We start from the raw sequence: 111611 nt of genomic DNA, 5'->3' as shown, positions 1-111611 counted from the left end.
ATCGCGACTCACCCAGCCTCCTTCTTCACTCACAATATCCTCGCCAGTGCCGCAACGCCGGAAGGCCGCGTCAACATCATGAATCAGGGAGTCAATGTCGTTCACAATGGCGTTGCCGAAGCGACGCAGTTGCCGGACCGCAAAGCGCTACGTTCTCTCGTCGCACGGCACTTTGGCTTCGACCTGCCCGAGCTTGAAACGATGCGTGTGGACAGTGTTCCGGACTGGCAATGAAGCGCTTCCGTTGCAACGCAAATTCTGGCCTTGCCGACGGCAAAACACACGAGCGGTTGGGCAATCCGTTTGATTTGGTGAAGGGAGCGGTCGGCCTGACGGCGAGGTGTACGCCTGGGGTCGGCGCGCTTCAGCTGCCCTTACTTCGCAAAAGCGTCTCGGACGGCAGCTCTCCAAATGTGACCTTATAGAGCTGCGATAGCTCTCCCATGTGCGAGAAGCCGTTGGCGAAAGCGGCCGATGAAACTGATGTTGCCGGCGTGCCCCTTGCGAGTTGCGCACGTAGGGACCAAAGCCTTTTGTTCCGCAGATGCTGATGCAGGCTCGCTCCGTGAACTGCCTGGACGGCCAGTTGCAGCGTTCGAACCGACGTTCCCAGCTCCTTAGCCAGGGCCTCACTGTAAAGAGGGATCTCCGGATGCGAATGCGCGAATTCATCGAGCTTCGAAACCAGCTTGCGATGCCTTTCGAAAGCGCGTTGGCCGGAGCGTCGATCGCTCTTGAGGACCAGCAGGTTGTCCAATGCATCCATCAGTTCGTCCCGCAGCGATTGCGCAACAAATGCAAATTGCCGATGATGCATCGACGTGCAAGACAAGGCCAGCGCGCCGCGAATGACTCGTTGCAGGCGCGAAAGTTGCTCGCTGCTCGCATTGTGCAAATGTAGTTTTCCTTCCGCCTCCTCCCAGCCGCGATTCTGCATGTCGGAAGAGAACCGGATGACGGCGAAGGTATTGGGAGCAGGTTCGTGAAGGTCGAGCAAAATCTCGCTTCTGAGCAATCCGACGTCGGATGAGCTCCATGTTCTCCCGTTGAACACGGCATGCGTATGGTTGCTCATCGGCACCACGACGGTGCAACCCATCGCCTTCATCATACCCGAGAGCGCGCGAGGCGATGTGTGCTCGAGCATGAGCAGCACGCCCGGTAGCGCAGTAATTGCGCGACCGTAAAAATACGGCCCGAGCAAAACGTGACGCTCAATATCCAAAAATCCGATGGCCCTGAATTCGTCGGGGGTTGAAACGCATTGCAGCCTCAGATGAGCGGATTGCTTCAGCTTCGAAAATGGCACGCGTTTGCACCAGGCTGTTGAAGAGGATCAATTTTGACCGAATACCGATAAGTACGGTCCTTGCTGATGATATGATCAACGGCATACTAAAAGTACAATTGTTTAATAAGTGGAAACACCTGATGTCCAAGGTCGTGCCCTTCAATCAACGGTCAGCCCCAGCCGCGGCCGTAGCGATGGAGCGCCTGCGTGGAATCTCGATCGAGATTGAGACCTTGCTATCGCGCGTGCAGATAGAGAGCCTTACGCCAAGCGAGATGGCTAGAATTTTGCGGGTTTTCGATACCGCCAACGCATGCGTCCGGATCGTCCTGTCGGATTTCAGCAAAGAGCCGGCGGTTCATCAGCTGATCGAACAGTCACATGGAATCAAGGCGCTGATCGAAGCTGCCCGGAAGCGGATTGACGGTTTGTCTGTTGCTTCGTCCCAAGTTCGCCCGGCTTAGAATGGAGAAGCACGAACGGGGCAGTTGCGTTCGACTTCCCTCTGGTCGGTCGATTGTACCTCTCAGTTGGGTGCCCGGCGGGCCATGTAGAGGTGCGTCTCGTAGTCCATGTCGAATCCTCCGCCGTGACGATCGATCGCTGCGGAGAGGTCATCGACCAGCGCGTCCCGTACCGATTGCGTGAGCATCCTGATGTCGGAGCGCGTCCCGAGGAATTTGGCATAGCTTGATGTCGTGTGCCGCCATGTCCACGGATAGTGGCGGTGCTCGACCGGTCCAAACAATCCCGATTCGTCAAACCAGCCCTTGAAGGGACCGCTGGGCAGGTACCAGGCTTCCGGTGGCGGTCCCCAGCGGCCGGTATGACGCAACGATATGTCCTTGAACTGTTCGAGCAATGGCCCGGGCAGTCCTGTCGGAACGTGACCGAAGATGGCCAGCACTCCCTCGGATGAAAGCAGCTTCGCGGCCTTGACGAAGCGCAATTCCGGCGAAACCCAGTGCCAAGACTGCGCGGCGATGATGAGCCGGAACGGCCCTCTGTCGTTCGGCCATGCCTCGAAGGTCGCCTCGGCCAGTTCGACATTGCCAAAGCCAACCAGGCTTTCACGCGCGGTGCGGATCATTTCGGGCCCGGGATCGATCGCGACGATCTGCAGATCCCGTTTCGCGAAGCTCTTCGTCGCCTGCCCGGTGCCGCAGCCGATCTCGAGGATGGGATCGCCTCGACACAACGCGGCGTACGCCACCACGTCGTCCACGAGTGCTTCGGGATAGTCGGGGCGTGAGGTCCTGTATGCCCCCGCAATCTGGTCGAACGTAAAGCGCTGCTCCATGGAAGGCCCGCCTCATCAGGTTGTGAAGCTAGCCAAGCAGGGCCGAACATTGTCAAGGAGCAACCCCAGACATGAGAAAGCGCCCGTGGGGGGCGGGCGCTTTCTGTAGTCGACTTGGGGTTGGGGTCGTCTACATATCCACGTGGCGACTTTGGGGGGCTGGTAAAGAGCCGCGTGAATTCCTTGAAACTCAAAATCTCCTTAGCGAACGAGCGATGCGTTCGAGCTGGTGATCACAACCGGCTTGCCGGCCTTGATGACGCGGGCAGTCTGGGTCAGGCCGTCGTCCGAACCGGTGCGGGCCGTTACGCTGAAGCCAGCAACTGCGATCCCTGCGACGAGGGCTACCACCACGATCTTCAGATGGGTCGAGCGATCTGCGCTGTAGATCGAGTGGTTCATGGAAGCCTCCTGCCGCCATCTACCCGAAGTAGTCGCCAGCCTGTTCAGGCAGGTTCATGCTTCCGGTGCCCAACAACCTAGTATTGGGGGGATTCGTTCCCAAGAGGCCATCACAAGAGCGTGATAGGACGTGAAAGATCGCGATCAAAAATACGTCTTGATCGTTCGATTCCAAAATAATTTCAATAATATAGCTTGTCTTTTCGGTGCCTTATCCGTCTTTGGTCGACAAGGCGCCAGGAACCTAAAAACCATTTGCCTGTGGCCGAAAAACACACGGCTTCTTAAGGCAAATCAGATGCTTCCGACCGTTTTCAACCTCGCCCTTGGGTGGATCTCGGCCTGCGACAGCACGGTCGTCTGGGCCCGGAACCGTTCGACCAGGGAGCGGACGAAGGGACGAATTGCCGCAGAGGTCACCAGCACCGGCGCCTCGCCTTCGCGGGCGGCGCGCTCGAAGGCCTCGCGCACGGCGGTCATGAACTCCGACAGTTTCGAGGGCTGCATCGCAAGGCTTCGCTCCTCGCCCTGGCCGATGATGGATTCGGCAAAGGCTTGCTCCCATTTCGCCGACAGCGCGATCAGCGGCAGATAGCCGGCATAGGAGGTGTTTTGGGCGCAGATCTGCCGCGCGAGGCGAGCGCGGACATGCTCGACCATGGTCGCCGGGTTGCGCGAGAAGGCGAGCGAATCGGCGATGCCTTCGAGGATGGTCGAGAGGTCCCGGATCGAGATGCGCTCGGCGAGCAGCAGCTGCAGCACGCGCTGGATGCCGGAGACCGTGACCTGTCCGGGCACGATGTCCTTGACCAGCTCGCTCTGCTCCTTCGGCAGCTCCTTGAGAAGTTTCTGCACCTCGCCATAGGAGAGCAGGTCCGACATGTTGGCCTTGAGCAGCTCGGTGAGGTGGGTCGAGAGCACGGTCGCGGCGTCCACGACGGTGTAGCCCTTGAGCGAGGCCTCCTCCTTGAGGCTGGCATCGACCCAGGTCGCGGGCAGGCCGAAGGTCGGCTCGGTGGTGTGGATACCCGGCACCTGCACCTGGCTGCCGCCGGGGTCCATCACCATGAACTGGCTCGGCCAGATCTTGCCGGTGCCGGCGTCGACCTCCTTGATCTTGATGATGTAGGTGTTGGCCTCGAGCTGGACGTTGTCGAGAATGCGCACCGCCGGCATCACAAAGCCCATCTCGATCGCGAGCGAGCGCCGTAGCGCCTTGATCTGTTCGGTCAGGCGGTCGGTGCCATCGGGACCGTTGACCAGCGGCAACAGCGCATAGCCGAGCTCGATCTTGAGGTCGTCGATCTTCAGCGCCGCCGAGATCGGCTCGTCCGCCGCCGCAGCGCCAGGCGCACCGGGCGTTCCCGGAGCAGGCGCGGCTTTGGCGGCCTCCTCGGCCTTGACGGTGGTGCGCTTGTGGTTGCGGGCGCTCCAGGCCAGCGCGCCGGCGCCGGCGCCGAGCGCGAGGAAGGGGATGGTCGGGATGCCCGGCAGGGCCGCCAGCACCAGCATGACGGCCGAGGACATCGCCAGCGCCTGCGGATAGCCGGAGAACTGCTTCATCAGCGCCTTGTCGGCGGCGCCGGAGACGCCGGCCTTGGAGACGAGCAGGCCGGCCGCGGTCGAGACGATCAGGGCCGGCACCTGGGTGACGAGGCCGTCGCCGACGGTCAGCAGCGTGTAGCTGCGGCCGGCATCGGCGAACGAGAGGCCCTGCTGCGCGACGCCGATGATCATGCCGCCGACGACGTTGATGAAGACGATCAGGAGGCCGGCGATGGCATCGCCACGGACGAATTTCGAGGCACCATCCATGGCGCCGAAGAAGCCGCTTTCGTCCTCCAGGGCCTTGCGGCGCTCCTTGGCGACCTTCTCGTCGATCAGGCCGGCGGAGAGGTCGGCGTCGATCGCCATCTGCTTGCCGGGCATGGCGTCGAGGTGAAAGCGAGCGGCGACTTCGGCGATGCGGCCCGAACCCTTGGTGATGACGACGAAATTGACGATGATCAGGATGGCGAAGACGATGATGCCGATGACGAAATTGCCGCCCATCACGAAGCTGCCGAAGGCTTCGATGACGTGACCAGCTGCATCCGTGCCCTCGTGCCCATGCGACAGGATCAGGCGGGTCGAGGCCATGTTGAGCGAGAGGCGCAGCATGGTCGAGATCAGGAGGATGGTCGGAAAGGCGGAGAATTCCAGCGGCGCCTGGATGAACAGCGACGTCATCAGGATCAGGATCGACAGCGTGATCGAGATCGCCAGGAACAGGTCCAGCACGATCGCGGGCAGCGGCAGGATCAGCACCACCAGGATGGTGAGGATGCCGAGCGCGAGCGCGATGTCGCCGCGCTTGAGGATGGTGATGATCTCGGAGACGGAGGGAAGGCCGGGCTTTCCGCCGCCTACGCCCTGTCCTGCGGTGACGTCGACCATGGTAGCTGCCTCCCCGCGCGACTGCCGTCCGCGCGCCCCAAACGTCTGCGCGGCGGCCGATGGGCCGCCGTTCCGAAAGTGAGGCACCGCACTGGCGTCCACGGGAGCTCCCGTTCTACCCGGCTGACGACACTCGACTTCACCCGGCAATTCTTGCCGGGTGTATGGTTAGCAAAGGGTTAACGGAAGACGCGGGAAGGGGCCGGACCGGGGTGTTTCGGGGCCGTTCGGCGTCGTTCCGGGTTCGGCTCTGCCGACCGGCCCGGAACGACGGTGATGGTGGAGGGGGTTACTTGGCCTTTTCCAGCTTCGTCACCGTGTAGCCCGAGGCCGCTTCCTCGGCTTCAAACGTCACCTTGTCGCCGACCTTCACCTGCTTGAGCATGGCGGGATCCTTGACGCGGTAGACCATGGTCATGGGCTCGTCCATGCCGAGCCCCTTGGCCGGGCCGTGCTTGAGCGTGATCTTGCCTGCGCCTTCGTCGATCTTCTTGACCTCGCCGCCGATGGCAGCGGCCTGGGCCAGGGCGCCGGCGGTGAGGCCCAGCGTCAGAGCCAGCGCCGCGGTGATGCGGATGATCGGGTTCATGATTGTCTCCACCTGCTTATTTCACGGTGACGTGGCCGACCATGCCGTAGTCGCGATGGTCGGGGATCAGGCAGGAAAATTCGAAGGTGCCGGCTTTGCTGAACTTCCAGACGATCTCGGTCGATTTGTTCGGCGCGAGCCGCACCCCGTTGGGATCGTCGTGCTCCATGTGCGGGTGCTTCTTCATCAGTTCGGCGTGAGCGAGATTTTCCTTAGGTGTGGCGAGCAGGAATTCGTGGTCCTCCTTGCCGACGTTGTGCAGCACGAAGTGGATCTGCTCGCCGCGTTTGACCGTGATGTTCGAAGGTTCATAGGACATCTCGCTCAGCGCGATCTCGATCGTACGCGCGGGCTTCTTAGGATCGCCGGGCTCGCCGGCCGAGAAGCCGTGATGGTCGTGCCCCTCGTGTGCGAGCGCAGGCGCGACCGCAAGCGTGGCCAGCGCGAAAGCGAGTTTGGTCGTCGTCTTCATTGTCGTCTCCAGTTGGTGGTTCATCGAAACGCTTACATCTTCATGTTCTTCATCGGCGCGCCGCCCGGCCCCTGCCGCGACGGCTCTGCGGACGGCGCCGCGACCTCGTAGGCGACGGTGCCTTGCGGAAATTGGTAGGGACCGGGATCGCGGTAGTCGTCGCGGGAGAGGTCCTCGCGGATCTTCATCACCGTGAACATGCCGCCCATCTCGATCGCGCCGAACTGGCCGGTGCCGGTCATCATCGGCAGGGTGTTGTCGGGCGCGGGCATCTCCATGTTGCCCATCGCCATGCCGGTCGACCCCATGGCCATGCCGTCAGGCGCGAGCTTGCTAACGGCCTTGGCGAGGTCCTTGCGCGACACGCCGATAAGGGTGCGCACCTCGTGTCCCATCGCATTCATGGTATGATGCGACTTGTGGCAGTGGAACGCCCAGTCGCCGGGATTGTCGGCGAGCACGTCGAACACGCGCACCGCGCCGACCGGCACGTCGGTGGTCGTCTCCGGGATCTGCGCGCTTTCCGGGATCCAGCCGCCGTCGGTGCAGGTCACCGCGAAGCTGTGGCCGTGCAGATGGATCGGGTGGTTGGTCATGCTGAGATTGCCGATGCGTACGCGCACCTTGTCGCCGAGCCGCACCGGCAGCGGATCGATCCCCGGAAACACCCGCGAATTCCAGGTCCACATGTTGAAGTCCGTCATCTCGTTGACCTGCGGCAGATAGCTGCCGGGATCGACGCGATAGGTGCTCATCACGAAGACGAAGTCGCGGTCGACGGGCCGGAAATTCGGATCGCGCGGATGCACGACGACCATGCCCATCATGCCCATCGCCATCTGCACCATCTCGTCGGAATGCGGGTGGTACATGAAGGTCCCGCTCTTCTTCATCTCGAACTCGTAGACGAAGGTCTTGCCGGGATCGATGTGCGGCTGGGTCAATCCGCCGACGCCGTCCATTCCGCTCGGCACGATCATGCCGTGCCAGTGCACCGTGGTGTATTCGGGCAGCTTGTTGGTGACGAAGATGCGGACCTTGTCGCCCTCCACCGCTTCGATCGTCGGCCCCGGCGACTGGCCGTTATAGCCCCATAAATTCACCTTCATGCCTTCCGCGAACTCGCGTACCACGGGTTCGGCGACGAGATGGAATTCCTTCCAACCGCCGTTCATGCGGAACGGCAGCGACCAGCCGTTCAGCGTGACCACGGGACGATAGTCGGGCCCGCTGGTGGGGTGCAGTGGCGGCTGCATCACCACCTTGTCCATGGTGGGCGCCTCCGGAATCGATGCGGCCTGGACGCGGCCGTTGATGGCCGATGCGCCGGCAAGGGCGGCGGTCCCTAAAAATCCTCTGCGGGAAAACATATTGGCCTCCATTTCAGTGGTCGCCGTCGGCAGATGCCGCCGCGGCGATGGTGGTTGCATTGTCGCCGCCGGAGGCAGGCGCGCCGCCGCCATTGACGGCCGTCTGCAGGTCGGACTGGGCGAGGAAGAATCTCTGCCTGGCATCGATGGCACCGCGCAGCGATCCCAGGCGCTGTCGCGCCTCGGTCAACAGCGCAAAGATGTCGATCTGCATGCTGGAGAAACGCAGCTGCATCTCTTCGGTGATGATCTTTCGTAAGGGAACGATCTCGCGCTGGTAGTGGCTGGCGATGTCGTAGCTGGAGCGATAGACACGATAAGCGTCGCGCGCCTCCGAGCGGACATTGACGGCGCGCTCGGTCAGGCGGTTGAAGGCGAGATTGTAGGTCTCCGCCGCCTGCCGCATGCGGACCTCGCCGCCGTCGAAGATCGGGATCTGGAACTGCACGTCGAAGCCGCGCTCGCGGAACGGTGCGCCCTCCGGATCCTGGGTACGACGGGAGATGCCGGCGAGATCGAGCAGCGTCACGAAGCGCGTCGCTTCCGTGAGGTTGAGCGCCTTGGCCAGTGCCGCCAGCTCCAGCCGTGCGATCTGCAGGTCGATGCGATGGGCGACGGCGTCGGCCTCGATCGAGGGCAGGGTCTGGGGCCGGCGCGGCAAGGGCGGCAGCGCATTGGGCAGGCGGAAGTCGAGCCCGTCGTCCCACAGCCCCATCAGCCGCGCGAGTCTTTCGCGCGTGCTCGTCGCGGCCTGCCGCGCGGTTGCGAGGTCGGCGGTGGTCTCGGCGTAGAACACCTGCTCGCGGGCCTGGTCGAGCTTGTTGATCGAGCCGGTCTCGCCGAGCTTGACCGCAAGCTGCGCGGTGGATTCGGCCGTCGCCTTCGCGTCCGTCAGCAGCACCACCAGCTCGTTGCAGGTGACCGCGCGGACATAGGCGCGGCGCACATCGGAGGCAAGGCGCAATGTTGCCAGCGCCGCGCGCAATTGGGCCTGGCGGAAGCGGTCGCGGGCGATCTCGGAGCGGAACGGCAGGGTGGCCAGCGCCAGGATGTCGCCAACCACCTGACGCTCGATCTCGTTGGCGCCATCGCCCGAGATCCTCGAGATCGAGAACACGGGATTGGGCGGCAGGCTCTGCTCGACCAGCTCGGTTTCGGACAGCGCCAGCTCGTTATAGGCCGCTTGCAGTCCCTTGTTGTTGAGCAATGCGACCTGCACGGCGGTCTCGATGGTCAGCGTGCGCGCCAGCAACCGGCGAATGGTGACGTTGACGGCCTCGGCACCTTCGGCCGATCGGACGAAGGCGACGTCCTTGTTGATGGTCTGGCTGGCGAGATCCGAGACCGTCGTCATGCCGCCGTCCGGCGAGAATGCCATGCAGCCGGCAAGACTTATTGATGAAAGCCCGAACGCGGCGAGCATGAGCAGGCCTCGCGAAAAACAATGTGCCATGGCGCGGTCCTACCGGTCTTGCTTCGGTTGCGGCGTGACGGCGTCGTTGCGGTCCCGCCATGGTGCCGGTGTCGCGGGCCGCAGGCTGGTGTAGGGCGCGATGGTCGAGCGATAGCCGACGCGAGCCGCCTTCGCCGCCGGATCGGCAGGGTCGGCAGCGGCGATCTGCGTTGTTGCCGGCATGCAGCCGGACAGCGCCAGCGCGGCAAAGGCCGGCAGCATCCAATGGAACCCAATATGTCGTCCACCCACCGCAGATGCGGCGGCAGACTTCGCCCCGAAAAGCGCAAGCATGATTCATCCCTGATCTGGAGACCACAGGTTCGCGCGCGCAGACGCGCGCTCGGACCGACGTCATTCTGTCAGATCAGGTGATGGGGGGACGGTAATGCTGGGTCGGCGCCGTGCCGTGCAGGCTGGCCACGATCTCGGGCGTGCAGGTCGAGATCGGCCGGACCGGCGTGGTGACGCTGGGCAGATCGGCTGGCAGCGCACTCACGCACATCATTGCGCAGCACGGGCCCACCGTTCCCTTGCCGTCATGGTGATGCTCAGCGGGAGCCTCTTTCGCGGCAGCCTGGTGATCGGTATGGATTCCCGCATGCTCGTGCGGGGCGATGCCGTGCTGATGGCTCGCGGCCATCTGGTGATGCGCAGGCATGAGATCGGCGAGGAGCGTGTCGTCGAGGCACGGTGCCGGGCCATTGCCCCAGGCAAGCGCGGCGGCCGGCGCGAGCACGCAGAACAGATAGGCGAGGGCGATGATCCGTCCCACCCTGATCCGCATCGATCGTGTCAGCCGCAACAACATTCCGCCGATATGCTTCCCGCGCGGCAAGGTCGCACACGCTGATTGCAAATTAATGGCAAAACGCGCGTTCGCCAAGCTCCTTCTTACCGCAGCGCACCGCGCATGCCCAACATATCGCCACGTTGCTTGACCGTGTCGCGATCCGCAGGCCATGGTCCGGCCCGTGCACGCGCCAAATCATCCAGAACAAAGACCAGGTTCATTCGCCCCTGACTCGCGTCAAGCTTGGGTGCGGCTTTTGCTTGCACTGGTGATCGGCTCGATCGGCGCCGTTGGCATGTGGGCGGTGGTCGTGGTGATTCCTGTCGTACAGACCGAATTCGCCACCACGCGCGGCGCGGTGTCGCTGGCCTTCACCTTGATGATGTTCGGCTTCGGGCTCGGCGGCGTGATCGCCGGCAAGATCACCGATCGCTTCGGCATCGTGCAGGCGATGGCGATCAGTATCGTCTTTCTCGGTGTGGCCAATGTGCTCGCCGGGCTGTCGAGCCATCTCTGGCAGTTCGTGGTGGCCTATTTCCTGATCGGGCTCGGCACGTCAGCGACGTTCGCGCCGCTGATGGCGGAGGCCTCGCACTGGTTCGAGCGCTATCGTGGATTGGCCGTGACCATCGTGGCGAGCGGTAATTACGTCGGCGGCACGATATGGCCGCCGCTCGTCAGCGCGGGCATGGAGAGGATAGGCTGGCGCACCACCCATATCGGCATCGCCCTCATCTGCGTGAGCCTGATGACCGTGCTGGTGCTGGTCCTGCGTGCGCAGATGGGCGATGACAAGGTCCGCAATCACGCCAACGCGCCGCCGCCGCGCGTCGATCTGAAACTCTCGACCAACACGCTGACGGTGCTGCTCTCGATCGCCAGCATTTCCTGCTGCGTCGCAATGGCGATGCCGCAGGTGCATATCGTCGCCTATTGCGGCGATCTCGGCTACGGCGTGGCGCGGGGCGCCGAGATGCTGTCGCTGATGATGGCCTGCGGCATCGTCAGCCGCATCGGCTCGGGTTACCTCGCCGACAAGATCGGCGGCATCCGCACGTTGCTGATCGGGTCGGTGGCGCAGGGGTTCGCCCTGGTGTTCTATCTGTTCTTCGACAGCCTCTCTTCGCTGTATCTGATCTCCGCGATGTTCGGTCTGTTCCAGGGCGGCATCGTACCCAGCTACGCCATCATCGTGCGCGAGGCGATGCCGGCCGGAGAGGCCGCAACGCGGGTCGGCATCGTGATCTTTGCCTCCGTGTTCGGCATGTCCTTTGGCGGTTGGGTGTCCGGCATCATCTTCGACGCCACCGGGTCCTATGCTGCGGCATTTGCGAACGGGGTAGGGTGGAATGCTCTCAATGTCGGCATCGTGCTGATGCTGCTGATCCGTTCGCGAATGAATTTAGTCAGAACCGGACCGACCCTAGCGGCCTAAACCGCTTGTCCCGCCTTCAGCAGTGAGCAGCCGGTGATCTTGTAGCTGCCGTCAGCCTGCTGCTCGAGCGTGTAGAGTGCTTCCCAGGCTTCGCCATTCGCATCGATGATGTGAACGCGCTGGGCAACCGAGCCGCCCTCGGTCTTGCTATCGCCGAACTCAAAACTCTTGTGGCGATAGACCGGCGCATAGCCGTTTTGCACCATCGACATGAAGATTTCGGGCGCGGGGAAGATCTGCCGGATCGCTGGCGCGGCATAGGAATAGGCCGCGGCCGCATCGTCGCGGATGAAAGCCTGCTCCTGGGCACGGATCACGCCCTGCGCTGCCGTGACGTCGTCAGCGCGCACGGCAAGGGGGCCAAAGGCAAGAACGAGGGCGAGGACCAAGGCTGCGATGCGCATGTCGGGTTCCGCGTTGATATGCCGGCGATGCTGATCGTAGCACGGCGGGGGAAATACGGCGCGTTATCGCTTCCGTTTCACGGCCGATTTTGCCGGCCGGATGGCGCGCGCCTTCGTCTTGCCGGCCGGCTGCACCCGTAGTCCGTCGACGAACACGTCGAGCATCCGCAGCACCGAGGATTGCCAGCCGGGCTGGTCGTGCATGTAGCACATGCCGAAGAACGCGCGCAGCAGGTCTTCAGGACTGATATCGGCGCGCATCGCGCCGGCCGCGACTGCGCGATCGAGCAGCGAGCCGATCGCCTTGGTCAGGCGCTCGAACGAGAAGGCCTGCAACTCGGACCCGCTTTGCACCGCGAGTGCCAGGGCTGCCACCATGCCCTTCTTGGTGGCAACGAATTCGACACTCGAGTGCAGCCAGCGCCTGAGCGCGTCGACCGGATCCTTGGCGCTCTTCAACTGCTCGGCGAGTTCGCTGAGCTGCTCGACCTCGCGCCGGTACACCGCCTCGAACAGATCTTCCCGTGTCGGAAAATGCCTGTAGAGCGTGCCGATGCCGACGCCGGCGCGCTTGGCCACGGCCTCCAGGCTTGTCTCCGGGCCGCCCGCATTGAACACGACCTTGGCCGCTTCGAGCACGCGCTCGCGATTGCGCACGGCATCGGCGCGGGGTTTTCTGGTCTGGTCGGTGTGGTCGTCCATCCCTGCAATGTAGATCACGAATTGGTTAGATTGAACCCTTCGCTGGCCTCATCGCGTTGTCGGTGCACGGGGTTTTGACGAATTCCAGATATTTTTTCGGCGCCCCTTGTTAAGCGGAGGGTGCCTCCGTATCTTCGCGGGTGCTGGCCCGGATCATGTCCGGACCGGTGCGATATCGACGGCGGCCACGGCGGTGGCGCGCCGAACGATGAGCCATGTCCAAATCTGATCGGAGCCTTGTATGAACCACTCCATCAGCCTCACCGTGAACGGTGCACGGCGCGATTTCGTCCTCGACGATCCCCGCGTCACGCTGCTCGATCTCTTGCGTGAGCGCCTCCATCTCACCGGAACCAAGAAGGGATGCGACCGCGGTCAATGCGGCGCCTGCACCATTCTGGTCGACGGCAAGCGCATCAATTCCTGCCTCGCGCTCGCCGTCAGCCATGACGGCGCCGACATCCTCACCATCGAGGGCATCGCGCGCGGCGATCAGTTGCACCCCGTGCAGGCCGCCTTCATCGCCCATGACGGCTTCCAGTGCGGCTTCTGCACGCCCGGCCAGATCATGAGCGCGATCGGCATGATGCAGGAAGCCAAGGCCGGCAACGATCCCGAACGCATCCGCGAATGCATGAGCGGCAATCTCTGCCGCTGCGGCGCCTATGCCGGCATCGTCGATGCCGTGCTCGAGGCCCAGGCCGGTGTTGACGGATCCAACCAGAGGCGCTCCGCATGAAACAGTTCGATTATGTCAGGCCCGCCACAGTCGCGGAGGCCGTCGCCGCCGCCGCCCAGCCGGGCGCTGTCTATCTTGCCGCCGGCACCAATCTGCTCGACCTGATGAAGGGCAATATCAGCCGTCCGGATCTGCTGGTTGACGTCACGCATCTCGATGGGCTCGACGGAATCGAGCGCCTTGCGGATGGGTCGTTGCGGATCGGTGCGCTCGTGAGCAATGCCGATCTCGCGCATGATGCGGAGTTCGCGAAGGCCTATCCAGCCGTCGCGGAAGCGCTGCTCTCCGGCGCCTCCGCGCAATTGCGTAATGCCGCGACCGTGGGCGGCAATCTGTTGCAGCGGACGCGCTGCGCATATTTCTATGACACGGCCAGCCGTTGCAACAAGCGCGAGCCCGGCTCTGGTTGCGACGCCCGCGACGGCGAGAACCGCACGCATGCCGTGCTCGGTTGGAGTGAGAGCTGCATCGCGACGCACCCGTCCGACTTCTGTGTGCCGCTTGTCGCGCTCGATGCCATCGTGGAGATCGAAGGCAAGAATGGCCGCCGCGAGATCGCGCTCGACGAATTGCATCGCCTGCCAGGCAATACGCCCGAGCGCGAATCCGCGCTCGAACCCGGCGATCTCATCGTCGCGGTGCGCCTGCCGCCCGCCGCGCGTGGCTTTGCCCCGCATGCGCGCTATCTCAAGGTCCGCGAGCGCACGTCCTATGCCTTCGCCATTGTCTCGGCCGCGGCGGCGCTGCGGGTCGAGAACGGCAAGATCGCAGAGGCGCGGCTTGCGCTTGGCGGCGTCGCCGCAAAGCCCTGGCGTGCCCGGGCCGCGGAGGAGGTGCTGAGCGGCTCCGCACCAACGGCGGATGCCTTCCAGGAAGCCGCATCGTGCGCGCTCGCCGACGCAAAGCCGTCCGGCGACAATTCCTACAAGATCGAGCTGGCGCGCCGCATCGTCGTGCGCGCGCTGACCCTTGCCGCTGCCGGGACGCCTGCGCGTATCCCCGCGCTGCCGGCCTCTCCCTTTGCTTCGACGTCAGGAGCCATGCATGCCTGAACTCAATCTCACCAGCGCTCCCGCCCATCTTCGTCACGGCTCGAGTATCGGCCAGCCGCTCACCCGCCGCGACGGCGTGCTCAAGGTCAAGGGCCAGGCGACTTACGCCGCCGACAATCATCCGCCTGGCATGCTGTTCGCGGTGATGGCGGTCTCTAGCATTGCCCACGGCCGCGTGACATCGCTCGATGTTGCTGCCGCCAAGCGTCATCCCGGCGTCGTCGACGTCATGACGCCGGATCACAAGCCGCAACTCGCGATCGACCCCGAAATCAAGACCAATCCGTTCGTATTTCGAATGGAGGTGCTGCAGAGCAACGAGGTCCGCTACGCCAATCAGCCGATCGCCGTCGTGATCGCCGAGACACTAGAGGCGGCGACGGAAGGCGCATTGCTGCTGGCCCCACGTTACGAAGTGTTGCCCGCCCTTGTCGGCCTCGATGCCGGCGAAAGCTTTGTGCCGCCGGTCGTTGGTGTCGGCAATCCCGCCGAAAATACCCACGGTGATGTCGAGGCCGGCCTTGCCTCGGCTGACAAGAAGATCGAGGTGACCTACGAGACGCCGCCGCAATATCACAACGCCATGGAGCCGCACGCCATCGTGGCGGCATGGGACGGCGACCGGTTGCAGATCGACATGCCGACCCAGGGCCTGATGCTGTCGCTGGCGCGCGTCGCCGAGCTGTTCGGGATAGCGCCAGACAAAATCCATATCCGCAGCCCGTTCCTCGGCGGCGGTTTTGGCTCGAAGGGGCTCATGGCTGGTCCACCGGTCCTCGGCATCATGGCCGCAAAGCTGGTCGGCAAGCCTGTGAAGCTCGTGCTGCGCCGCGAGCAGATGTATGGCCCGGTCGGCCACCGGGCGCCGACGCGCCAGCGTTTGCGCATCGGTACCGACGCCGAGGGACGCCTGACCGCGCTCGACCATCATGCGCGGACCGTGTCGAGCACGTTCGACGACTTCTACGAGCCTGCGGCCGACGCCTCGCATACGCTCTATGTGGCGCCCGCGATCCGCACCTCGCATGACGCCGTGCGGGTCAACACCGGCACGCCGCTGTTCATGCGCGCGCCGGGCGAGGCGACCGGCTCGATTGCGCTGGAGAGCGCGATCGACGAGATGGCCTGGGCGTGCGGCATGGATCCGCTCGCCTTCCGCCTGAAGAACTATGCCGAGGTCGAGCCGATCACGGGCAAGCCGTTTTCCTCGAAGGCGTTGCGTGCCTGTTACGATCAGGGCGCGGCGCGTTTCGGCTGGGCAAAGCGCCCACTGCAACCGCGGCAGATGCGCGACGATGACGGTCTGTTGGTCGGTTGGGGCGTCGGCACCGCGACCTTCCCCGCGCTGATGTTCCAGGCCGAAGCCCGCGCGGCGATCCGCCGTGACGGCACTGGCGCGATGGAGATCGGAGCGCACGACATGGGGCAGGGCGCCTGGACGGCGCTGGCCCAGATCGCCGCCGATGCTGTCGGCCTCGATATCGACCGCGTCACCTTCAAGGCCGGCACGTCCGATCTGCCTGATGCCGGCATCGCCGGCGGATCGGCGCATACGGCGACCGCGGGTGCAGCGATCCACAGCGCGGGTGCTGCCGTGATCGCAAAACTCGCCGATCTCGCCACCAATGACGAGCGCTCGCCGCTGTTCGGCGCCGGCAATGCGGGCGTGATCGCACGCGATGGCAAGTTGATCCGGCGTGACGACGAGAGCCGGAGCGAGAGCTACACCGAGATTCTCGCGCGTGCGGGCGTTGCCGAGGTCGAGGCGCGCGGCACCGGCGCGCCGAACCCGGCGGCGATGGAAGAGTACGCGATGCACGCCCATGGCGCGGTGTTCGCGGAGGTGAAGGTCGATCCCGAGCTCGGCCAGATCCGCGTCAGCCGCATGGTCGGCGCCTTCGCAGCGGGGCGCATCGTCAACCCGCATCTGGTGAAGAGCCAGCTGTTCGGCGGCATGATCTGGGGCATGTCGTTCGCGCTGCACGAGGAAGCGATCACCGACCGGCGCAGCGGCCGGATCATGAACGCCAATCTAGGCGAGTACCACATCCCTGTGAATGCCGACGTGCCGCCGCTCGATGTCATCACGGTCGAGGAGCACGATCCGCATGTGAATGCGCTCGGCATCAAGGGCGTTGGCGAGATCGGCATCACCGGCAGCGCCGGCGCAGTCGCCAACGCCGTCTGGCATGCGACCGGCGTGCGGGTGCGCCGTTTCCCGATCCGCATCGAGGAGCTGCTGGCGCAGCGCTGAGGCTATGGCAAACTGATTGGCGCGTGCTGCGAGGAGCTTCCCGGCTGCGCAGCACGCTCCCGGTCGGGCAGGACGAATTCGACCGGCGGCTCGTCCGCACTCCCGCCCGTTCGCATGCCTTATCTAGCGTATCCCGCCCGACGGATTGTCGATGTCCTCCGACGGCTTTGCCGGAAACAGCCGCGCGGTCGAGGAGATCGTGATGTTGCGCTTGCATTTCGGCTCGTCGCCGTCATTGCCGCTGTTGCCCTCGCGTTTCCCGGCAAAGGTATCGTCGAGCCGGTTGACGATGAGCATGGCGTGATCGCGCTCCAGCGTGTCCGGATTCTTGCGCTGCTCGCTTGAACGGAATGCGCCGCTCTTGATGTTGCCACTGATATCGTAGTCGCAGCCGCCCTTCCAGTCGGCCTGTGACCATTTCCAGCCCTGGGCGTCGACGGCGCCGTCCTTGTCCACGGTGATCCTGATGATGGCATTGTAGGCCAGCCAGGTGCCGTCAAGGCCGGCGCGCTTGTCGTCGAAACCTTCGAGCAGTGCGATGCGTTCGCGCTGCAGGCTGTTGAGATGATCGCGCCCGGACACTGTGTAATGCATCGCGGAGGTCCGCTTCTCCCACGCCGGATGCAGGAACTCGGGATATTGCAGGGTCTGGCTGCTCACCCAGTGACGCTGGTCGTCCGTCAACGCGCGCCGCGTTGCCTCGTCCAGGCGCGGCAGCAATGCTTTCCATGCGCGGTTCAGGCGCTGGTCATTCCCGGCCAGATCCGGATCGGCGCAAATCTCTTCGTCGGTCGCCGTCTCCGGGTGCGTGCAATCGAAGGTCGGTGTCACGAAGCTGGTGTCGGTCTTGTCGGTCCCATCCTGCTTCGCGCTGGCAAAATAGGTTCCGGTCACCTGGCCGAGGCGATCGCAGTCCGGATCGTTGGATGAAAACCATTGCTCTTCGGTTGCAAGCAGAACGACACGCAAGGTGTCGCCCTGGCGCCGTAGTTTGATGGAGACGGAATCGGCAGGTTTCGCCGCTGTGTCGGTTGGTTGCGCCGGTGTCGTGACGCCGGCGAGCCATCCGTCAGGGCCGGGCTTCACGAGGGCGTTGAGCTTGCAGTGCCAATGCTTGTCGCTGCCATAGTCGGAATTCAACTCGGCATCGAGGCGATAGGTGCCAGGGGCGGTGGCAGTGAGGGTGACGCCGCCGAGCGCGTTGGCCCAGGCGCCGGTCAGGCCAGGGCGGCCGAAACCGCGTGCGAGGTCGTTAAGCACAGCCGCGCGCCGGCGCAGTGCGTCGGCGAGGTTCTGGCGGAGTTCATCCTCGTCGGCTTCCTCGGCGGTGTAGGCGGCCTCCCGGATCATCTCGTTGAACCAGGCCTGATCGCGCTTGAGGAGGGGCCGGACATTGGCCGCGGTCTTGGCGGCTGCGGCCGCAAAGGATGCGTCGACCGACGCGACCAGCTTGTCGTAACCGTTCGCCCTGCAGAACTTGCTTGTGCCTTCGATCTTGCTGCCGTCGGAATTTTGCGCACAGAGCGTCATTGCCATCGGCGCTCGGCTGCTGGCGCGCATGTCATCATCCATCGCGTGGGCGGTGGTGGGACCGAGCAACGCGGCTGCAAGTAGCGCGAGACGGACAGGCCTGGACATGGGAGGCTCTTGGTCGAAGCAGATCAGGTTCTGCTCCTTGGTCGCCACTTGCGTCCTTCCGGTTCAGGAGGCCGCGCGACGTCGCGTCCGCCCTGGTGGTCGGATCAGTTCATCATCCGGCGGAGCGCCTTGATCTGCTCTCTCTGCTCTTCGATGTATTTCTCGATGGCCGCCCGCAGCTCGCGTGAATGGAGCTTTCTGGTATCGCGCTGAACTTCGTCGAGCGCAGCTTCTGCATTGGCGAGGGTGGTCTTCATCGTGCGCTCCGTTACGAAGCGGCCCCGGAGTGCCTAGGAGTCCGGGGCCATAACCTCAGCACCTTTGCGCGAGGCTGCTCGGCTACATCTCGCAATATATAGCGGTCCGGCCCGCAGAAATTGAGCTGGCTCAAGCTCCGTAAGATGCCGGTGTTCCGTATGATTGCGGAGGTCGCGATCGCCCTTCAGAACGTCGGCGGCGTGCAGGCCGAGATCACCTCGCACGGCTTGCCGCCGACGCAGCGGAAGCGATGGGGACGACGGCTTTCGAAATAATAGGCGTCGCCGGGATTGAGGATGCGGCGTTCGTCTTCGACGGTGACCTCGAGCTTGCCTGCGATCACGATGCCGCCTTCCTCGCCGTCGTGGACGAGGTGCACGCGCCCGGTGTCGCTGCCGGGCTCGTAGCGTTCCTTCAGAATCTGCAGGCTGCGGCCGAACAGATTGTCGCCGACCTGCCGGTACGAGATCGGCTTCTTGCCGACCTCGGTCAGCTCTTCGGCGCGGTAGAAGATCTTGCGCCTCGACTCCGGCTCCAGCGCGAAGAACTCGGCGAGCCCCATCGGGATGCCGTCGAGGATGCGCTTGAGCGCGCCGACCGACGGGTTCATCTGGTTGGATTCGATTAGCGAGATCGTCGAATTGGTGACGCCTGCGCGCTTGGCCAATTCGCGCTGCGACAGCTTCTGGCGCGCCCGGATGAATCGCAGCCGTCCACCGATGTCGACGCTCATGCCCAAATCCCGTGTTGCAGGTGTTGCGGATCGCGCAAATATGGACCGGTAGGCCCAATGAAATCAATGGCTTGTAGCTTATCAGAAAAGGACTTGTTGCGCTATCGAAGCCGTGGCTCTGCTATGCGGTCAGCAAAGGAGCGTGGCCCGTGACCCTTCATCAGATTCCGAACACTATCAAGACCGACTCGTTCTGGATGCCGTTCACGGCCAATCGTCAGTTCAAGAAGGCGCCCCGGCTGTTCTCCTCGGCCGAGGGCATGCACTACACCACCGTCGACGGCCGCAAGGTGATCGACGGCTCCGCCGGCCTCTGGTGCGTCAACGCCGGCCACGGCCGCAAGCAGATCGCCGCTGCGGTCGAGCGGCAACTGATGACGCTGGACTTCGCGCCGTCCTTCCAGATGGGTCATCCGCTGGCGTTCGACTTCGCCGAGCGTCTTGCCGAGATCGCGCCGAAGGGCCTCGACCGCGTCTTCTTCACCAACTCCGGCTCTGAATCGGTCGACACCGCCTTGAAGATCGCGCTCGCCTATCACCGCGCCACCGGCCAGGCGAGCCGCACCCGCCTGATCGGCCGCGAGCGCGGCTATCACGGCGTCGGCTTCGGCGGCACTTCGGTGGGCGGCATGGTCGCCAACCGTCGCGCCTTCACGACCCTGCTGCCGGGCGTCGATCACATCCGCCACACCCATGATCTCTCCCGTAATGCCTTCGCCAAGGACCAGCCCGAGCATGGCGCCGAGCTTGCCGACGATCTCGAGCGCCTGGTGGCCTTGCACGGTGCCGAGACCATCGCCGCCGTCATCGTCGAGCCGGTGCCGGGCTCGACCGCGGTGCTGCCGCCGCCGAAGGGTTACCTGCAGCGCCTGCGCCAGATCTGCGACAAGCACGGCATCCTGCTGATTTTCGACGAGGTCATCACCGGCTTCGGCCGCCTCGGCACACCGTTCGCCGCCGATTTCTTCGGCGTCACGCCGGACCTGATGACGACGGCGAAGGGCATCACCAACGGCACCATTCCTTGCGGTGCGGTGTTCGCCAGCCGAAAGGTGCATGACGGTATGATGGTCGGCCCCGAGAACATGATGGAGCTGTTCCACGGCTACACCTATTCGGCGCATCCGACCGCTTGCGCGGCCGGCATCGCGACGCTCGACATCTACAAGGACGAAGGCCTGCTGACGCGCGGTGCCACGATGGCCGAATACTGGCGCGATGCGCTGCATCAGCTCAAGGGCTTGCCGAACGTCGTCGATATCAGAAATTGCGGCCTGATGGGTGCTGTCGAGCTTGCGCCGCGCGACGGCGCCGTCGGCGCGCGCGGGTACGACGTCATGGTCGACTGTTTCAACACCGGCCTCTACCTGCGCATGAGCGGCGACAGCTTTGCGATGTCGCCTCCTCTCATCGTCGAGAAGAGCCACATCGACCAGATGGTTTCGATCCTCGGCGACGCCATCAAGAAGGTGGCCTGATAATTGCTCTCGCCGTTGCGAGTTGTTTCCTTGCAGCGGCGAGCGTGATGCCGCGGGAGTTTGACCAAGCGTGAAAGTTCTGATCCTCGGCAGCGGTGTCATCGGTGTCACCTCTGCCTACTACCTCGCCCGTGCCGGCCACGACGTGACGGTCGTCGACCGTCAGCCCGAGCCGGCACTGGAGACCTCCTTCGCCAATGCCGGCGAAGTATCGCCCGGCTATTCCTCGCCCTGGGCCGGCCCCGGTGTGCCGGTCAAGGCCATCAAGTGGCTGCTGATGAAGCATGGCCCGCTGGTGATCCGGCCCAAGCTCGATCCCGTCATGTGGGTCTGGCTGCTCAAGATGCTGCGCAACTGCACCAGCGCGCGCTACGCGGTCAACAAGAGCCGGATGATCCCGATCGCGGAATATAGCCGCGATGCCTTGCGCGATCTGCGCCGCGACATCGGCATTCAATATGACGAGCGTTCGCAAGGTACGCTGCAGCTGTTCCGCTACCAGGCACAGCTCGACGGTACCGGCGAAGACGTCGCCGTGCTCAAGCAGTACGGTGTGCCCTTTGAGACGCTGAGCCGCGAAGGCTGCATCGCGGTCGAGCCGGCGCTTGCGGCCGTGAAGGAAAAGTTCGTCGGTGGTCTCCGCCTGCCACAGGACGAGACCGGCGACTGCCACATGTTCACGCAGGCGCTGGCCAAGCATGCCCAGGCGCTCGGCGTGCGCTTCCTGTTCAACACGAGCATCGACCGCATCGTGACCGACGGAGCGCGCGTCAGCGGTGTCGCGACCAGCGCGGGCCTGTTGCAGGCGGACAGTTACGTGCTTGCGCTCGGCAGCCATTCGTCACGGATGGTCGCGCCCCTCGGGATCTCGCTGCCGGTCTATCCGGTGAAGGGCTATTCGATCACTGTGCCGGTCAAGGACGCTTCCGGTGCGCCGGAATCGACCGTGATGGACGAGAGCTACAAGGTCGCCATCACCCGCCTCGGCGATCGCATCCGCGTCGGCGGCACCGCCGAGATCTCCGGCTTTTCGACCAGGCTGTACGATGCGCGCCGCGCCACGCTCGACCATTCCCTGACTGACCTGTTCCCGCGCGGCGGCGATCTCTCCAAGGCGACGTTCTGGAGCGGCCTGCGTCCGATGACGCCGGACGGCCCGCCGGTGATCGGCCCGACGCAATATTCCAACCTCCACCTCAACACCGGCCACGGCACGCTCGGCTGGACCATGTCCTGCGGCTCGGGACGCGTGCTCGCAGACATGCTGTCGGGCAAGAAGCCGGACGTGGATGTCAGTGCGTTGACGGTGGAGCGGTATCAGCACCGGTTCGGGTGAGCGGATTCTCCGCGCCCCAAACTCCATCACCGTCACCCTGAGGTGGCCGCTTCTTCAGCGGCCCTCGAAGGGCGACGGCCCGGCTCTATCGGGGCCGTGCATCCTTCGAGGCTCCCGGCGCGATGCTTTGCATCGCGCCACTCGCACCTCAGGATGACGGTCAGGATAGCGTCGCGCGGATGCAAGAAGGAACCAGATGCATGCAAACGGAGCGGCTTTTTCCCGACTACGAAATCTCAACCGATCCGCATCGCCTCGACGTGTCGGTCATCCACAAATTCCTGGCGGAGGACAGCTATTGGTCGCGGGGGATCCCACGATCCACCGTGGACCGTGCGATCGAAAACTCTCTTTGCTTTGGTGTGTATCTTGGCGCCGCGGAAGTCGGTTTTGCCCGCGTCGTGACCGACAGATCGACCTTTGCTTTGCTGGCGGACGTATTCATCCTCGAAGCGCATCGCGGCAAGGGTCTGTCCAAGGCGTTGATGCGTCTTGTCGTCGAACACCCGGATTTGCAGGGGCTCAGGCGTTTCCTGCTGCTGACGTCCGATGCCCATGGCCTGTACAGCCAGTTTGGGTTCGAGCCGATCGGAAGCCCCTCGCGCTTCATGGAGGTGCTTCGGCCGAACGTCTATCGGCCGTCGTGATGGCCGGCTACCGCGCCCCCGTCACGCAATTCACCCACAGTACCATGCTCTTCGCATCCTGCGCCGGATTGGAGAACCGGTGCGGCCTTCGGCTGGCAAAGCGAAAACTGTCGCCTGTCTTCAGCGACCAGGTCTGGCTGTCCACCGTCAGCATCATCTCGCCTTCGAGCACGAGGCCGGCTTCCTCGCCATCATGGGTGTAGAGCTCGTCGCCGGTGGAGCCGCCGGGCTCCAGGTGCACGAGGAATAGATTGAGCTTGTTGTCGGCGCTGGCCGGGCTCAGCAATTGCTTGGAGACGCCGGTGCGCCAGAGTTTCAGCTCGGGCCGTTGCAGCCCGCGCGTGACGATTTGATCCGAAGCGCCGTCGGCGCTCGGGCTTGCGCCGAACAAGGCGGCGATCCCGACGCCGAGCACGTCGGCGAGTGTCGCCAGCACGCGCAAGGATGGCGATGAAAGACCGCGCTCGATCTGGCTGAGGAAACCGATCGACAGGTCGGTGCGCGCGGCGACCGTTTCGAGCGAAAATTGCCGGACCCGCCGCAGATCGCGGATGCGGCTGCCGACCGCGACGTCCATGGCCGGCTCGGCTGGCTTCGTGGTCGTCTTCCAGCCGGCTCCGCTCTTGGCGCTCTTGCCGCTTTTGGCGCTCCCGGCCTTCCTGGCCGTCTTCGCCGTCGCCGGTTTGCGCATTCTTTTGCCACCGCTCACGTCAAACCGCTTCCTTCATGTGCATGAAAACCACTTGCATCGTCCACAAAAGTGTGGCCAAATTTTCATAGTGGTGAAAATAGGCCGAAACGGCTCGGCCCGCAACGTCTGCGATCGCGACGTGCGAGAGCCGCCTTCGGTCGGACCCAAAGGGGGATGCGATGAAGCGTTTTGGTCTGGCCGCGGTCGCGGCGCTTGCACTTTGCGCCGTGGTGCCGGCATCTGCGCAGCAGGTGCTGAAGGTCGGCTCGACGCCGACGGGCATTCCCTTCACCTTCCTCGACACCAAGACCAACACCATCCAGGGTATCATGGTCGATCTCGTTACCGAGATCGGCAAGGATGCCGGCCTCAACGTACAGATCGAGCCGATGGCGTTCTCGGCGCTGATCCCCTCGCTCACCTCGAGCAAGATCGACATCATTGCGGCGGCGATGTTCATCACCGCGCCGCGCAAGGAGGTCGTCGATTTCTCCGATCCGATCTACAGCTACGGCGAAGGCCTCGTGGTGCCGAAGAGCGACACCAAGGCTTATGCGACGCAGGAAGATCTGAAGGGCGAGACCGTCGGCGCCCAGGTCGGCACCGCCTTCGTCGACGCGCTGAAGAAGTCCGGCCTGTTCGCCGACGTCAAGGCCTACGACACCATCCCCGACATCCTGCGCGACGTGAACACCGGCCGCCTCAAGGCCGGCTACGCCGACTATCCGATCCTCGCCTACAATCTGAAGCAGGGCGGCTTCCCCGAGGTGCGCCTGGTCGACGGCTACAAGCCCGTCACCGTCGGCTCGGTCGGCATCGGCGTGCGCAAGGGCGAGACCGCGCTGCTCGGCAAGATCAACGCATCGCTCGCGAAGCTGAAGGCCAACGGCACCGTCGACAAGATCCTCCAGAAATGGGGTCAGAAGGCACAGGGTTGATTGGCAACCTGATCGATCGAAGGCTGCCCGATGAAAGGCTTCTGGCACGACGCCGCCGAGTTCTTCCCGATCCTGCTGAACGGCGTTGTGCTGACGATCGTCGTCACCATCGGCTCGCTGCTGCTTTCGACGGTGCTCGGCCTGATCTGGGCGATGATGCGGGTCTCCGGCATAAGAGCGCTGTCGATGCTCAGCGCCAGCCTGATCAACGTGATCCGCGGCATTCCGATCATCGTGCTGCTGTTCTATCTCTACTTCGTGATGCCTGACCTCGGCGTCACGCTGTCGGCGCTGCAGGCCGCGATTCTCGGGCTGGGCATCGCCTATTCGGCCTATCAGGCGGAAAACTTCCGCGCCGGCATCGAGGCGATCGACAAGGGCCAGATCGAGGCGGCGCAGTCGATCGGCATGGGCTGGTGGCTCACCATGCGCCGCGTGGTGTTGCCGCAGGCCGTGCGCATCGTGCTGCCGCCTTACGGCAACGTCATGATCATGATGCTGAAGGATTCGTCGCAGGCCTCGACCATCACGGTCGCCGAGCTCGCCCTGCAAGGCAAGCTGATCGCGTCCTCGACCTTCAAGAACACCAACGTGTTCACGCTGGTTGCGTTGATGTATCTCACCATGAGCATCCCGCTGATCCTGCTGGTCCGTCACTTCGAAAAGCGGGCCGGCAAGAAATGATCGAGCTCAACGACGTTCACAAGAGCTTTGGCCACAACGAGGTGCTCAAGGGCATCACGGCCTCCGTGCAGAAGGGCGAGGTGGTCTGCATCATCGGCCCGTCGGGTTCGGGCAAGTCCACCATCCTGCGCTGCATCAACGCGCTGGAAAGCTACGATCGCGGCGACATCAGCGTCGAGGGCCTGAAGGTCGACCGCGATGCGCCGTCGATCGTGAAGGTCCGCACCCAGGTCTCGATGGTGTTCCAGCGCTTCAATCTGTTCCCGCATCGCACGGTGCTGGAGAACGTCGTCGAGGGGCCGCTGTTCGTGAAGAAGGAGCCGCGCGCAGAGGTGCTCGATCGCGGTCGCACGCTGCTCGCCCAAGTCGGCTTGGCCGAGAAGGCGGATGCGCATCCGCCGCAACTGTCCGGCGGCCAGCAGCAGCGCGTCGCCATCGCGCGTGCGCTCGCGATGCAGCCCAAGGCGATCCTGTTCGACGAACCGACCTCGGCGCTCGACCCAGAATTGGTCGGCGACGTGCTCGGCGTGATGCGCAAGCTTGCTGACGACGGCATGACCATGGTCGTCGTCACCCACGAGATGGGCTTTGCGCGCGACGTCGCCGATCGCGTGCTGTTCATCGACGGCGGCGTCATCGTCGAGCAAGGGCCGGCGAAAGCGCTACTCAACCAACCCCAGCACCCGCGCACGCAGGACTTCCTGCGCCGCGTGCTGCATCCGCTCTGACCGGATTCTGACATGACCCGCCTGCCTCTACCGCCGTCGCTCTATGCCGACACCGCCGTCGCGCCGGTTGCGACGCCGCCGCTCGATACGGACAGAAGCGTTTCCGTCGCGATCGTTGGCGGCGGCTACACCGGCCTTTCCACGGCGTTGCATTTGGCGGAGCAGGGCGTCGAGGCCCTGGTGCTGGAGGCACAGGAGCCGGGCTGGGGGGCTTCAGGCAACAATGGCGGCCACACCAATCCTGGCTTGAAGCACGATCCTGACCAGATCGAGGCCGATTTCGGCGCCGATCTCGGCCGCCGCATGATCGCGTTCTCTTACGGCACGCCGAACTTCACGCACGAGCTGATCCGCCGCTACCAGATTCCGTGCGAGGCGCGGCAGAACGGCACGTTGCGCGCGGCCTATCATGAGGCGAGCGCCGCATTGATCGAGAAGACGGCGCAGCAATGCATCCGCCGCGGCATGCCCGTGACCTACCTAAATCGCGAGCAGCTTCGCGAGATGACCGGGACCGACCGCTACATCGGGGCGATGCTCGATACGCGCGGCGGCGATCTGCATCCGCTCAGCTACGCCCGCGGTCTCGCGCGTGCCGCGATCTCGGCAGGCGCGAAGGTATACGGCGAGACGCCGGCGCTGTCGCTTCGCCGCGACGGCAGCCGCTGGCGCATCGAGACGCCGCGCGCGGTGGTGCATGCCGACAAGGTCCTGCTCGCGACCAACGGCTTTACCGACGATCTCTGGCCGGCGCTCCGCCGCACCATCGTGCCGGTGTTTTCCTCGATCGCGGCGACCGCGCCGCTCTCCGACGACCTCGCGCGATCGATCATGCCGACGCGACCAGTGCTCTATGAGAGCGGTCACATCACGGTGTATTACCGCATCGACCAACAGAACCGCCTGTTGATGGGTGGCCGTGGCCCGATGCGCTGGATCAACTCGCCCAACGATGTGGCCTATCTCATGCGCTACGCCGAGCGTCTGTGGCCGCAGTTGAAGGGCGTCGCCTGGACCCATGGCTGGAACAGCCGGCTTGCGATCACCGGGGATCATTACCCGCACGTGCACGAACCCGCGGAGGACATCCTGATCTCGCTCGGCTGCAACGGCCGCGGCGTTGCGCTCTCCACCGCGATGGGCGCCCAGCTCGCGCGCCGGCTGATCGGCGGCGCCAAGGCCGAAATCGACATGCCGATATCGAGCATCAAGCCGATCCCGATGCACGCGTTCTGGCCGGTCGGTGTGACAACGGCCGTGATCGCAGGCCGCGTGCGGGACCGGCTCGGGATCTAGCCTGCGCCCTCCACTACGGCGTCGGCCCAGGGCTGGAAGATCTCGACCCCGCCGGAATTGACGTCGCCATCGCGCATCACCACGCTCGGACAGGCAAACTTTTGTGGCAAGGACTGCACCCGGCTCTCCTCATAGTCGAAGCGCGCGGCCAGCACTTTGCGTGTCTCCTCCGGCAGCCTGCTATCGCCGATGATGGTCTCGCCTTCGCTGGCATCGATGCGTGGCTGGTGGATTGCCGCATCGAGGTCCATGCCAAAATCCATCGCAAAGGAGACGAGCTGCAGCACCGATGGCAGGATGCGGCGGCCGCCGGAGGCGCCGACCGCGAGGCGCTTGCCGCCCTTGGTCTCCGCGATCACTGGCGTGTAATTGCAGAGGCAGCGCTTGCCCGGCGCGAGAGAGTTGGTGGTGCCGGGCGTCGGATCGAACCACATGATGCCGTTGTTCATGGCGATGCCGCTGTGGGGCGTTACGTATTTCGAGCCGAAGGACGAGAGCAACGTCTGCGTCACCGCCGCGATGTTGCCGTCGCGATCGACCACGGAGAAATGCGTCGTGCAGGCCGGTGCGAGATGTTCGGCGCCGAGCGAGCGCTTGCCGTCGGCATCGCCCATGTCCTTGAGCCGCTCGCGGAAGGCCGCCTGCAAGGCCAGCGCATAGGCGACGTAAGCGGCCGCATTCGGCGAGGCTGCCGGCGTCAAGCCCTGCTGCAACAGGCGCAGCGCATGCGCCATGGTCGGCCCGGCCGTGAGCTCCGGCGTCGCATAGACCTTGCCGTCGCGATAGGGGATCGCCAGCGGCTCACGCAGATGCGCGCGAAACGCGGCGAGGTCTTCAACCGACAGCGAGCCGCCGTCGGCCCTGATGTCGGATGCGATGCTCCTGGCGAGGTCGCCCTGGTAGAAGTCGCGTGGACCAGCGTCGGCGAGGTGCGACAACGTCGCCTTGAGCCTGTCCTGCGGCAGCCGCGTCTCCGACTTGATGCCCCATGGCGGGCTCGGTGGCAGGCCATCCTTCAGGAATGCCGCCGCGCTTCCAGGATAGCGCCGGAGGTCGGCCGCCGAGGCCGTGATCGTCAGCGCGGTCCACCAATCCACCAGCAGGCCTTCGCCGGCGAGTGCAACCGACGGCGCGACCAGATCCTTCCACGGCATCCTGGCGTAGCGGCGATGGGCCTCCTCCATGCCGGCGACGACACCGGGCACGGCGATCGCACCGGGGCCATGGATGTTGCGGTCGTCCTTCACCCGCGACCAGGGAAACAGGTCGGAGGCCGCCCCTTCACCGCTGAGCGGATAGTCGGATGCGCGCAGGCTCTGCGGCGCGCACATGCCGTAGTCGATCACCTCATGGCGATTGTCCTTGGCGCGGTAGAGCACCATCGCGCCGCCGCCGCCGATGCCGCTGTTCCAGGGCTCGAGCACGTTCAGCGCGAACGTGGTCGCCACGATCGCATCGACGCAATCGCCGCCCGCCGCCAGCACCTGCGCTCCCACCTCGGCCGCCCGCCGCGATTGCGAAGCCACGATGCCGCCCCTGGATGTGACGGCGGGTTTGCGTATGGTCTGGTTGAGGCTGAACTGGTGAGGCATGATGTCGTCTTCCGGTTGGCGAAGCGTGGCGACAATGGCACATTGACGTCAATGAAAACATCCGCAGGGAGCAGTGACATGGCAGGTGTGAAACAGGCGCGGGATGGCGCCGTCGGGATTTTGACGCTCGACGAACCGGCAAGCCTCAACGCGATGACGCCGGACCTGCTCGGTGCGCTCGCAACCGCAATCGCCAAGATCACGGGCGATGAGGAGGTTCGCGCTCTCATTCTCACCGGCGCGGGGCGCGGTTTTTGCTCAGGGCAGAATTTGAAGGCGGCGGGATCGCTGGGCGAGGACCTCGCGGCGGGCGTCATGCGCTTCTACTGGCCGGCCTTCAAGGCCTTGCGCGAATGCCGCGTGCCCGTCGTCGTCGCCGTCAACGGTGTCGCGGCCGGCGGCGGCTTCAGCCTCGCGATGGCCGGCGACATGATCGTTGCGGCGCGTTCGGCAAATTTCATTCAGGTCTTCAGCCGCATCGCGCTGGTGCCCGACCTCGGGTCGACCTGGCTGCTGCCGCGGCTGATCGGTCGGCAGCGTGCGCTCGAGCTGATGCTGCTCAACGAGCCGCTGACCGCTGAGCGGGCGAAGGAGATCGGCCTTGTGCGGCAAGTTGTCGACGATGAACGGTTGATGCAGGAGGCGCTGACTCTGGCGCGCCGTCTGGCGGAGGGGCCGACGCGCGCCCTGGTCGCGACCCGCGCGCTGCTCGAGGAGAGCGAGCACGCGAGCTACGAGGCGCAGTTCCGCCGCGAGATCGAGCTCCAGGCCACCATCCGCACCAGCGCCGATGCGCTTGAAGGCCGCAATGCCTTCGTCGAGAAGCGCAAGGCGAGGTTCACGGGGAGATGAACGGCGGGCCATCTCCCAAACGCATCATGGCCGGGCAGGCCCGGCCATGATGGTGAGGAGGGACATTCGCTGGGAAACGGAGAAGGCGCAGACCTCAAAGCCCGCGGTTCAGCCGGCTGGCCTGATATTTGGCGTGCCATTTTGGGCCAGGGCCGCGCATGTAGTGGAGTTCCGGGCGGTAGGGATTGCCAGTAATCTGCACCAGCTTCTGCCATTTGGTGGCGACGAAGCTGAGGGGCTGGCGGAGCAGGCTCAGGGAAGCGAACAGCATGGCATCACCTCAATGCGGCTTGCCGAGCATGGCGGTGAAGGGAAGATCGAGAATCTCCTCGCCGTCATCGTCGCTGATATGGATCACCCAATCGCGCCAGTCTTCTGCACCCGGGGTCAGGATCATCGAGCGCATGATCTGGGCGGCGCGGTCGCGCGCCTCGGTCAGATTGGCGACGGCGGTGCCGTAGTGATCGATCAGCGTGCCTTCGGTGTTCGAGCAGTGGAAATACATCTGAACCATACACGCCTCCTCTGGAAAGCGATTTGGACGGCATATCGATACCAGCCGCATGAAGCGAAAAATATTCGGGTCAAGCCCGGTAAGGGAATCTACGGAGGTTGGTCGGCACGAAGGACTCTGCGGGTTTGATCACAGGAGAGTGATCTTCAACTGGACGACGCCTGCACGGCATGGAACAACCCTCGACCGAAAGTTGGGGAGGCCGCTGTGAATCAGCTCACATTCCAGGGTGGATGGCGAAGCTTGCGCGTAGGTGTCGCCGCTTTGGCCGCGATCATATTCGGCTTCGCCGCGCCGGCCGCGTCCGATCCGATCAGGAAAAGCGGCTACGCATTGGGAACGGAGACCTGCGGCAACGGCGATCTCGCCTTTCCCAAGGTCCAGATCGACATGAAGGCGGGTTTTTGCGCCGGCCTCGTCGCCAGCGCGGAGGACCATCTCAAGTTTCCGCGGTCGATCATCCAGGTGCCCGGCCGCGATCTGTTCGTGGTCGCCGACATGGGGGGCTGGGGGCACACCGACGGGCGCCTGATGTTGCTCGACCCAAACGCTCCCGGCGGCCAGCGCTTCAAGGAAATCCTGACCGGGGTGGAATATCCGTTCGGTCTCGTGATCGGCCCGGACAGGAAACTCTATGCTTCGACCGCCGAGACCATCTTCCGCTTCGATCCGCTCGCGGACAATCCGCGCGGCACGATTGAGACCATCATCCGTCACATGCCCGGCCGCCGTATCACGCTGCCTGACGGCACCAAGCTCGACGAGGCCGCACATCCGCTCAAACAGTTCGTCTTCGACAGGAATGGACGGCTGTTCGTCAATGTCGGCGCTCACAGCGACGATTGCATCACGCCGGCGCCGATCACCAGGCCTTGCGCGGCGGCCGAAGGCGCCTCCGCCATGGCCGCAATCTGGCTGTTCACACCGCCGCCAGGCGGCATCTTCCCAGCTTTGAAACCGAACGATCCCGATCCGCCGCACACGATTTACGCACGGGGCTTGCGCAATTCGATGGCGCTGGCGTTGCACCCGAACTTTCCGGATGCCGGCTACGCTTTCCTTCAAGGCGAGAACGGCCGCGATCTGCCAGACATCTTCAAGCCGAACGAGGAGATCAACGCCATCGAGCAGGGCAGGCATTATGGCTGGCCCTATTGCTACGACCTGTCGACGCCGAGCCCCGAGTTCAGGCTGGTGCTGCAATCCGGTGTCTACAAATCGCTGTGCTCGGCCAATGCGCTCTACAAGCCGCCGTTCTCGCTGTTGCCTCCGCACGGTGCGCCGCTCGCGATGCTGTATTATCACGGCGCAAAGTTTCCGGAGCTCGAGGGCAAGCTTCTGCTCAGCCTGCACGGCTATCGCCCGACCGGCAGCCGCGTGCTGATCTACGACGTCGACGACCACGGCTTTCCGAAGCCTGCGCCGCCGCCGGTGCGCTACCACGTCAGCTGTGCGGCGGATCCGACCCACAATTTTCAGACCGACGCCGGCGATGTCGCCGCCGCACCGTTCGAGGAACTGATCGCCGGCTGGCACCGCGTCAACGGCGCGCGGCCGCAAGGCGCGCCGGTCGGCATGACGGTCGCGGAGGACGGCGCGATCTGGCTGGTCGAGGACAAGAACCAGACCATCCTCCGCATCGACCGCGCCGCAGGCGATCCGCCGCCGCAGTTGCCCTGCGACACGCGCAGCCAGGCACTGATCGATCAGCTTGCTGCCTTCGTCGCCAGGGACGCGCAGAACAAGCTCCGGCTCACCACGCTGCGCAAGAATCTGGTCGAAAAGCATTGTGTCGGCTGCCATTCCGATTTCGGCCTGAGGGCCGGGCAATCGGATGCCGACAAGGACGCGACCGTGCTTCGCTTCATGCTTGCGCAGGACGGCTGGATCTATCCGGGCGATCCGGCATCCGGCCGATTGCGCACGCGGCTGCGCGGCATCGGCGCAGAGAAGCTGATGCCGCCGGGCGGCGAGAGCCTGCCGAAGACGGAGCCCGGCTACGCGGCGCTGCTCAATGCGGTTGATCTGTTCGTCGCGAAGATGGTTCCGGGAACGCCGATGCGCGTCAAGCCCGGCCTGCCGCAGCGCAAGTTCTTCGGCAAGACCAACAAGGAATGCGGCGAAATGCCGGCCGCCAAGGTCGTCGTCGTGACACAAAGGAACGCTGTAGACAAACCCGGCTTCAGCCGCTTCTTCCGGCCGGCCGATCCCTATTTGAATGGCGAGTGCAGCGACGACGATGGCTATTACATCCGGCAGGAATTTCTGGTGCCTGTGCAGTAGCGTTCTGCTCGTCGTCGCAACGCCGCTCTTCGCGGCGGAGACGAAGCTGTTCGAGAGCGTACAGGTCACGCCCGCCGACGAGTACACGCATGGCATCGAAGGGCCTGCCGCCGATCTCGATGGCAACCTCTTCGTGGTCAATTTCGGCAAGCCCGGCACGATCGGCCGGTTGCCCGCGGGTGGTTCGGCATCGGAAGCCTTCACCACGCTGCCCGAGGGAAGCGTCGGCAACGCCATCCGCTTCGATCGCAACGGCACGATGTTCATCGCCGACTACAAGAAGCACAACATCTTCGCGATCCCGAAGGGCGCAACCGAGCCCGAAGTCTGGTTTCATTCCGACGAGATGAACCAGCCCAACGACATCACCATCGCCCGCGACGGTACCATCTATGCGAGCGATCCGAACTGGAAGGGCCGGGAGGGCCACATCTGGCGCATCGCCAAAGGCGCCGACGGCACGGTGCAGGGACAAATCATGCCGTCGCCGCGTGCGATGGGGACCACCAACGGCATCGACCTCAGTCCCGATGGCAAGACGCTCTATGTCGGGGAATCCAGCAATGGCCAGGTGTGGTCCTATACCATCAGCGGCAATGACCTCACCGATGCAAAGCTCGTCAAGGCCTTCCAGCCCGATACCATCGACGGCCTGCGCACCGACGTCGCCGGCCGCCTTTACGTCGCGCGCATTCTGAAGGGCACGATCGCGTTGATGAAGCCCAACGGCGCGGTCGAGCGCGAGATCGTGCTGCGGGCCAAGGAGCCGACCAATCTCGCCTTCGGCGGCAGCGACGGTAAGACCGTCTTCGTCACGCAGCGCCAGGGCGGCTTCATCGAAGCCTTCCGTACCGACCGAGAGGGCCGTGAGCACTGTCTTCAGCGCGGGCGCTGCTGAGCCTTACAACTGGTCTGCTTCCGGCGCAGGGCCGCGCAAAAGGGTCGGCATTCTTCTTGCTTGCATCTGGCCGCCGCAGCGATCAAGACATCTGTGGCCCTGTTAAGAGCGCGACCACGGAGTGTTTGAGTGAAAGCCGTCCATACCGAACTGCACCGCAGCCACGATCCGCAATTCTTCCTGGTTCGCGGCGTCGTCAAGCGCACCACCGAGCAGCCCGAGCGCGCCGACCGCCTGCTCAAAGGCTTGAAGGACGGCAAGCATCAGCTGGTCGAGCCGACCAAGTTCGGACAAGGCCCGCGGGCGCGCGTTCACAGCCCCGAATATCTGTCGTTTCTGAGCGAGGCCTGGGATGCCTGGACGGCGCTCGGCGATTCCGGTCCGGAGATGATCGGCAACGTCCATCCCGTGCGCCATGCCGCGACCTATCCCACCCACATCGTCGGCAAGCTCGGCTGGCACACCGCCGATACTGCGGCGCCGATCGGTCCCGGCACCTGGGCCGCAGCCTGCGCTGCCACCGACGTCGCGGCGACGGCGGCGCAGATGGTGATGGACGGCGAGGATGCGGTCTATGCGCTCTGCCGTCCGCCCGGCCATCACGCTTATCGCGACATGGCCGGCGGCTTCTGCTTCCTCAACAACAGCGCGATCGCGGCCGCGCATCTGCGGCAGAAGCACGAGCGCGTCGTGATCCTCGACGTCGACGTTCATCACGGCAATGGCACACAAGGGATCTTTTACGCGCGGCCGGACGTCTACACCGTGTCGATCCATGCCGATCCGACGGACTACTATCCCTATGTGTGGGGCTATGCGCATGAGCGGGGCGAAGGCCTGGGCCTCGGAACCAATCTTAACATCCCGCTCGCGATCGGCACGGGCGATGACGGTTACATCCAGGCGATGGACGTCGCGCGCAAGGCGATCGAATCCTTTGCGCCGGGCGCGCTCGTCATCGCGCTCGGCCTCGATGCGTCCGAGCACGATCCGCTGAAGGGCCTCGCCGTGACCACGCCGGGCTTTCGCCGCATCGGCCAGGCGATTGCGAAGATGGGCCTGCCGACCGTGTTCGTGCAGGAGGGCGGCTACCTCTCGGAGATTCTGGGCGCGAACCTGACCTCGGTGTTGGCGGGATTCGAAGAGGCGCGGTGATATCTTTGCCTCTCCCCCGCTTGCAGGGAGAGGTCGGATCGCTCTTGCGATCCGGGTGCAGGTCTTTAAGGCCGCCCGTGGGGAGAGAGGCCCCTCACCCCAACCCTCTTCCCGTAAGAACGGGGAGAGGGAGAAGAACCTAAAACATCCCGCTCGCCTTGAGCGCCTTGCAGACATGCTGCATCTCGGCATCATCAGCGACCATGTCGAGCATGATCGTGGTCAGGCCCTTCGCCGCGAAATCCCTGAGCTTGGCGCCGATCTCGGCATAGCTGCCGACGAGATAGGGGCAGTCGGCCTGGAAAGTCAGGTACGGCAGCAACCAGTAGCCGTTGTCCTGGAGCTCGCCGCTCTGGCCCTCATAGAGCCGACGCTTCCAAACGGAATCGCTGTTCTCCACCGTGAGCGCGAGCAGCTCTCGATCATCGGGATTGTCGCGGAAGCGGGCCTTTGCTGCCTGCCGTGCTTCGTCGCTGTTTTCGCGCGCGAAGATGCCAAAGTTCATGCCTGAAGCACTGAGCCCGCGGTCGAGGTCGGGCGGCAGCATCTGCATCTTGATGCAGCCGGTCTCCATGGCAATGCGCTGTGCAGCATCCGACTGGCCCGCAATGAGGAACTCGGGCATCAACTCGGCGGGTAGGCGTGGCCGGAGCTGGAGGTTCGCTGCGGTGTAGAGCCGTCCATTGAAGCTTACCGGCCGTGGACTTGACAGCAATTGGCGCATGATCGCGACGAACTCGCCGAGGCGAACATAACGGTCAGCATGCGAATGCGCGTCGCCCAGCCCCTGCAGATCGCTGATCGCGGTCCCCGTGATCATGTTGAGATAGACCTTGCGGCTGTAGAGCTGCGCGAAAGACGATACGAATTTCGCCGCCGTGAAAGGGTGCATGTAGACCGGGTTGACTGCGATGAGCGGCGAACATCGCGTGGTCGCCGCGATGATGTGCTGGGCCATGGCCCAGGGCGCGACGAACACGTCGTTGCCTTCGAACAGCAAAATGCCTTCGAAGCCGTTGCGGTCGGCGAACTTCGCCACCCGCATCAACTCGCCGACATATGCCTTGGGATCGCGGTTGCGCGAGATTGCGGGAAAGACGCGCAGCCGCGCCGGGCTCATTCTGCCGCTTCCTGCAACGGCCACGCATTGCGGGTGATGCGCAGGCCGCCCGACGCGCGCGAGCCGTCGGCGATCGCGAGGCGATGCGAGGGCGACGGGGAGCACAGCGAGAAGCGCCAGCCGGCGGGATCGTCGACGATGTCAGCCTTGAAGCTGATCCCGATCGCCTCCCGCGAGACCTGCATGGCGAACGCGTCGAGCGGCAGATTGAGCCCAAAACCCCTGGCCTTCAGATAGGCCTCCTTCAACGTCCAATAGTCGAAGAAGCGTTCGATCGCGGCGGGTTCCGGCAGGCTGCGCAGCGTTTCGACCTCTTCCGGGGCAAAGAAGCGGAGTGCCGTGGACAGCGGTGCGACACGCCGTGAAACGGTCTCGACATCGACGCCGACCGCCTCATGCTTGGATACGACGCAGGCGACGCACCCGTCGGCATGGGACAGGCTGAAATGCAGTGCCGTCGAACTCTCGGGCGAGGCGACAAACGGCCGCCCGTACCGGCCGGTGGCAAACGACCAGTCGGTCGGCGCGACATCGGGGGCTGCGTGCGAGAGCGCCATCCGCAACATCGCGTGCGCGAAGATATATTGTCGCTGATGCCGCTCGAACTTGAAGCGGTCGGCGCGTATCCGTTCGTCGAGCGAGAGCAGCCGCCGGCACGTATCGACAGCGCCCGGCGAGTCGATGCTCTCGATCAGTCCGACAAACAGTTCAATTCCGTCGTCTGCCATCAAATGGGCCCATAGCGTCAGGTGGAGGCCAAATCCGGCCCTGACCGAAGAATCAACCGAGCAGGAAACGACTGAGCAGACGGCTTCTAGCGGTCCACCCGGGCAAATTCTTGTCGATTGCTGGCCGGTTTACAGGCGCAAGCTTGTGCGAGACCCCAACTCGACAGGCGAGCGGCCCAACTCTGAAAATGAAATCGGAAGATTCGTACGGCGTCCCGGCCGACGAGTCTTACTTTTTCTTCTTGGACTTCTTCTTCGAGCCACCCACGATCGAGAGGCTGGCGTCGACCTCTTTCAGGGCAGCCTGAAGCTTCTTCTTCTCGTCGGTGAGCAATTTTTGCAGGGCCTTGCGGTCCTTGTCGCTCAGCGAGGTGCCTTTGGCAAATTTGATGAAACCCATAAACACTCCCCCGGTTGAAAAATATCAGTCCAAATCAAAACGTGAATAATCTTGCGCGCCGGCGCCAAAGAATCAAGATGCAACTTGATCATTCACAGCTTTGGCGAGTGAACATCTGTTCGGCGCCGGCCAACGGATGGTCAAGCTGCGCGGCGATCGAGCAATCGGCCGAGCGGCGTATGAGGCCAGGCGACGGCCGCCGCAAGCAGTGCGATAAGATCCTCCATCCAGGCGCCCACCATGGCGCCGTCGAGCAGTTCCCCCTTGTAATTGCATGAACCGGTGATTCCGGACGGGCGCTCCTTGAGCATCAGCGACAGCCAGGTCTGGTCGACCGGCAGCACGGGTTGGCCCTCGCGCGCGACGTTTCCGATCGACCGCACCGCGACATCGGGCAGGTCGAGCGGCTGGCGCAGCGGATTCTGCAGTGTGAAATAGACCTGGAGCAAAGCAGCGGGATCGATGCCTTCCTGTTCCAGATGGTCGGCCAGCATGTTGAACGGCAGCTCCTGCCGGGCATGTGCATCGAGCACGCTTTGGCGCACCCGGCCCAAGGCCTGGGTGAACGACAAATCCGGCGTGATTCGGCTGCGGACGATCACGGTGTTCTCGAACGGGCCCACGATCTGCTCGGTGTCCGGCTGGGCGCGGTTGGCCATGGCGGTGGCGACCGAGATGTCCGTGTGTCCGGTCCGCGCCTGCAGCAGCGCCTTCAGGCCGGTAAGCAGACACATGAATAGGGTGGCGTTGTGCTGGCGCGCATAGGCCGTGAGTCGGGCGACCAGGTCGCGCTCCAGGCTCAGCGAATGATGGCCGGTCGGCGCCCCCGGACGTGCTTCACCGTCGAACAGGGGCAGCGCACCGCGCAAATTCTCGGTCCAGTCTGCTGCCTGCCGGCGCGCTGCCTCCGTGCCGCACCACCAGCGCTGCCAGCGCGCGATGTCGGAGAACGCGACCGGTATTTTTGGCAAGGGGGCCGATGGATGACCCGCCAGCGCGGCGTAGCGCGTGGACAATTCCGCGAACAGCACGCCGATCGACCAGCCGTCGGCGATGGCATGATGCAGCGTCAGCAGCAGGATGTGATCCTCGGCGTGAAGCCGCAGCAGCCGTGCCCGCAGCAGCGGTGCCCGGGCGGTGCCAACAGGGGTGTAAGTCTCCTGAGCGATCAGGAGCTCGATCTTCCTGCGCTCCAGGGCCTTGCGCCGCTTGTTGTTGTGGGGCCGGCCGTCGCCGATGGTCTCGACGCTCAGCACCGGGCCGAAATTGGCCGGCGCCGCAATGTGGCTGACCGGCTCCTCACCGTTCCAGCCGAACGCCGTCCGCAACGATTCGTGGCGGCGTACGACGTCGTCGATCGCCTGCGCCAGCAGGCGCGGGTCGATCGGACCTTCGAGATGGAAGGCGAAGGGCAGGTTGAACAGCGGCAGATCGGGCAGGTTCTGCGCAATCCGCATCATCTGGTCCTGCGCGATCGAGAGCGCGGGAGATCCGCTTTCGGCGAGGCGCGGCACGCTTGACATCGGCTTTTGCGGTTTGGCTGCCACGGCCGCATCGATCAGCCGGGCCAGTTCTTCGATCGTCGGCGCCTCGAAGATGGTCTTGATCGGCAGCGATACGCCGAGCGCGCGCGCCACGCGCGCCATGGCCTGGCCGGCCAGCAGCGAATGGCCGCCGAGGTCGAAGAAATTGTCGGTAACACCGAGGCTCTCGACCTTCAGCAGATCGATCCAGATGTCGGACAGGACCTTCTCGGTGAAGTGCCGCGCCGGCACGGCCGCCTCGGGTTCCCCGGCCTCCTGTTGCGCGGGCGCGAGCAGGGCGGAGCGGTCCAGCTTGCCATGGGCATTCAGCGGCATCTGATCCAGGAACAGGAACGCCGACGGGATCGCGTGAACAGGCAGCCGGCTCTTGAGAAAGTCGCGAAGCTCGCTGGCGCTGCTCCGGCTGCCGGACTTGGCGACGACATGGGCGATCAGCCTGACCTCGCCATTGGCGTCGCGGCGCGGCTCGACGATGCCGGCGAGGACGCTCTCATGGTCGGCAAGCGCAGCTTCGATCTCCTTGAGCTCGATGCGATAGCCGCGAATCTTGACCTGAAGGTCGGCGCGGCCGAGGCATTCGATGGTCCCGTCGGCGCGGCGGCGGGCAAGGTCGCCGGTGCGGTAGAGCCGTGCGCCTTCCTGGCGCCTGAACGGATCCGGAATGAAGCGCTGCCGGCTCTGCGCGGGATCGTTGACATAGCCGCGGCCGACGCCGGCGCCGCCGACGCAGAGTTCGCCGACCACGCCGGTCGGCTGCGGTTCCAGATTCGGATCGAGCACGTAGAGCTGGGTATTCGGCAGCGGCGCGCCGACGGGGACGTTGATCGTCGTCACGTCAGGCGCCCGGGTCAGCCGGTGCAGGGAGACGTCATCGGAACATTCCGAAGCGCCATAGGCATTGATCAGCGGTACCTTCGGGCAGCGGGCGAACCAGGCGCGGCAGAGCTCGACCGGCAGCGGCTCGCCGGTCGAGATCAGGAGCCGCAGCCTGGCAAAAGCGCGCCGCATCGGCGCTTCGTCGAGACGTTCGACGATGATGCGCAGCAGCGACGGCACGATCTCGAGCACCGTAATGCCCTCGCGTTCGATCTCCCGCGCCAGCAGCATCGGGTCCTGCACGATCGAATTGTCGCAAACATGGACGCGCGCACCGACCATGGGACCGGCAAGGAACTGCCAGACCGAGATGACGAAGCTCTGCGGCGCGGTCTGCGCGATCACGTCCCTGGGCCCGAGGCCAAGCTCGGAAATGAGCGACGCCAGATGGTTCGACAGCCCGCGCTGCTCGATCATGACGCCCTTCGGCGCGCCGGAGGAGCCGGACGTATAGATGAGATAGGCGAGACTCGCGCTCGCGCGTCGCGCCGTGCGGGCCGGCTTGGTCGATGCCAGCGCGACGACATCCTCGATCTCGGCGACTTGGACGGGCGCGATCAGCGGCTCGAGCAGCGCCTCGACCATGGCGGATTGCGCGCGCCCAGTCAGCAGTACGGTCGCGCAGCTCGATCCGAGGATGGTGGCGAGCCGCACCGGCGGCTGCGTGGGATCGAGGTTCACGAAAGCCGCGCCCGCGCGCTGCACGGCGATCATCGCCGCGAGCAGGTCGGGGCCGCGATCGGCCAACAGCGCCACTACCGTTTCCGCGCCGGCGTCCTCGCGGGCCAGCCAGCGCGTGATCGCCTGGCTGCGGCGTGCCAGCTCACGATAGCTCAAGGCGAGATGTCCATCGGATACGGCAATGGCATCAGGCGTTTTCCTTGCCTGCCGTTCGAAGCGCGCGCAGAGATTGCCCTTCGCGGCGAAATTGGCCGGCGGGCCTTTCGCCGCTAGGTGCCGGCGTTCCGCAACTGATAGCAGCGGCAGGCGCGAGATCCGCTGCTCGGGATGGGCGATGACCGCCTTGAGCAGGGTCTCGAACTGATCCGCCATGCCTGCGATCGTCGCTTCCTCGAACAGATCGGTGGCGTATTCGAAGAAGCCGGTGAAGCGCCCCTCGGCCTCGACCAGCTCGAGCGTGATGTCGAAGCGCGCGACTTCCGGGTCGACCTCCAGCCGGCGTGTCGACAGGCCAGGGAAGCGCGCGGCTTCGATCGAGGCGCTCTGGAGAATGAACATGATCCGGAACAACGGATTGCCATCCGTCCTTCGCGCGATCTGCAACGCGCGCAGGACTTCCTCGATCGGAAGGTCCTGGTTGCGATAGGCGTCCAGCGTGACCTGGCGCACCCGCCGCAGCATTTCGCCGAAGGTCGGGTCGCCGCCGAAATCATTGCGCAGGATCAGCGTGTTGGCAAACAGCCCGATCAGGCGCTCGCTTTCGATCTGGTTGCGGTTTGCGATCAGCGATCCCGTCGCGACATCCTCATGCCCGGTATGACGGAACAGCAGGCACTGGAAGATTGCGAGCAGCGTCATGAAGGGCGTCACGCCCTGGTCCTGGCTCAGCGAGCGGATGTCGGCGGAAAGCGCCTTGGAGAAGGCGAAATAGTGACGGGCCCCATGACCGCTCCAGACGTCAGGCCTCGGCCGGTCGGTCCTCAGCGGCAGCGTCGTGACGCCGTCGAGCTGCGCCCGCCAGTAATCGAGCTGCTCCTTCGCCGCGGGCGTTTGCGCCCAGCTCTGCTGCCAGCGCGCAAAGTCGCGATACTGGAAGCTGGGCGAGGGCCGTACCGCCGGGCCTTCCTTGCATGCTGCGGAATACGCTGCGGTGAGTTCCTCCCAGAACAGCCGCTGCGACCAGCCGTCGGTGACGATGTGATGGACGTTGACGACCAGTGCATGGCTGGATTTGTCGAACGAGAGCAGCGTAACCTTCAGCGGCGGTTCGCGCGCAAGATCGAACCTGTACTGCGCAAGCTTCAGCGCCTCGCGCCTGACGACCGCCGCCCGCCAGTGTGACGGGCAGGGCTTGAGTTTGATCCGCTTGAACTGCGGCCGCGTCCGAAGCACGCGCTGCACAGGCTCGCCATCGCGCTCGACGAAGACCGAGCGCAGCGCCTCGTGGCGCTCGCAGATCGCGGTCAGGCCTGCTTGGAGCGCCACCAGATTGATCTGGCCCTTCACCAGCGCGACCTCGACCACGTTGTAATTGTAGCGGGTCGGATCGAGCCGCGAGAGCACATACATCCGCTGCTGCTGGAACGACAGCGGCGCGTCTCCGTCAGAGCTGGCCTGCCCCCATGCAGGCAGCGTCGTGTCCCGGTGCGCCGTGCTCTCGAGCCGGGCGGCAAGAGCGCCGACGGTGGCGCAATCGAAGATGTCTTCGAACGAGAAGTCGACGTTGAAGCGTTCGCGAAGACGCGAGCGCATCTGCGTCACCGCGAGCGAATCCGCGCCCAGCGCAAAGACGTCCTGATCGATGCCGACGCTCGGACGTTCGAGCAGGCTGGCCCAGATCTGCGCGAGCTGGCTCTCCAACATGTTGCGAGGCAGCTGCGTCTCGTCGTCGCCATGTTCCGCCGAAATCAGCTCGGCCAGCGCGTTGCGCTTGACCTTGCCGCTGGCGCCCTTCGGCAGCGCCGCCACGCTGCGGATCAGGCTCGGCACCTTGTAGGCGGCGAGGCGCTTGCGTGCGAATTGGCGCAGCTGGTCGGAGCTGGCCTCGGAATCCGGACGCAGCACCACGACAGCGGCGACGTTTTCGCCGAGCTTTGCATGCGGAACGGCGAAGACCCCGGCTTCCAGCACCGCCGGGTGGGCCAGCAGCACCTCTTCCACCTCCAGCGGCGATACTTTCTGCCCGCCGCGGTTGATGACGTCCTTGATGCGGCCGACGATGAAGAGATAGCCGTCGGCGTCGAGATAGCCGAGGTCACCAGTGCGGAACCAGCCGTTGCGGAACGCGGCCTGCGTCGCTGCCTCGTCGTTATAATAGCCGCGGCACATATTCGGTCCGCGCAGCACGATCTCACCGTGCGCGCCGTTTGCAAGCACGCGGCCCGCTTCATCCATGATCGCGATCTCGGGGCCTGCGGCGCGGCCGACCGAGCCGATCTTGCGCAGCTCGAACGGATTGGCTGAAATCTGCGAGGCCGCTTCCGTCATGCCGTAGGTCTCGAGAACGGGGACTCCGAATGTCGCCTCCAGCCCGTTGAGGATCGTCGGTGCGAGCGAGGACGAGGCGGAGCGGATCACGCGCAGCGATGATGATCGGACGGCTTGCGGGCTCGCTTCCGCAGCCGTCAGCAGCGCACGATGAATGGTCGGCACCGCCGTGTACCAGGTCGGTTGCAGATCCCGCATCCAGCCGAAGAAGGACGGTGCGTCGAAACCGCCTGTGACAATCACGCTGGAGCCCGCCGCGAGCGCCGTCAGCAGCCCGGAGATCAGCCCGTGGGCGTGAAACAGCGGCAGCACGTTGAGCAGGCGATCGTGCGGCGTGAGCGATAGCACCCGGCCGGCATTTTGCGCGGAAAGACATACATTGCGGTGTGTCAGGGGCACCATTTTCGGTCGCGCCGCCGTGCCTGACGTCAGCAGGATGAACGCATCGTCCTCGGCGCCGGCCGCGCCGCTGGCGGCCGGACCGACCGTCGAGCCGACGAATGCGCAGCCGCCAAGATCTGCCGCCGGTGCGGGCACGAAGTCGATCACCGCGATATCGAGCGCTCGGGCGACGTCGCGGCTCGGCGAGTTCATGTCGACCGGCGTCACGAGCGCCGATAGCTTCAATTCGCTGAAATAGCGTTGCAGCTCGTCGGCGGTCAGATCAGGGTTGACGGGAACGCATGCGCAGGCCGATGCCACCGCGATCAGAGCGAGCGCGCCGTCAGCCCCGCGCGGCAGTGCAACAGCGACCCGGTCGGATGGCGCAATGCCGAGCCCGCGCAGGGTCCGGACGAGATGCTCGATCCCGGCGCCGAGCGCGCCATAGGACAGGGGCGGCCGGCCGGGAGCGAGCAGGGCGGGCGCTGCCGGTATCGTGCGCGCGTGCAAGGCGAGCAGGCCGCCGATCGTAGTGGCTTCGGCGCCCATGTCGGCCGATCCTTCTCTTGCGCCGGATCCAGTTCCCGACAATGCCATTCCCTTTTGATCTGATTGGGCTATTCTTCCCAAGAGTTAGGGAACGCGTCCAGTCTGAGGTGAAGTTTGGGTCCCAAAATCTGTGGTTGAGGGACCTTAAGCCCTTCGACGGGGGGAATGTCGGGCGGGATCACCATGCTGGAGAAAGAGCCGGAGACGGAACTCGGGTTGAAGCGCTGGCTCGAAGGCGTCGGTCTTGGCCACTACACCGATCTGTTCGCGCAGCACCGGCTCGATCTCGACGTCATGGGGGACCTGACCGAGGCCGACCTCGCGGAACTCGGACTTCCGCTCGGCGATCGCAAGCGGCTGCAGCGGGCGACGGCCGCGCTGTTTCAGGCCGATACGGCGGAAGTGCCAGCTGCGCGGCCGCCGACCCGTGCCGAGGTCGGCGCCGAGCGGCGTCAGCTCACCACCATGTTCTGCGACATGGTGGATTCCACTGCGCTTTCCGCCCAGTTCGATCCGGAAGACGTGCGCGACATGATTGCGAGCTTCCGCGAGACCTGCGTGCGCGTGGTCAAGCATTACGAAGGCTTTGCCGCCCGCTTCGTCGGCGATGGCATCCTGGTCTATTTCGGCTATCCGACCGCGCATGAGGACGACGCCGAACGCGCGGTGCGCGCCGGGCTGGAGATCGTGCGGGTCCTGTCGACTGCGCGTGCGATCGAGCCGCGCGGCGCACTCAGCCATGCGCCCGCCGTTCGCATCGGAATCGCAACCGGCCTCGTCGTGGTCGGCGACCTCGTCGGCCAGGGCACCGAAGAGCGCGATTCCGCGGTCGGCGAGACCGTCAATCTCGCCGCGCGTCTGCAGGCGCTGGCGCCGCCCAACGGCGTGGTGATCTCCGCCTCGACGCAATCGTTGCTGAAGGGCAAGTTCGATTACCGCAATCTCGGCGCCCAGACGCTAAAGGGCATCGCGGAAAAGACGCAGGCCTGGCACGTCGTGCGCGCCACGCGCGTCGAGACCCGCTTTGCCGCCGCGATGGGCTCGCGGCTGACCCCGCTCGTCAACCGCGAGGAGGAAATCGCGCTATTGATGGCGCGATGGCAGCAGGTCAAGGAAGGCGACGGTCAGGTCGTCGTCAAGTTCGGCGAGCCCGGCATCGGCAAGTCGCGGATCATCCAGGAGATTTTTGAGCGGATCGCAGGCGACCGGCACGGGCAGGTCTCGTTCCAGTGCTCGCCCTACTACACCTCGACCGCGTTCTATCCGTTCGTCGAGCAGCTCAAGTTCTCGCTCGGTCTCGACCGCGAGGATGCGTCCGCGCTGTCACTGTCGAGCCTGGAGACGGCGATCGCAGCTGCCCATGGCGATATCGAGCAGGTGGCGCCGCTGTTCGCCGCGCTGCTGTCGATCCCGACCGGAGAGCGCTATCCGCCGCTCGACCTGTCGCCGCAGCAGCAGAAGGACGCGACGGTCGCGGCGCTGGTCAATCACTTCCTCGGCCTCGCGCACGAGATGCCGCTGGTGATGGCCTTTGAGGATCTGCACTGGATCGATCCGACCTCGCGTGAGGTGGTCGATTTGCTGGTCGACCGGGTGCAGAACCGGCCGATCCTGGCCATCATCACCGCGCGCTCCGAATTCCAGCCGAGCTGGAACGCGCATTCGCATATCACCACGCTGGTGCTGAACCGACTGAGCCGGCCCTTGCGCACCACGTTGGTCGAGCGCGTTGCAGGGCGCGAGCTTCCCAAGGAGGTCGTCGAGGAGATCATCGTCAAGACCGACGGCGTGCCGCTGTTTCTCGAAGAATTGACCAAGACGGTTCTCGAATCCAACCTCCTGACCGAGCGGCACGGGCGCTACGTGCTGTCGGGCCCGTGGCGGCAGCTCGCGATCCCGGCGACGCTGACGGACTCGCTGATGGCGCGCCTGGACCGGATGGGGCCGTTCAAGCGTATCGCCCAGATCGGTGCCACCATCGGCCGCGAGTTCTCCTACGAAACCCTGCACGCCGTCGCCAACACGCCGCCGGAGCAGATCGAGGCGGCGCTGACGCATCTGGAGGAGGCCGGCCTGATCATGCGCCGTGGCCATCCGCCCGACGCGCTCTATTCGTTCAAGCATGTCATGATTCAGAATGCGGCACATGCGAGCCTGCTGCACAGCGAGCGGCGCAAGCTGCATGCCAGCATCGCCCAGGTGCTTGCGCAGATGTACCCGGAGAAGACCGAGCGCGAGCCCGAGCTGCTCGCCCATCATCTGACCGAGTCCGGCCAGAGCGAGGGCGCTGCGAGCTTCTGGCTCAAGGCCGGCAAGCAGGCGGCGCGGAGCGGCGCCAATTTGGAGGCGATCGGTCATCTGCGCCGCGGCTTGAGCGTGGTGCAGGCCAATGCCCGCATGCAGGGGGCCGACGAGATGGAGCTGGAGCTGCGCATTGCGCTCGGCAACGCGCTGATCGCGGCCAAGGGCTATGCCGTGCAGGAGGTCGAGGAGAACTACATCCGCGCCCTCGAGCTCGGTCAGCAGCTCGACGACGACGAAAAGGCCTTCGCCGCCACCCGCGGGCTCTGGGTCTGCCATTTCATCCGTGCCGATCTCACCCGTGCGCACGATCTCAGCGTCGAGCTGTTGCGGTTCGCCAAGCGCGAGCGGCTGAACGAGCGGGCGGAGCCGGCGCAACAGACCGGCTACCTGATCGAGGCGCACCGCTCGATCGCGATGACGATGCTCTATCGCGGGCGCTTCGCCGCCGCGCAGCATCATCTGCACCGCTGCATCGATCTCTACAGCCCCGACCTGCACTCCGATTTGATGGAGCGTCATGGCACCGATCCCGGTGTCGTCTCGCTGTCCTATCTCGGCTATCTGCTCTGGTTCCTCGGCCAGCCCGACGCGGCGCGCCAGCACAGCGAGCAGGCGATCCTGCTTGCGGAGAAGATCCGCCATCCGTTCTCGCTCGCCTTCGCGCTCGTGTTCGGCGCCTATCTTTGCCAGCATCTGCGCGACATCGAGGGCACGCGCGATTACGCCAACCGCGCCATGATCATCGCCACCGAGCACAATTTCCTGCACTGGAAGCAGCAGGCCGCGATCCTGCGCGGCTGGGCGCTGGCACAGCTCGGCGACGTCGACGAGGGCATCAGCCAGATGCGCCTCGGCCTCGACGAATATGAGGCGATGGATTCCTGGCTCGCCGGCTGCTGGTTTCGCTGCCTGCTCGCGGAGGCCTATGCCAAGGTCGGCATGCGCGATGCCGCCTTGCGCGCGCTGGACGGTGCGCTGGCGACCGCAAGGCGGACCGGCGATCACTCCTATCTCGCCGAGGTCTATCGTCTGCAAGGCGAGATCACCTTGTCGGACGGCAGTCCGGCGTCGGTCCAGGAGGCCGAGGATCTGTTCGGCCTGTCGCTGGAGACGGCGCGCAAGCAGGGCGCAGTGTCGTGGGAGCTCAGGACCGCCGTCAGCCTCGCGCGGCTGTCGCATGAGGCCGGCAAGCGCGAACATGCGAGCCTTCTGCTGTTGCCGGTCGTCGGCAAGTTCAACGAGGGATTTTTGACGCCGGACCTGAAGCTGGCCATGCAGCTCGTGCGCGAGCTCGGCGGCGACACGCCCGCTCGTCCGCGGGCCGATCTGGTCAAATGAGCGATCTGTCGGCCGCGCGGGCGCGCTATGCCAAGCTGATCGCGAGGCGGGAGCGGATTTCCTCAGAGCGCCTGCTTGCAGCCCTTGCGACGGTGCCGCGCGAGAACTTTCTGGCGCGGGGGCCCTGGCGCATCAAGACCGAGGCGGCGCGCAGCTACCGCCTGACGGCAGATGCGGACCCCGTTCATCTCTACGACAATGTCCTGGTCGCCATCGACGCGCGCCGCCAGCTCGACACCGGATTGCCGAGCCTATGGGCGCATTTCATCGACCTGCTCGCTGTCGGGGAAAAGGACCGCGTGGTCCAGATCGGTTGCGGGCTCGGTTACTTCTCGGCGATCTTGTCGGAGATCGTGGGTGCGAAGGGCCGGGTGCGAGCCATCGAATGCGACGCGCGGCTTTCGTCGCGCGCGTCGGCCAATCTCCGTGCCTATCGGAACGTCGAAGTCGTCCACGGCGACGGATGCCTGGACATCGGCGAGCCGGCCGACGCGATCATCGTGCATGCCGGCTTCTCGCATCCGCATCCGCTCTGGCTGCGGTCGCTCCGTCCGCGCGGCCGCCTGCTGGTGCCGCTGACGCAGCGGGACCGCGAAGGTGCCGCGCTCAAGATCACGCGGAGAGGCAAGGGGTTTGAGGCGGAAGCCATCCAGCAGATCCGCATCTTTCCGGGCCGCGGACGCGGCGTGAGGGCGCTGGACGATCGTGTCGCCGACTGGTGGCAGCGGGCCTCGTCGCTGGCGCCGCTGCGCTTTCGCGACATCGCGCAGGGGCTGCCGTCGGATGGCTAACGATTCGTTTCATTTTACCTTGATTGCGAATCGAAGTTTCCAGCACCTCCCGTCGCTTGTATGAGTACGGTCCGATGGCCATTTGAGCGCACATGATGCATTCCGTTGCCCTGCTGACCGCGAGCTATGCCAAGGATATCGAGCGTTTTTCGCTGCTTAGCGAGAGCATCGACACCTGGCTTACGGGATATACGCGGCATTATGTTCTCGTTAATGATGATGACGTGCCGCTGTTCGCGCGGTTTGCGTCCGACAAGCGCGTCATCGTTCCGGCCTCGCGTTATCTGCCGAAATGGCTGTGGGCGTTGCCGCCCGCGCTGCAGTTCATCAGCAAGCGCCGGGTCTGGCTGTCGCTGCTGTCGTCGCCCGTTCACGGCTGGCACATCCAGCAGATCCTCAAGATCGCCGGCGTCCTCAACGCGCCAGAACAGCGCGTCTGCATTCTCGACTCCGACAATCTGTTCTTCCGCGAATTCGACGTCGGCCAATATGCCGGCGCGGAGAAGACGCCGCTGTTCGTCACGCGCAACGAGATCGACGCCAACCATCCCCTGCATGTGCTCTGGCTGCGTACCGTCGATCAGCTTCTCGGCATCGAGGACCGCGCGTTCCCGGCCGACGACTATGTCGGCAATGCGCTGGTCTGGGACAAGGAGGCCACCCGCGCGATGACCGACGCCATCAAGACGGCGACGGGGCTGAGCTGGGCTCTGGCGCTGTGCCGGAAGAAGAAGTTCTCCGAGTACCTGCTCTACGGCAATTTCGTCGTGAACTCGCCGAAGCATTTGGCGACGCACCGCGTGACGGAAGACAGCATTGCCGTCTCGCATTGGGATGACACTCGCCTCGACCGCCAGGCGATCGAAGCCATGATGGGCGCCGCGTCGCCCGAGCAGGTCGCGCTCTGCATCCAGTCCTATTCGTCGACCTCGATCGACGATATCAGAGACGTCTTCCGCCTGAACTCGCGCGATCGCCGCGGTCCGAGCCTGTCTCCCGACCATATCGACGAGGGGAGCGCGTTGGAGACGCCCAGGGCGCGATAGCGCACGCGCTAGAAGATGCGCTAGCCACGCAGGCCCTACGCATCCTTGGTGAATTTGTTGATCACGTCCATGAACGGCTTGGGCTTGAACTCGCCGTCGAGCGGCAGCGGCCGGTTCGGCTGCTTGTCCTTGCGCGCGAAGGTGCCGTTGATCCAGCTGTAGCGGTCGGAAATGCCCCAGGTCAGGATCGACCGCACCGGTCCGCTGGTCGCGATCGCCGTCAGCAGGTCGTCGACGCGTTTGGCGACGACGGCGTCGCGCTCCGCGGGACTTCCCGTCAGCTTCTGGTCGTCGACGTCGAGCTCGGTGACGAAGACTTCCAGGCCCCACGAGCGGACTTCGGTGACGAATTCGGCGAGCCCGTGCGTGTCGATCTCGAGCTCGGCATGCAGATGCGATTGCAGTCCGACCGCATGCAGCGGCACGCCCTGATCCAGCAGCTCCATGATGAGGTTGCGGTAGGCCGCGCGCTTGGCGATGAACGAGTCTTTCGCCGACTCGATGTCGTACTCGTTGATGGCGAGCTTGACGTAGGGATCGGCCGCGGCCGCGGTGCGGAAGGCCAGCGGAATCCAGTGGTTACCGAGATGCTGCGTCCAGAACGTGTCGCGCCGGTCCGTGACGCCTTTGGGATTGTCAGGAATGGGCTCGTTGACGACGTCCCACGAGGTCAGCTTGTCCTTGTAGTAGGAGACGACGGTCGAGATGTGATCGACGAAGGCGCGCTCGACGCCTTTCGAGTCCTTGATCTGCTTCGTCCAGTCAGGAATGTCGTGATACCAGGCGAGCGCGTGTCCGCGCATGGTCAGATCATTCTTCTGCGCGAAATCATAGATGGCGTCGGCTCGCTCGAAAGCGAAAGTGTGCGCGTCCGGCCGCAGCATCGGCCATTTCAGTTCGAGCACCGGCACCACTTGGGTGCAATAGGTGCTGATGGCCTCGCCGAGCCGCGGATCGGCTTGCAGGTCCCAGAGCGTGGCGGCGGCGCCATAGCCCTGATGGCGCTGGGCCAGTTTCGACACGGGGACCGCCGATGCGGTCGCGCCCGCCGCGAGCGTGGCGGCGCCGCCGAGCAGAAATTTGCGTCTGTCGAGCTTTGTCACGTGGTTGCAGTCCTTTCGGAACCAACGCGCCAATGTACCAAGCGGCGCCTTGTCGCGCCGCGGTTTCCCCGTGTTGGGTTAACTTTGGCGAACCGTGCCGTCAGCGCCCCTGACGCCGCATCACCGCTTCGGCGATGGCGTAGTAGTGCAGGGCGCCCTTTTCCAGGGTGAGATTGTCCATCACGTAATCGCGAGGTGCAAAGTCGCCGGCGCTCACATGCGACCAGAAGTCGCTCCAGCCGGCGATGAAGCTGGCGGCATCGAGGAACGTGCTGCCGCAGCGTGCGTCGAAATAGGGCACCGAGGACACGCCGCCTTCATATCTCACCCGATCCGGATAATAGTCCGGATCCTGCCACGGGCCGCCGCGATCCCAGGCGAACACCGGAACGCCACTCGACAGCGCCTGCTGACAGGCAATGCCCTGGCTTTCGTGCTCGCAGAGGAAAACCATGCTGCGGCAGCGCGCCAACGCCGCCTTGTAATCGTCTTCCTTGTAATGGCCGTAGCGGATCACTTCGACGGATCGGCCGCTCGCTTCGAGATCCTTCCGGATCGGGTCGATCAATCCGCTCTCGTAGCGCTCGTGGGCCCATCGCACCTTGTCGTAGAGCAGCACGTCGACACTCTTCTGTGCGGCCGGCGTCGGCGTCCACAGATCGGTCTCGATGCCGACCGGCCAGACCTCGACATGCGGCCAGTACGGCCGGCACATCTGCGCGTACCAGTCGCAGGGCACCAGGATGGTCCTGGCGTGCAGGTCTTTCAGATGGTTCGGTGCATCGACCGGATGGTTGTACATGGCGACGCCCAGCAGAAGCGGGTTCTTCCATTCGAACCAGTCGAGCACGAAGGGGCGCCCGATGATGCAGGCGAGTTCCTCCGGGTGCTTGCGGATATAGCCGTAATCGTTGACGCGATAGCGGATCCCGACCCTGTCGAGGCCGGCACAGAGGTTGAGGAATACGCGCCGCTGGCCGCTGATCCAGGACTTGCCGAGCAAAACGCGCCGTAGCAGCGGCCGGACGTGTCGGTCGCCGGGAAACCAGCGGTCGTCCCGCTCCTCGAAGAACAGGTTGAGCGTCATCCGCCCGGTTCCGTCGACGGGGGCCGCCGGGACCAGGGACGCATCTGTGCCGCCATGGGGCAGGGAGGCCGGATTTGCCCTGATACGCTCGACAACGTCCATCTTGGTCACGTCCACGCATTATCTGAAGGGCGGGCGGCGTCTTGAAATCATGGTTTCTTTTCGGTGATCGCGTCGGCCCGTTCAAGAACAGGGCAAATTTAACGCTAACGCGCGAAAGCGGCGGAGACGCCCCATTCGGCAGCCGATCTGCAGACTTAAATGACTATCTTGGGAGATGCTGCGGCGCGGTCCGATCGCCAAACCTTTCGTCACAAGCCTATCGTCACCAAGCCTTTGATCGTCACGCCAAGGTCCAACTGATTAACGGCGGCTCGATTTTTGAGGCTGCTGGTCCCGTGCACGCATGCTAAATCGCCATTTCTCCATCTATCTCGTCGCTTACATCCTGCCTGCGGCGGTGGGCTTCTTTGCGGTCACCGCCTACACGCGGCTGCTGACGCCGGCGGAGTATGGCCTCTATGTCGTCGGCATCAGCATTGCCGGCATCTTGGGCGCGATCTTCTTCGCCTGGATCAAGCTGTCGGTGTCGCGCTACCAGGCGATGTCGGCGGAGGTGGATTTTCGTGGAACGGCGATGGTCGCCTTCGCGCTGACCGTCGTCGCCATGTGCGCCGCGACCCCGCTGGTGTTCCTGTTTCGCAGCGACGTCAGTGTTGGGCTGGTGCTCGCGAGCATGTTCGTCGCTATCATGTCGAATGCGGTCGATGTCGGCCAGGAGTTCGAGCGCGCCAAACTGCGCCCCTATCGCTTCGCGGCGATCTCGATCGTCCGCAGCGTGTCGAGCGTGGGCTTCGGCCTGCTCGGGATCTGGCTCGGCTGGGGCGGCATGGGCCTGCTCGCGGCGTTCGGCCTCGGCTCGCTGGCCGGTATCATTCTCAATCTCGTCGGCGATCGCACCCGGATCGCGGGCTTTTCGCGCAGGCAGTTCATGCAGCTGGCACGCTATGGCCTGCCATTGACGCTGGCCGGACTTTCCGTCGCAATCTATTCGGCCAGCGACCGGCTCATCGTCGCCTGGCTGCTTGGCAAGGATGCCGCCGGCATTTTCGGCGTCGCCGCCGATCTGCCGCGCCAGTTCATGGTCATGATCGCCTCCAGTGTTGCCGCGGCCACCGTGCCGCTGGTTTTCCGCTCGCTGGCGGAGAACAACGAGACGACGCGGGAGCGGCTGAACGAAAGCCTCGAATTGCTGCTTGTCGTCGTCGCGCCCGTCGCCGTCTGGCTCGCGCTCGCGGCCGATCAGGTCGCCGGCACCCTCGTCGGCGTCGATTTCCGCGCCGGCGTCTCGGCCCTGCTGCCGACGCTGGTGCTCGCCCGCTTCTTCGGCATTGCCAATCAATTTTACGTCCAGATCAGCTTCCAACTCGCCGAGCGGCCGTTCATGCTGGCGGCGCAGTCGTTTCTCACGCTGGTCGTGAGCGTGGCGCTGATGTTCGCGCTGGTCGGGGCTTACGGCATCTACGGCGCGGCGCTGGCGACGTTCGCGACCGAGGCGATCGGCTTTGCCGTCGCTGTCGCCCTGATGCATCGCGCCCATCCCGTGCCGTTCGATATCATCAGGCTCGTGGGAGTTGCGGCATCCGCCGCGGCGATGGCGGGCGCGATCCTGATCGCGCGCTCGCAAATCAGCGGCACCGGCATCGTGGCGCTGATCGGCGTCAGCATTGCCGGCGGTGTCGCCTACGTCGCTGCGGCCTGGCTGCTCAATGTCGCGAACGTGCGGACGCTGTCACTGCGCTTCCTGCGGACGTTCAATCGGAAGGCGCTGGGCGTCTGACTGCCCGAAAAAGCGGCCCGGTCCAAAGCGAAGCCTGCCGGGTTTTCCCGTTGCGCTCTATTCCTTGTCGCGGAATGTCGCGGACGGGCTGGGCCGCCGCACCACATTTCATGCTGGCTGCCCCCGGCGACGGTCTGTTGCGCTTGAAAAGCAAGGTTCGTTCTGCTCATTAGGGCGATGAAATTGCGCTGCATCATGCGCAAAAGCCCCATCGACTAAAGTCGATAGCCAGCGAGGAAACAAAATAATGCGCAAGCTTACTTTGGCCATTGCCGTGATCACGCCGATGCTTGGTCATGCAGCGTCGGCCGAGGACACCATCAAGATCGGCTATATCGATCCGCTCTCGGGCGGCGGCGCCAGTGTCGGCGAGGGCGGTCTGAAGACGTTCCAATATCTGGCCGACGAGATCAACGCCAAGGGCGGCATTCTCGGCCACAAGATCGAGATCCTGCCGCTGGACAACAAGACCAATCCGCAGGAAAGCCTGGTGCAGGCCCAGAAGGCGATCGACGCCGGCGCCCACTACATCACGCAGGGCAACGGCTCCTCCGTCGGCGCAGCGCTCTCGGATTTCGTCACCAAGAACAACACGCGCAATCCCGGCAAGGAAGTTCTGTACTTCAACTACGCCGCGGTCGATCCGAGCCTGACCAACGAGAAATGCAGCTACTGGCATTTCCGCTGGGATGCCAGCTCCGACATCAAGATGGAAGCGCTCACCAACTACATGAAGGACGTCCCGTCGATCAAAAAAGTCTATCTCATCAATCAGGACTATTCGTTCGGCCAGTCGGTGCGATCAGATGCGCGCAAGATGCTGGGTGCGAAGCGGCCTGACATCCAGATCGTCGGCGACGAGCTGCATCCGCTGCTCAAGGTCACCGATTTCTCGCCCTATATCGCCAAGATCAAGGCATCCGGCGCCGACAGCGTCGTCACCGGCAATTGGGGCCAGGACATTGCGCTGCTGCTCAAGGCCGCTGCCGATGCCGGCCTGAAGGTCAACTGGTACACCTATTATGCCGGCGGCGCCGGCGGTCCCACCGCGATCAAGCAGACCGGTCTCGACCACCAGGTCTTCCAGATCACCGAAGGCTTTGCCAATTCGGGGAACCAAGCCGCGATGGATTTCGAGAAGGCGTTCCGCGCCAAGGTCAATTTGTCGCTTTGGTACCCGCGTGCCGTCAACGAGATGCGGATGTTCAAGGCGGCGGCCGAGAAGGCCAACTCGATCGATCCGATCAAGGTCGCAGCAGCGCTCGAGGACCTGAAGTTCGAGGTTCTCGACGGGGGCCAGGGCATCATGCGCAAGGACGACCACCAGTTTTTCCAGCCGATTTACATCTCCTCCTTCGGCAAGCTGGCCGCGAACGAGCCGTTCGACGAGGAGAACACCGGCTGGGGCTGGCATCTGGTTTCGAAGGTCGATACGCCGCAGGCCATGGTCTCCACGACCTGCAAGATGGTGCGCCCGTAATCACGAAGCCTGCCGTTGTCCCGCGGCCGGCCGCGGGACGACGGCGGGAGGACTGCGCTTGATCGGACGATCTTCACCGGGGCCATCGGGCCCCGGCCATAGGCGAGTGGGCTGTGCTTGAACTCATTGTCATTTCGACCCTGAACGGTGTGCTATTCGGCATGCTGCTCTTCCTGCTGTCGAGCGGGCTCACCGTCATCTTCAGCATGATGGGCGTGCTCAATTTCGCGCATGCCAGCTTCTACATGCTCGGCGCCTTCTTCGGCTTCCAGCTCACGAAATGGATCGGCTTCTGGCCGGCGCTGGTGCTGGCGCCGCTGCTGGTCGGCGCCATCGGGATGGTGGTGGAGCGCTACGGCCTGCGCAACACCCACAAGCACGGCCACGTCGCCGAACTCTTGCTGACCTTCGGCCTGGCTTTCGCGATCGAAGAGATCGTCTCGATGATCTGGGGCAAGAGCCCGCTCGACTACCGCGTGCCGGCCTTGCTTGATTTCCCGGCCTTCACGATCTTCTCGACCAACTATCCCGCCTACAAGATCTTCATGCTGGCCGTATCGGTCGTCATTTTCGTGGCGCTCCTGATCGTGCTCAAGCGCACCCGGGTCGGCCTGATCGTGCAGGCGGCGCTGACGCATCCGCACATGGTCGGGCATCTCGGCCACAATGTCGGGCGCGTGTTCATGGTGGTGTTCGGCGTCGGCAGCGCGCTGGCGGGCCTTGCCGGCGTCATCGCGGGTCCCGCGCTGGTGACGCAGTCCGACATGGCGGCGGCGCTCGGGCCGATCCTGTTCGTGGTCATCGTGTTCGGCGGCCTCGGCTCCTTGCCCGGCGCCTTCATCGCCTCGCTCGTCATCGGCCTGGTGCAGACCTTTGCGGTTGCGCTGAACGGCTCGCTCGCGAGTGCCTTCGGCCCGCTCGATCCCTCGGCGGGACCCTCCGTTCTTACGGACATCTGGAACGTCACGATCGCGCAGGTCGCGCCGATCGTTCCATATCTGCTGCTGGTGATCATTCTGATCGTACGCCCCATGGGCCTGATGGGGACGCGTGAATCATGACCACAGCCGCGACTTCGACCTCCAAGATGGCGGCAGAGCCTGCCGGCGGTAGCCTGCGCTTCTACGGCGTCTGGCTGCTCGGCATCGTCATTTTGATCGTGCTGCCGATGATCTTCTCCTCCGGCGGCTCCCTCACCTCGTTCAGCCTGATCGGCATCGCGATCGTGTTCGCGCTGTCCTACAACATCCTGCTCGGCCAGACCGGCCTGTTGTCGTTCGGTCACGCCGTGCATTACGGCCTTGGCGGCTTCGCGGCCTGTCACATGATGAATGCGGTGGTGTCGCATGGCTGGCCGATCCCGCTGCCCTTCATCCCGCTGTTCGGCGGCATAGGTGGTCTCGCATTCGCGATGATCATCGGCTGGGTCATGACCAAGCGTGCCGGCACGGTGTTCGCCATGATCTCGCTCGGCATCGGCGAACTGGTGGCGTCGTCTTCGCTGATCCTGCGCTCCGTATTCGGCGGCGAGTCCGGCATCACCACGGACCGCACCGCGCTGCCCAAATTGCTCGGCTGGTCGTTCGGGCCGCAGCTCCAGGTCTACTATCTCATTGCCTTCTGGCTGGTGCTGTCGGCGGTCGCGATGTACGCGCTGACGCGGACGCCGCTCGGGCGGATCTGCAATGCGGTCCGCGACAATCCGGAGCGCGTCCAGTTCATCGGCTACGATCCGCATGTGGTCCGTTACTTCGCCTTCTGCTTCGCGGGCTTCTTCGCCGGCATCGCCGGCGGTCTCGCCGCGATCAATTTCGAGATCGCCAACTCCGCCTATCTCGGCGCGATCCAGTCCGGCCTTGTGCTGTTCTCGACCTTCATCGGCGGCACCGCCTTCTTCTTCGGCCCGATCCTGGGGGCGATCCTGGTGACCTATCTGCAGCTCGGGCTGACCAACCTCACCACGGCCTGGCAGCTCTATTTCGGCATCATCTTCATCGGCATCGTGATGTATTCGCCGGGCGGCATCGCCGGCCTGTTGATGATGCACCGGCCGCTGATCCGCGCCGGAACGTTATGGACCGTGATCCCGTCCTATTTCGTCGCTGTTGTGCCGACGGTCGCGCTGGCCTGCGGCGTGATCCTGACGATCGAGACCGTCGCGCGCTTCTCCGGCGGCGATCCCATCAACATGTTCGGCATCGCCTTTCGTGCGACGTCGCCGGTGACATGGCTCACCGCGGCAATTCTCGTCGTCGGCGGCTTCTTCGTCGCGCGGCTGACCTGGCGGCGGATCGCTGAGGCATGGGATCGTGCCGCCACGGTCGCACGTGACCGGGGGTATCTGGCATGACCGCAGCCATCGAAGTCCGCGCCGTCGAAAAGCGCTTCGGCAATGTCGGCATCATCCGCGACCTCAATCTGAGCGTCGCCAAGGGGGAGCGGCACGCCATCATCGGCCCGAACGGCGCCGGCAAGTCCACGACCTTCAACCTGATCAGCGGCCACATCAAGCCGACCTCGGGCGAGGTGAGGCTGAACGGCGACCTGATCTCGGGCTTGCGGCCGTTCGAGATCAACCGCCGCGGCCTGTCGCGCTCGTTCCAGGTCACCAACGTGTTCGCGCGCATGACGGTCTGGGAGAACGTGCGCTGCGCCGTGCTGTGGGCGACCGGGCATCGCTATGCGTTCTGGAAGAACGTCGACAGCCTGCCCGAGGTGCGCCAGCGCACCGCGCAGATCCTGGACGACATTCATCTCACGCACCGGCGCGACGTTCCGGCCGGGCTCCTGACCTATGCCGAGCAGCGCGAGCTCGAGATCGGGATCACCATCGCGGGCGGCGCCACCGTCGTCATGCTGGACGAGCCGACCGCGGGCATGAGCCACGCCGAGACCGATCGCGCGGTGTCGCTGATCCGGCGGCTGACCGAGGGCAAGACGCTCGTGATCGTCGAGCACGACATGAGCGTCGTGTTCGGCCTTGCCGACCGCATCTCGGTGCTGGTCTACGGCCACATCATCGCCTCGGGTACGCCGGAAGAGATCCGGCGCGATCCCAAGGTCAAGGAAGCCTATCTCGGCGAGGAAGCGCACTGATGCTCGAGGTCAGGGATCTCCACGCCTATTACGGCAAGAGCCACATCCTGCAGGGCGTCGACCTCGACGTCGCCGCCGGCGAGGTCGTGAGCCTGTTGGGACGCAACGGCGTCGGCCGCTCCACCACGGTCAAGGCGATCATGGGCGAGGTCGCCCCGCAAGGCACGATCCGCTTCAAGGGCAGGGACATCGCAGGCCTGCCCAGCTACAAGATCGCGCGCCTTGGGCTTGGCTATGTCCCCGAACATCGCGACATCTTCCCGAGCCTGACCGTCCGGCAGAATCTCCTGCTCGGCATCAAGGACACCCGCCGTCCCGGCAAATGGCGGCTGCAGGACATGCTCGACATGTTCCCCAATCTCGCCGCGCGCGCCGACACGGCCGCCGGGGTGCTGTCCGGCGGCGAGAAGCAGATGCTGACGACATGCCGCACGCTGATGGGCGATCCCGATCTGATCATGATCGACGAGCCGACCGAGGGCCTCGCGCCGCTGATCGTGCAGCAGGTCGGCGATCTCATCGCCCGCATTGCACAGGCCGGCGTTGCCATTCTCCTCGTCGAGCAGAAGCTCTCGATCGCGATGCGCATCTCCAAGCGCGTCTACATCATGGGCCACGGCCGCGTCGTGTTCGAGGGCACGCCCGACGAGCTCAAGGCCAATGCCGCCGTGCGGCAGGAATGGCTCGAGGTCTGACGCGGCGGTCCGCCGGTCGACCGGCAGCATATAACCGCTGCGGTTCGCGCATACGCATCTGAATTCTACGCTACATCTCACGCCCGCCAATCGAGGTATCGTCTGCCTCGCCGTCATCGCAAACGATGCGGCCGATGATAACCAAGAACAGAAGTGGAGGACGTTGACCGCGGCCTTGCCGGCCTGCGCGTCGATGCACTCCGCCGGGGAAGGAGATGCCGCGCATGGCCGGCCAACGATTCAAGTTCACCGGCGGAGCCGTCGCTCTGCTTGCCGTTCTCGGCACTGCCCCGATCGCCTCGGCCGGAAATTACGACACCGGTGCAACCGACACCGGCATCAAGCTCGGCCAGACCATGCCCTATTCGGGACCGGCGTCCGCCTATTCCGCGATCGGCCGCGCCGAGATCGCCTATTTCAAGATGCTGAACGACAAGGGCGGCATCAACGGCCGCAAGGTCGAGCTGCTGAGCATGGACGACGCCTATTCGCCGGCGAAGACGGTCGAGCAGACCCGTCGTCTCGTCGAGAGCGACGAGGTCTTGGCGATGTTCTCCTCGCTCGGGACCGGCCCGAACATCGCGGCGCAGAAATATCTCAATGCCAAGAAGGTCCCGCAGCTGTTCCCGTCGAGCGGCGCCAGCCGCTGGAACGACCCGCAGCATTTCCCCTGGACCACCGGCTCGCAGCCGACCTACCGGACCGAGGGGCGGATCTACGCCAAGTGGATTCTGGCAAACAAGCCCGACGCCAAGATCGCGGTGATCACGCCGAACGAGGATCCCGGCCGCGATTATCTCGCGGGCTTCAAGGAAGGCCTCGGCGAGCACGTCAATCAGATCGTGTCGGAAGCGGTCTACGAGACCACGGACGCGACGGTCGATTCCCAGATCGTCAAGTTCAAGGCCGCCGGCGCCGACGTGCTCTTCAACGAGTGCACGCCGAAATTCGCAGCGCAGGCGATCAAGAAGGTTGCCGAGCTCGGCTGGAAGCCGCAGATCATCGTTCCGGCCGTCTCCAATTCCGTCGGGTCGGTGTTGGCGCCGGCCGGCCTGGAGAATTCCGTTGGCATCGTCACCGGTGCCTTCCTGAAGGATCCCGGCGATCCGCGCTGGGAGAATGATGCCGGCATGAAGGCCTGGCGCGAATGGATGAAGACCTACAATTCCGGCGCTGATCCCGCCGACATCTTCAACGTCACCGGCTACACCATGGCGCAGATGATGGAGCTGGTGCTGCAGCGCGCCGGCAACGACCTCACGCGCGCCAACCTGATGAAGCAGGCGCAGTCGTTCAAGGACGTCGAGCTGCCGATGCTGCTCCCCGGCATCAAGCTCAACACGTCGGCCGAGCAGGTGACGCCGATCCGCCAGTTGCAGATGGCGCGATTCAATGGAAAATCCTGGGAGCTGTTTGGCGACGTGCTCGGCGAATAGGCTTTGGGCATCATGATTGCGCCCTCCAACCACAGTGAAGCGACGATGGCACCATCAGGCCCCCTCAGCGGTATCCGTGTTCTCGATCTGACGAGCGTGCTGTTCGGTCCCTATGCCGCGCAGATGCTCGGCGACTGGGGCGCCGATGTCATCAAGATCGAACCGCCCGCCGGCGACACCTGGCGCTACACCGGCCTGTTCCGCAACCGCGGCATGAGCGGCCAGTTCATGGCGGTCAACCGCAACAAGCGCAGCCTCGCGCTCGACCTGAAGCATCCCGGCGGCAAGGCGGCGCTGGCCAAACTGATCCCGACGGTCGACGCGCTCGTCACCAATGTGCGCCCCGCGGCGATGGCGCGGCTCGGCTTCGGTTACGCCGACTGCGCAAAGCTCAATCCGCGGCTGATCTACGCAGCCGCGACCGGTTTTGGCCAGGACGGCCCCTGGGCGGCGCGACCTGCATTCGACGAGATCATTCAGGCCGCCTCGGGCCTGGCCTCATCGATCGGATCGGACGACGAGCCGAAATTCGTTCCGAGCCTGATCGGCGACAAGATCTGCGCCATGGCGATGGTCGGGGCGGTGTCGGCCGCGCTGTTCCGGCGTGAGCGCACCGGGCAGGGGCAGATGGTCGAAGTGCCGATGCTGGAGACGATCGCGGGTTTCAACAGCATCGAAATGCTGGGTGGCCATGCCTTCGATCCCCCGATCGGTCCCACCGGCTACAAGCGCATGAAGAACCGGCGCCCGGTGAAGACCAAGGATGGCTGGCTGACCATGCTGCCCTATTCGGGCGACAATTGGTGCGCGTTCTTCGAGGCCGTCGGCCGCCCGGAGCTGATCGAGGAACTCGGCGTGCGCGACCCCGTGCTGCGCTCCCAGAATATCGACAGGGTCTACGACCGCATGAGCGAGATCGGGCCGACACGCACGACTGCGGAGTGGGAGGAGCTGCTGCTGCGCCTCGACGTGCCGCACACGGCTTTTGCGCGTCTCACCGAGATCACCGAGCAACCACATCTTTCGGCGGTCGAACTGTTTGCGGAGATCGATCACCCCACGGAAGGTCGCATCCGGCAAGCGCGGCCCGCGACAAAGTTCTCCGAAAGCCCGGCTGGCATCCACCGCATGGCGCCGCGCCTCGGCGAGCATTCACGCGAAGTGCTGCTCGAGGCGGGCCTGAGCGATGCCGAGATCGAAGCGCTCATTGCGGACAAGGCCGTTGGCGCGCCGTAGGCCGGCGCGCCACTGCTTGCGTATTATCGCTTGCTGCCGGCGGACGCCGTCATGATTGCCGGCCCAAGGCTCTGCTGCCAGTACATCTCGATCTGCAGGACCAGGGCTTGCGGCAGCGGAACGTAGTTGAGCGTTTCGGCCTGCGTCTTCCCGCTCTCCAGCGACCAGCGCACGAAATCGATCGCTGCCGCCGACCGCTCCGGAGATTTCGGCTGCTTCGGCATCACCACGAACGTGGTGGCGGTGATCGGGTAGGCATCCTCGCCCGGCGCGTTGGTGAGGACGAGGTGGAAATCCCTGTCCGCGGTCCAGTCCGCGCTCGAGGCGGCCGCCTGGAACGATGCCGCATCGGGCACCACGAAATGGCCGGCGCTGTTCTGCACCACGCCGAACGAGATCTTGTCGAGCCGCTGCAGCGCATAGGCATATTCGAGGTAGCCGATCGCGCCGGGCACCAGGCTGACGAGCGAGGCGACGCCGTCATTGCCCCGGCCGCCGAGGCCGCCCGGCCATTCGACCGACGTGCCTTCGCCGACGCTGCTCTTCCATTGCGGGCTGACCTTGGAGAGATAGTTCGACCAGTTGAACGTCGTGCCGGAGCCGTCAATGCGATGCACGACGGTGATCGGGGTGCTCGGGAGTTTCAATTCGGGATTGATGTCGCGAATCGCCGGATCGTTCCAGGTCTTGATCCTGCCGAGATAGATGCCCGCGAGCACCTCGCCGGTGAAATGCATCTGGCCCGGCTTGATGCCGTCGATGTTGACGACAGGAACGACGCCGCCGATCACTATTGGAAACTGGATCATGCCGAGCTTGTCGAGTTCCCGGGGATCCAGCGGCATGTCGGTGGCGCCGAAATCGACGGCGGCCTTCTTGATCAAGCCGATACCGATGCTCGATCCCACCGCCTGATAGCTGACGGTGTTGCCGGTCTTGGCCTTGTAGGCATCGATCCATTTCGCCATCACGGGCGAAACGAAGGTTGAACCTGCGCCCGTGGTCTCGGCGGCGAAGCTCGGCGTCGCGACGAGAAGGGCGGTGAGGACGATTGGGAGTGCGAAATGTTTCTTCATGCACGCGAAGCTAGCAGCGGGCCCTGCCGGCCTCTGTGGGCTGCGTCACAAAAATGCAATGGACATCAAAACCATCTGGTTGGGCTGCCTATGTGATTCCCGTCACACCCTCGGCCGGTCCCTCCGAGGGCTGACATTCCGCCGCAGCACACCCGCGGGCTCCGAGCCAGCTCCGGCGACCGACTGCCCTTCCGCCCGCACGGACCCTCGTATATGAGGAGTTTCGTCGCCGGAACGGACCTGATATCGCCGGAAACGGAACGGATGGTGGCTGCGATTTCTTAATCCAAAGATCGCAATCTGATCGATGATGAACCAAATTTGGACAGGCAATCGGGGAATGGCATGAAAGACCTGATGACGACGGCGCAATCCAATCGTGCGATGCGGCGTTGGGGCCCCCCCGGAATTGTCATGTTCGCGGCGGCGCTGGTGCTCGCCGCCCCTGGCCAGGCCCTGGCCGCCAAGCAGCCGCGCCAGACCGTCGAGGCCGTGGCGCCGCGCGAGGCCGGCGAGCCGATCATGGCGATCGTGTCGATCAAGAGCCAGCAGGTGACATTCTATGATTCGGAGGGCTGGATCCTGCGCGCGCCGGTCTCGACCGGCACGACCGGCCGCGAGACGCCGGCCGGCGTCTTCGCCGTGGTCGAGAAGGACAAGGATCACCACTCGTCCATGTACGACGATGCCTGGATGCCGAACATGCAGCGCATCACCTGGAATGGCATTGCGCTCCATGGTGGGCCGCTGCCGGGCTACGCGGCCTCGCATGGCTGCGTGCGCATGCCCTTCGGCTTCGCCGAGAGCCTGTTCGACAAGACCAATATCGGCATGCGGGTGATCATCTCGCCGAACGACGCAGCGCCGGCCGATTTCTCGCATCCTTCGCTGTTCGTGCCGAGCCGGGAGGCCATTGCGGCGGCGCCCGCGCGGGCCGACAAGCTGTCGGCAGAGGCGGACGAGGCCGTCCAGGCCGCCGATGAAGCCAAGAAGGTCGCATCTGCGGCGGCGAAAGATGCGCAATCAATCCCGGCCTTGCTGCGCAAGCTCGAGCAGCAGAAGGCGCGCGCCGATTCCGAGAATGCCTATGCCGACAAGCTGGTCGCGAATGCCAAGAACGACCAGGCCAAGGCGAAGGCCGACGAATTGAAACAGAAGGCCGCGACCAAGGCCGCAGATGCCGCAACCCAGCTCGACGCCGCCAAGGCCGCGGCGCAGCCCAAGCGCGATGCGGTTGCCGCCACCAAGGAGGCCGCCAAGGCCGCCGCAGCCAAGAAGGCCGATGCCGTGAAGGCTGCGACGGATGCCAAGCTCGCGCTCGAGCCGGTCTCGGTCTACATCAGCCGCGCGACGCAGAAGCTCTACGTGCGGCGCAACACCCACAAGCCGGCGCCGGATGGCGGCGGCGAGGTGTTCGACACCAGCATCGAGGTCCCCGTCACCATCCGCAATCCCGACCAGCCGCTCGGCACGCATATCTTCACCGCGATGGCGAAGAACGATACGGGCCTGCGCTGGAGCGTCGTCAGCATCGACGAAGGCGACAACGCCAAAAATGCGCTCGACCGCATCACGATTCCGCAGGAGGTGTGGGATCGCATCGGCCCGACCGCATTGCCGCGTTCGTCGATCATCATCTCGGACGAGCCCTTGAGCGCCGAGACCAACTACCGCACCGAGTTCGTTGCGGTGCTGAGCAACCACCCGCAGGGCGGCTTCATTACCCGCAAGCCGACCGCGCCGCCGGTGGAAATGGCCAGTGACGATGGCTGGGGCGGCAACGGCTTCGGCGGCAATGGCTTCTTCTTCTTTGGGCAGCGCGATCCCAATCCGCAGCCGGTCAGCCCGCGCCGGCGCGGCGGCGGGCAGTACCAGTACTATCAGTCGGTGCAGCCGATGCAGCGGAGCTTTTGGTAGGCGCGTGCTGGGACCCCGGCGGGGTCCCGACGTCACGGCCTTGCCGTGATCACCAGCGCCTGAATCTTGGCTTCAACCGGTCCGGAGCCGTGGCGTCTCCGGATCGCCTCGTGACCCTACGACGTCCTGCCGCCGACCTCGCGGATCGGGCGTGTGCCGTCCCAGCTCAGAGCCGCCTGCCTCACCTTCTCGAAGAACGGCCCCTTGGTGCCGCTGATGTCGGAGATCTCGATGATCGTGCCGGGATGGGCCTGCGTGTCGAAATAGGCGAAGCGTCCCTTGTCGCCGCCGATCTGGCCCTCATGGCCGATTCTGTAGCCGAGCCGGAGTGCCTTGTCGTAGAGCGCCTGGTAGTCGTGGCTCCAATAGGACATGTGCTGCAGGCCCTCGTGCCCGGCGTCCAGAAACTCCTTGTACAGCGAGGGCGCGTCGTTGCGCTGCTGGATCAGTTCGATCTGGAGATCGCCGGAATTGGCCAGCGCGATGCTCATCTCGACCGCAGAATCCTGGCCGCGATGGCGGAACCAATCGGTTGCGACGCGGTCCATGTAGTACCAGGGGCCGACGCCCATCACCTCGATCCAGTGCTTCATCGCGGCGTGAATGTCCCGCACCACATATCCGTTCTGGCGCACCGCGCCGAAGATGCGGCTCATGCCCGCGCTCCCTTTCCATCGTACATGACAGCGCGGGGCTGCCGGACGAACTCGGCCTGCATGGTTCGAGACGCCCGCTTTGGCGGGCTCCTCACCATGAGGGTCTGATATCTCGCCGCAAAACGGGACCTCATCCTGAGGGCCCGCCGTAGGCGGCGTCTCGAAGGATGGCCGCACGCAAGGCTTCGCGCCACGTTCCTGCTCACTTCACCTCGATGCCGGCGTCCTTGGCAACCCGCTTCCAGGCTGCGATGTCGCGCGCGTTGATGTCGCGCTGTTCGTCGCCGGGCACGAATTGCGGCGTGATGCCGAGCGCCAGGAGCTTCTCCTTCACCTCGGCATCGCCGAGCGCGTCCTTCAAGGCCGCCGACAGTTTTGCGGCGATCGGTGGAGCGAGGCCCGCGGGCGCGTACATCGCCCAGGACAGGCTGCGGTCGAACGGCACGCCCTGCTCACGATAGGTCGCAACGTCGGGCAGGCTTGGCGAGCGCTCGCCACAGGCGGCGAGAGCCTTGATCGAGCCGTCCTTCACCAGCGGCGTTGCGGTTGCCATGTCGAGCGTCGCCAGCGAGATGTGGCCGCCGAGCAGATCGCCGGCGAGCTTTGCGATGCCGTTGAACGGCACGTGCTCCATCTTGATGCCGGTCTGCTGCATCAGGATTTCCGCGCAGAACTGCCCGGTCGAGCCGATGCCCCAGCTGCCGTACTGGATCGGCTCGCCGTTCCTGGCGAGGGCGATCAGCCCCTTGATGTCGTTGGCGGCAAAGTCTTTGGTGGCCACCAACATGATCGAGGACGTCCCGATGCGGCCGATGGTCGTGAAGTCCTTGATTGAATCGTAGGGCAGCTTCGGATAGATCGCCGGCGCCAGCACATGCGTGGTCATGCCGCCGACCGTGATGGTGTAGCCGTCATTCGCGGAGGTCGCGACCATCTGCGTGCCGAGCGTGCCGGCCGCGCCGGTGTGGTTCTCGATATAGATGCTCTGTCCCAGCGTCTTGCCCATCCTGTCGGCGAGCAGCCGGCCGATGACGTCGCCGCCACCGCCGGCTGCGTAAGGCAGCAGCATCCTGATCTTGTGGGTGGGATAGGCCGTCGGGTCCTCGGCGCGCGCCGGCAAGGTCACCGCCATTGCCAGCAGCGACATCGCTAGGATGCGCAGCTTCGGGATGGCCTGCCGCACGGGCAGAGACTGAGCGAAGCGCGCCATGACGTCGTCTCCCTGATGACCTCCGCGTCTTGAGTGCGCGGAATTGAAGGTCGTCCGATTGACTAACGAACGATCGTTCGTTAGTCAATCCTCATGGCTCTCCCCACCACCAGCGCGGCGGATGCGGCGGCGCTCACCACGCGCGAGCGCATCCTGGGCGAAGCGCTCGATCTGTTCGCGCAGAGCGGCTATGGCGGGGCCTCGATGCGCGAACTGGCGCGCCGCGTCGGCATTCGCGAGAGCAGCCTCTACAACCACTTCTCCGGCAAGGCCGCGATCCTGGAAGCGATCGTGGCCGAGCATGGCCCGGCCAGCTCCGCGAGCCGGCTGGAAGAGCCGCGCTACAAGCAGCTCGCGCGCCAGCCCGCCGCATTCTGTCGGCAGTTCGCGCTCGATCTCGTCGAGCAATGGTCCGACCCGCGCGAGCACCAATTTCAGAAAGTCATCACCGCCGAGCGCAATCGCGTGCCCGGCATCCGCGCCAAGTTTGCCGATCAGTTCTATGCGCGGGAGCAGCGCTTGATGACGGATTATTTCCGTGGCTTTGCGCTCGCGGGCCTGGTCTCGACATCAGATCCACGCGAGACCGCGCGGCTGTTCGCCGCCGGGCTCATCTACATTCGCCTCGAGCATTATGTGATGGGCGCGACCCCGTCGCCGCGGCCGAAGGTGATCGAGGCGATCGACCGCTATCTCGTCTTCTTCCTGTCGTTGATCGGGGTGAATAGCGGGCGTGACGATAACAAGAAACCAAGACCCAAGGGAGAGAACCGTGGCAAGGCTGCCCCTGATTGATCCGGAGACGACGAGCGGCGACATCCGCACCTCGTTCGACCGCATGCCGGTCAAGCTCAACATTTTTCGCATGATGGCGCATGCGCAGGCCAACATGATCCCGGCGATGCGGCTCGGCAATTCGATCCTGCACAAGCAGAAGCTCTCGGCCGTCAACCGCGAGCTGTTGATCCTGCAGGCCGCCCAGCTCGAAGGCGGCGCCTATGAGTGGCGTCAGCATGTGCCGATCGCGCTCGGCGTCGGCTGCACGCAAGCTCAGGTGGATGCAGTGGAGCGCGCCGATTACGACGCGGCTGCGCTGAGCGAAGCCGAGCGCGCGCTGCTCAAGTTCGGCCGCGAGGTGGTCGAGAATGTTCGCGTGCCCGAGGCGACCTTCGCGGCGGCGCGAAAACATTTCAGCGATCAGGAGATCGTCGAATCCATCGTCGCGCTCGGCTTCTACATGATGATGGCACGTGTCACCGAGGCGACCGAAACCGATCTCGATCCCGCCGCCGGCATGAAGGTCTATGACGGCGGCAGGAAGTAGGTGGCGGAGATGACGGACACCGAGAGCAAGCCGGAGCGTTACGTCCGCCCGCCGAGTGCGGAATCGCTGGGCGAAGCACCGGGCAGGGGACGCCTCAAGGGTCGCCGCATCCTGATCGTCGGCGGCGGCCAGCGTGTGTTCGATGCCGCCACCGATCCGATCGGCAACGGTCGCGCCATGAGCATCTTGTGCGCGCGCGAGGGCGCCAAGGTTGCGGTGGCCGATCTCAACCACGCCTCCGCGCAGCAGACGGTGAAGCGCATCACCGACGAAGGCGGTGAGAGCTTTGCCATTGCGGCCGACGTGACCTCGGAGGCCGATGTCCAGCGCATGATCGACGAGGCGCATCGTGTCATGGGCGGTCTCGACGGCATGGTGCTGAACATCGGCACCTTCGGCAAGACCGGGCTCGATAACGTAAGCCCCGACGAGTGGAACAGGATCTACGACGTCAACGTTCGCGGGCCCATGTTGTGCTGCCGCGCAGGCTTGCCCAGATTCGACAATGGTAGTGCCATCGTCTTCATCTCCTCGATCGCCGCCCTGAAGGCGGGATCGCAGATGGCGGTGTACGATTCGTCGAAGGCCGCGCTCGGCGGCCTGATGCGCAACATCGCTCATCTCGGCGCGCGCCGCGGCATCCGCGCCAACCTCGTCTATCCCGGCCTCGTCGACACCCCCAACGGCCGCGAAGCCGGCGCCGGCCGTCCCAACCGCGGCAAGGGCCACATCCCGTTCGGCCGACAAGCGACCGCGTGGGAGATCGCCTATGCCGTGCTGTTCTTCCTGTCGGACGAAAGCGTCTACGTCACCGCCCAGACATTGGCGGTCGACAGCGGCTTGAGCGGGATGTAGCTCCATCCAGGCGACGAAGGCTTCGCATGCCGGCATGTGGATGCTATCCATGTGATTCATGAAGACCACGCTGCTGAAATCCGAAGACTACACGCGCTCGCCCTGGAAGAATGGTGGCGGCATCTTTACCGATATCGCGGACGCGCATCGCGCCGGCGCGAAAGCGAAGGATTGGGACAGCCTGCTGTGGCGCTTCGCCTCGACGCCAATCGTGGCGCCCGGGCCGTTCTCCCACATGCCGGGCATCGACCGCCTGCAGATGGTGGTCGGTGGGCGTGGTCTGGTGCTGAGGGCGCCCGGGCAGGAGTTCGACGAGCGCGAGCCGTTCACCACCATCCGTTTTACCGGCGAAATGGAGATCGTGACCGAGCTCGAAGCCGGCCCGGTCGAGGTCGTCAACCTGATGGCGCGGCGCGGAGCGGCGGAGATCGAGCTGTCGGCGCTGAGGGAACCCGGCGAGCGGCCATTGTCCGCCGGCACCCATCTCGTGTACGCGGTGTCCGGCGATTGCGGCATTCGTCTCAATGGCGAGCAATTTGTCGTCTCCGGCGGCAATACGTTGAAGATCGAACTCCCCGTGGCATCGAGGCTGAGCTTCGTCTCGGGACTGGCGGTGCTGGGCTCGATCCGGCTCACCGGCTGAGCGGCGATCGTGCGAATGCGCACAATCCGGGCAACTGGCCAGGTTGACGCGGCCGCGCCGAAACACGATATCTGCGCGAGTTGAGATCGCCGGCCCAGAGGCAGCATATGAACGTGCCGTCAGGTAACAATGCCCCCACGCTGTCCGACGGCGTCGTCGATTGGCTGACCAACGGCACGAGCGACGAGCGCTTCATCGACAATATCTTCGCGCAGATGTGCATCCGCCTCCAGCAGGCAGGCATTCCGCTGAAGCGCGCGACGCTTCACGTGCGGATCCAACACCCGCAATGGCTCGGCGCACGGATCATGTGGTCCGACGGCATGCATGAGGCGGAGATCTCGCGGATCGATTTCGACGTGCAGGGACGGTCCGAATATATCGGCAGTCCCGCCAACGAGATGGTCGATGGCGCGAGCGAGGTGCGCGAGAACCTCGAGCGAGACCCGGCGCTCGGCCGCAAGCACGCCCTCTATGCCGAGATGCGGGCGGCAGGCCTGACCGACTATGTGGCCTGGCCGCTCTATCACACGCTCGGCAAGCGTCATCTCATCACCTTCGCGACCGACCGCCGCGGCGGCTTCGACGATTCGCATATCGCGGCGCTGAAGAAAGTATTGCCGGTGCTGGCGCTGGTCAGCGAGATCCGCATCAAGAACCGCCTCGCGCGCACGCTGCTCGAGACCTATGTCGGCTCCCATGCCGGCGAGCTGATCCTCGCCGGCGCGACCAGGCGCGGCACCGGAACGACGGTGCGCGCCGCGATCATGATCTGCGATTTGCGCGATTTCACCAAGATCTCGGACAACTGGCCGCGCGACGACGTCATCGATCTGCTCAACGATTATTTCGACGCAATGTCCGATCCGATCGCGCGGCATGGCGGCGAGATCCTGAAATTCATCGGCGACGGCCTGCTCGCCATCTTCCCGCTGAGCGAGCCCGACGCCTGCGCCAATCTGCTGCGCGCCGTGACGGAGGCGCGCCAAGCCATGGCCGCGCTGAACGAACGCAACAACGGCACGGGCCGCGCGCCGCTGAATTACGGCATCGGCATCCATGTCGGCGACGTCATGTACGGCAATATCGGCTCGACCTCCCGGCTCGACTTCACCGTGATCGGTCCCGCCGTCAACATGGCTTCGCGTCTCGAGACGCTCACCAAGCAGATCGGCAAGCCGGTGCTGCTGTCGCGCGACTTCGCGGAGCTGGTGGATCGCCAGTTCGAGCTGGAGCGCGTCGGCAAGCATTCCGTGCGCGGTTTCAACGAGCCGATCGAGCTGTTTGCGTTTAACGGATAGAACGCGCTCTCTACAGTCAGGCTCGTTCCCTGTGGCTGGCAAAAGCAAGCTCCGGAAGCTCGACGACCGAGCGGGCCGCGACCAGGTGCGACCAGAGCTCCTCGGCTCGCCGGCTGAGGCGCCGCTGTGGCCGATAGATGCGGATGTCGAGATCGACGTCGAGGTCAGGCGGTCCGGTGCGGACGAGGCGGCCGCGGAGGATGTCCTGGTGGGTCGTGGTCAGCGGCAGCCAGGCGACGCCGAGCCCGGACAGCGCCATCGATCGCAGTCCGTCGGCCAGCGAGTTTTCATAGATGCGATTGAGCCGGGGCAGGTCGGGCGCATCGGCGAGCTTCTGATCCACCGCCCAGCCGAGCGAGCATTCGCTGCTGTAACCGAGATAGGAAACTGACCGACGCGGCTCGGGCGCCAGATCGTGCAGCGGCTGCTTGTCGCCGTCGGCGGCCGACAGCGGCACGAGCTTCTCCCGGCCAATCGTCAGCCATTGGCAGGTCGAGATCGACAGTGTCTTGCCGTCGGGCGAGCTCAGGCGGCCGGACCGATCCATGTAGCAGACGACGAAATCGACCGCGCCGTCGTCGAAAGCGTCGCAGCATCCCGGAAGGTTGTCGGACAGGATCGTCAGCCGCGTCGATCCGGTCGTTGCCTGGATCTGCGGCAGCCACTTCGGAAAGAAGGTCACGGACAGCAGGTGAGGGGCGGCGAAGCGGACGCTGCGCGTCGCTTGATCCTGGTCCTCTCTCAGGGCGCGCCTGACGGCATTGAGCCGTCCGATCACGTCGTTCGCCGTGGCCAGCAATTGCGCACCTGCATCGGTCAGTTCGATCGGGGATTTGCGGCGGTCGAGCAATGCTGCGCCGGCCCAGTTTTCGAGCGATTGAAACCGGCGGCTGAGCCCGGATTGACTGACATTCCGCAATTCGGCGGCACGGGTCAGGTTCTTGGTGTCCGCCACGGCGGCCAGATCCTCGAGCCAGCGGATATCGAGCATGATTGCAGCCTTCTTGCGAACTCTTGTGCCGAACACCCTAACCGGTTTTCGCGCCGCGGCCGATGCAAAATCCGCATCAACTCCGCGCGCATTCGCATTGGAAATGTCCGGTATCGGCAAAGTAGCGTCCTGCCAGGCAGACCGGCTGGAAGGGACACCGATGAGACCGCGCAGATCAGGCATGATGATCGTGGCATCGATCGCAATGATGGCGGGCCTGGCCGCGCCGGCTTCGGCCGAGCAGGGGCCCGGCAACAGCATCATTCTCAAGCGCATCCTGGAGCGCGGGGCGATCAACATCGGTCACCGCGAGGCCTCCGCGCCGTTCTCCTACGTCAATGATGAGCAGAAGGTGGAAGGCTATTCCATCGATCTCTGCATGAAGGCGGTCGATGCCATCAGGCAACGGCTGAGCAAGCCGGACCTCAAGGTGACGTTCACGCCGATCAACGTGACCAACCGGATCCCGCTGGTCGCCAACGGAACGGTCGATCTCGAATGCGGCACCACCTCGAATTTCCTGACACGCCAGGAGCAGGTCGAGTTCTCGCCGATCTACTACGTCACCGGCACGCAATTGCTCGTGAAATCGGCATCTGCGGTCAGGGAGATCGAGGATCTCAAGGGCAAGCGCGTTGCCGCGCTCCAGGGGTCGTCGAACGAGGCCGCGGTCCGCAAGCTCAATGACGAGAAGGCGCTCGGTGTCCAGCTGGTCTATGTCAAAGACCTGCCCGAAGGCGCGCTGCTGGTCGAGAACGATCGTGTCGATGCATTCGTCGCGGACGGCATCCAGATCAAGGTCTATGCCGCCACCAAGGCAAGGCCGGCAGGCTCCCTGGCGGTCGTCGGTCGTCTGCTCACCTACGATCCCTATAGCGCGATGATGCAGCGTGGCGACCAGGATTTCTCGTTGCTGGTGCGGGGAGCCTTCGCCGATGCGTTCCGCTCGGGAGAGGCCGAGACCATCTATGCCAGATGGTTCGACCCGTTGGGTTTGAAGATCGAGGGCGAGCTGCTCGCCGCATTCCGGGTCCAGGCCCTGCCGCGCTGAAGAGGCGCGCGATGCACTATCGCTGGAACTGGGGCGTCCTGTTCGTCGAGCCCTATTTCGGATGGCTCCTCGCGGGCGTGACATGGACGCTTCTCGTTGCAGGCGCGGCATGGATCATCGCGCTCGCGATCGGCTGCGCGGTGGGCGTGTCGAGCACGCTTCCAAGCCGGCCCGCCCGCGTCGTCGCGACGGCCTATGTGGATCTGTTTCGCAACGTCCCGCTGCTGCTCCAGCTGTTTCTCTGGTACTACGTGCTGCCCGAGCTGTTGCCGGCATCGTTTGGACTTTGGATCAAGCGCGATCTGCCGATGCCCGAATATTGGTGCTCCGTGCTTGGGCTCGGCTGCTTCACGGCTGCGCGCATCGCCGAACAGGTCCGGGCCGGCATTGAATCGATCGGCACGGGTCAGCGTATGGCGGCCGCGGCCATGGGCCTGACCGTCGCACAGGCCTATCGCTACGTTCTGCTGCCCCTTGCAGCGCGCAACGTGCTGCCGCCGCTGACGTCGGAAGCCCTCAACATCGTCAAGAATTCGTCGCTTGCCTTGACCATCGGGGTGCTCGAGCTGACGGGCCAGAGCCGCCAGATCGAGGCCAGTACGTTCCAGGGCATCGAGGCGCTGACGGCCGCGACCGTCATCTATGTCATGCTGACGCTCTGCGTGATCACCGGCATGCGCGCCGTCGAAAGGCGGGTCTCGGTCGCCGGGACGCTGGGGCGAGGCTGATCGTGCGAAACCTGGATTGGAGCGCCGTGGTTCACGCCTTGCCCTTCCTCTGGCGGGGGTTGCAAATGAGTTTCGTCCTGGTGGCGCTGGCGATGGCGGGCGGCATCCTGCTCGGGACGATCATCGCGGTCGTGCGCCTGTCGGCGCCGCGACCAGTCGCTGCGCTTGCCGCGGGCTACGTCAACGGGTTGCGCTCGATTCCGCTGATCATGGTGATCTTCTGGTTCTATCTGCTGGTGCCATTGTTCATCGGGCGGTCGGTTGGGGCGTTCACGTCCGCGCTGATCGCCTTCACCCTGTTCGAGGCCGCCTACTATTCCGAGATCATGCGCGCCGGCATCAGCGGCATCTCGCAGGGGCAGATGGCGGCGGCGCTGGCGATCGGCATGAGCCGGATGCAGGCCTACCGCTACGTGGTGCTGCCGCAAGCCTTGCGCCGCATGACGCCCGTCCTGCTGACGCAGAGCATCGCGCTGTTCCAGGACAGCTCGCTGGTCTACGTCATCGGGCTTCATGACTTCATGACGTCGATCGGCATCGTCGCCGTCAGGGAGGCGCGCCTGATCGAATTCTATCTGTTCGCAACCCTGGTCTATTTCGCGATTTGCTTCTCGGCATCCCGCCTCGTCAAGCGGCTTCAGCGCCGGACGGCGACCGTATGACGGGGCAGACGGCCGGCCGGGTTGTGATGCCGGTCTCGCAGGCCGTATCATCGTCATGAATCGACGATGATCGTCGGGAATCACTGAAAGGGACGGAGATGAACGCCAATCTTCCAAAGACCAACGCGCCGGGCGGCGACTATTTGCCGGTGGTCGTTCACGGCGGCATGGCCTATGTCAGCGGGCAATTGCCGCGGCGCGGCGACGAGCTCCTGTTCAAGGGCAAGGTGGGAGCCGAGGTCGATCTCGCCACGGCGCAGCGGGCCGCCGCCGTCTGCGCCGAGCTGTGTCTTGCGGCCCTCGCGGACGCCGTGGGCGGGCTGGATCGGGTCGAGCAGCTTCTCCGGATCACCGGCTACGTCGCATCCGCGCCCGGATTCGTGCAGCAGTCGCAGGTCATGAACGGCGCCTCGGAAATCTTCGTTGCGCATCTCGGCGACAGGGGGCGGCATGCGCGAACGTCGGTCGGCGTCGCCGAGCTGCCGCGCGGCGCCCCGGTCGAGATCGACATCATGGCGGCGATCCGGGCCGGATGATGATCTCGCCGGACCCGCTGCGACGTCCACTTGGATCAGGCGACCCGGGCGCGGTGACGCATCTGAATGCCGCTGGGGCCGGCCTGATGCCCGAGTGCGTCGTAACGGCGATCAAGGCGCATCTCGATCTCGAGGCGCGGCGCGGCGCGCATTGGGCGGCGGCCGATGCGAGCAGCGCCATTGATGAGACGCGAATCCTGGCGGGCCGCCTGACCGGCGTTGCCCCGACGCACCTTGCTTTTGGCGAGCAGACGAGCCGGCTCTGGGCACTGGCCTTTGCGGCGATGCCGCTCGAGCGCGGCGATCGCATCCTGATCGCGCGCAACGATTGGGGCGGGAACATTCTGAACGCGGTGCGGCGCGCGGCGGCGATCGGAGCGGAGTTGGTCAGGTTGCCGATGACCAGCAAGGGGCTGATCGATGTCGAGCAAGCTGCGGCTCTGGTCGATGAGCGCACGGTCGCGATATGTGCATCGGCCGTTGCCAACAGCTTTGGCCTGCGCCAGCCGGTCGAAGCGCTCGGTTCCATTGCACGTCCCGATGGCTGCCTTTATTTCGTCGATGGCGCGCAAGCCGTCGGGCAGTTCGAGCTGACGCTGCTCGGGACCTCCGCGGATATCCTGGTCGCACCGGCCCGGAAGTGGCTCCGCGGCGGTCGCGGGCAGGCGATGATGGCGCTGTCGGATCGGGCGTTGCACCGGCTGGCCCGGCCGATCATCATTGACCAGAGCGCCGGCACCTGGCGTCCGGATGACAGCTTCCTGTCGCGGGACGATGCGCGGCGCTTCGAGGCGTGGGAGTTCTCCGCTGCCGGTCGCCTCGGCCTGCGGGCCTCCCTTCAGGAGCTGGACCGCATCGGCATTGCGAACGTGCGTGCCCACAATGTCGAGACGCTGCGTCGGCTGGGTGCGGGGCTGCGCGACATCCCCGGCCTCACGGTGTTCGAGGACGAGGATGGCGAGGCGGCGTTCCTGACGTTTCAGCATGCATCCCTGCCTGCGGACATCATCGTGGCGGAGCTTGCAAGGCGCGGCATCGCGGTCGCGTCTGTGGGCGTTGACTATGCCCGATGGGAGCTCAAAGCGCGGGGACTCCAGAGGATCGTCCGCGTCGCGCCTCACATCTACTCGTCGGATGACGACATCGGGCGGTTCATCGAAGAGCTTGCGCGTCTTGCCGGCCGCGCTCGCGATGATCATCGGCCGTCCTGACATCGACAAATTGTCCCGCACTGTTGCCAAGGCGGGAACGTGCAATTACGCTCGGTCTCAGCTCCGAAAAAATGGCCTGTCGCTTGGCCGCACGATCATGCCCAAATTCCTTCGCATCGGCCTGCATCAGTCGAACGTCTCGGGATACACGTCGAAGGCGTGGTGCGTGCGGCGGGTCGGCACGGCGGTGTTCCTGAAATGGGGCGCCGTCGAGGTGCAAGGCGCCGGCAAGGGACGCAAGGTCTACTGGACGCATCTGCCGCAGGAGAAAACCGTCCGCTGCGGCACCGTGCAGCGCGCCCAGGATTACACCAGATCGGCGATCGCGCGGCGGCGCAGCCATGATTATCAGCCGCTCACCGGCGCAATCGCGATCCGGCGCAGATCCGCCAATGGCGGCGCCGAGCTCAAGCAGGCGCTCGCCACGATCCTGATCGTCGATATCGTCGGCTCGACGGCAAAGGCCGCCAAGCTCGGCGATGCGCGCTGGACCAAGGTGATGAGCCTCTACTACGCGGCCGTTCGCAAGGAATTGAAGTCTTCACGCGGCAAGGAGGTCGTGACGACCGGCGACGGCGTGCTCGCGACCTTCAAGGCGCCGGCCGCCGGCATCAATTGCGCGACCGCGATCCGGCAGGCCGTGCGCACGCTCGGCCTCGATATCAGGGTGGGCCTGCACGCCGGCGAGTACACGATGAGCGGCGGCGAGATGGTCGGCCTTGCCTTCCACATTTGCACCCGCGTCGCCGCGAAGGCGCGCGCCGGCGAAGTCCTGGTCTCGCGCGCGGTGAAGGACCTGCTGGCATCGCAGGCGCAGATCCGCCTCAGGGATCACGGCAGCCACCAGCTCAAGGGCGTGCCGGCGCGGTGGCGGCTCTACCGGGTGGAGGATTGAAGGCGGCGAGGCCCATCTCGCCATGACCTTCAGGCGGACAGGCGCTCAGGTCGTTCCCGGACCGGCAGGCAGACGCGAAGACGGCTCTCGCTCAGCCCGCCATTCCGAAACGCGCCGCGCGAGTTCGCCGCGCACACGATCCACGACGCTCGCCCAGTCGCCTCTGGCGGGCTGCCTGAACAGCCTCATCGACGAATACCAGGGGCTGTCGTCGCGGTCGAGCAGCCAGCGCCAATCCGGGTTGAACGGCAGCAGCGTCCAGACCGGTTCGCCGAGCGCGCCGGTGAGATGCACGACGCTGGTGTCGACCGAGATCACCAGATCGAGGCAGCCAACCAGGGCTGCCGTGTCGCTGAAATCCGTCAGCTGGTCCGTCAGGTCGAGGATGTCGGGGCGCTGGCCGAGGAAGGCGCGGTCCTGATCCCGGATGCCTTTTTGCAGGGAGACGAACTGCACGTCGCAATCCAGCAGCGGCGAAAGCGCTTGCAGGCCGATCGATCGGTTGTGATCGTTGTTGTGAACCGGATCTCCCGACCAGACCAGGCCGACGCGCAAGCGCGTATGCGGCCCGAGCCGCTCCTGCCACGCCTCGACGCGTTCGGCGGGCGCCGGGGGAAGAAAGCCTTGTGCGAACGGGATCGTGTCGAGCCGCGTCCCGAACGCCAGCGGCAGGCTGCCGAGGGCGCAGTGCAGGTCGAACGCGAGGGACGGCGTCGTCGATCGGTCGACGCAATCTGCGACGCCGCTGACTCCGGCCAGCAGCCGCCGGACCGCAGGCCTGACCTCCAGGATGACCCGGGCTCCGAGCGCGGCCACCATCGGCGCATAGCGCGCAAACTGGATGGAATCGCCGAGCGCCTCGTCGGCATGAAGCAGGATGGTCTTGCCCGCAAGCGGCCGGTCGCCGAGCCAGAGCGGCTGGGAAAATTCGCGCTTGGCAAGGCCGAGCGACGGCGCCGTCCAGCGCGCCTCGCGTCCGCGCCAGCCGCGCTCGAAATCGCCGGTCAGCATCTGCAGCAGCGCGAGATTCCAGGTCGTGTCCGCATTGCCGGGGTCGACCGCCAGCGACTGGTGAAAGGCCGCGAAGGCCTCGTCCAGCAATTGCATGCTCCACAGCGCCCGTGCTTTCTCGTTGAGCGCCGCGGAGAAATTGGGACGAAGTGCGAGCGCGCGATCGAAGCTGGCAAATGCCTGCTCCATCCGTCCCAGTCGCGAATGAAGCGTGCCGAGATTCTTGTGCGTCTCCGCCTCATGGGGGTTCAGCGCGATCGACCTCTCAAAGTCGGCGCGGGCGTCCTCGAACCGGCCCAGCCGTTGCAGGCAAAGTCCGCGCGTCTGATAGAGAGGGGCGACATCAGGATTGAGCCTGGCGAATGTGTCGAAGCATTCCAGCGCTTCGGCATAGCGGCCGAGCCTGAACAGCGCCTGGGCCTGCTTTGCGGCTTCCAGGCTCTTGGCGGCCGCCAGACCCTGTGGCGCAGCCTTCGGGGATTGTTTGGCCGCAGCCCGGCGCTCTTGACGGTTCATAGACTGACCAGAAAAAGGAACGAGGTGACATCGCTAGCCGGGCAGAGACGTCCGCAGCACTTGCCTTCTCGTTTCGTCCGTTCGCGTTCGGCCGTGCTTGCGGGTCCGCAGCGTACGATCGCCGCGTGCCGCCCGGACAGTTTCCGGTGCGAAGCTGGCGCGAGGCTGGCGCGCTGCCGCTGATGGGCAACGCCGTGACGATCGGCGGCATGCTGCGCACGGCTTCGCCGGCCTGCGCCACGATACGGTCGCCTCCGAGATACATGGCATCCTGGTTGACCTCTTCATAGAGATCGAGGAGGCGATGGTGGCGGCGGACCACAAGAGACCTATGCCGCAGGTCTCGTCGCCGCCGGCGGCGTCATCGGCCCGGTCATCCCACCCAGCATCGGCTTCGTCATCTTCGGGCGTCTGGCCCTTCATGATCGCACGGCTGATCGTGCTGTTCGCGATGGTATGATCCCCCGGGTCTGGTGACGGTCCCGGCGCGGTGGTCCGGTGGCTAGTCGCATCGGAAACAATCGAAGGAGCAGGGCAATGGCCGCGAAAATCATGATCCTCAATGGACCCAATCTCAACTTTCTCGGCATCAGGGAGCCGCACATCTACGGCCGGACCACACTGAAAGAGATCGAGGCCAGCTGCCAGGCACTGGCCGACCAGCTCGGTGTCTCCGTCTCGTTCCATCAGTCCAACATGGAGGGCGAGCTGGTCGGCCTGATTCAGTCCGCCCATGGCGCGGCGGATGCGATCATCATCAATCCGGCGGGCTATTCCTTCACCTCGATCGCCCTGATCGATGCGCTGAAGATTTTCGAAGGCGTGAAGATCGAGCTGCACATCTCGAACATCCACGCGCGCGACGAGCTTCATCGTCACTCGATCACCTCGGGCGCCTGCACTTCGGTCATTTGCGGTCTCGGCCCCTACGGCTATCTCGTCGCGATGCTGGCGGCCGTCCAGCGCCTCGGGCAATTGCCCGCAACGATCCCGCCGGCTCTGCACGGGCTTGCGGCCGCGGCTCAGGCGTAAGCAAGGAGAGCGCAATGCGGGATCCGGATTCTTGCCATCTGGAGCGACGTCACGACCGGGGATTGGACCGATTCCCGGCACTGGCTGACGCGCAAGCACACCACCGAGCGCGTCGCGACCAGAGGCTTCCTGGCATCCCGCGTGTTCGGCGTCGTCCGCGGTTGCGCCCGACATCCTCGGCGGCGCAAGCGAGCCGGAAGTCTTTCAAACAATGTTCACGCTCGATGCCCGCATCGCGGATTTCAACTGATGGCCGGGAACCCGCCACGGCTTCCTGGAGCGCTTGAAGCCTTTAGGGGCGACGCCGCGGCCTGTCTCGACCGGTCGCCCGTGAAGGCGAGCGCCATGCCTCGAGGAGCATCTTGAGAAATTGGCTGGCATGAGGGGATAGCGTCGACCCGCGCCTGCGCACGATTCCGATGGTTCGCGACACCTCCGGCGCGGTCAGGCTGACGGTGTGAATGATCGGATGGCCGGCGGCCGGCGTCGCGAGCCGTGGCAGCACGGCGATGCCGAGGCCCGCTTCGACGAGACCGAGCGAGCCGGAGAGGTGAGCAACTTCATAGGACCAGTTCAGTTGCAGGCCGTGTCGCGCCAGCGCGTTGTCGATCAAGGCGCGGTTGCCGCTGTTGCGACCGACGGTGATGATCCGGTGCGACACGATCTCCGACCAGGTTACCTGTTTGCGCGACGCCAACGGATGGTCGTGGCGGCAGGCCAGGACGAAAGGATCTTCAACCAGTTTTTCGAATTCGATCTCGGCATGCGAGGCACCGATGAAATTGATGCCGAAGTCGGCTTCGCCGCGCGCGACCGCTTCCAATCCCTCATTGGCCCCGATGTCCAGAATTCGGATGCGAATGCGCGGATACGCCTCGGCAAACCGGCCGATCGCACGCGGCAGGAAATAAAACACCGCCGTCGGCACCGCAGCCACCGAGACCAGGCCTGAACTTCGCGCGCCGATGTCATGGATGGCGAGCACCGAGGTCTCGAACTCGTCGATGAGACGGCGCACCTTCGGCAGGAAGTCGCGGCCGGTCATGGTGAGATTGACGTGACGCGTCGAGCGTTCGAGCAACGGCGCACCGAGGCTTTCTTCCAGCTTCTGAATGCGTCGGCTGAGCGCCGGCTGCGACAGGTTCAGCGCCTTGGCGGTGCGGACAAAGCTTCCCGTCTCCGCGACGGTGATGAATGCCTTGAGGTCGAGCAATTCTGCGTTCACGGGGCGGATCCATTATACCGAATATCGAAATAATACCTCAGATATTTGCATTTCACAAAAGAGTTCAGAAGGAGGATGGTCTGGTCCGAACGCAAGTGCCGTGAATGGAACAGCCCAATGGACGATCAAATTGCCATTCCCTGTGTGGTTATGCGCGGCGGAACCTCGCGCGGCCCGTTTTTCCTGGCCGGCGATCTGCCGGCCGATCCCGGGGCGCGCGATGCGGTCCTGTTGTCGGTGATGGGGGGCGGGCACGATCTGGGCATCGATGGAATCGGCGGCGGCAATGCCGTCACCAACAAGGTCGCGATCATCGGACCGGCATCGATGCCCGGCGCCGATGTCGACTACCTGTTCGCCCAAGTGCGGGTGCGTGAAGGGATCGTCGACACGTCGCCGAACTGCGGGAATATGCTGGCAGCGGTGGGACCGTTCGCAATCGAGGCCGGTTTGGTCGCCGCTACCGCAGATCGCACCCGGGTGCGCATCCACAATGTCAACACCGGGAAGCTGATCGATGCGACGGTTTCGACCCCTGGCGGGAGGGTGACCTATGAAGGCGATGCGCGGATCGACGGGGTGCCGGGGACGGCCGCACCCATCGAACTGTCGTTTCCCGACGCGGCTGGCGCACGCACCGGCCGCCTCCTTCCCACCGGACGACCAGTCGATCGAATCGACGGGATCGATGTGACGTGCATCGACGCGGCGATGCCGGTCATGCTGGTCCGCGCGGCGGATCTCGGCTACAGCGGCCGTGAGGCACATGCGGACTTCACCGACACGCGCTTCCGCGCGCGTCTCGAGCACTTGCGCATCGAAGCCGGTCGTCTGATGGGCTTTCCAAATCCCGCGGCAATGGTGATCCCGAAGCCGGTTCTGCTCGCGCCTGCGGCCGAGGCGGCGTTGAACACCAGATATTTCATGCCGCACGACTGCCATAGCGCGCTGGCTGTGACCGGCGCGGTCGCCGTGGCGACGGCCTGTGTGACGTCAGGAACGATCGCCGCGGAGATGGTCGGACCGCTGGCGCCGCCGGTGCCGATCACGCTCGCCCATCCCTCCGGCCAGCTCGTGGTTCGGCTGGAGCCCGGCCCGGTTGCCAGGGTGCAGCGGACCGCCCGCCGAATTTTCCAAGGTCATGTCTTCGCCAGGCGAGCGCACGTGCCTCATTCGATCCTGGCGGCCTGAACTCGGCCCGCCTTCATCCATCAAGAAAAGTCAGAGCCGAAAAATCGGAATCAAGGGAGAAACGAACATGCACATGCCAGTGCTGGCCGGGTCTGCGCGCATCGAGGCGCGAAAGCCACTTTACCGGATCCTCTACATTCAGGTGCTGATCGGCCTCGTACTGGGCGTGCTGACCGGCCACCTCTGGCCCGAATTCGGCGCCGCGTTGAAGCCGTTCGGCGATGGCTTCGTCAAACTGGTCAAGATGATGATCGCGCCGATCGTGTTTTGCACCATCGTCGGCGGCATCAACAGCATCAGCGATTCACGCGAGGTCGGCCGTACGCTGGTGAAATCCATGGCGTTGTTCTACCTGCTGACCGTGCTCGCTCTGCTGGCCGGCCTGATCGCGGTGTTGCTGATCCAGCCTGGCGCGGGCATGCATGTATCCGTCAGTACGCTCGATCCGTCCGTGGCTGCGAAATTCACCAAGCAGGCAGCTGCGACCGGATTTGCCGATTTCATGCTGCACATCATCCCGCATTCGTTCTTTGGCGCGTTTGCCGATGGCGAAGTGCTGCCGGTCCTGCCGGTCTCCATCCTCATCGCCTTTGGGCTGAGCCGCGCCGGTGACGGCGGAGCCGTCGTGACGAAGGCGATTGAAGCGTTCTCGCAGGTTCTGTTTGTCTCCTTCGGCTTCATCATGAAGCTTGCCCCGCTCGGCGCCTTTGGCGCCATGGCGTTCACGGTGGGTCGCTATGGCATTCGTTCGATCGGCTCACTGGGGCTGCTGATCCTGACATTCTATATCGCCTGCTCGGTCTTCGTGGTCGTGGTGCTCGGGACGCTGGCGCGGCTGAACGGCTTCAGCTTGTGGAAGACCATCCGCTACTTCAAAGAAGAGCTGCTGATCGTGCTCGGCACGTCATCGTCGGAGCCGGCGCTGCCTGGTGCGCTGCGCAAGCTGGAGCAGCTCGGATGCCGCAAAGGCGTGTCCGGCCTCGTGCTGCCGATGGGCTATTCGTTCAATCTGGATGGTAGCGCCATCTATCTCACGCTGGCGTCCATCTTCATCGCCCAGGCCTGCGACATTCATCTGTCCTGGGGACAGATTGCAGCGATGCTCGGACTGATGCTGCTGACGTCCAAAGGGGCGGCGGGCGTCACCGGCAGCGGCTTCGTCGCGCTGGTCGCGACCCTCTCCGTGATGCCGGACCTGCCCGTGACCGGCGTGGCGTTGCTGGTCGGTATCGACCGTTTCATGTCGGAGGCGCGGGCCCTGACCAGCATGATCAGCAATTGTGTCGCGGCCATCACTGTTTCGCTGTGGGAGAACGCCTGTGACCGTGAGGTGTTGGCCCGTGAACTCGGACAGAGTAACGCCGTCGAACCGGTAGCCGGATCGAAGATTGCCGCGGCGGCAGCCGTGGCGCAGGAGGACAAGAGCTGGATGCCAACAGCGCAATCGGCCGCTTGAAGGAGGGGCGGGCGCTGGTTGTCAGGCCCGCGACGGCTGCAAATTGCGCGGCCGTCGCTTCCTGGCCCGACCGGACCGATGTAGACCCCGCACGTCCTGCTGTTGAAAAAGCTCCGCGCAGACGCCACGCAACCATTGGCTTGCCGGGTCGTGATGGAAACGGGCGTGCCAATATTGCTTCACCGTAAAGCCCGCGATCGCCAGCGGGCAGTCGAGTACGCGCAGTCCGTAGTAGTGGGCGAGCGTCTCGCCAATGTGCCTTGGCAGGGTGGCGATCAGGTCAGTCGTTCCGACGATTGCGGGTAGCCCCAAAAAGCCCGGGAGCTCGAGCGCAACGTCGAGGACGATCTGCTGCTGCTTCAACGCGTCCGCCAGCAATTGATGTCCGGTGCCGGAACGAATGAGGACGTGCGCCTCTCGCCGGAAATCCCTCGCGGTGATGCGGTCGCGGATCCGGGCGTGTTTTGCGTTTGCCAGGCAGACCCAATCCTGCGGAAACAGCGCCTGCTGGAAGTGTCCGGCGTCGAGATCCGAGATGTAGCCGAGCGCCAGATCGGCCTCGCCGGATTGCAGCATCCGCGGGGTGTCCGCGCCGATCTGTGTCGCCTCGATCCGAACGCCGGGAGCAACGCGGCGGACGTGGGCGAGAATGGACGGAAGCAGCGTGACGTGGCTTCCGTCCGTCATGCAGATGGTAAAGCGGCGCTTTGCGCTTGCCGGATCGAAATCCGTGCGAAGCTCGGCGAGGCGACGCAGCATTTCCAACGCCTGCCTCGCCGGGCCGATGAGAGCCTCGGCGCGCGGCGTCGGCAGCATCCCCTCCGCTGAGCGGATGAAGAGCGGATCGTCCAGTTCCTGCCGCAGCCGCCCCAGCCAGATCGAAATGGTCGGCTGACTTTGACCGAGCTTTTCGGCTGCCTTGGTGACGCTGCCGGTCGTGAACAAGGCGTCAAACAGCCGGAGCAGGCGCGGCTCCAGCAGGTTGGTCTCGGAGAGGTCCCGGTGCTTCATTGCAATCTACAATAATGGTTATTAGCGCCATAGCATATTCAAATACTACGCGGCCTGCTAGCACGCTCCCAACGCCAAAAATCGGCGAGGGAGAAGCGTTCGGATGAGGATCTGCTTTGTCGGAGCGGGAGCCTTGGGCTCGACCATCGGCGGCACGCTGGCGCGCGGCGGTGCCGAGGTCTGGTTGATCGATCCGTTTCAGGCTCATGTCGAGGCGATCAATGCCGGCGGTCTGCGGATGCTCGAAGGTGGCGCCGAGACCGTCGTGAAGGTCTCTGCCTGCACCTCCGCGGACCAGGTCGGCGATGTGGCGGACCTCGTCATCGTCCTCGTCAAATCCTATCACACGCGGGACGCGATCCGGGCGGCGGCGCCGATCATCGGACCGCAGACGGTCGTGATGTCGCTGCAAAACGGCCTTGGCCACGAAGACATCCTGTCGGAGGAAGTCGGTCGCAACAGGGTCATGGCCGGCAAGACCTATGTCGGCGGCGTGCTGCTCGGACCCGGTCATGTTCGCTCCGGGGTGGTCGGCAAGGAAACCATCATCGGCGAGCTCGATGGACGTTTGACGGAACGCGCACAGCGGATTTCCGAGACGTTCAATCGGGCCGGCATTCTCACGCTGCTCAGCGACAACATCCTGGGCACGATGTGGGACAAGTTGTTCATCAACGTCGCCGGCGGCGGAATCACCGCCGTGACCGGCCTGACCTATGGCGGTCTCTATTCGCTGCCGATCCTGGAAGATTGTGCGCTGGCGGCCATCTCGGAGGGCATCGCGGTGGCACAGGCTGCCGGCGTGAAGATCTCGATTGACGATCCGCGCCTTGCCTGGACGATGGCCTCCGCTGGACTGCCGCCCGAGTTCAAGACCTCGATGTTGCAGAGCTTGCAGTCCGGCAACCCGACCGAGGTCGACTACATTCACGGCTCCGTCGTGCGTTGGGGCGCCAAGCTCAACGTGCCGACCCCCGTCAACGCGACCCTCGTCGCGTTGGTCAAGGGGCTCGAATACGCCCGCAGCGACTATCCGGGAAAGGCCTGAGACGATGTCGTTGCCGCGCGCCTATGTCGAACACGTCGCGATCCGTGTGCCGAACGTTGATCGCCACGTCGACTTCTTCCGCGAGGTGCTTGGTCTCACCATTCGCGACGAGCAAGCCGCCGATGGCCCGCGCCCGCGTCAGGTGTGGGTGCTCGGAAGCGTGCAGCTGATCGAGGATCCGAGCTTCGTCGGACCGGAGGGGCGCCTCGCCCATCTCGGCATCATGGTCGACGATTACGAAGGCGTGCTTGCCCGCGCCGCCGCCTGGGGAGCCAAGGCGTTGCCGGCGGGGCCGAACTGGCTCGAGCTGCCGGGCGGGTTGAACGTCGAGATCTTGCAAGCCAGTGCAGGTGCCGTGGAAGCGGCGCTGGCGATCAATCCACGGGCCTAAGGAACACGCGACATGACCGACGAGCGCTATTGGGACGATGCCAAGGTCGGTGACGAATGCGTCACGCCCGCGGTGACGGTCACCGAAGCAATGGTGAATGCCTATGCCGAACTGACCGGTGACTTCACGCCCGTTCATGTCGACGAGGAATACGCCAAAACCACACCATTCGGTACGCGCGTCGCGCATGGGCTGTTTGGTCTGTCGCTGGCCGATGGGTTGAAGACCCGTGCCGACTACCGCTTCCTTCCGGGAATGTCGCTGGGCTGGACGTGGGATTTCAAGCTGCCGATCAAGCTCGGCGACACCGTCCACGTCAAGTTCCGCGTCGGCTCAATGCGCGCCACGAAGCGCGAAGGGTGGGGCATCGTGGTGCTGCCTTCGGAGCTGATCAATCAGCGCGGCGAAGTGGTGCAGCTCGGCGAGCACCGGCTGATGATCCCGATGCGCCCGAAGACCAGCGTCGCAGGAGGGCAGGCATGACCGCGCAAGACCTGCCCCTCAAAGGCATTCGCGTCATCGACTACAGCCATTTCCTGGCCGGCCCGTTCATGGGCCGCTGCCTCGCCGCGATGGGTGCTGAGGTCATCAAGGTGGAGCGCCCAAAGGCAGGCGATGCGGGCCGCGCCCATGGCTATTTCAAGGACGGACAATCCGGCTACTTCCTGCAGCAGAACATGGGCAAGCAGGGCCTGTGCATCGACCTGCGCGACAAGCGCGGTCTCGACATGATGATGAAGCTCATCGACACGGCCGACGTCTTCATCGAGAACTACCGCCCCGGCGCGCTGGAGCGCCTCGGGCTCGGCTACATCGAGTTGTCGGCGCGCAATCCCAAATTGATCTACTGCTCGGTCTCCGCCTATGGCCACACCGGCCCCTATGCCGACCGTCCGGGCTTCGGCCTGATCGCGGAGGCGATGTCGGGCGCTCTGGCGCAACTGGGCAATCCCGGTGAACCGCCGCCGCTGCTGCGGATGCCCTTGGCTGATATGTATACCGGCATTCATGGCGTGGCTGCGATCAATGCGGCGCTCGTCGGTCGCGCATCGTCCGGGCGCGGCCAGCACATCGATCTGGCGCTGTACGATTGCATGGTCTCGATGCACGACTATGCGGTTCAGCGTTACTTCCTCTCCGGTGGTGTCGACCTGCCGAAGCAGACCGGCAGCGGACAGCCGGACTCGACCGTCTACGGCGTCTTTCCGGCCAAGGACGGCAATCTTGTCATCGCCGCGCAGGTCGATGATGCCTGGCGGCGATTGGCGAGCCTGATCGGAGGAGACGTCTTGGCATCCGACCAACGCTTCACCACGCCCGCCGCGCGCAATGCGCATTATGCTGAAGCGATGGAGATTGTGCGGTCCTGGGCGCTGTCCCAACCCTCCCGGGATGCCTGTCTTGCGGCACTCGAGGCAGTTGGTGTGCCGTCGGCTCCGGTGCAGACGATCGAAGAGGTCGTGGAGGATCCGCAGATTCACGCGCGCGGCATGCTGGTCGAGCAGGAGCATCCCGTGCTCGGCAAGGTGACGTTGCCGAACTTGCCCTTCCGCTTCTCCGATTGCGACACCACGATACGAACTCCGGCGCCGCTGCTCGGCCAGGACAATCGCCGCATTGCAGCCTCGCTCGGGCTTTCGGCCGAGCTCGTCGAGGCGATGGTGCGTGACGGGGTGCTCTACAACGAAGCCGCTGTGCAGGAGTAAGCCATGAGCGACCGTTATGCGGTGATCGGCAATCCGATCGGCTTCAGCAAGTCACCTCTCATTCACGGCACTTTCGCCAGAATGACGGGACAGGACCTTGTCTATGAGGCGATCGAGGGGCCCCTCGATGGCTTCAGCGAGCGGGTTGATCAATTTCGGACCGAAGGCGCCAAAGGGCTGAACATCACCGCCCCGTTCAAGCTCGATGCCTTCGCCTACGCCAACGAGCTTTCAGAGAGCGCCGACCGAGCCGGCGCCGTAAACTGCCTGAAGTTCGTCGGCGATCGGATCATTGGCGAGAATTTCGACGGGATCGGGCTGGTGCGCGACATCACCGTCAATCTCGGCGTCAAGATGGCCGGTCGTCGCGTCCTGATGCTCGGCGCCGGGGGCGCGGCGCGCGGCGCGTTGCTGCCGTTCCTGCGCCAGGAGCCTTCCGAACTGGTGCTGGTCAACCGAACGCTGTCGAAAGCTGTGGCCTTGGCTGAAGAGTTTGCCGGTTGTGGCCCCCTGATCGTCAGCGGTTATGCCGAGCTGGCCGACCTTGCCCAGGGTTATGACGTCGTGGTCAACGCGACCTCGGCCAGCCTGCGCGGTGAGATGCCGCCGCTTCCCGGCAATGTTTTCCGCGGTGCGGAGCTGACCTACGAACTTGCCTATGGCAAGGGATTGACCCCCTTTCTGCAAGCGGCCCGCGCCGAAGGTGTCGCCAAGCTGGCAGACGGCGTCGGCATGCTGGTCGAGCAGGCGGCGGAAGCTTTTGCCTGGTGGCGCGGCGTCAGGCCGGGCACGGCTCAGGTCATCGCCGACCTGACCGTCCCCTTGAGCTGACGGGCGATGCCGGCCATGCATCAGAAGCCCAGCTTTCTCGTCGGTCTGATCGGCAGCGGCATCGCTGCGTCACGCACTCCGCCCATGCACGAAGCGGCCGCCGACGCCGCGGGCATCCGCTATCTCTACAAGAAGATCGACCTGACCGAGTTGAAACTCGGTGTCGAAGCGCTACCGGAATTGCTGGCGGCGGCACAGCGGATGGGCTTTGACGGATTGAACGTGACCCATCCCTGCAAGCAGGCAATCATTCCACTCCTGGATGAGCTTTCGCCCGACGCGGAAGCGCTTGGTGCCGTGAACACCGTGGTCATCAGGAACGGCCATATGACCGGCCATAACACCGACTGGTTCGGCTTCGCCGAGAACTTTCGCCGCAACATGCAGGGCGCAGCGCTTGGTCGTGTGGTCCAATTCGGCGCGGGCGGCGCGGGTTCGGCGGTTGCTTTCGCGCTTCTGAAGCTCGGCGTGCAGGAATTGACCATTGTCGACGTCGACGTCACCAAGGCGCAGAGTGTCGTCGACGGCTTGTCCCCCCGATTTGAAGACGTGCGGTTGAAGGTCGGCGGGGATGTCGCGGCGGCCGTCGCTGCCGCGGACGGAATTGTCAACGCGACGCCGATCGGCATGGACAAATATCCGGGCACGCCGCTGCCCGCGGCCCTGCTGCGTCCCGATCTGTGGGTCGCCGAGATCGTCTATTTCCCGCTGGAAACCGCACTGCTGCGCGCGGCGCGTGCCCTGGGCTGCCGCACCGTCGATGGCGGCGGTATGGCGATCTTCCAGGGCACCGAAGCATTCCGCCTGTTCACTGGCATCTCACCTGATCCAGACGTATTCTTCGCCACTTTTGCCTCCCTGGGAGGGTGACACTAAGCATGATCCGGAAAAGTGCGAAGCGGTTTTCCCTCGCGACAAACGCGGAACGCGTTTGCGCGGAGATCATGCTCAAACAATAATCTAAAGCGCGATGAGGATTCTCATCGCGCTTTAGGCCGATGGGCGAGCGGCACGCACAACGCCCAAAAGGAAACGCAAGATGGGCTATACGCTCGATTTCTCGGTGGTTTGGCATGCGATGCCCGCACTGCTGTGGGGGTGCGTGGGGACATTGGGCCTGGCGCTTGCCGGCATGACGCTTGCGATGGTGATCGGTGTCGGCGGCGTCGCGGCGCGCGATTCGACGGCGGCCTGGCTGCGCGCCATCGTGATCGGCTTCGTCGAGATCGTGCGCAACACGCCCTTCCTGGTGCAGATCTTCTTTCTGTTCTTCGCGCTGCCGCTCGTCGGGTTGAAGCTCAATCCGACCGCCACCGCCATCATCGCGCTCGGCGTCAACGGCGGCGCCTACGCCATCGAGATCATGCGCGGCGGGGTACAGTCCATTCATAAAGGGCAAATAGAGGCGGGCTACGCGCTCGGGCTGCACAAAGGGCAGGTGTTCCGGTTCATCGTGCTCAAGCCCGCGCTTCGCGCCATCTACCCCTCGCTCACGGGTCAGTTCATCATGCTGACGCTGACCTCGTCGATCTGTTCGGCGGTGTCGGCCTATGAATTGACGTCGGTTGCCCAGCGCATCGAAAGCGACACGTTCCGCAGCTTCGAGGTCTATTTCTCCGTCACCTTCCTCTACCTCGCGATCTCCTGGCTGCTGATGCTGGGCTTTGCGGTCATCTCCCACCGCTTCTTCTCTTATCCGACACGCTGAGGGGGAGATCAATGACACCGCATTTTGGTCTTGCCGAGTTCGGCTTCCTGCTGCGTGGGCTGCAATGGACGGTGCTGCTGACGCTGGTCGCATTCGCGGGCGGCTTTACGGCGGGGCTGGCCGTCGCGTTGCTGCGCACCTGTGGTCACAAGGGCGTGGAATGGATCACCCGCATCTACATCGGCATATTCCAGGGCACGCCGCTGTTGCTGCAGCTTTTCGTCGTGTATTACGGCTTGGCGCTCACCGGGCTGAAGCTCGATGCCTTCGTCGCGGTGGCGATCGGCTTCACCGTGAATGCCTCCGCTTTCCTGGGTGAGATCTGGCGCGGCGCGATCCAGGCCGTGCCGCGTGGCCAGACCGAGGCGGCGATGGCGCTTGGACTGCACTATTCCTCCCGCATGCGCGACATCGTGCTGCCGCAGGCAATCCGCATCTCGCTGCCCGCGACCATCGGCTATCTCGTGCAGCTCATCAAGGGCACCTCGCTCGCCGCGATCGTCGGTTTCATCGAGCTCGCCCGCGCCGGTCAAATCGTATCGAACCAGACCTTTCAGCCGTTGCTCGTCTTCGGCGTGGTCGGCGCGATGTATTTCATCCTCTGTTGGCCACTGTCGTGGTGGGGCAGCCGGATGGAGGCCAGGCTCGCCCTGGCCAGTCAAAGGTAGGAACGGCACGCCTACCCAATCACAAACAGCCATCACCAGGAGGAGATACTCATGTTGTTTTCACGTAATCGTCGCCAGTTCGGGGTCGCGCTGCTGGCATTGGCGGCTTTCGCCTCTGCAGGCAAATCGCAGGCCGGCACGTTGGACGACGTCAAGAAGAAGGGCGTCGTCGTCATCGGCATTCAGGGCGACAATCCTCCCTGGGGCTATGTCGACAGCTCGGGAAAGCAGGATGGCATCGACGCCGACATGGGCCGCGCCTTCGCCGACTATCTCGGCGTGAAGGCCGAGTTCGTGCCGCTGGCGGTCGCCAATCGTATTCCGGCGCTGACCACGGGCCGCGTCGACATTCTGTTCGCAACCATGGCCATGCTGCCCGAGCGCGCAAAGGCGGTGCAGTATTCCAAGCCGTATGTCGCCAACGAGATTACGCTTGTCGCGGCACAGGCAACGGCGATCAACAGCAATGCCGACATGGGCAAGTACGTCATCGGCGTTCCCCGGTCCTCGACGCAGGACACCCAGGTCACCAACAATGCTCCGGCGGGCACCGAGATCCGCAGGTTTGATGATGATGCGGCCACGATCCAGGCGCTGCTCTCGGGTCAAGTGCAGGCCGTCGGCGCAAACAGCTTCTATCCACAGCGTCTGAACGCCGCGAAGCCCGAACTTGGGTTCGAGCCCAAGCTTCACTTCACTGCGCTGTACAACGGGGCCTGCACCCGCCTCGGCGACAAGGAGTGGAACGAGACCGCCAACGCGTTCATCGACCAGATCAAGTCGAACGGCAAGCTGGCCAGCTTCTACGCCAAGTGGATGAAGGCGCCGGTGCCGATCTTCCCGGACTCGGTCCCCGGCGTTCCGTTCACAGTTCAATGACCACGGCGAGCGGCCGACACGGTGCGCGCGTTGGCCGCCGTTCGATAGGGGAGCCGAATCCATGCAGGACCAGATCCTGATCGAAATGAAGGGCGTGCAGAAATGGTATGGCGGGTACCAGGCTCTCCGCGACGTCGATCTCACCGTGCGCAAGGGCGAGAAGATCGTGCTCTGCGGTCCGTCCGGTTCAGGCAAGTCGACGCTGATCCGCTGTATCAATCGCCTGGAGCCGATCCAGCAGGGCAGCATCGTGGTGAACGGTCACCGGCTTGACGACAGCATCAAGGCCATCGATGTCGTCCGTCAGGACGTCGGCATGGTCTTTCAGAGCTTCAATCTCTTTCCGCATATGACGGTCCTGCAGAACTGCATGCTCGCGCCCATTCGCGCGCGCCGCATCGGCAAGGCCGAGGCGGAAGCGACCGCGCGAAAATATCTCGAGCGCGTGCGTATCGGCGACCAGGCTGACAAATATCCGGCTCAGCTGTCGGGAGGCCAGCAACAGCGCGTGGCGATTGCACGCGCGCTCTGCATGCAGCCCAAGGTGATGCTGTTCGACGAACCGACCTCGGCGCTCGATCCTGAAATGGTCAAGGAGGTGCTCGACACGATGATCGGCCTCGCCAACGACGGCATGACCATGATCTGCGTCACCCACGAGATGGGTTTTGCTCGCCAGGTCGCCGACCGCGTCATCTTCATGGCTGAAGGGCAGATCATCGAAGAAGGCGCGCCCGAGGCTTTCTTCCGCAATCCAAAACACGCCCGAACCAGGCAGTTCCTCGGCGAAATCCTCGCCCATCACTGAACGGAGTTATTCTCATGAGTCGCCTTGTCTACGTCCTCAACGGGCCAAATCTAAACCTGCTCGGCAAGCGCCAGCCCCACATCTATGGCCACGAAACGCTTGCGGACGTGGAGCGGGATTGCCGGGCGCTGGCTGAAGAGCTTGGCCTGGAGCTTCGCTTCCATCAATCCAACCGGGAATACGAGCTGATCGACTGGATCCACGAGGCGCGCGAGACGGCTGCCGGGATCGTGATGAATCCCGCGGCTTTCACCCATACGTCAGTCGCAATCCTGGATGCGCTCAACACGTTCGAGGGGACAGTGATCGAGGTGCATATTTCCAACGTGCACAAGCGCGAGGAATTCCGCCACCACTCGTTTGTCTCCAAACGGGCTGATGGGGTCATCGCAGGCTTTGGCACCCAGGGGTATATGCTCGGCTTGCGCCGTGTGGCCAAGCTGCTTGATGAGGCGAAGGGATAGCATCGTATGAGTTCACCAGTTCGTCTGTCGGTGATGGGAGCGGGTCTCATCGGCAAGCGACACATCGAGCACATTCTCGCGCGGCCGGAGGCGATGCTGTCGTCGATCGTCGATCCGGCACCGGCGGCGCGAGAGTTGGCGGCTTCGCTGAAAGTGGACTGGTTTCCGTCCTTTCAGGACATGCTCACCGAAAACCGGCCGGAAGGGGTGATTGTCGCCACCCCCAACCAGATGCACGTGGCCAACGGCTTGGACTGCATCGCAGCTCGCATCCCGGCGCTGATCGAGAAGCCGCTGGCAGATGACGTCATTGCTACGCAGGCCCTGGTCGAAGCCTCCGAGCGGGTTGGCGTGCCGCTGCTCACCGGCCATCATCGCCGCCACAATCCGATGATCCAGCGCGCCAAGGCGGAGATCGAGAGCGGCCGGCTCGGTCAGATCGTGTCGGTGCATGGCATGTTCTGGCTGATCAAGCCGGATGATTATTTCGACGTGGCCTGGCGCCGCGAAAAAGGAGCGGGACCTGTCTTCCTGAATCTCATTCACGATGTCGATCTGCTGCGGTACCTGTGTGGGGATATCGTGTCCGTACAGGCTGCCCAGTCCAATCGGCTGCGGGGGCATGCGGTTGAAGAAACCGCGGTGATCATCCTGCGCTTCGCCTCGGGCGCGCTCGGAACGGTCAATGTCTCCGATACCATCCAGTCGCCCTGGAGTTGGGAATTCACGGCTGGTGAGAATCCTGTTTACAGTCATACGCAGGAGGCATGTTACCAAATCGGCGGCACGAGGGCATCGCTGGCTATTCCGCAACTCGATCTCTGGAATCACCCGAGCAACGCTAGCTGGTGGGTGCCGCTTGAGCGCGAGAGGCTGAGCTACGAGAAGGAAGACCCGCTCGGCCTGCAGATCGCCAATTTCTGTGGGGTTATCCGCGGCACGGCCGAGCCCGTGGTGAGCGGGCGCGAAGGGCTCAAAACCCTCGGGGTGATCGACGCAGTCAAACGCGCGGCGGAAACTGGGGATGTCGTATCGGTTTGATGGAGGAGCACGGCCTAAGCCGAAGTGTCGAGATATCGCGCGGCAAACTCGAGCCAATCGGCAACCAGGTCATTGCGAGGTGGCTCTTCACGATCGGGGGATGTCTGGGCTTTCGGCGCGGCGGCTTTTCTCGCGGGCGGCGGTGTCCGTACGCGAGAAAAGGTGACCGTCCCTGGACGGAATTTCTCAAGGTGCGGGCCGGAGCGGTGCGATCAGGCGGTCGTACTTTCCACCGGTGAAGAGCTGCCGCGTCTCCGGGTTGTCGAGCATGCGATACGGAAAGACGGGCGGAATGGCACTCACAGCATCGAGTCGCGAGATTTGGTCGGGTGCGAGCTTCACTTCGGTCGCACGCAGGTTCTCCCGAATCTGGGTTAGCGTGCGCGGCCCAATGATCGGAAGCGAACCCTTGGTGGCGACCCACGCGATCGCAACCTCGCCGGGGGTCACGCTCAGTTCCTTGCCGACCGCGATGACCTCGTCGAGGATCGCCGTGCGCTGTTGCGAGTCCTCCGGCTGGAACACGCGTCCGCCGAAGCCCTCGCGGCGGCCACTCTCGCCGCTGCGATACTTGCCGGTCAGCATGCCGCCGCCCAGCGGTGACCATGCGACGATGCCAAGACCCAGTGCATGCCCTGCCGGAAGAAGCTCCTGCTCGGTCGTCCGCTCGACGAGGCTGTGCTCGACCTGGATGCCCACGATGGGCGCTGCTCCGCGGAGTTCGGCAATCGTCGCGGCACGCGCCACGCGCCACGCCGGAAAATCCGACAGGCCGCCGTAGAGAATTTTGCCGGCGCGGACGAGATCGTCGAAACCGCGCACGACTTCCTCGACGGGTGTAACCCCGTCCGACGCATGCGCCCACAAAAGATCGATGCGATCGGTTTTGAGACGCTTCAGGCTGGCTTCGGCCGAGGCGACCATGGCCTTGCGACTGTTGCCGGTCACAAGGATGCCGTCATCGGGCTTGGCTCGCATCGTGAACTTGGTCGCAAGAACGAAGTCGTCCCGCTGTCCGGCCAGCAGGTCGCCGAGAATCTCCTCCGACTGCCCGAACTGATAGCCATTGGCGGTATCGATGAAGTTGCCGCCGGCCTCGGCGTAGGCATCGAAGATGCGCTTCGACTCTGCCCCGTCCGCGCCGTGCCCCCAACCGGTTCCGAAGCTCCCGGTGCCCAGCACCAATTCGGATACGCGTAGACCCGAACGCTCCCCGAAAACCCTGTAACGCATCGCCTGTCTCCTTTTCGTTTGCGCGGGAATCAGCCCAGCGCTCTTCCTCGCGAACCGATTGCGAATTGACTTTCGTGGTGCCGGCGGCTCCCGAGGGCGATTTGGGGTCGCCTTCGCGCGGAAGACGGCACCCTCGTGACGCCGGACGGGGACATGCGCCCGTCCGGCAAAGCCGATAGGACGTTCGGCGAGTGATCAGATCTGGCCTGCGCCGCCATCGACGGGGATGTCCGCACCGTTGATGTAGGCGGCATCGTCCGAGGCAAGGAACAGAGCGGCCGCGGCCACGTCTTCCGGGCGCGCAATACGCCCGAGCGGGACCTGCGAACTCACATGCGCCTTCGTGCCGGCCGCATTGGCCTCGCCGACCAGACCGGCGATCGCCGGCGTGTCGACCATCCCGGGGCTCACCACGTTGACGCGAATCTTTCTGTCCTTGAGGTCGAGCAGCCAGCTGCGGGCCAGCTGGCGGACTGCAGCCTTGGTCGCGCTGTAGACGCTGAACGCAGGCATGCCCTTGAAGCCCGCCGTCGAAGACATCAGGATCACCGAAGCGCCATCGGACAGAACCGGCAGGGCTTGCTGTACAGTGAAGAGAACGCCTTTCAGGTTAGTATTGACGATGCCGTCGTAATGCTCCGCGTTGATCATGCCGAGCGGCACGAAGGCGGCGACGCCGGCGTTGGCGAACAGGACGTCGAGTTTTCCGCTCCGGGACCTGATCGCCGCGTAGACCTTGTCGAGATCGGCCGGCACCGATGAATCGGCCCGCACCGCAAAGACGTTGCCGCCGATCGCGGCCACGGCCGCATCCAGCGCAGGCTGGTTGCGGCCCGTGATGTAGACGCTTGCGCCTTCAGCGGCAAACCGCTTCGCGGCCGCTAGGCCAATGCCGGAGCTTCCGCCCGTTACGAGCGCCACCTTGCCAGTCAACTTACCCGCCATCTCAGTCTCCAAAATCCGTTTTATACCGTACGGTAAGTTATGCGTCGCTGGACTTCGGGGAGTCAATGCCCTAAATTACCGATCGGTAAAAAAATATTCGTGAGATCCGCGTGTGATCGGAAGACCAAGAGAGTTTGATCCGGATGTCGCGCTCGATCAGGCCCTGACGCTTTTCTGGTCGAAGGGCTACGAGGCGACATCGATGATGGACCTCGTCGAGGTTATCGGCGCCAATAAGCCGAGTCTCTACGCGGTGTTTGGCAGCAAGGAGGAGCTTTTCCTGAAGGTCCTCGAGCGCTACCAGTCGCGCCTCGGAGCTTTTGCTGCTCCCTCCCTCACGCAGTCCTCCGCGAGAAACGGGCTTGAGGCTTTCTTACGTGCTCTCGCAACGTTTCAGAGTGGCCCCGCCACGCCCGCGGGGTGCCTTCTTGTCCAGGGCGCGTTGGTGGGCAGTGAGGAATCGAGGCGCATCGCTAAAGTCCTTTGCGAGGTTCGCGAGTCGGGGATCGGCATGATCCGCAGTTGCCTCGAGCGCGCGCGTCAACAGCGCGAGTTGCCGCCTCGGACCGATGTAGACGCCCTGGCCCGTTACTTCGGCACCGTCTCCCAAGGCATTTCGGTTCAGGCCGCAAGCGGCGTTCCGACCCGGGCGTTGCATGACACGATCAAGATTGCGATGCGTGCGTGGCCCGAGCCGTGACGGACGTCTGGCCCGATCGAGGCACGGTGCGCGCGCGATGATAAGGCAGAGCCAATTGTTCGCGAAAACTCTCGCGAAATGGGATTACGGTGACATAAAACTCGGGTGGGCTGAGTGGGGGACTCTCGGTCGTGACGGCAGCAGCCGGCCTTCGCCCTCAAGGCTTGCGGTTCACAATCCCCAGACAGTTTATGAAACCAGCACCTCTCTGGAATCCGCCACGATGTCGTAGCCCCTTCTCCCTGCGGGCAGAATGCCTTAGGAAGTGGCGGAGAAGAGGGTGGACATGGCAAAGCAGACCGCGAAGAAGGAGCCTGGACTCAAGGGCGTATCGGCCGCCGAACGGGCGCTCGCGGTCTTGACGGCGTTCCGTCGGGGCGACGCTGCTTTGTCGCTGGCGGAGTTGGCGGAGCGGACCGGTCTCGTCAAGAGCACGATCCTGCGCCTCGCATTGTCGCTGCAACGATACCGCCTGCTCGCGCGCTTGCCGGATGGATCTTATCGGCTCGACGCGGAGACGTTGCGGCTCGGCACCGCGTATCAGCAGGCGTTTCGTCTGTCCGACCACGTCATGCCCGTGCTGGAGCAACTCGCGGCAAAAACCGGCGAGACGACATCCTTCTATGTTCGCAACGGCGAGGAGCGGCTGTGTCTGTTCCGGGTGGAGAGCACCAACCGTATCCGGATGACCGTGCAGCCGGGCGATACCCGGCCGATGGACAAATCGGCCATCGCGCAGACGCTTCGTCGGTACGAATCCGGACCACCCGGAGCCGACGACGAACTGCCGCTCTTCACGTCCGGCATCACTGATCCTCATGCCGCCGCACTCGCCATGCCCGTGTTCGGTATCGGCGATTCCCTGGTCGGGGCGCTCGCGATCTCCGGGCCGGTCAGCCGTCTCACCACGGCGCGGGCGGAGCAGATCAAGGGAGCGCTGCTGGACGCTGCCACCAAGCTCACCCTGGCGTGCGGCGGACCGCTATTGTCCGGTACCGGAAAGGGTCCGCGCAAGCGGTCCAACGCGGCGGGATAGAACGGAACGCCGTTTCATTTTTCTTGCTGCCTCCGCCTTGGCGGGCTTATAAGCCTTCCCTTAACAAACGTAGGGGAGGACACGGGTCGTGGCAGCAGCATCGCTCACGCGCAGGGCAGTCCTGGCTGGACTGAGCGCATCGGTTTTTCCAAAAGGCGTGATGGCGGAGGCTCAGGACGTGCGCTGGTCGAGCGGTTCCGAGAAGCCGCGGTTCGTTGCGCCGGCTGGCGCCACGGATTGCCATTTCCATACCTACGACAAATCCTATCCGGTCATGAAGGGCGCGACCCTTCTGCCGGAGGACGCTTTGCCCGACGATTATCGCGCCCTGCAGCGCCGGATCGGTACCACGCGAGGCGTGATCATCCAGCCGTCCACTTATGGCACCGACAACCGGCTGCAGATCGCGTCACGGCAGGCGCTCGGCGCGGAGAATTTTCGCGTGATTGCCGTCGTCGCGGAGGACATTTCCGACGCCGAGCTGCGGCGGCTGGACGAGCAAGGTGTCCGCGGCGTTCGCTTCAACCTCGGCTTTCCGGGCGTGCTGACGGTGGAGTCGCTCAAGCCGCTCGCGCCGCGCCTGGCCGATCTCGGCTGGCACTGCCAGATCAACATGCGCCCCAAGCAGATCGAAGATCACGCCGATCTGCTCGCTTCTCTGCCGGGGCGTCTCGTGTTCGATCATCTGGCGCAGGTGCCGCAACCGGCCGGCGTCGAGAGCGCGCCCTACAAGATCATCCGCGGCCTGCTCGACCGCGGCAAGACCTGGGTCAAGCTGTCCGGCCCCTACGTGTCGAGCAAGCAGGGCGCGCCTGATTACGCCGACGCAGCTACCGTTGCGGCAGCCTACGTGAAAGCCGCACCGGAGCGGATGGTCTGGGGCAGCGACTGGCCGCATCCTTCCGAGCGGGACAGCAAGCCGGATGATGCGCGCCTGTTCGATCTCTTCGCCCAATGCGCTGGAAGCGATGTCGTGTTCAAGCGTATCCTCGTCGACAACCCTGCCGAGCTCTACGGTTTTGCGAAAGTCGCCCCATGACATTCTTCAGCCCGCCGCGCCGGATCGAGACCAGCATCTTCACGCGGCTTCCGGACCGGTTCCGCAAGCCGCGCCGGACCGCCTGGGCCGATGCCAATCAGGGCGGACGCGAGATCGACTCGTTTCTCGAGGGGCCCTCGTTCGATCGGCAGGGCCGGCTCTACGTCACCGACATTCCCTATGGCCGCATCTTCCGCGTCAGCGTGGGCGGAGAGTGGGAGCTCGTGTCGGAATATGATGGATGGCCGAACGGATTGAAAATCCATCGTGACGGCCGCATCTTCATCACCGACTACAAGCGCGGCATCATGCTGCTGGACGGCGCCAGCGGCAAGGTGACGCCGTATCTCGAAACCGCCGCCAGCGAGAGCTTCAAGGGCGTCAACGACCTGGTCTTCGCGCCATCAGGCAATCTCTATTTCACGGATCAGGGGCAGACCGGGATGCACGATCCCACCGGCCGGGTCTGGAAGCTCACGCCGGATGGGCGGCTCACATGCCTGCTCAATACGATTCCCAGCCCGAACGGCATCGTCGTCGACCCCGAGGAGAGCTTTCTGCTCGTCGCAGTGACGCGCGCCAACCAGATATGGCGTGTGCCGCTGCCGGCCAGCGGCCTGACGACGAAGGTCGGAATATTCTCGCATCTGCATGGCGGTCCCGGCGGTCCGGACGGACTTGCGCTCGACAGCGGCGGCAATCTGCTGATCTGTCACACCGGCTTCGGCTCGATCTGGCGGCTCTCGCCGCTGGCCGAGCCGCTCGATCGCATCGTGTCCTGCGCAGGCGTCGGCACCACCAACCTTGCGTTTGGTGGCGTGGAGCGAAAAAGCCTTTTTGTGACCGAGAGCCGCACTGGAACCCTGCTGCGCGCCGAGCTCGAAACACCGGGACTGGCGATGTTCTCCCACGCGGACTAGTCGCCGCACAGGCGGCGTCGCCGCCCGGCCGCGCCAGAACCGACGGCAGGCGCTGCACCGCTCCCCGGGAACTCGTTCGATCCGACGACGCAAATCTGGCTGCGGGCGACAGAAATGAAACGCCGTTTCAAAACAGATTGCAACGGCGTTCTATTTTTGTTAAGGCGGTTGACATCGCCGGGAGAACACCGGCGCCCGGAGGGAACCCATGGCAAGCGTCACAGCCGCTTCAGTCCAACAGGGCTTCACACCCGCGGAGGAGAAGATCCTCGCGAAGGTGCTGTGGCGGATCGTGCCCTTCCTGCTGCTCTGTTACATCGTCGCCTATCTCGATCGGGTCAATGTCGGCATTGCCAGCCTGACGATGAACGGCGACCTCGGCATCTCGCCGTCCGCATTCGGCTGGAGCGCCGGGCTGTTTTTCTTCGGCTATTTCCTGGCGGAAGTGCCGAGCAACCTCGCCTTGCAGGCCATCGGCGCCCGCAAATGGATTGCGCGCATCCTGATCACCTGGGGCCTGATCTCGGCCGCAACGGCATTCGTGGTCGGCCCCGTCAGCTTCGGCGCGATGCGCTTTCTGCTCGGACTTGGCGAGGCCGGCTTCACGCCCGGCGTGTTCCTCTATTTCACCTACTGGTTTCCTGCGCGCATCCGCGGCACGGCGACTGCGGCCTTTCTGCTCGGCATCCCCATTGCGAACATCATCGGCGCGCCGATCTCGAGCTCGCTGCTCACCCTCGACGGCCTGGGCGGCCTGCACGGCTGGCAGTGGCTGCTGATCCTCGAGGGCTTGCCGGCAACACTTCTGGGCGTCGTTTGCTTCTTCACGCTCACGGACAAGCCAGAGCAGGCCAAGTGGTTGAGCCCTGACGAGCGGCGTTGGCTCGTCGAGGTGCTGGCGGCAGAGCGCGAGGCCATTGCCTCAAAACATCCCTCCCGTCTCAGGGACGCCTTTGTCAATTGGCGGGTCCTCGCCTGCGCCGCCGTCAATTTCTGCGCCATCATCGGCTCGGTCGGCCTTGGACTGTGGATGCCGCAGATCATCAAAGGCCTCGGCTTCGGCGTCGTGACCGTCGGCTTCATTGCCGCCATTCCCTACATCTGCGGCGCCATCGCGATGATGCTGTGGGCTCGGCTGTCGGACAAAGGTGGCGAGCGCAGCTGGTTCGTGGCATCGGGGCTGCTCGTCGGCGCGGCCTCGCTGATCGTCTGCGGCTATGCGACATCGTCCGCGCTGGTCTCGATCGTCGCGCTGTGCGGCGCCGTGATCGGCATCATGTGCTACCAGTCGACCTTCTGGCCGATCCCGTCGAGCTTCCTCACCGGCAGCGCCGCCGCCGGTGGCCTTGCGATGATCGTCTCGATCGGCAATCTCGGCGGCTTCGTCGGTCCTTATCTGATCGGTGTGATCAAGCAGTCGACCGACAGTTTCTCATGGGCCCTGATCTCGGTCGCCGCGTTTCTCGGCCTGGCCGCCATCCTGATCCGTCTGGTTGGTGCCAGTCTGCAGCGACAGGCCGGAACGGCTGATGGCCGTACGGTCCCGATCGCACCCCTCTCGAAAGGAATTTGAAAATGAGCGAACGAAAGCAGTTCCGTCTCGGTCTGGTCGGTTATGGCGAGATCGGCAGCACGCTGGGCAAAGGGTTGCGCGAAGCCGGCCTGCAGCAGATCTTCTGCTACGACAAATATGCCTTCGACGGTCCGTATGCCGATTTGATCCAGGGCCGCGCCAAGGCCGCCGGCGTCACTCTGGTCAAGTCCAACAAGGAATTGGCCGATGCCGCTGAGCTGATCTTCAGCGTCACGCCGGGCTCGAGGTCGCTCGAAAGCGCCGCCGCGTTCGCCCCGGTGCTCGATGGCCGCCATACCTTCCTCGACTTCGCCTCGGCCACGCCGAAGGTGAAATACGGCGTCGCCGAACGGCTCGCCGGCACCGGAGCAACGCTCGGCGACGGCTCCATCATGGGCACGCCCAAGCACGGCTATGCGATGCACATGATGTCGAGTGGCCCCGCCGGCCGGCGTGTGGTCGACCTGCTTGTGCCCTGGGGCATGAGCATCGAATTCGTCGGCGACAAGCTCGGCACGGCCTCGGGCATCAAGATCCTGCGCTCCGTGCTGATCAAGGGCATCGAGGCGCTGATCGACGAGACGCTGCTGGCCGCCCGGTCCTACGGCTTGGACGAAACCGTGCTGGCCTCGGCCTCGAAGACGCTGACGCGTCCGTTCATGGACACGGTCGAGAGCCTGACGCCCTCGGGCGTGATCCATGCCAAGCGTCGCACCGAAGAGGTCGAGATGGCGGCCGAGGCGGTGGAGGACGCCGGCATCGAGCCCTTGATGGCGCGGGCGACGGCGGCGCGGCTGCGCTGGAAGGACAGCCTCGGCCTGAAGGAGCATTTCAGGGGCGTCGTTCCCGAGAACTACAGGATCGCCATCGAAGCGATCGCGACCAGGATGCAGAGCAGCGCGAAAGCAGCCGAATAAGACCAATAACAAAAGGGAGAGAAACGTGACGGCAGCCCGAACGGACATCGACCCGCTAGAGAAGGCGACGATGCGCAAGGTGATCCTGCGCCTCGTGCCGTTCCTGATGATCTGCTACTTCTTCGCACTGCTCGATCGCGTCAATGTCGGCTTCGCGGCGTTGCAGATGAACAAGGATCTCGGGCTCACGCCCGCGATGTTCGGCTTTGCTGCCAGCCTGTTCTTCGTCTCCTATTTCCTGGTGGAGGTGCCGAGCAATCTGGCACTGCAGAAATTCGGCGCGCGGCGCTGGATCGCCCGGATCATGATCACCTGGGGCCTGGTGACGGCGTGCATGGCGTTCGTCATCGGGCCATACTCGCTCTATGCGATGCGCTTCGTCCTCGGCGCGGCGGAAGCCGGCTTCTTTCCTGGTGCGGTGCTCTATCTGACCTATTGGCTGCCCACCCGGTATCGGGCGCGCATCCTGGCGACCTTCACGGTCTCGATCCCGCTTGCGACCTTCCTGGGATCACCGCTGTCGGTCGGCTTGCTCGAGCTCGACGGTACGCTTGGCCTGCGCGGCTGGCAGTGGCTGTTCATCCTGGAGGGATTGCCGACCGTCTTGCTCGGACTGGCCTGCCTGTTCGTCCTCACCGACAGGCCCGAAGGGGCGTCGTGGCTGACGAATGAGCAGCGCGATTGGTTGACGGCGCGCATGGCGGCGGATGCAGCCGCGCGCAAGCCGGTCGGTCATCTCTCGCTGTGGCAGCTAGCCACCAACAAGTACTTTCTCGTCATGGCATTGGTCTGCTCCGGCGCCTCCGCCACCGGCAGCGTGCTGTCGGTCTGGCAGCCGCAGCTGCTGAAGTCGTTCGGCCTCACCAATTTGCAGACCGGCTTCGTCAATGCGATCCCGTACGGCATCGCGACCGTGCTCATGGTTCTGTGGGGGCGCCATTCGGACAATTCAGGCGAGCGCCGCTGGCACACGGCCATTCCGCTGCTGCTCGCCGCCGGCGGCTTCACCGCATTGGGCCTGACGGGAACGGCGGTCGCGCCGACCATCGTCATGGTGACGTTCTGCCTTGTCGGCGCCTACGCCTTCAAGGGGCCGTTCTGGGCGCTGTCGGCGAGCTGGCTTTCGACCAGCACGCTCGCGGCCGGCCTCGCCGGGATCAACGCGATCTCCAATCTGATCGGCGGCGGGTTGATGGTGAACGTGGTCGGGCTCGTCAAGGAGCAGACCGGCAGCTTCGTGCTCGGCATGCTGCCGCTGGCGCTGCTGTGCGCCGTGGCCGCGACCTGCGTGCTCGTGCTGGGCCGCAATGTCGCGCGGGCCGCCGACATGCTGGCGGTGAAATCATGAGCGCGCACGGCAAGACGTCACGGCACACCGTCAACAGGCGCGGCGTTCTCGCTGGTCTGCTGGCTGCGAGCACGGGCGCCTTCGCCGGCGGGGTCGACCAGGCGGTGCCCAACAGCACCGGCTCGGCGCCGCCTCGCTTGAATGCGCCGGCGGATGCGTGCGATTGCCATCACCATGTTTACGACGGGCGGTTTCCCGTGTCGCCGCATTGGCATCAGGGCTTTCCGCCAGGTGCGACCGTGGCTGACTATCGAAATCTCCAGCGCCGGCTCGGCACCACCAGGAGCGTGGTGGTGCAGCCGTCGACCTACGGGGTCGACAACAGCTGTCTCGCCGACGCACTGGGCCAGCTCGGCTCCTCCTCACGCGGCGTTGCGGTCGTCGCCACCGACGTCGAGGAAGCAGAGCTGCGTGCGCTGGCCGATGCCGGCGTCTGCGCCATCCGCGTCAATTTCGTCTCGCCGCAAACCTGGGGGACGACAACGCCGGAGATGCTGGCCGCACTCGCCAGGCGCGTCAGTCCGCTCGGCTGGCACGTGCAGATCCTGATGACGGGCGATCAGATCGTCGCTCATGAGAAGGTCATCCGGTCGCTGCCGACCAAGGTGGTCATCGACCATCTCGGGCGTATTCCCCAGCCTGACGGCCTGAGGCATCCCGCGTTTGCCGCTGTCCGCCGCATGCTGGATGAGGGCCGCCTTTGGGTGAAGGTCACCGAACCCTATGAGGACAGCAAGCTCGGTCCGCCCTACGCAGATTCCAGCGAAGTCGCCCGGGCCTATGTGCAGGCCGCACCGGAGCGCATCCTGTGGGGCACGGACTGGCCGCATCCGACCCAGCGCGGCACCAAGCCGGACGATGCCTTGCTGCTCGATCTGCTGGCCGACTGGGCGCCGGACGAGAAGACCCGCCGGCGCATCCTGGTGGAAAATCCGGCCGAACTGTTCGGCTTCACGCACTGAGACACGCAACAGCTTCATCATCAAGCATCGAGAGGGACCACGCATGTCCGTAGGATTTCGAGTTCTGAACCGGCAAAGAAAAGTCGCGGCCGACATCGTCGAACGCTTTGCCCGCTTGCCGGTCGCCAATGTCAGCGACAGCATGTCCCGGATGACGGCGGCCGGAGCGCGGCTTCGGCCGATGCATCAGGCCGGAGGGATGGCCGGCGTGGCGCTCACGGTCAAGACCCGTCCGGGCGACAACCTGATGATCCACAAGGCGATGGCCATGGCCGGCCCCGGCGACGTCATCGTGGTCGATGCCGGTGGCGATCTCACCAACGCGCTGATCGGCGAGATGATGCTGATGCGAATGATCAAGAGCGGACTTGCAGGCATCGCCATCGATGGCGCGGTTCGGGACGCCGGCTTCATCCGTGGCCAGAATTTTCCCGTCTTCGCGGCAGGCGTCACGCATCGCGGGCCTTACAAGAACGGCCCCGGCGAGATCAATGTTCCGATCGCCATCGACGGCATGGTGATCGAGCCCGGCGATCTCATCATCGGAGACGATGATGGACTGCTCTGCGTGCCGTTTGGCGACGTGGATGACGTGCTGAAGGCAGCCAACGCGAAATATCAGGCCGAGCAGAAGCAGATCGAGAACATCAAGGCGGGCACGCACGATGCGTCCTGGGTCGACAAGACGCTGCGCGAGCTGAAGTGCGAGGGTCTGGGCTGAACGGGGGTACGAGACCTGGTGCGTTACTCACCGGAAAGCGCTGATGCTCTCGAACCGCTCAAGAGCGGATCGGGGCATTGCAGCGCACTTACCTAATTTCCGAGTGCGCCGACGGCTGCCTCACAGCTCGCGCCGGCTAGGCAACCGCAAACAAAATCCGCACAGGATCGGACATGCAGGCCGACTCTCCACTTTGGTCAGTCCAAGATCTACCGATATCCATAGTCACGAAACCGCGCCAGCAAAGCTACGAGCTCAGACTGGCGGTGAACGTCAGTTTTCTGGAACACCGCTTTCAATTGTGTCGTAATAGTTCCACGTGAGAGCCTCAGGTGCGAGGCGACCTCCTCGACGGACTTTCCAGCAGCAATCATAACCGCAACGCGAGCTTCGGCTTGAGTCAACCCGTAAACTCTCGAGAGCAAGGAAGGGTCGAAGGTGGTGGATTGGTCAGTTGCGGCACAGATAAGCAAAGACCGCGCTCCCAAAAACGGGGTCCGTGCTGCTCCGTGAATAGGAAACTCACGAAGGACAAGTGGTGCCTTCCCGGTTCGGCGTACAATGATCGGCGTTGCGCGAAGCGGCTCCGTATCAGAACTCGACGTGAGTCGATCTGAAAGGTCCTGAAACTCTCGATTTGCTTCACTATCCTTGATCCTCAAACGCCTACCGACAACGAAGAACTCCTGATCAAAAAGCATCTCCGCCGCGGAATTGGTACCCAGCACTTCACCTTTCCGGCCGATAGCGATTGCGGCTTCTCCAACAACTCCCAGGGCGTTCGTAGCGCTATTTATCGCGGTATATCCCATGAGCGCAGAGAGGCTGGCCGCATCGCTCAGTGGGCGAGATAACGTGCCCAATAAGCCCTTCTCGGTCTCCGAGAACGGACCTGCGTTGACCGAACGCTGAATGGCCATTGCCCACAAAGCCTGTCCCGTCCAAACTTTGATTCCAGCAAACCACGCGAGGCCGTGTTTCAGATTGCATTCATTGTAAAGGGGCTCACGCGCGATCTCTTCTTTGGTCAGAATGTCCTGATCGACGACAACAGAGTGCCCGGACAGCAATAGTGGCGCACCTCGGGCCGCGCGAACGTCGCGTGTATGCCAGCCATGGCGGAAGTAGTCGTCGACGAAATCGCAAAGAGAAGCGGTCCTCGGCACATCCGGGGTGCGAACATCTGCCTGAATCAAAAATGCACCGGTTGCGCCAATCGCGCCGGAGATCTTGTCCATAACGATCGGCCAGGCTGACGGCTCGACGATTGTCTCGCCGATGTCAGAAATCGCATTCGCAAGCTTCTCGGACGTGAATTCTCGGCCATTCATTTAGCTTCATCCCGCCTCGTCCCGCGCCCGATACGCTTACCATGTTTGGGAGATGCCGGACATCACCCCGTCGTGTAAAACCACAAGGTGTCTCGATTTACTTCGAACCAGAACGTGCTGCCTACTAATTGCGCAACCGGCTCATTGGCGGTATGTCGCATTGCTGAGAGGGGTCATTCAGATCGCCCAGGGGAAGAGTTGGGGGCCGACGCACTGTGTCTGCGCTCGCAAGGCTGTTTTTAGCGACACGTTCAAATTGGAGCCTTTCATGCGAAAAGTGCTGGATTTCATTGCTTGTGGGAGCTTGTTGATCCTTTCGGCTTCTCTGACGCCGGCAAACGCTGCCATAGTCTCACCTACGTTACTGACATCCGGCTCAACGGTTAGCCCGTTGCCAAATGGCGGCAGCTCAGGCGATGGTATCCCCGAGACAAAGCTATTTGACAAAACTGAAAGCTTCTCGTTTTTGGACGGACTACTCGCTGGCACGCTACGCGAACGTGTCATTCGTTACTCAGACGCGCCCTCAGTTCTTCATCCTGGACTTTATTTCGACTATGAAATCCATCTGACGGCGGGAAGCGTCGCGGCATTTGGCATCAACGGCTATTCAGGCTATCAAGCATCTGTAAAAGAATGTGGAATATCGATTTGCGGAGGATCGGGAGCGAACGGTGTCCTCGCAACCAGTGCGAGCCGATCGTCGAATGGCAATCTGATTACGTTTGACTTTGCGAATACTCTTCTGGCCGGTCAGCACAGTGCAAACTTGCAGATATTTTCATCGTCCGCGCTTTACCAAGACCCGCTCGCTTTCTTTACAAGCGGTGATGGCGGCATTTTCTCGATAGACGCCGTCGCACCCGCGCCTGCGGTTCCCGAGCCATCGACATGGGCAATGATGCTGCTCGGCTTCTGCAGCCTCGGACTCATCGCCTATCGGCGGAAGAGCGCAGCGCTGAGCCTGATCGCAGCATAAATCCTCGACGGAGGAACGCCTTGAGGCGGTCTTCTTTTTTGGAATTATGGTGACAGTGCATAAAACTCGGCGGACCTTGGCAGTGCGTTTCGCTGGGGCCGGAAAGGGCTTCTCTTCCGCTTCGCTCCAGCTATGCCGGACAGCACCCTTCGCCCTCGCTCTCCGTGTGGCTGCGCCACGGTAGGTCATGATCGGTCCGCCTTCGCCCTACGGGATTCGGCGCGACAGCCTTCGCTTACTTCGCTTGGAGTTCGTGGTGCTGGCTTGCCGAGCCGAAGCTCGCGAAGCGAGCGAAGGCTGGTGGGCCAGGCAGGACTCGAACCTGCAACCAGACCGTTATGAGCGACGGGACATCGATCAGGTTCGTTGATCTTGCTGTGTTTTCGTTTGAGTTCGATCGCGTTCGTTGCTTTTCGACCAGGTCGATTCTGGTGCGAAACTGGTGCGGTGTTTCCGCTACCGTTACGCTAAGGGAGGTGAGTCGCTTCTCGCGCCTACAGATCGGAAACGTGCTTCCGGACCAACTTCGCGAGTTGGACGAGTCTTTGACTCTCAAGAATGTGGATGAAGTCTGGTGCTGAGACCCGGGATTTATTCAGATTCCGCCGGGCATTCGCGAGAGAGCCGATCACCAGATCTGAGCCGTTGTCGAAAAGGACGCAGAGGAATTCGTCCGGAGTTATCGTTCGAAGACCGAATCTCTTCAGCTCGCTTGGTGGAAAGTGCCGCAAATTCCAGGTGAGGATCAGCGACGCTTTGGCGGTGATGGCCGCCGCGACAACATGGCGATCGTTCGGATCAGGCAGGGTTATGGTTGGAATGTGCTCCTCGTACCCATTGATCATGGCCGTCGGAAGCGCATTCTCCATTAACCGCCGGGTGACCTGCAAACGCTCTGTGGGAATGGCCGTCAAGTTTCGGATCCATTCCTCATGGATTGCGTCTGTCCAGCGCGCCTCGACAAGGCGATCCACTGCGGCTTGGACAACGATATTCCTGAGATGAAAGGGATAGAGAATGCAAGCGTCGAAGACGGCGACCGAAGGCTCAAACGCCATGGCGTCGCCTGAGATCCTCGGCGTCCTCGGCGAGCGCCTCCATCGCCGCCAGTTGGGCCTCAATCCGTGACTTCAGTGCCAATACGTCCTTCAGTCGTGTACGGCGATGTTTGCCTACATATCGAAATGGCAGATCGCCGACGTCCATGCGATGCACGACGAGAGGTCGGGAGATACCTAGAATGTCAGCCGCGTCGTTCGGGCTGAGTTCCCGATCCTCCGCGAGGACGGCAACACGTTCGCCTTGGAGAAGATGGCCAAGTGCAGTCTCAAGCAACGCCGCAGCCTCCGGCGGCAGCTTGATGACCTGATCCTCGCCCGACTTGCGGCGGACCCGGACCTCGACTTGATCGCCCTTGCCGAGCTTGCCGAAGACTTTGGCCGTCTTGCGGTCCCGGTCTGAGAGTTCGACGAATTGCAGGACGTGGGCGGTCATAGCGGGTCCTTTCCGAACCCAATATATGCACTGTGGTCTCTAACTGCAATATCTGAAAATGATGCGAATAGTGCGTATAATTGCTGCTCGCCTGGATTTCGGCCCGGCGGTCACTCGTTTTCCGGGGCCATCACGTCGCTGGCTTGTCTACTTTTTCCCCGACGAAGCGAAACGATCGACGGGGGCAAATAGCCCTTTGGATAGATCTCAACGCGCGGTGTTCGTCGCCGCCGACGCTTTCCCGCTGCGAAGGCGTTGATATCGTGTTCCCGCGACAAGAGGAATTTCAGAAAGCTTATGTCTCTAACGCGACAGGTTTGAAAAAGGCTTAGCAACACCAAATACTCTGCAAGGCCGGCTGCTTTGACGCTTCGCCCGACATCCTCCCTGTAATCGCTGACGCGCTTGATAGCATTCTCCGCCAAGTTGTTATTCCATGAAACGCCGTCATGCTGCAGAAACGTGAATAGGCGCTGGCGATTGCGGAGTAGCCGTTCTTGTAAAGCTTTGCAGGAATCGGATTCATAGAACCGCTCCGCCAGCGCATCGAAAAATGCCCCCACCGCCTTAGCATGCGTCTGCAGATAGCGCCGCTTGAGACCGTGTTGATCGATGGTCGTGACGATTGACCGCAAAAGGGCGCCGAATGGCTCGGTAATGGACTGGAGTTCCTGATCAAATGGGTTATCGAGAATCGCCCTGTTCATGTCGCGCATCAGGTGGATAAGGCAACGTTGCTGCGAGCAGCGAAGCCCGTCGTACGCGGAATAGAAATCTGAGACCAACACGCCTTTGAAGTCCTTGAGCATTTGCCGTAGAAATTCTCCCTCCCGTGAGTGTCGGAAGATGTAGACTGTGGCTGAGGTGCTTGCGAACACCCAGACATATCCGCCGCCGTCCTTCAACTTGATCTCGGTTTCGTCGACGTGCAGGACCGGCCCAGCGATCAATTGCGCCAGGAGCATGTTGTAGGTCTTACGATACTTGTGGACGAGCAGATGCCGGAAATCGGTGAATTCCCAGAAGTTCACACGGACGCCGAAGGTCTCATAAAACAGCGCGGCAAGCGACCTGACGCCGAGCCTGTGGGTAATGTGCTGGTAAGCGAACCAACTCATCAAACCATGAAAGTACCGCGTTAAGCGGTCGTAGCGCTCCGGCGTGAAGCATTTTTCGCAACACTCGCAACGGTAGGCGGCAGTCCTGAACTCTACCACCTTCCGGCGGATTGCTGCCGGTGTGATGACGAGATCGATCGCGCGCTTGCGCCTCGTTTGCAGTCCCTTCGGCCGCTGCTTCGCGTCCAGTGGTATGATATCTTTGCTCTTGCAGTCCGGGCAGCGGGTCGCTGTGATTTCCATTCGGTGCGTAACCCGCAAATCCCGATTTTGCCACCGCCGGCGCTTAGCATTCGAGCCCCGCTTCCGCGGAGTGGGCTTTTTCGTTCGAACGAATACGTGACGTGCTGGTAGTCGAAATAGGCCCGCTTATTCACAAACTCAAAGTCGGCATGTACGAATTTCGACCAAGTGACTGTCCGCGCCAGCTTGTCGAGCTGCGCAACTGATGCCACGCGTGGCGTTGCCTCTGGTTTGCTGTTGGCATCGAAGTTTGGCGCTTCACTCAGGAAGGCGCAAACCCTGCGCAACGCTTCGCAGTCTTCGAGATTGTATTGGATCAGCTTCGCCTTCCATGAGGCGTCGCCGGTCTTTTCCCAGTTCTTGCGCCAGACGACGCTGGCGATGCCCGACGCGTCGGGCTCGGTCCAGCGGCAGCCTAGGCAGCCTCCCACCTCCTTGAGGCCGTTCGAGCAAGTTGGGAAATAGAAATGCGGATAGATGATCGTGAGAACGTTGGTGAGTGCGGACAAAATTTCATCAATGCGTTTCTTGTACCGGGCTTGGCGTCGCATGCGCGCGATGAAGGCTCGCTCGTAGTTGCCGTAGGAGTAGAGGCATGGTGCGTCATATCGCGAAACAACGTCGAGGAATCGCGCGAAAATGTCTTCTTCCCCTTTCTTATGATCGGCCCAGAATGAGTAGTGCTCGACGCGTTCACCTGCGCAAACAACGAGTCCGATCAGATAGATGAATCCATCTTCGATATCACCCTCCATATCAATATAGATACGAACCTTTGCCGTTGGAATTGTGGGTGCACCGAGCACATAAATTGTTTGGTCCCGAATGGCGAGTGCATGTAATGCGTGGTCTCGTCCGGTGAGCGGGATATCGGCGCGTTTACCGCGCCGCAGGGGCCGAAAGGTATGCGCGAGTTGAGTTAGTGTGAGAATGCCCCTGCGAGCGTATCGTTTGATCGCTTTGCCGCCGATACCACGTAGAAGGCTCAGGTTGTCCTCCTGGACGGCCTGATCGCGGCAACGGTCGCGGAACGCGCAGATGCGGCAATGGTCATTCAACATTAGCTTCGGTGAGGCTTCGGCACGCTGCAGGCGTTCGGCATCTCGGAGGAGACTTTCTGCCTTGGTCAGGGTCGATCCGAACCGAATGCTCGTCCTCGCGCTGTCGCGCCCGAGATAGACGGTTCCCCCGCTGGGAAACGCGCCCTGAATTCTCGCTAAAAGAACTGCGCGTGCTGCAAGTTGCTGGCGATCGAAAGCGCGAACCCGGGGCGTTGCACAGAACAGCACCGGCTCATACCGAAAGGCCCCGAGTGCCGAAGGCCCATCGATCTTGCGAAGGGCATCGAAGTGGACAGCATAGCGATCGTCTTCCCGGCAAGCGCCAAGAATAAATGTAGCTCCCCTGCGAAGATTAGCTACCGAGAGACTAAGGTCGGTCACCAACTCGGCTTCTTGGTAGTCACGCCGAATTCTTTCGATTGCCTTGGGCTGCAGATTGGTCCGCTGCTCGATCAGCAGCTTCTCATACTCCGACTGGGTCCCTTGCTCACCATGCAGTTGAAAATATGCCTTCAACCGGCAGTACTGCAGTGCGTTGATGACATCGCCAGTGATCCTGGAGGACATCGCGAACCTCCACCTGAAAATGGCGGATGCTTTATTGCGCGCGAATATCGCTTAAATCGGGCAATGCAGCTTCTAAAGTGGACCTGGGGCGGTCGACAAAAGAAGGTACAGGGCGCGGCTGGCTAATTCGCGCGATGAAGCCGCCGAATCTACGATTGAGCAGGAGAGGCTGTTGTCGCATCGAACGCCGCGGACTAGTTTGCGAACAGCCAGAGTTCACTGTTAGGCGAGCAAGCCGGAGCATTTCTGGTGCGGTGATTCCGCCACGGCGAAATGACTCCCGGTAACCCATCGATTTTGTGGTGGGCCCGGCAGGACTCGAACCTGCAACCAGACCGTTATGAGCGGCCGGCTCTAACCATTGAGCTACAGGCCCCGCCGCAAGACGGCCCGCGGGAACGCGCGGCCGGCAACGGTAGCGCGGTTCGTTTACAGGGATGGAGGCGGGGGTGCAATGCCGGGACGGGTGAGGTGGGAACGTCAGCGCGGCACCGCCGGAGATTTCCAAATTACCGAATTTTGGGATGATGACCTTATACGCCTGTTTTGCCCGACGGAACAACCGTTTTTTCGCTAGGTTTGATTTTGCTGTCGTAACTCATTCTAATCTCATCGCTTTCTACTTGTTTAGTCCCGGCATTTGCTGGAGCGGATTGAGGGTGAATCGTTCTGGCTCTTTTGTCCAGGCCCTGCAGATGAATTCGTAGGGTGTGAGGCCTTTGAGGGTCTTGAGTCGCTTGGCGAAGTTGTA

Annotated in this window: 104 protein-coding genes, 1 tRNA gene and 2 pseudogenes (1 of these 107 running past the window's edge); 66 read left to right on the top strand and 41 right to left on the bottom strand. The window is 63.9% G+C overall.

Annotated elements, in window-relative coordinates:
- Positions 1 to 234, top strand: the 3' end of a protein-coding gene (locus G8O24_RS17140) for an arylamine N-acetyltransferase family protein (RefSeq protein ID WP_188101227.1). It extends 570 nt beyond the left edge of the window; only the last 234 of its 804 coding nucleotides appear in the window; its start codon lies off the left edge, out of view; the stop codon is at positions 232 to 234.
- A gap of 130 nt (positions 235 to 364) precedes the next feature.
- On the opposite strand, the gene G8O24_RS45605 is transcribed toward G8O24_RS17140, so the two are convergent.
- Positions 365 to 1309: an AraC family transcriptional regulator gene (locus G8O24_RS45605; protein WP_188101225.1), complete on the bottom strand. Its 945-nt coding sequence runs from the start codon at positions 1307 to 1309 to the stop codon at positions 365 to 367.
- A 122-nt stretch (positions 1310 to 1431) separates the two neighbouring features.
- On the opposite strand from G8O24_RS45605, the gene G8O24_RS17130 reads away from it, so the two are divergent.
- Positions 1432 to 1755 carry a hypothetical protein gene (locus G8O24_RS17130; protein WP_188101223.1) on the top strand — a complete coding sequence of 108 codons (324 nt, stop codon included), beginning with the start codon at positions 1432 to 1434 and terminating at the stop codon, positions 1753 to 1755.
- 62 nt (positions 1756 to 1817) lie between these two features.
- Here the strand turns inward: G8O24_RS17130 and G8O24_RS17125 are convergent, their stop codons facing one another.
- From G8O24_RS17125 to G8O24_RS17085, 9 genes are all read right to left on the bottom strand, one after another.
- Complete coding sequence (locus G8O24_RS17125; protein WP_188101221.1) at positions 1818 to 2591, bottom strand: class I SAM-dependent methyltransferase; 774 nt, start codon at positions 2589 to 2591, stop codon at positions 1818 to 1820.
- A 201-nt stretch (positions 2592 to 2792) separates the two neighbouring features.
- Positions 2793 to 2993 carry a hypothetical protein gene (locus G8O24_RS17120; protein ID WP_188101219.1) on the bottom strand — a complete coding sequence of 67 codons (201 nt, stop codon included), beginning with the start codon at positions 2991 to 2993 and terminating at the stop codon, positions 2793 to 2795.
- A gap of 294 nt (positions 2994 to 3287) precedes the next feature.
- On the bottom strand, positions 3288 to 5429 hold the full coding sequence (flhA, locus tag G8O24_RS17115; protein WP_188101217.1) for a flagellar biosynthesis protein FlhA: 2142 nt from the start codon (positions 5427 to 5429) through the stop codon (positions 3288 to 3290).
- A gap of 289 nt (positions 5430 to 5718) precedes the next feature.
- Positions 5719 to 6018 carry a copper-binding protein gene (locus G8O24_RS17110; protein WP_188101215.1) on the bottom strand — a complete coding sequence of 100 codons (300 nt, stop codon included), beginning with the start codon at positions 6016 to 6018 and terminating at the stop codon, positions 5719 to 5721.
- A 16-nt stretch (positions 6019 to 6034) separates the two neighbouring features.
- Positions 6035 to 6490 (bottom strand): cupredoxin domain-containing protein, encoded by a 456-nt coding sequence (locus G8O24_RS17105; protein ID WP_188101213.1) that lies wholly within the window; start codon positions 6488 to 6490, stop codon positions 6035 to 6037.
- 32 nt (positions 6491 to 6522) lie between these two features.
- A complete protein-coding gene (locus tag G8O24_RS17100; protein ID WP_188101211.1) occupies positions 6523 to 7860 on the bottom strand; it encodes a copper oxidase in 1338 nt (445 codons plus the stop codon).
- A 13-nt stretch (positions 7861 to 7873) separates the two neighbouring features.
- On the bottom strand, positions 7874 to 9313 hold the full coding sequence (locus tag G8O24_RS17095) for a TolC family protein (RefSeq protein WP_188101209.1): 1440 nt from the start codon (positions 9311 to 9313) through the stop codon (positions 7874 to 7876).
- A gap of 9 nt (positions 9314 to 9322) precedes the next feature.
- On the bottom strand, positions 9323 to 9607 hold the full coding sequence (locus tag G8O24_RS17090; RefSeq protein ID WP_188101208.1) for a hypothetical protein: 285 nt from the start codon (positions 9605 to 9607) through the stop codon (positions 9323 to 9325).
- 73 nt (positions 9608 to 9680) lie between these two features.
- A complete protein-coding gene (locus tag G8O24_RS17085) occupies positions 9681 to 10100 on the bottom strand; it encodes a hypothetical protein (RefSeq protein WP_244645880.1) in 420 nt (139 codons plus the stop codon).
- 175 nt (positions 10101 to 10275) lie between these two features.
- On the opposite strand from G8O24_RS17085, the gene G8O24_RS17080 reads away from it, so the two are divergent.
- Positions 10276 to 11541 (top strand): MFS transporter, encoded by a 1266-nt coding sequence (locus tag G8O24_RS17080; RefSeq protein WP_188101204.1) that lies wholly within the window; start codon positions 10276 to 10278, stop codon positions 11539 to 11541.
- Here G8O24_RS17080 and G8O24_RS17075 read toward each other — a convergent pair.
- Both G8O24_RS17075 and G8O24_RS17070 read right to left on the bottom strand, forming a co-directional pair.
- Positions 11538 to 11945: a DUF4864 domain-containing protein gene (locus G8O24_RS17075; protein ID WP_188101202.1), complete on the bottom strand. Its 408-nt coding sequence runs from the start codon at positions 11943 to 11945 to the stop codon at positions 11538 to 11540. The two genes, G8O24_RS17080 and G8O24_RS17075, sit on opposite strands and share 4 nt — an antisense overlap.
- Positions 11946 to 12008: 63 nt before the next feature.
- The gene (locus G8O24_RS17070; protein ID WP_188101265.1) at positions 12009 to 12647 is read right to left on the bottom strand and encodes a TetR/AcrR family transcriptional regulator; all 639 of its coding nucleotides are present in this window, start codon (positions 12645 to 12647) and stop codon (positions 12009 to 12011) included.
- Positions 12648 to 12888: 241 nt separating this feature from the next.
- Between G8O24_RS17070 and G8O24_RS17065 the strand changes: the two genes are divergently transcribed.
- From G8O24_RS17065 to G8O24_RS17055, 3 genes are read left to right on the top strand one after another with little or no spacing between them, the layout of a single operon-like run.
- Entirely contained in the window at positions 12889 to 13386 is a 498-nt protein-coding gene (locus G8O24_RS17065; RefSeq protein WP_188101201.1) for a (2Fe-2S)-binding protein, read from the top strand.
- On the top strand, positions 13383 to 14438 hold the full coding sequence (locus G8O24_RS17060; protein WP_188101198.1) for an FAD binding domain-containing protein: 1056 nt from the start codon (positions 13383 to 13385) through the stop codon (positions 14436 to 14438). The genes G8O24_RS17065 and G8O24_RS17060 overlap by 4 nt, the downstream gene beginning before the upstream one ends.
- The gene (locus G8O24_RS17055) at positions 14431 to 16692 is read left to right on the top strand and encodes a xanthine dehydrogenase family protein molybdopterin-binding subunit (RefSeq protein WP_188101197.1); all 2262 of its coding nucleotides are present in this window, start codon (positions 14431 to 14433) and stop codon (positions 16690 to 16692) included. The genes G8O24_RS17060 and G8O24_RS17055 overlap by 8 nt, the downstream gene beginning before the upstream one ends.
- Positions 16693 to 16815: 123 nt before the next feature.
- Here the strand turns inward: G8O24_RS17055 and G8O24_RS17050 are convergent, their stop codons facing one another.
- The 3 genes from G8O24_RS17050 to G8O24_RS17040 form a co-directional block, all read right to left on the bottom strand.
- Positions 16816 to 18330: a lysozyme inhibitor LprI family protein gene (locus G8O24_RS17050; protein ID WP_188101195.1), complete on the bottom strand. Its 1515-nt coding sequence runs from the start codon at positions 18328 to 18330 to the stop codon at positions 16816 to 16818.
- Between the two features lie 104 nt (positions 18331 to 18434).
- Positions 18435 to 18587: a hypothetical protein gene (locus G8O24_RS17045; RefSeq protein WP_164934218.1), complete on the bottom strand. Its 153-nt coding sequence runs from the start codon at positions 18585 to 18587 to the stop codon at positions 18435 to 18437.
- A gap of 185 nt (positions 18588 to 18772) precedes the next feature.
- The gene (locus tag G8O24_RS17040) at positions 18773 to 19321 is read right to left on the bottom strand and encodes a cupin domain-containing protein (RefSeq protein ID WP_188101193.1); all 549 of its coding nucleotides are present in this window, start codon (positions 19319 to 19321) and stop codon (positions 18773 to 18775) included.
- A 149-nt stretch (positions 19322 to 19470) separates the two neighbouring features.
- Here G8O24_RS17040 and aptA point away from each other — a divergent pair, with 149 nt between their 5' ends.
- The 3 genes from aptA to G8O24_RS17025 all read left to right on the top strand — a co-directional run bounded on the left by aptA (position 19471) and on the right by G8O24_RS17025 (position 22782).
- Positions 19471 to 20799 (top strand): omega-aminotransferase AptA, encoded by a 1329-nt coding sequence (aptA, locus tag G8O24_RS17035; protein WP_188101191.1) that lies wholly within the window; start codon positions 19471 to 19473, stop codon positions 20797 to 20799.
- Between the two features lie 70 nt (positions 20800 to 20869).
- Positions 20870 to 22135, top strand: a complete 1266-nt coding sequence (locus tag G8O24_RS17030) for a D-amino acid dehydrogenase (protein ID WP_188101189.1) — start codon at positions 20870 to 20872, stop codon at positions 22133 to 22135.
- Between the two features lie 200 nt (positions 22136 to 22335).
- Positions 22336 to 22782, top strand: a complete 447-nt coding sequence (locus G8O24_RS17025; protein WP_188101187.1) for a GNAT family N-acetyltransferase — start codon at positions 22336 to 22338, stop codon at positions 22780 to 22782.
- Positions 22783 to 22789: 7 nt separating this feature from the next.
- On the opposite strand, the gene G8O24_RS17020 is transcribed toward G8O24_RS17025, so the two are convergent.
- A complete protein-coding gene (locus G8O24_RS17020) occupies positions 22790 to 23473 on the bottom strand; it encodes a cupin domain-containing protein (RefSeq protein WP_188101185.1) in 684 nt (227 codons plus the stop codon).
- Between the two features lie 179 nt (positions 23474 to 23652).
- Between G8O24_RS17020 and G8O24_RS17015 the strand changes: the two genes are divergently transcribed.
- Genes G8O24_RS17015 through G8O24_RS17000 form a run of 4 tightly spaced genes read left to right on the top strand, consistent with a single transcriptional unit; the run spans position 23653 to position 27119 of the window.
- The gene (locus G8O24_RS17015) at positions 23653 to 24411 is read left to right on the top strand and encodes an ABC transporter substrate-binding protein (RefSeq protein ID WP_188101183.1); all 759 of its coding nucleotides are present in this window, start codon (positions 23653 to 23655) and stop codon (positions 24409 to 24411) included.
- A 30-nt stretch (positions 24412 to 24441) separates the two neighbouring features.
- Positions 24442 to 25095, top strand: coding sequence for an amino acid ABC transporter permease (locus G8O24_RS17010; RefSeq protein WP_188101181.1), 654 nt, complete (start codon positions 24442 to 24444; stop codon positions 25093 to 25095).
- A complete protein-coding gene (locus G8O24_RS17005; RefSeq protein ID WP_188101179.1) occupies positions 25092 to 25823 on the top strand; it encodes an amino acid ABC transporter ATP-binding protein in 732 nt (243 codons plus the stop codon). The genes G8O24_RS17010 and G8O24_RS17005 overlap by 4 nt, the downstream gene beginning before the upstream one ends.
- 12 nt (positions 25824 to 25835) lie before the next feature.
- Positions 25836 to 27119 (top strand): NAD(P)/FAD-dependent oxidoreductase, encoded by a 1284-nt coding sequence (locus G8O24_RS17000; protein ID WP_188101177.1) that lies wholly within the window; start codon positions 25836 to 25838, stop codon positions 27117 to 27119.
- Here the strand turns inward: G8O24_RS17000 and G8O24_RS16995 are convergent.
- The gene (locus tag G8O24_RS16995) at positions 27116 to 28711 is read right to left on the bottom strand and encodes a gamma-glutamyltransferase family protein (protein WP_188101175.1); all 1596 of its coding nucleotides are present in this window, start codon (positions 28709 to 28711) and stop codon (positions 27116 to 27118) included. The genes G8O24_RS17000 and G8O24_RS16995 overlap by 4 nt on opposite strands.
- A gap of 78 nt (positions 28712 to 28789) precedes the next feature.
- Between G8O24_RS16995 and G8O24_RS16990 the strand changes: the two genes are divergently transcribed.
- A complete protein-coding gene (locus G8O24_RS16990) occupies positions 28790 to 29563 on the top strand; it encodes an enoyl-CoA hydratase-related protein (protein WP_188101173.1) in 774 nt (257 codons plus the stop codon).
- A gap of 94 nt (positions 29564 to 29657) precedes the next feature.
- Here the strand turns inward: G8O24_RS16990 and G8O24_RS16985 are convergent, their stop codons facing one another.
- Both G8O24_RS16985 and G8O24_RS16980 read right to left on the bottom strand, forming a co-directional pair.
- Complete coding sequence (locus G8O24_RS16985; protein ID WP_188101171.1) at positions 29658 to 29834, bottom strand: hypothetical protein; 177 nt, start codon at positions 29832 to 29834, stop codon at positions 29658 to 29660.
- A 9-nt stretch (positions 29835 to 29843) separates the two neighbouring features.
- Complete coding sequence (locus G8O24_RS16980) at positions 29844 to 30077, bottom strand: DUF6894 family protein (protein ID WP_188101169.1); 234 nt, start codon at positions 30075 to 30077, stop codon at positions 29844 to 29846.
- 207 nt (positions 30078 to 30284) lie between these two features.
- Here G8O24_RS16980 and G8O24_RS16975 point away from each other — a divergent pair, with 207 nt between their 5' ends.
- From G8O24_RS16975 to G8O24_RS16965, 3 genes are all read left to right on the top strand, one after another.
- Positions 30285 to 32360 (top strand): PQQ-dependent sugar dehydrogenase, encoded by a 2076-nt coding sequence (locus tag G8O24_RS16975; protein WP_188101167.1) that lies wholly within the window; start codon positions 30285 to 30287, stop codon positions 32358 to 32360.
- The gene (locus G8O24_RS16970; RefSeq protein ID WP_188101165.1) at positions 32317 to 33258 is read left to right on the top strand and encodes an SMP-30/gluconolactonase/LRE family protein; all 942 of its coding nucleotides are present in this window, start codon (positions 32317 to 32319) and stop codon (positions 33256 to 33258) included. The genes G8O24_RS16975 and G8O24_RS16970 overlap by 44 nt, the downstream gene beginning before the upstream one ends.
- A gap of 129 nt (positions 33259 to 33387) precedes the next feature.
- Complete coding sequence (locus tag G8O24_RS16965) at positions 33388 to 34413, top strand: histone deacetylase family protein (RefSeq protein ID WP_188101164.1); 1026 nt, start codon at positions 33388 to 33390, stop codon at positions 34411 to 34413.
- Between the two features lie 139 nt (positions 34414 to 34552).
- Here G8O24_RS16965 and G8O24_RS16960 read toward each other — a convergent pair whose 3' ends face one another.
- From G8O24_RS16960 to G8O24_RS16945, 4 genes are all read right to left on the bottom strand, one after another.
- On the bottom strand, positions 34553 to 35533 hold the full coding sequence (locus G8O24_RS16960; protein ID WP_188101162.1) for an LLM class flavin-dependent oxidoreductase: 981 nt from the start codon (positions 35531 to 35533) through the stop codon (positions 34553 to 34555).
- The gene (locus G8O24_RS16955; protein WP_188101160.1) at positions 35530 to 36261 is read right to left on the bottom strand and encodes a 4'-phosphopantetheinyl transferase family protein; all 732 of its coding nucleotides are present in this window, start codon (positions 36259 to 36261) and stop codon (positions 35530 to 35532) included. Before G8O24_RS16955 ends, G8O24_RS16960 begins: the two co-directional genes overlap by 4 nt.
- A 229-nt stretch (positions 36262 to 36490) precedes the next feature.
- Positions 36491 to 36661 (bottom strand): hypothetical protein, encoded by a 171-nt coding sequence (locus tag G8O24_RS16950; RefSeq protein ID WP_188101158.1) that lies wholly within the window; start codon positions 36659 to 36661, stop codon positions 36491 to 36493.
- 140 nt (positions 36662 to 36801) lie between these two features.
- Positions 36802 to 43227, bottom strand: coding sequence for a non-ribosomal peptide synthetase (locus tag G8O24_RS16945; protein WP_188101156.1), 6426 nt, complete (start codon positions 43225 to 43227; stop codon positions 36802 to 36804).
- A 135-nt stretch (positions 43228 to 43362) separates the two neighbouring features.
- On the opposite strand from G8O24_RS16945, the gene G8O24_RS16940 reads away from it, so the two are divergent.
- From G8O24_RS16940 to G8O24_RS16930, 3 genes are all read left to right on the top strand, one after another.
- Entirely contained in the window at positions 43363 to 46821 is a 3459-nt protein-coding gene (locus tag G8O24_RS16940) for an ATP-binding protein (protein WP_188101264.1), read from the top strand.
- A complete protein-coding gene (locus tag G8O24_RS16935) occupies positions 46818 to 47612 on the top strand; it encodes a protein-L-isoaspartate O-methyltransferase family protein (protein ID WP_188101154.1) in 795 nt (264 codons plus the stop codon). Before G8O24_RS16940 ends, G8O24_RS16935 begins: the two co-directional genes overlap by 4 nt.
- Before the next feature lie 95 nt (positions 47613 to 47707).
- Complete coding sequence (locus G8O24_RS16930) at positions 47708 to 48658, top strand: DUF6492 family protein (protein WP_188101262.1); 951 nt, start codon at positions 47708 to 47710, stop codon at positions 48656 to 48658.
- 35 nt (positions 48659 to 48693) lie between these two features.
- On the opposite strand, the gene G8O24_RS16925 is transcribed toward G8O24_RS16930, so the two are convergent.
- Together G8O24_RS16925 and G8O24_RS16920 are read right to left on the bottom strand one after the other, a co-directional pair.
- Positions 48694 to 49761 (bottom strand): endo-1,4-beta-xylanase, encoded by a 1068-nt coding sequence (locus G8O24_RS16925; protein WP_188101151.1) that lies wholly within the window; start codon positions 49759 to 49761, stop codon positions 48694 to 48696.
- A gap of 100 nt (positions 49762 to 49861) precedes the next feature.
- The gene (locus G8O24_RS16920; protein WP_188101260.1) at positions 49862 to 50950 is read right to left on the bottom strand and encodes a glycosyltransferase; all 1089 of its coding nucleotides are present in this window, start codon (positions 50948 to 50950) and stop codon (positions 49862 to 49864) included.
- Between the two features lie 304 nt (positions 50951 to 51254).
- Here G8O24_RS16920 and G8O24_RS16915 point away from each other — a divergent pair, with 304 nt between their 5' ends.
- From G8O24_RS16915 to G8O24_RS16880, 8 genes are all read left to right on the top strand, one after another.
- The gene (locus G8O24_RS16915; RefSeq protein ID WP_188101150.1) at positions 51255 to 52688 is read left to right on the top strand and encodes a lipopolysaccharide biosynthesis protein; all 1434 of its coding nucleotides are present in this window, start codon (positions 51255 to 51257) and stop codon (positions 52686 to 52688) included.
- 247 nt (positions 52689 to 52935) lie between these two features.
- Complete coding sequence (locus G8O24_RS16910; protein ID WP_188101148.1) at positions 52936 to 54168, top strand: branched-chain amino acid ABC transporter substrate-binding protein; 1233 nt, start codon at positions 52936 to 52938, stop codon at positions 54166 to 54168.
- Between the two features lie 113 nt (positions 54169 to 54281).
- Positions 54282 to 55229, top strand: coding sequence for a branched-chain amino acid ABC transporter permease (locus G8O24_RS16905; RefSeq protein WP_188101146.1), 948 nt, complete (start codon positions 54282 to 54284; stop codon positions 55227 to 55229).
- Complete coding sequence (locus G8O24_RS16900; protein ID WP_188101144.1) at positions 55226 to 56518, top strand: branched-chain amino acid ABC transporter permease; 1293 nt, start codon at positions 55226 to 55228, stop codon at positions 56516 to 56518. The genes G8O24_RS16905 and G8O24_RS16900 overlap by 4 nt, the downstream gene beginning before the upstream one ends.
- Positions 56515 to 57264: an ABC transporter ATP-binding protein gene (locus tag G8O24_RS16895; protein WP_188101142.1), complete on the top strand. Its 750-nt coding sequence runs from the start codon at positions 56515 to 56517 to the stop codon at positions 57262 to 57264. The genes G8O24_RS16900 and G8O24_RS16895 overlap by 4 nt, the downstream gene beginning before the upstream one ends.
- Positions 57264 to 57959 (top strand): ABC transporter ATP-binding protein, encoded by a 696-nt coding sequence (locus G8O24_RS16890; protein WP_188101141.1) that lies wholly within the window; start codon positions 57264 to 57266, stop codon positions 57957 to 57959. The genes G8O24_RS16895 and G8O24_RS16890 overlap by 1 nt, the downstream gene beginning before the upstream one ends.
- A gap of 215 nt (positions 57960 to 58174) precedes the next feature.
- Positions 58175 to 59395 carry an ABC transporter substrate-binding protein gene (locus tag G8O24_RS16885; protein ID WP_376708115.1) on the top strand — a complete coding sequence of 407 codons (1221 nt, stop codon included), beginning with the start codon at positions 58175 to 58177 and terminating at the stop codon, positions 59393 to 59395.
- Positions 59396 to 59407: 12 nt separating this feature from the next.
- Positions 59408 to 60631, top strand: coding sequence for a CaiB/BaiF CoA transferase family protein (locus G8O24_RS16880; RefSeq protein ID WP_244645879.1), 1224 nt, complete (start codon positions 59408 to 59410; stop codon positions 60629 to 60631).
- 23 nt (positions 60632 to 60654) lie between these two features.
- Here the strand turns inward: G8O24_RS16880 and pstS are convergent, their stop codons facing one another.
- Positions 60655 to 61707: a phosphate ABC transporter substrate-binding protein PstS gene (pstS, locus tag G8O24_RS16875; protein WP_188101137.1), complete on the bottom strand. Its 1053-nt coding sequence runs from the start codon at positions 61705 to 61707 to the stop codon at positions 60655 to 60657.
- Positions 61708 to 62052: 345 nt separating this feature from the next.
- Here pstS and G8O24_RS16870 point away from each other — a divergent pair, with 345 nt between their 5' ends.
- Entirely contained in the window at positions 62053 to 63624 is a 1572-nt protein-coding gene (locus tag G8O24_RS16870) for a L,D-transpeptidase (RefSeq protein WP_188101135.1), read from the top strand.
- A 116-nt stretch (positions 63625 to 63740) separates the two neighbouring features.
- On the opposite strand, the gene G8O24_RS16865 is transcribed toward G8O24_RS16870, so the two are convergent.
- Together G8O24_RS16865 and G8O24_RS16860 are read right to left on the bottom strand one after the other, a co-directional pair.
- Positions 63741 to 64280 carry a VOC family protein gene (locus G8O24_RS16865; RefSeq protein ID WP_188101133.1) on the bottom strand — a complete coding sequence of 180 codons (540 nt, stop codon included), beginning with the start codon at positions 64278 to 64280 and terminating at the stop codon, positions 63741 to 63743.
- A gap of 202 nt (positions 64281 to 64482) precedes the next feature.
- Positions 64483 to 65490, bottom strand: a complete 1008-nt coding sequence (locus G8O24_RS16860) for a Bug family tripartite tricarboxylate transporter substrate binding protein (protein ID WP_188101131.1) — start codon at positions 65488 to 65490, stop codon at positions 64483 to 64485.
- 93 nt (positions 65491 to 65583) lie between these two features.
- Here G8O24_RS16860 and G8O24_RS16855 point away from each other — a divergent pair, with 93 nt between their 5' ends.
- The 5 genes from G8O24_RS16855 to G8O24_RS16835 all read left to right on the top strand — a co-directional run bounded on the left by G8O24_RS16855 (position 65584) and on the right by G8O24_RS16835 (position 69613).
- On the top strand, positions 65584 to 66285 hold the full coding sequence (locus G8O24_RS16855; RefSeq protein ID WP_188101129.1) for a TetR/AcrR family transcriptional regulator: 702 nt from the start codon (positions 65584 to 65586) through the stop codon (positions 66283 to 66285).
- On the top strand, positions 66263 to 66814 hold the full coding sequence (locus G8O24_RS16850) for a carboxymuconolactone decarboxylase family protein (protein WP_188101127.1): 552 nt from the start codon (positions 66263 to 66265) through the stop codon (positions 66812 to 66814). The genes G8O24_RS16855 and G8O24_RS16850 overlap by 23 nt, the downstream gene beginning before the upstream one ends.
- A 9-nt stretch (positions 66815 to 66823) precedes the next feature.
- A complete protein-coding gene (locus tag G8O24_RS16845; RefSeq protein WP_188101125.1) occupies positions 66824 to 67669 on the top strand; it encodes an SDR family NAD(P)-dependent oxidoreductase in 846 nt (281 codons plus the stop codon).
- Positions 67670 to 67727: 58 nt separating this feature from the next.
- Positions 67728 to 68312: a HutD/Ves family protein gene (locus G8O24_RS16840; RefSeq protein WP_188101123.1), complete on the top strand. Its 585-nt coding sequence runs from the start codon at positions 67728 to 67730 to the stop codon at positions 68310 to 68312.
- A gap of 107 nt (positions 68313 to 68419) precedes the next feature.
- Complete coding sequence (locus G8O24_RS16835) at positions 68420 to 69613, top strand: adenylate/guanylate cyclase domain-containing protein (RefSeq protein ID WP_188101121.1); 1194 nt, start codon at positions 68420 to 68422, stop codon at positions 69611 to 69613.
- Positions 69614 to 69629: 16 nt separating this feature from the next.
- On the opposite strand, the gene G8O24_RS16830 is transcribed toward G8O24_RS16835, so the two are convergent.
- Complete coding sequence (locus tag G8O24_RS16830) at positions 69630 to 70604, bottom strand: LysR family transcriptional regulator (RefSeq protein ID WP_188101119.1); 975 nt, start codon at positions 70602 to 70604, stop codon at positions 69630 to 69632.
- Positions 70605 to 70764: 160 nt separating this feature from the next.
- Between G8O24_RS16830 and G8O24_RS16825 the strand changes: the two genes are divergently transcribed.
- The 6 genes from G8O24_RS16825 to G8O24_RS16800 all read left to right on the top strand — a co-directional run bounded on the left by G8O24_RS16825 (position 70765) and on the right by G8O24_RS16800 (position 75687).
- Complete coding sequence (locus G8O24_RS16825; RefSeq protein WP_188101117.1) at positions 70765 to 71655, top strand: amino acid ABC transporter substrate-binding protein; 891 nt, start codon at positions 70765 to 70767, stop codon at positions 71653 to 71655.
- A gap of 11 nt (positions 71656 to 71666) precedes the next feature.
- Positions 71667 to 72383: an amino acid ABC transporter permease gene (locus G8O24_RS16820; protein WP_188101115.1), complete on the top strand. Its 717-nt coding sequence runs from the start codon at positions 71667 to 71669 to the stop codon at positions 72381 to 72383.
- The gene (locus tag G8O24_RS16815; RefSeq protein WP_311972343.1) at positions 72383 to 73045 is read left to right on the top strand and encodes an amino acid ABC transporter permease; all 663 of its coding nucleotides are present in this window, start codon (positions 72383 to 72385) and stop codon (positions 73043 to 73045) included. Before G8O24_RS16820 ends, G8O24_RS16815 begins: the two co-directional genes overlap by 1 nt.
- A 98-nt stretch (positions 73046 to 73143) precedes the next feature.
- On the top strand, positions 73144 to 73581 hold the full coding sequence (locus G8O24_RS16810) for a RidA family protein (protein ID WP_188101111.1): 438 nt from the start codon (positions 73144 to 73146) through the stop codon (positions 73579 to 73581).
- Positions 73582 to 73634: 53 nt separating this feature from the next.
- Positions 73635 to 74792 (top strand): aminotransferase class V-fold PLP-dependent enzyme, encoded by a 1158-nt coding sequence (locus tag G8O24_RS16805; RefSeq protein ID WP_188101108.1) that lies wholly within the window; start codon positions 73635 to 73637, stop codon positions 74790 to 74792.
- A 97-nt stretch (positions 74793 to 74889) separates the two neighbouring features.
- Positions 74890 to 75687: an adenylate/guanylate cyclase domain-containing protein gene (locus tag G8O24_RS16800; RefSeq protein WP_188101106.1), complete on the top strand. Its 798-nt coding sequence runs from the start codon at positions 74890 to 74892 to the stop codon at positions 75685 to 75687.
- 45 nt (positions 75688 to 75732) lie between these two features.
- Here the strand turns inward: G8O24_RS16800 and G8O24_RS16795 are convergent, their stop codons facing one another.
- A complete protein-coding gene (locus G8O24_RS16795) occupies positions 75733 to 77214 on the bottom strand; it encodes a tetratricopeptide repeat protein (protein ID WP_188101104.1) in 1482 nt (493 codons plus the stop codon).
- A gap of 363 nt (positions 77215 to 77577) precedes the next feature.
- Here G8O24_RS16795 and G8O24_RS45170 point away from each other — a divergent pair, with 363 nt between their 5' ends.
- Together G8O24_RS45170 and G8O24_RS16785 are read left to right on the top strand one after the other, a co-directional pair.
- Positions 77578 to 77691, top strand: a complete 114-nt coding sequence (locus G8O24_RS45170; RefSeq protein ID WP_311972344.1) for a hypothetical protein — start codon at positions 77578 to 77580, stop codon at positions 77689 to 77691.
- Positions 77692 to 77751: 60 nt separating this feature from the next.
- The gene (locus G8O24_RS16785; RefSeq protein ID WP_188101102.1) at positions 77752 to 78246 is read left to right on the top strand and encodes a type II 3-dehydroquinate dehydratase; all 495 of its coding nucleotides are present in this window, start codon (positions 77752 to 77754) and stop codon (positions 78244 to 78246) included.
- A gap of 292 nt (positions 78247 to 78538) precedes the next feature.
- Here the strand turns inward: G8O24_RS16785 and G8O24_RS16780 are convergent, their stop codons facing one another.
- A complete protein-coding gene (locus tag G8O24_RS16780; RefSeq protein WP_188101100.1) occupies positions 78539 to 79471 on the bottom strand; it encodes a LysR family transcriptional regulator in 933 nt (310 codons plus the stop codon).
- Positions 79472 to 79588: 117 nt separating this feature from the next.
- Here G8O24_RS16780 and G8O24_RS16775 point away from each other — a divergent pair, with 117 nt between their 5' ends.
- Together G8O24_RS16775 and dctA are read left to right on the top strand one after the other, a co-directional pair.
- Entirely contained in the window at positions 79589 to 80662 is a 1074-nt protein-coding gene (locus G8O24_RS16775) for a 4-oxalomesaconate tautomerase (protein WP_188101098.1), read from the top strand.
- Between the two features lie 73 nt (positions 80663 to 80735).
- Complete coding sequence (gene dctA / locus G8O24_RS16770; protein ID WP_306666307.1) at positions 80736 to 82118, top strand: C4-dicarboxylate transporter DctA; 1383 nt, start codon at positions 80736 to 80738, stop codon at positions 82116 to 82118.
- A gap of 21 nt (positions 82119 to 82139) precedes the next feature.
- Here dctA and G8O24_RS16765 read toward each other — a convergent pair whose 3' ends face one another.
- Positions 82140 to 83129, bottom strand: a complete 990-nt coding sequence (locus G8O24_RS16765; protein ID WP_188101094.1) for a LysR family transcriptional regulator — start codon at positions 83127 to 83129, stop codon at positions 82140 to 82142.
- Between the two features lie 103 nt (positions 83130 to 83232).
- Between G8O24_RS16765 and G8O24_RS16760 the strand changes: the two genes are divergently transcribed.
- From G8O24_RS16760 to G8O24_RS16705, 12 genes are all read left to right on the top strand, one after another.
- Positions 83233 to 84177 (top strand): ketopantoate reductase family protein, encoded by a 945-nt coding sequence (locus G8O24_RS16760; RefSeq protein ID WP_188101092.1) that lies wholly within the window; start codon positions 83233 to 83235, stop codon positions 84175 to 84177.
- A 4-nt stretch (positions 84178 to 84181) separates the two neighbouring features.
- A complete protein-coding gene (locus G8O24_RS16755; protein WP_188101090.1) occupies positions 84182 to 84568 on the top strand; it encodes a VOC family protein in 387 nt (128 codons plus the stop codon).
- 12 nt (positions 84569 to 84580) lie between these two features.
- Positions 84581 to 85051 carry a MaoC family dehydratase gene (locus G8O24_RS16750; RefSeq protein ID WP_188101088.1) on the top strand — a complete coding sequence of 157 codons (471 nt, stop codon included), beginning with the start codon at positions 84581 to 84583 and terminating at the stop codon, positions 85049 to 85051.
- Positions 85048 to 86274 (top strand): CaiB/BaiF CoA transferase family protein, encoded by a 1227-nt coding sequence (locus tag G8O24_RS16745; protein WP_188101087.1) that lies wholly within the window; start codon positions 85048 to 85050, stop codon positions 86272 to 86274. The genes G8O24_RS16750 and G8O24_RS16745 overlap by 4 nt, the downstream gene beginning before the upstream one ends.
- A 3-nt stretch (positions 86275 to 86277) precedes the next feature.
- Entirely contained in the window at positions 86278 to 87105 is an 828-nt protein-coding gene (aroE, locus tag G8O24_RS16740; RefSeq protein WP_188101085.1) for a shikimate dehydrogenase, read from the top strand.
- Between the two features lie 15 nt (positions 87106 to 87120).
- Entirely contained in the window at positions 87121 to 87975 is an 855-nt protein-coding gene (locus G8O24_RS16735; RefSeq protein ID WP_188101084.1) for a shikimate dehydrogenase, read from the top strand.
- A gap of 169 nt (positions 87976 to 88144) precedes the next feature.
- Complete coding sequence (locus tag G8O24_RS16730) at positions 88145 to 88813, top strand: amino acid ABC transporter permease (protein ID WP_188101082.1); 669 nt, start codon at positions 88145 to 88147, stop codon at positions 88811 to 88813.
- Between the two features lie 11 nt (positions 88814 to 88824).
- Positions 88825 to 89481 carry an amino acid ABC transporter permease gene (locus tag G8O24_RS16725; RefSeq protein ID WP_188101081.1) on the top strand — a complete coding sequence of 219 codons (657 nt, stop codon included), beginning with the start codon at positions 88825 to 88827 and terminating at the stop codon, positions 89479 to 89481.
- Between the two features lie 51 nt (positions 89482 to 89532).
- Positions 89533 to 90360: a transporter substrate-binding domain-containing protein gene (locus G8O24_RS16720; RefSeq protein WP_188101079.1), complete on the top strand. Its 828-nt coding sequence runs from the start codon at positions 89533 to 89535 to the stop codon at positions 90358 to 90360.
- Between the two features lie 61 nt (positions 90361 to 90421).
- Positions 90422 to 91168, top strand: coding sequence for an amino acid ABC transporter ATP-binding protein (locus tag G8O24_RS16715; protein WP_188101077.1), 747 nt, complete (start codon positions 90422 to 90424; stop codon positions 91166 to 91168).
- Between the two features lie 14 nt (positions 91169 to 91182).
- The gene (gene aroQ / locus G8O24_RS16710; protein ID WP_188101076.1) at positions 91183 to 91632 is read left to right on the top strand and encodes a type II 3-dehydroquinate dehydratase; all 450 of its coding nucleotides are present in this window, start codon (positions 91183 to 91185) and stop codon (positions 91630 to 91632) included.
- 6 nt (positions 91633 to 91638) lie between these two features.
- Complete coding sequence (locus tag G8O24_RS16705; protein ID WP_188101074.1) at positions 91639 to 92673, top strand: Gfo/Idh/MocA family protein; 1035 nt, start codon at positions 91639 to 91641, stop codon at positions 92671 to 92673.
- Positions 92674 to 92859: 186 nt separating this feature from the next.
- Here G8O24_RS16705 and G8O24_RS16700 read toward each other — a convergent pair whose 3' ends face one another.
- On the bottom strand, positions 92860 to 93906 hold the full coding sequence (locus G8O24_RS16700) for an aldo/keto reductase (RefSeq protein WP_188101073.1): 1047 nt from the start codon (positions 93904 to 93906) through the stop codon (positions 92860 to 92862).
- 195 nt (positions 93907 to 94101) lie between these two features.
- Entirely contained in the window at positions 94102 to 94851 is a 750-nt protein-coding gene (locus G8O24_RS16695; RefSeq protein WP_188101071.1) for an SDR family NAD(P)-dependent oxidoreductase, read from the bottom strand.
- A gap of 112 nt (positions 94852 to 94963) precedes the next feature.
- Here G8O24_RS16695 and G8O24_RS16690 point away from each other — a divergent pair, with 112 nt between their 5' ends.
- The 9 genes from G8O24_RS16690 to G8O24_RS16650 all read left to right on the top strand — a co-directional run bounded on the left by G8O24_RS16690 (position 94964) and on the right by G8O24_RS16650 (position 104067).
- Positions 94964 to 95551: a TetR/AcrR family transcriptional regulator gene (locus G8O24_RS16690; RefSeq protein ID WP_188101069.1), complete on the top strand. Its 588-nt coding sequence runs from the start codon at positions 94964 to 94966 to the stop codon at positions 95549 to 95551.
- 286 nt (positions 95552 to 95837) lie between these two features.
- Positions 95838 to 96587 (top strand): IclR family transcriptional regulator, encoded by a 750-nt coding sequence (locus tag G8O24_RS16685; RefSeq protein WP_188101068.1) that lies wholly within the window; start codon positions 95838 to 95840, stop codon positions 96585 to 96587.
- 88 nt (positions 96588 to 96675) lie between these two features.
- A complete protein-coding gene (locus G8O24_RS16680; RefSeq protein WP_188101066.1) occupies positions 96676 to 97626 on the top strand; it encodes an amidohydrolase family protein in 951 nt (316 codons plus the stop codon).
- Entirely contained in the window at positions 97623 to 98546 is a 924-nt protein-coding gene (locus G8O24_RS16675) for an SMP-30/gluconolactonase/LRE family protein (RefSeq protein ID WP_188101065.1), read from the top strand. Before G8O24_RS16680 ends, G8O24_RS16675 begins: the two co-directional genes overlap by 4 nt.
- A gap of 208 nt (positions 98547 to 98754) precedes the next feature.
- Positions 98755 to 100119: an MFS transporter gene (locus tag G8O24_RS16670; RefSeq protein ID WP_188101063.1), complete on the top strand. Its 1365-nt coding sequence runs from the start codon at positions 98755 to 98757 to the stop codon at positions 100117 to 100119.
- Positions 100120 to 100121: 2 nt separating this feature from the next.
- On the top strand, positions 100122 to 101036 hold the full coding sequence (locus tag G8O24_RS16665; protein ID WP_188101062.1) for an NAD(P)-dependent oxidoreductase: 915 nt from the start codon (positions 100122 to 100124) through the stop codon (positions 101034 to 101036).
- A gap of 25 nt (positions 101037 to 101061) precedes the next feature.
- Positions 101062 to 102384, top strand: coding sequence for an MFS transporter (locus G8O24_RS16660; RefSeq protein WP_188101060.1), 1323 nt, complete (start codon positions 101062 to 101064; stop codon positions 102382 to 102384).
- Positions 102381 to 103346 carry an amidohydrolase family protein gene (locus G8O24_RS16655; protein ID WP_188101059.1) on the top strand — a complete coding sequence of 322 codons (966 nt, stop codon included), beginning with the start codon at positions 102381 to 102383 and terminating at the stop codon, positions 103344 to 103346. The genes G8O24_RS16660 and G8O24_RS16655 overlap by 4 nt, the downstream gene beginning before the upstream one ends.
- A gap of 43 nt (positions 103347 to 103389) precedes the next feature.
- The gene (locus G8O24_RS16650; RefSeq protein ID WP_188101057.1) at positions 103390 to 104067 is read left to right on the top strand and encodes an RraA family protein; all 678 of its coding nucleotides are present in this window, start codon (positions 103390 to 103392) and stop codon (positions 104065 to 104067) included.
- A gap of 209 nt (positions 104068 to 104276) precedes the next feature.
- On the opposite strand, the gene G8O24_RS16645 is transcribed toward G8O24_RS16650, so the two are convergent.
- Positions 104277 to 105398, bottom strand: a complete 1122-nt coding sequence (locus G8O24_RS16645) for a helix-turn-helix transcriptional regulator (protein ID WP_188101056.1) — start codon at positions 105396 to 105398, stop codon at positions 104277 to 104279.
- Between the two features lie 268 nt (positions 105399 to 105666).
- Between G8O24_RS16645 and G8O24_RS16640 the strand changes: the two genes are divergently transcribed.
- Positions 105667 to 106377, top strand: coding sequence for a PEPxxWA-CTERM sorting domain-containing protein (locus tag G8O24_RS16640; RefSeq protein WP_188101054.1), 711 nt, complete (start codon positions 105667 to 105669; stop codon positions 106375 to 106377).
- Positions 106378 to 106871: 494 nt separating this feature from the next.
- Here G8O24_RS16640 and G8O24_RS16635 read toward each other — a convergent pair whose 3' ends face one another.
- From G8O24_RS16635 to G8O24_RS16610, 6 genes and pseudogenes are all read right to left on the bottom strand, one after another.
- Positions 106872 to 107435, bottom strand: coding sequence for a PIN domain-containing protein (locus tag G8O24_RS16635; RefSeq protein ID WP_188101052.1), 564 nt, complete (start codon positions 107433 to 107435; stop codon positions 106872 to 106874).
- Positions 107425 to 107871, bottom strand: a complete 447-nt coding sequence (locus tag G8O24_RS16630; RefSeq protein WP_188101050.1) for a MerR family transcriptional regulator — start codon at positions 107869 to 107871, stop codon at positions 107425 to 107427. Before G8O24_RS16630 ends, G8O24_RS16635 begins: the two co-directional genes overlap by 11 nt.
- Before the next feature lie 110 nt (positions 107872 to 107981).
- Positions 107982 to 109232, bottom strand: coding sequence for an IS66 family transposase (locus G8O24_RS16625; RefSeq protein WP_244645878.1), 1251 nt, complete (start codon positions 109230 to 109232; stop codon positions 107982 to 107984).
- A 275-nt stretch (positions 109233 to 109507) separates the two neighbouring features.
- Positions 109508 to 110860 (bottom strand): annotated as a pseudogene (locus tag G8O24_RS16620) (TM0106 family RecB-like putative nuclease); the annotation flags it as partial.
- Between the two features lie 300 nt (positions 110861 to 111160).
- Positions 111161 to 111236 (bottom strand) — tRNA-Ile (locus G8O24_RS16615).
- 243 nt (positions 111237 to 111479) lie between these two features.
- Positions 111480 to 111611: pseudogene (locus G8O24_RS16610) on the bottom strand (IS481 family transposase); the annotation flags it as partial.

It is taken from the genome of Bradyrhizobium campsiandrae (assembly GCF_014529705.1).
Lineage (GTDB): Bacteria > Pseudomonadota > Alphaproteobacteria > Rhizobiales > Xanthobacteraceae > Bradyrhizobium > Bradyrhizobium campsiandrae.
The sequence above is the reverse complement of the archived record's forward strand: the minus strand, read 5'-3'. Positions and strand labels throughout refer to the sequence as shown.

What these genes read in the sequence shown, in the direction of transcription:
- G8O24_RS17130 (WP_188101223.1), top strand. Translation starts at nt 1,432, where the DNA reads ATGTCCAAGGTCGTGCCCTTCAATCAACGGTCAGCCCCAGCCGCGGCC.
- G8O24_RS17125 (WP_188101221.1), bottom strand. Translation starts at nt 2,591, where the DNA reads ATGGAGCAGCGCTTTACGTTCGACCAGATTGCGGGGGCATACAGGACC.
- G8O24_RS17120 (WP_188101219.1), bottom strand. Translation starts at nt 2,993, where the DNA reads ATGAACCACTCGATCTACAGCGCAGATCGCTCGACCCATCTGAAGATC.
- flhA (WP_188101217.1), bottom strand. Translation starts at nt 5,429, where the DNA reads ATGGTCGACGTCACCGCAGGACAGGGCGTAGGCGGCGGAAAGCCCGGC.
- G8O24_RS17110 (WP_188101215.1), bottom strand. Translation starts at nt 6,018, where the DNA reads ATGAACCCGATCATCCGCATCACCGCGGCGCTGGCTCTGACGCTGGGC.
- G8O24_RS17105 (WP_188101213.1), bottom strand. Translation starts at nt 6,490, where the DNA reads ATGAAGACGACGACCAAACTCGCTTTCGCGCTGGCCACGCTTGCGGTC.
- G8O24_RS17100 (WP_188101211.1), bottom strand. Translation starts at nt 7,860, where the DNA reads ATGTTTTCCCGCAGAGGATTTTTAGGGACCGCCGCCCTTGCCGGCGCA.
- G8O24_RS17095 (WP_188101209.1), bottom strand. Translation starts at nt 9,313, where the DNA reads ATGGCACATTGTTTTTCGCGAGGCCTGCTCATGCTCGCCGCGTTCGGG.
- G8O24_RS17090 (WP_188101208.1), bottom strand. Translation starts at nt 9,607, where the DNA reads ATGCTTGCGCTTTTCGGGGCGAAGTCTGCCGCCGCATCTGCGGTGGGT.
- G8O24_RS17085 (WP_244645880.1), bottom strand. Translation starts at nt 10,100, where the DNA reads ATGCGGATCAGGGTGGGACGGATCATCGCCCTCGCCTATCTGTTCTGC.
- G8O24_RS17080 (WP_188101204.1), top strand. Translation starts at nt 10,276, where the DNA reads ATGGTCCGGCCCGTGCACGCGCCAAATCATCCAGAACAAAGACCAGGT.
- G8O24_RS17075 (WP_188101202.1), bottom strand. Translation starts at nt 11,945, where the DNA reads ATGCGCATCGCAGCCTTGGTCCTCGCCCTCGTTCTTGCCTTTGGCCCC.
- G8O24_RS17070 (WP_188101265.1), bottom strand. Translation starts at nt 12,647, where the DNA reads ATGGACGACCACACCGACCAGACCAGAAAACCCCGCGCCGATGCCGTG.
- G8O24_RS17065 (WP_188101201.1), top strand. Translation starts at nt 12,889, where the DNA reads ATGAACCACTCCATCAGCCTCACCGTGAACGGTGCACGGCGCGATTTC.
- G8O24_RS17060 (WP_188101198.1), top strand. Translation starts at nt 13,383, where the DNA reads ATGAAACAGTTCGATTATGTCAGGCCCGCCACAGTCGCGGAGGCCGTC.
- G8O24_RS17055 (WP_188101197.1), top strand. Translation starts at nt 14,431, where the DNA reads ATGCCTGAACTCAATCTCACCAGCGCTCCCGCCCATCTTCGTCACGGC.
- G8O24_RS17050 (WP_188101195.1), bottom strand. Translation starts at nt 18,330, where the DNA reads ATGTCCAGGCCTGTCCGTCTCGCGCTACTTGCAGCCGCGTTGCTCGGT.
- G8O24_RS17045 (WP_164934218.1), bottom strand. Translation starts at nt 18,587, where the DNA reads ATGAAGACCACCCTCGCCAATGCAGAAGCTGCGCTCGACGAAGTTCAG.
- G8O24_RS17040 (WP_188101193.1), bottom strand. Translation starts at nt 19,321, where the DNA reads ATGAGCGTCGACATCGGTGGACGGCTGCGATTCATCCGGGCGCGCCAG.
- G8O24_RS17025 (WP_188101187.1), top strand. Translation starts at nt 22,336, where the DNA reads ATGCAAACGGAGCGGCTTTTTCCCGACTACGAAATCTCAACCGATCCG.
- G8O24_RS17020 (WP_188101185.1), bottom strand. Translation starts at nt 23,473, where the DNA reads ATGCGCAAACCGGCGACGGCGAAGACGGCCAGGAAGGCCGGGAGCGCC.
- G8O24_RS17015 (WP_188101183.1), top strand. Translation starts at nt 23,653, where the DNA reads ATGAAGCGTTTTGGTCTGGCCGCGGTCGCGGCGCTTGCACTTTGCGCC.
- G8O24_RS17010 (WP_188101181.1), top strand. Translation starts at nt 24,442, where the DNA reads ATGAAAGGCTTCTGGCACGACGCCGCCGAGTTCTTCCCGATCCTGCTG.
- G8O24_RS17005 (WP_188101179.1), top strand. Translation starts at nt 25,092, where the DNA reads ATGATCGAGCTCAACGACGTTCACAAGAGCTTTGGCCACAACGAGGTG.
- G8O24_RS17000 (WP_188101177.1), top strand. Translation starts at nt 25,836, where the DNA reads ATGACCCGCCTGCCTCTACCGCCGTCGCTCTATGCCGACACCGCCGTC.
- G8O24_RS16995 (WP_188101175.1), bottom strand. Translation starts at nt 28,711, where the DNA reads ATGCCTCACCAGTTCAGCCTCAACCAGACCATACGCAAACCCGCCGTC.
- G8O24_RS16990 (WP_188101173.1), top strand. Translation starts at nt 28,790, where the DNA reads ATGGCAGGTGTGAAACAGGCGCGGGATGGCGCCGTCGGGATTTTGACG.
- G8O24_RS16985 (WP_188101171.1), bottom strand. Translation starts at nt 29,834, where the DNA reads ATGCTGTTCGCTTCCCTGAGCCTGCTCCGCCAGCCCCTCAGCTTCGTC.
- G8O24_RS16980 (WP_188101169.1), bottom strand. Translation starts at nt 30,077, where the DNA reads ATGGTTCAGATGTATTTCCACTGCTCGAACACCGAAGGCACGCTGATC.
- G8O24_RS16970 (WP_188101165.1), top strand. Translation starts at nt 32,317, where the DNA reads ATGGCTATTACATCCGGCAGGAATTTCTGGTGCCTGTGCAGTAGCGTT.
- G8O24_RS16960 (WP_188101162.1), bottom strand. Translation starts at nt 35,533, where the DNA reads ATGAGCCCGGCGCGGCTGCGCGTCTTTCCCGCAATCTCGCGCAACCGC.
- G8O24_RS16955 (WP_188101160.1), bottom strand. Translation starts at nt 36,261, where the DNA reads ATGGCAGACGACGGAATTGAACTGTTTGTCGGACTGATCGAGAGCATC.
- G8O24_RS16950 (WP_188101158.1), bottom strand. Translation starts at nt 36,661, where the DNA reads ATGGGTTTCATCAAATTTGCCAAAGGCACCTCGCTGAGCGACAAGGAC.
- G8O24_RS16945 (WP_188101156.1), bottom strand. Translation starts at nt 43,227, where the DNA reads ATGGCATTGTCGGGAACTGGATCCGGCGCAAGAGAAGGATCGGCCGAC.
- G8O24_RS16940 (WP_188101264.1), top strand. Translation starts at nt 43,363, where the DNA reads ATGCTGGAGAAAGAGCCGGAGACGGAACTCGGGTTGAAGCGCTGGCTC.
- G8O24_RS16935 (WP_188101154.1), top strand. Translation starts at nt 46,818, where the DNA reads ATGAGCGATCTGTCGGCCGCGCGGGCGCGCTATGCCAAGCTGATCGCG.
- G8O24_RS16930 (WP_188101262.1), top strand. Translation starts at nt 47,708, where the DNA reads ATGCATTCCGTTGCCCTGCTGACCGCGAGCTATGCCAAGGATATCGAG.
- G8O24_RS16920 (WP_188101260.1), bottom strand. Translation starts at nt 50,950, where the DNA reads ATGGACGTTGTCGAGCGTATCAGGGCAAATCCGGCCTCCCTGCCCCAT.
- G8O24_RS16915 (WP_188101150.1), top strand. Translation starts at nt 51,255, where the DNA reads ATGCTAAATCGCCATTTCTCCATCTATCTCGTCGCTTACATCCTGCCT.
- G8O24_RS16910 (WP_188101148.1), top strand. Translation starts at nt 52,936, where the DNA reads ATGCGCAAGCTTACTTTGGCCATTGCCGTGATCACGCCGATGCTTGGT.
- G8O24_RS16900 (WP_188101144.1), top strand. Translation starts at nt 55,226, where the DNA reads ATGACCACAGCCGCGACTTCGACCTCCAAGATGGCGGCAGAGCCTGCC.
- G8O24_RS16895 (WP_188101142.1), top strand. Translation starts at nt 56,515, where the DNA reads ATGACCGCAGCCATCGAAGTCCGCGCCGTCGAAAAGCGCTTCGGCAAT.
- G8O24_RS16890 (WP_188101141.1), top strand. Translation starts at nt 57,264, where the DNA reads ATGCTCGAGGTCAGGGATCTCCACGCCTATTACGGCAAGAGCCACATC.
- G8O24_RS16885 (WP_376708115.1), top strand. Translation starts at nt 58,175, where the DNA reads ATGCCGCGCATGGCCGGCCAACGATTCAAGTTCACCGGCGGAGCCGTC.
- G8O24_RS16880 (WP_244645879.1), top strand. Translation starts at nt 59,408, where the DNA reads ATGATTGCGCCCTCCAACCACAGTGAAGCGACGATGGCACCATCAGGC.
- pstS (WP_188101137.1), bottom strand. Translation starts at nt 61,707, where the DNA reads ATGAAGAAACATTTCGCACTCCCAATCGTCCTCACCGCCCTTCTCGTC.
- G8O24_RS16870 (WP_188101135.1), top strand. Translation starts at nt 62,053, where the DNA reads ATGAAAGACCTGATGACGACGGCGCAATCCAATCGTGCGATGCGGCGT.
- G8O24_RS16865 (WP_188101133.1), bottom strand. Translation starts at nt 64,280, where the DNA reads ATGAGCCGCATCTTCGGCGCGGTGCGCCAGAACGGATATGTGGTGCGG.
- G8O24_RS16860 (WP_188101131.1), bottom strand. Translation starts at nt 65,490, where the DNA reads ATGGCGCGCTTCGCTCAGTCTCTGCCCGTGCGGCAGGCCATCCCGAAG.
- G8O24_RS16855 (WP_188101129.1), top strand. Translation starts at nt 65,584, where the DNA reads ATGGCTCTCCCCACCACCAGCGCGGCGGATGCGGCGGCGCTCACCACG.
- G8O24_RS16845 (WP_188101125.1), top strand. Translation starts at nt 66,824, where the DNA reads ATGACGGACACCGAGAGCAAGCCGGAGCGTTACGTCCGCCCGCCGAGT.
- G8O24_RS16840 (WP_188101123.1), top strand. Translation starts at nt 67,728, where the DNA reads ATGAAGACCACGCTGCTGAAATCCGAAGACTACACGCGCTCGCCCTGG.
- G8O24_RS16835 (WP_188101121.1), top strand. Translation starts at nt 68,420, where the DNA reads ATGAACGTGCCGTCAGGTAACAATGCCCCCACGCTGTCCGACGGCGTC.
- G8O24_RS16830 (WP_188101119.1), bottom strand. Translation starts at nt 70,604, where the DNA reads ATGCTCGATATCCGCTGGCTCGAGGATCTGGCCGCCGTGGCGGACACC.
- G8O24_RS16825 (WP_188101117.1), top strand. Translation starts at nt 70,765, where the DNA reads ATGAGACCGCGCAGATCAGGCATGATGATCGTGGCATCGATCGCAATG.
- G8O24_RS16820 (WP_188101115.1), top strand. Translation starts at nt 71,667, where the DNA reads ATGCACTATCGCTGGAACTGGGGCGTCCTGTTCGTCGAGCCCTATTTC.
- G8O24_RS16810 (WP_188101111.1), top strand. Translation starts at nt 73,144, where the DNA reads ATGAACGCCAATCTTCCAAAGACCAACGCGCCGGGCGGCGACTATTTG.
- G8O24_RS16800 (WP_188101106.1), top strand. Translation starts at nt 74,890, where the DNA reads ATGCCCAAATTCCTTCGCATCGGCCTGCATCAGTCGAACGTCTCGGGA.
- G8O24_RS16795 (WP_188101104.1), bottom strand. Translation starts at nt 77,214, where the DNA reads ATGAACCGTCAAGAGCGCCGGGCTGCGGCCAAACAATCCCCGAAGGCT.
- G8O24_RS16785 (WP_188101102.1), top strand. Translation starts at nt 77,752, where the DNA reads ATGGCCGCGAAAATCATGATCCTCAATGGACCCAATCTCAACTTTCTC.
- G8O24_RS16775 (WP_188101098.1), top strand. Translation starts at nt 79,589, where the DNA reads ATGGACGATCAAATTGCCATTCCCTGTGTGGTTATGCGCGGCGGAACC.
- dctA (WP_306666307.1), top strand. Translation starts at nt 80,736, where the DNA reads ATGCCAGTGCTGGCCGGGTCTGCGCGCATCGAGGCGCGAAAGCCACTT.
- G8O24_RS16765 (WP_188101094.1), bottom strand. Translation starts at nt 83,129, where the DNA reads ATGAAGCACCGGGACCTCTCCGAGACCAACCTGCTGGAGCCGCGCCTG.
- G8O24_RS16760 (WP_188101092.1), top strand. Translation starts at nt 83,233, where the DNA reads ATGAGGATCTGCTTTGTCGGAGCGGGAGCCTTGGGCTCGACCATCGGC.
- G8O24_RS16755 (WP_188101090.1), top strand. Translation starts at nt 84,182, where the DNA reads ATGTCGTTGCCGCGCGCCTATGTCGAACACGTCGCGATCCGTGTGCCG.
- G8O24_RS16750 (WP_188101088.1), top strand. Translation starts at nt 84,581, where the DNA reads ATGACCGACGAGCGCTATTGGGACGATGCCAAGGTCGGTGACGAATGC.
- G8O24_RS16745 (WP_188101087.1), top strand. Translation starts at nt 85,048, where the DNA reads ATGACCGCGCAAGACCTGCCCCTCAAAGGCATTCGCGTCATCGACTAC.
- aroE (WP_188101085.1), top strand. Translation starts at nt 86,278, where the DNA reads ATGAGCGACCGTTATGCGGTGATCGGCAATCCGATCGGCTTCAGCAAG.
- G8O24_RS16735 (WP_188101084.1), top strand. Translation starts at nt 87,121, where the DNA reads ATGCATCAGAAGCCCAGCTTTCTCGTCGGTCTGATCGGCAGCGGCATC.
- G8O24_RS16730 (WP_188101082.1), top strand. Translation starts at nt 88,145, where the DNA reads ATGGGCTATACGCTCGATTTCTCGGTGGTTTGGCATGCGATGCCCGCA.
- G8O24_RS16725 (WP_188101081.1), top strand. Translation starts at nt 88,825, where the DNA reads ATGACACCGCATTTTGGTCTTGCCGAGTTCGGCTTCCTGCTGCGTGGG.
- G8O24_RS16720 (WP_188101079.1), top strand. Translation starts at nt 89,533, where the DNA reads ATGTTGTTTTCACGTAATCGTCGCCAGTTCGGGGTCGCGCTGCTGGCA.
- G8O24_RS16715 (WP_188101077.1), top strand. Translation starts at nt 90,422, where the DNA reads ATGCAGGACCAGATCCTGATCGAAATGAAGGGCGTGCAGAAATGGTAT.
- aroQ (WP_188101076.1), top strand. Translation starts at nt 91,183, where the DNA reads ATGAGTCGCCTTGTCTACGTCCTCAACGGGCCAAATCTAAACCTGCTC.
- G8O24_RS16705 (WP_188101074.1), top strand. Translation starts at nt 91,639, where the DNA reads ATGAGTTCACCAGTTCGTCTGTCGGTGATGGGAGCGGGTCTCATCGGC.
- G8O24_RS16700 (WP_188101073.1), bottom strand. Translation starts at nt 93,906, where the DNA reads ATGCGTTACAGGGTTTTCGGGGAGCGTTCGGGTCTACGCGTATCCGAA.
- G8O24_RS16695 (WP_188101071.1), bottom strand. Translation starts at nt 94,851, where the DNA reads ATGGCGGGTAAGTTGACTGGCAAGGTGGCGCTCGTAACGGGCGGAAGC.
- G8O24_RS16685 (WP_188101068.1), top strand. Translation starts at nt 95,838, where the DNA reads ATGGCAAAGCAGACCGCGAAGAAGGAGCCTGGACTCAAGGGCGTATCG.
- G8O24_RS16675 (WP_188101065.1), top strand. Translation starts at nt 97,623, where the DNA reads ATGACATTCTTCAGCCCGCCGCGCCGGATCGAGACCAGCATCTTCACG.
- G8O24_RS16670 (WP_188101063.1), top strand. Translation starts at nt 98,755, where the DNA reads ATGGCAAGCGTCACAGCCGCTTCAGTCCAACAGGGCTTCACACCCGCG.
- G8O24_RS16665 (WP_188101062.1), top strand. Translation starts at nt 100,122, where the DNA reads ATGAGCGAACGAAAGCAGTTCCGTCTCGGTCTGGTCGGTTATGGCGAG.
- G8O24_RS16655 (WP_188101059.1), top strand. Translation starts at nt 102,381, where the DNA reads ATGAGCGCGCACGGCAAGACGTCACGGCACACCGTCAACAGGCGCGGC.
- G8O24_RS16650 (WP_188101057.1), top strand. Translation starts at nt 103,390, where the DNA reads ATGTCCGTAGGATTTCGAGTTCTGAACCGGCAAAGAAAAGTCGCGGCC.
- G8O24_RS16645 (WP_188101056.1), bottom strand. Translation starts at nt 105,398, where the DNA reads ATGAATGGCCGAGAATTCACGTCCGAGAAGCTTGCGAATGCGATTTCT.
- G8O24_RS16640 (WP_188101054.1), top strand. Translation starts at nt 105,667, where the DNA reads ATGCGAAAAGTGCTGGATTTCATTGCTTGTGGGAGCTTGTTGATCCTT.
- G8O24_RS16635 (WP_188101052.1), bottom strand. Translation starts at nt 107,435, where the DNA reads ATGGCGTTTGAGCCTTCGGTCGCCGTCTTCGACGCTTGCATTCTCTAT.
- G8O24_RS16630 (WP_188101050.1), bottom strand. Translation starts at nt 107,871, where the DNA reads ATGACCGCCCACGTCCTGCAATTCGTCGAACTCTCAGACCGGGACCGC.
- G8O24_RS16625 (WP_244645878.1), bottom strand. Translation starts at nt 109,232, where the DNA reads ATGGAAATCACAGCGACCCGCTGCCCGGACTGCAAGAGCAAAGATATC.